This window comes from Azospirillum sp. B510 (assembly GCF_000010725.1).
In the GTDB taxonomy this organism is placed as follows: domain Bacteria; phylum Pseudomonadota; class Alphaproteobacteria; order Azospirillales; family Azospirillaceae; genus Azospirillum; species Azospirillum lipoferum_B.
Map to the genome: position 1 here is coordinate 3,072,660 of NC_013854.1, position 115,343 is coordinate 3,188,002.

The window sequence follows — 115,343 nt, forward strand, 5'->3', positions numbered from 1 at the left end:
TAGTTGAAGTAGTAGTCGGGGCGGGCATAGATGTCGATGTCCAGCGGTTCGGTGTGGGCGATCAGGGTCAGGTCGTAATCCTTGCCCTTGAAGGTTTTGTCCAGCCAGGCCGCCCATTCCACCGGCTCGATCCTCGCGCGGATGCCGACCTCGGCCAGCATGGCGGCGACCAGCTCGCCGCCGCGCCGCGCATAGGGCGGCGGCGGCAGGCGCAGCGTGGTGTCGAAGCCGTTCGGATAGCCGGCCTCGGCCAGCAGCGCCTTCGCCTTGGCCGGGTCGTAGGGATACATCCCGGTCAGATCGACGTAGCCCTCGCGATGCGGCGGGAAATGGCTGCCGATGGCGACACCGTTGCCGTACAGAACGCCCTCGATCAGCGTCTTGCGGTCGATGGCATGGGCCATGGCGCGGCGCACGCGGACATCGTCGAAGGGCTTGCGGGCGTTGTTGGTCGACAGGATGGTCTCGCCCTCCGTCGAGCCGACCATCACCGTGAAGCGCGGATCGTTGCGGAACTCGGGCAGCGCCTCATAGGTGCTGAACAGGGTGAAGGCGTCGATGTCGCCGGCCTTCAGCGCCGCCACCTGGGCGGCGGGGTCGCTGATGAAGCGGAAGGTCACGCGGTCGAGCTTCGGCTTCACCCCGTCATAATCGGGGTTGCGGACCAGAACCACCCGGTCGCCGGCGACCCAGCGGTCGAACCGGAAGGGGCCGGTGCCGACCGGCGTCCGCTTGTTGGTCGCCGCCGACCCCGGCCCGACGATGGCGGCGTCGCCGCTGGCCATATGGATCAGGAACAGACCGTCCGGGCGCGACAGGGTGACGACCGCGGTGTGCGGGTCCGGCGTGTCGACCTGGGCGATGGGGGCGAAATAGCTTTTCTGGGCGTTGACCGAATCGGCGGCGCGGGCGCGGTCCAGCGTGAACTTCACCGCGGCGGAATCGGCGGCGCTGCCGTCATGGAACTTGGCGTTGGGCCGCAGGCTGAAGCGATAGGTCAGCCCGTCCTCCGACACGCTCCAGCGCTCGGCCAGCCCAGGGATCAGCGCGCCGTCGGCATCGACGCGCAGCAGCGGTTCGAACAGGTTGGCGTAGGTGACCTCCTTGATGGCGCCGGCCGCCCCGGCGGTGGGGTCCAGATGCGGCGGCTCCAGCGCCATGCCGACGACGAGGTCGGTGCGCGGCTGGGCCATGACGGCCTGTGATCCGGCGGCCAGCGCCAAATGGGCGAAGGCGGCCGCGACGGCGGCAAGGGTGAAACGCCGCTTTGCGGTCGACATGATGGCAAACTCCCCCGTCTCGTCTTTGTCGACGTTCTCGTTGCCGGGATGATGCGGTGCGGCGAAGGAGAGCGCAAGCGATGCCGCCGGCTACTCGACCCACCAGCTTTCCAGCATCGGGCCATAGAGCGGGGTGACGGCGGGGCGGCGCAGCCGCGACCAGCGGGCGATGCGATCGACCGGGCTGTGATAGAGCGGCACCATGTAGTTCCCCCACAGCAGCACCCGGTCCAACGCCCGCACCCGGCCGACCAGCGCCCCCCGCGTGGTGGCGGCGGCGATGGAGCGGGCGAGCGCGTCGACCACCGGGTCGCGGATGCCGGCGAGGTTGCGGCTGCCCTCCTGCCCGGCCGCATCGGATCCGTAATAATAGAGCTGCTCATTGCCGGGCGACAGGGTGGACGCCCACCAGCGCATGACCATATCGAAATCGAAACCATCCAGCCGGGCCTGGAACTGGGCACTGTCCACCGTGCGGACGCGGGCCTCGATCCCCAACGGTTCCAGCGAGCGGGCGAATTCAAGCGCCACCCGTTCCTCCGATGGATCGGACAGGAGGATCTCGAAGGCGAAACGATTTCCGGCACCATCGGTCAGCCGGCCGTCGCGCACCCGCCAGCCGGCCTGCTCCAACAGCCGCAGCGCCTCGCGCCGGTTGGCGCGCAGGCCGCCGGCGCCGCCGCCTCCGCCGCTGTCCGGCGGGGCGAGGGGCTTGGTGAAGAGTTCGGGCGGCAAGCGGTCACGGAGGGGTTCCAGCGCCCGCAACTCCTCCCCCTCCGGCAGGCCGCCGGCGGCAAGCTCGGAATTGGGGTAATAGCTGGCTGTGCGGGTCAGCAGGCCATGGAACAGGCTGCGGCCGATCCAGTCGAAATCCGGCGCCAGCCCCAGCGCCCGGCGCACCCGGACATCGGCGAAGACCGGCCGGCGGGTGTTGAAGATCAGGCCGCGCGCCGGCTCCGGCCGATGGTTGGGCAACTCCTCCCGAACGATGCGACCGTCGCTGAGCGCGGGACCGTCGTAGCCGGTGGCCCATTTGGCCGGATCGCTTTCGTAACGAACATCCCCCTGCCCGGCCTTGAAGGCTTCCAGCGCGATGGAATCGTCGCGGTAATAGTCGAACTCCAGCCGGTCGGCGTTGAACTGGCCGACGCGGACCGGCAGGTCGCGGCCCCAATAGTCGGGCACCCGCTCATAGACGATGCGGCGGCCGGGATCGACGGCGGCGACACGATAGGGGCCGCTGCCCAGGATCGGCTCCAGCGTCGTGCGGCTGAAGTCGCGGCCGGACCAGAAGGCCTTGGAATGGATCGGCATCAGCCCCATCAGCAGCGGCATCTCGCGGTCGATGGTTCCGTCGGGGCCATCGCCGCCGGGATTGGGCGCGAAGGCGAAGCGGACGGTCAGCGGGTCGGGCGCCTCGGCCGCCGTGACCTTGGCGTAGAACAGGCGGCGGTTTGGGGTGCCGTATCGCCGCTGCGCCTCCAGCGAGAACAGCACGTCGGCGGCGGTCAGCGGCGTCCCGTCCTGCCAGCGCGCCTTCGGGTTGATGTGGAAGAGGACGGATGAGCGGTCGTCGGCCACCTCCACCCGGTCGGCCAGCAGGCCGTAGAGCGAGAAGGGCTCGTCCCACGACCGCGTCAGCAGGGTCTCGAAGACATAGCCCAGCCCCAGCGCCGGCACGCCCTTGACGATGTGCGGGTGCAGGCTGTCGAAGCTGCCGGTCACCGCCTGCCGGATGGTGCCGCCCTTGGGCGCCGCCGGATTGACGTAGGGCAGAGCCTTGAAGTCCGGCGGCAAGGCCAGATCGCCATGCATGGCGATGCCGTGCCGTGGCGTCTCGGCCATGGCCGGAAGGGGGGCCAGCAGGACCGGAAGGGCGAGGAGAAGACGGATCGGACGGCGCATGTCCGCCAGGGTTGCCGCTTTGCCGCACCTGCGCAAGAGCCCGCGCAAGTTCCTTGGCCTTGACCGGCGTTCCGCCTAAACTCCGGCCCCGCGTGGCGCCGGACCGGGCATCGGCGCCAAAACAAGAAGTGCCCTGAATACGCCAGTCGCAATACGCCAGTCGAAGGAACGCGATACCATGGATCTGAGCAAGCTCGCCGCGGGCAAGAATGTGCCCTGGGACGTGAACGTCGTCATCGAGATCCCGATCGGCGGCCAGCCGGTGAAGTACGAGGTCGACAAGGACTCCGGCGCGGTGTTCGTCGACCGTTTCCTGCACACCGCGATGTTCTATCCCTGCAACTACGGCTTCATCCCGCACACCCTGTCGGGTGACGGCGATCCGGTGGACGTCTGCGTCGTCGGCCAGCATGGCGTCGTCCCGGGCGCCGTCCTGCGCTCGCGTCCGATCGGCGTCCTTTACATGGAGGACGAGGCCGGCGAGGACGAGAAGCTGCTGGCCGTTCCGGTCGACAAGCTGCACCCGTTCTACACCGACGTGAAGAACTACACCGACCTGCCGGCCATCGTGACCGAGCAGATCGCCCACTTCTTCGAGCACTACAAGGATCTCGAAAAGAACAAGTGGGTGAAGGTCCGCGGCTGGGGCAACGCCGAGGAGGCCGCCAAGAAGATCGAGGAAGGCCTGGCCCGCGCCCTGGAAGCCAACAAGGGCAATCCGGGTCCGGTGGTCTGAGGCTAGGTGGTCCGGGGCTAAGGCTTCACCATGGGCTCCCGCCTCCCCGTCACCGGCGTCTCCGCCGGTCCGGCGGGGAGGCACCCCAGCCCGGCGAGCGTCCGGCGCACCGCCAGATCGAGCGGCGTGTGCGGCTCCTCGCCCAGGAAGGCCCGCAGGCGGCGGTTGTCGAGCCGCACCGGCTGTTCCCACAGATAGCGCATCTCGTTCAGTTCGCGGAACAGCGGCACCACCGGCGCCGCCAGCCGCAGCGCCCACCAGGGCATCCGCCACACCGGCAAGGCCGTGCCGAGCACGCGGGCGATGGCGGCGATCATCCCGCCACCGTCGGCGTCCCAATGGCCGCCCATGTGAAACAGGGCGTCGTCCCCCAGTTCCGCCTCGCGGTCGAGCAGCCGCATCGCCGTTTCCGCCACGTCGGGCAGATAGGCCCATTGATGGCCGATTCCCCGCCGCCCCGGCTGGACAAGCCGGGCCGGCGGCTTGCCGGGCGTCAGCAGCCCCTGGCTGAACCAGCTGCCGCCGGGGCGCGGGCCGAAAAAGTCGCCGCAACGCAGGATCAGCAGCTTCGCCCCCTGCCCCACCGCGCGATGCAGCCGGCGCTCCATCTCCACCCGGATGGTCCCCTTGCGGGTGAGCGGGTGCTGCGCCGCCGTCTCGTCGACCAGCGGAAAGGCGTCGGGACCGTAATTATAGACGGTGCCGGGCAGCAGGATGCGGGCATGGTTGGCGCGAGCGGCGGCGATGCTGTTGTCCAGCATGGGCAGAACCAGCCGGTCCCAGTGGCGGTAGCCTGGCGGATTCACCGCATGGACGATCAGCGCCACCCCCTCGGCCGCCGCCATGACGTCTTCGGCGTTCATCGCGTCGCCGACGATCCAGCCGATTCCGTCCGCCTGCGACTCCGCCTGTGTCTCCGCCGCCGGCTTGCGGCGCAGGCCGCGCACCGTCCAGCCGCGCGCCGCCAGCGCCCGCGCCATCTCGCCGCCGATCCCTCCGGTCGCCCCCAGAACCAGGGCGGTCCCGCCCCTGCCGGTCGCCTGCCCATCCATGATCCTCTCCATCGCTGTTTCAACCAGGATGGAGCGGAGACAGGCTGAACGGAATTGTCGAACCGCGGCGAGTCGCTATACTGATATCGATGAATTCGCCACCGCCCAGCTGGGATCTCTACCGCAGTTTCCTGGCGGTGGTCCGTGAAGGATCGCTGTCGGCGGCGGCGCGCGCCCTGGGGTTGACGCAACCGACACTGGCCCGCCATGTCGCGGCGCTGGAGGAGGCGGTCGGCGGCTCCCTGTTCCTGCGCTCGCCGCGCGGGCTGGCCCCAACCGACGCGGCGCTGGCCCTGCTGCCGCAGGCGGAGGCGCTGGAGGCGGCGGCCGCCGGCCTGTGGCGCACGGCCTCGGGCTGGGGAGCCGAGGTGCGCGGAACGGTGCGGGTGACCGCCAGCGAGGTGGTGGGCGCCCGCATCCTGCCGGCGATCCTGGCCGACCTGCGCCACCGCCATCCGGCGCTGGAGATCGAGCTGGTGCTGTCCAATGCCGTCGACGACCTGCTGCAACGCGACGCCGATGTCGCCGTCCGCATGGTGGAGCCTGATCAGCAGGCTCTGGTCGTCCGGCGGGTCGGCATTATCGCGCTCGGCATGCACGCCCACCGCGATTACCTTGTCCGCCACGGTTCACCGCGGCATCCGGCCGATCTCGGCCGGCACAGCCTGATCGGCTTCGACCGCGAGACGCCCGACATCCGCGCCATGATACGGCGGGCACCGGCCGTCGCCCTGCCCCGCTTCGCCCTGCGCTCCGACAGCCATCTGGCGCAACTGGCCGCCATCGAGGCCGGATTCGGCATCGGCATCTGCCAGGTTCCGCTGGCGCGGCGAAACCCCGATCTGGTCCGCGTGCTGGCCGACGCCTTCGACATGCCGATGGGCATGTGGGTCGCGATGCATGAGGATCTGCGCTCCACCCCCCGGTGCCGCGCCGTCTTCGACGGGCTGGCGGCGGGCTTGGCCGGCTATGTGGGGTGAAGCCTCAGCTGCTCCAGCCCATCCGGCGCTCCACCCCGTCCGCCGCCTCCTTCAGGATTTCGGCGCTGTGGCGCAGGGCGGCTTCCTCCGCCGCCGACAGGTTGGGCAGGATGGTGTCGAGCACGCCGCCGGCCCCGATGACGCGGGGCAGCGACAGCACCACCCGCGGCACGCCGCAGACCTCGTCGGTCAGCATGGCGCAGGTCGCCACCAGCCCTTCGTCGGCGCCGATGGCCGACACCAGCCGGGCCAGCCCGCCGCCGATGCCGAAGGCGGTATGGCCCTTGCCGTTGATGATGCGGTAGGCGGCGCGGCGCACCCCCTCGTCGATGGCGGCGCGGTCCTCCGCCGTCAGGTCGCGGCGCAGCTGGCTCGCCGCCTGTTCCACCGGCAGGCCGGCGACGCTGGCGCCCGACCACAGCAGGACCTCCGAATCGCCATGCTCGCCGACCACATGGGCGTGGACGGAACGCGGCGTCACCGCCAGCTTTTCGGCCAGCAGGGCGCGGAAGCGGGCGGTGTCGAGCACGGTGCCGGAGCCGATGACCCGGCTGCGCGGCAGGCCGCTGATGCGGGTGGCGATCTGGGTCATCACGTCCACCGGGTTGCTGGCGACCAGCAGCACGGCGTCGGGGGCGGCCTTCAGCACCTGCGGGATGATGGCGCCGAACACCTTGGCGTTGCGTTCCAGCAGGTCCAGCCGGGTCTCGCCCGGCTTTTGGGCGACGCCGGCCGACAGCACGACCACCCCTGCCCCCTCCAGCGCGGCATAGGAGCCGGCGCGGACGGTGACGGCATGGGTGAAGGGCACGGCATGGGCGATGTCCTGCGCTTGGGCCTGGGCCAACGCCTCGTTCATGTCGACCAGCACGACCTCGCTGGCCGCCCCGGTGGTCACCATGGCGAAGGCGGCGGTGCTGCCGACGAAGCCCGCCCCGACGATTCCGACCTTCATGCGATCCTCCCCACTCCGTTCAGGCCCGATCCAAGCCGGCGGAATTGTGCTGAATCAATGAGGGAAACAAAAGAACTCAAATAGAGTCAGGCCGTGTCGCGACATCGCGCCATCAGCCCCTCAACCGGCCATTGCCGGCCGGCGGCTTCCGCCGCCCCCAAGCGAAGCCGGACTATCCAATCTCAAGGACTGACCGATCATGTCCACAGGCATTGCGAACACCCCCGTCGGCCATGGCGCTTCGCCGCTCGCGGCATTGATCGGCCCGGCGGTACTGCCGGACCGCTTCTCGCCGGCGCTGGCGATGAACATCGTGCGCATCCTGCTGGGCCTGTTCTACGCCCCGCACGTCTACCAGAAGCTGACCGGCATCGAGGCCTCGCTGGCCTTCTTCGCCAAGGCCGGGCTGGAGCCGGCGCCGCTGTTCCTCGGCCTCGCCATCCTCTGCGAATCCGCGGCTTTCGTCGCTCTGGTCGGCGGTTTCTTCACCCGCTGGGCCGGGTTGCTGTCCGCCGGCTGCATGGTGGTGGCCGCCTATGCCATCTTCGCCACCAAGGGCGTCAACTGGTACTGGGCCAAGGGCGGGGTGGAATATCTTGTGCTGTGGGGGCTGCTGTCGCTGGCGGTCGCCGCCGACGCCTGGCGCCGGACCTCCCGGTAGGGAAACCAGCGCCGGTCCGCCGTGATCGGCGCGACGAAACGCCTCTTGCCCAATGGTCATACCAGACCTTAGTGTTGCGGCGCAGCAAATGGCGGGGATGAAAGTCCGGCCCTGTGCTGTTCGTCACAAAAACCGTCGGTGGCCCGTGGCACACTGGAGCCGGCGCCTTTCCCCGCACCGGATCCGGTCATGACCGTTCGCAACCTCGACAAGCTGTTCAAGCCCGCCTCCATCGCCCTGATCGGCGCCAGCCGCAAGCCGGGCACGGTGGGGGCGGTGGTGGCCCGCAACCTGTTCCAGGCCGGCTTCGACGGGCCGGTGATGCCGGTCAACCCGACCGAGCGCGCGGTGGAAGGGGTGCTGACCTACAAGACGGTGGACAGCCTGCCGATCACCCCGGACCTCGGCGTCATCTGCACCCCGCCCGACACGGTGGCGGCGACCATCGACGCGCTGGGCAAGCGCGGGACCAAGGCCGTCATCGTCATGACCAACGGCATGACGGCCGACCAGACCCAGGCGATGCTGGACGCGGCCAAGCCCCACCTGATGCGGGTGCTGGGACCGAACAGCCTGGGCGCCATGGTGCCCGGCCGCGGCATGAACGCCAGCTTCGCTCCCGTCGCGCCGCGCAAGGGCGACGTGGCGCTGGTGGCGCAGAGCTCGATGGTGGTGACCTCGATCGCCGACTGGGCGACCTCGCGCGGCATCGGTTTCTCGCATCTGGTGTCGCTGGGCGACCGCGGCGACGTCGATTTCGGCGATTTGCTGGACTATCTCGCCTCCGACGTCACGGTGCGCGCCATCCTGCTCTATATCGAGAGCATCACCCATGCCCGCAAATTCATGTCGGCCGCCCGCTCCGCCTCGCGCCAGAAGCCGGTGATCGTCATCAAGGCCGGCCGTTCCGACGAGGCGCAGGAGGCCGCCGCCTCCCACACCGGGGCGCTGGCGGTGTCGGACGCCGTCTATGACGCGGTGTTCCGCCGCGCCGGCGTGCTGCGGGTGAACGATCTGGCCGAGCTGTTCGACGCCGCCGGAACGCTGGGCACCGGGGTGCCGATCACCGGCGACCGGCTGGCGATCCTGACCAACGGCGGCGGCATGGGGGTGATGGCCACCGACAAGCTGATCCGGGCCGGCGGCCGGCTCGCCGCCCTGGCGCATGAGACCCAGGAGGCGCTCGGCAAGGCGCTGGGGCCGCAGCCGGGCGGCGCCCCCTTCCGCAACCCTCTGCGCATCGGCGCCGACGCCACCCCCAAGCGCTATGCCGAGGCGCTGAACGCGCTGATGCAGGACAACGCCAACGACGCGGTGCTGGTGCTGCACTGCCCGTCGGCCCTGACCGACAGCGAGGCCATCGCCCAGGCGGTGGCGGAGACGGTGCAGGCCAACAAGGCGCGCCGCCACCCGGTGCTGACCAGCTGGATCGGCGACCAGTCGGCGGTGGAGGCGCGCAAGCTGTTCGCCGACAGCCGCATCCCGACCTACAACGGTCCGTCCGATGCGGTGCGCGCCTTCATGCATCTGGTGCGCTACCGCCGCAGCCAGGAGCTGCTGATGGAAACCCCGCCCTCGGTGGCGGAGGATTTCCAGCCCGACGAGATCACCGTCAAGAAGGTGATCTCCCGCGCCATCGCCGAGAAGCGCGACTGGCTGAGCGAGTATGAGGCCAAGCGGGTTCTGGCCGCCTACGGCATCCCGGTGGTCGAGACCCGCGTCGCCGAGACGCCGGAGGAGGCCGCCGCCGCCGCCCGTGTCATCGGCGGCCCGATCGCGCTGAAGATCCTGTCGCACGACATCACCCACAAATCCGATGTCGGCGGCGTGGCGCTCGGCCTGACCGGCCCCGAGGATGTGAAGGCGGAGGCCGAGGCGATGCTGGCCCGCGTCGCCGCCCTGGCGCCGGAGGCGAAGATCGAGGGCTTCACGGTGCAGGAGATGGCCGTCCGCCCCGACGCCTATGAGCTGATCGTCGGCATGACCGAGAACGAGATGTTCGGCCCGGTCCTGCTGTTCGGCGAGGGCGGCATCGGCGTCGAGGTGGTGGAGGATTACGCGCTGGCCCTGCCGCCGCTGAACATGAAGCTGGCGGCCGAGCAGATGAGCCGCACCCGCATCCACCGCCAGCTCCAGGGCTACCGCTCGCGCGCGGCGGTCGATCTCGACGCGGTGGCGCTGACGCTGAACAAGGTCAGCCAGCTGGTGGTCGATTTCCCCGAGATCGCGGAGATGGACATCAACCCGTTGCTGGCCGACGCCGACGGCGTGACGGCGCTGGACGCCCGCATCAAGGTCGGCGTGCCGGCCCTGCCCGGCGCCACGCGGCTGGCGATCCGCCCCTACCCCAAGGCGCTGGAGGACCGCATCACCATCAAGGACGGCCGCCAGTTCCTGGTCCGCCCGATCCTGCCGGAGGACGAGCCGCTGGTGCATCATCTGGTGGAGAACCAGACGGCGGAGGATCTGCGCCTGCGCTTCTTCGCGCCGTTGAAGCGGCTGTCGCACCAGGCGGCGGCGCGGCTGACCCAGATCGATTACGATCGCGAGATGGGGCTGATCGCCGTCGGCCCCGACACGCAGACCGGCGACACCATCATGTACGGCGTGGTGCGCATCACCGCCGACCCCGACAACCGCCGCGCCGAATATGCGGTGATGGTGCGGTCCGACATGAAGGGCCAGGGGCTGGGCTATATCCTGATGAACAAGATCCTGGATTACGCCCGCTCGCGCGGCATCAAGGAGGTCTATGGCGAGGTTCTGCGCGAGAACACCAACATGCTGAACATGTGCCGCGCGCTGGGCTTCGTCCGCAGGGAGAACCTGGACGAGCCCGGCGTGGTCGAGGTCCGCATCGAGCTGGGCGGCGGGCTGGCGGCTTAGGCATCGTTCCATACCGGTGGTTGACTGCTGGCATGGATGGGGCAATATCAGGCTTGGCTGGCAGGGGCTGCTATCCCCTGCCAGCCGGCCCGATCCTTACCGGCAGAGGTCAAGCAGGTGCTTGACGATCTCCAGAACGAGGATCAGGAGCTTGAGGATTTGCATCATCCTCTTCACTCCTCGTAAGCGGCGGGGATGGCGGCCACTCCGCCATCCCGTCCGCGCCGCCACTTTGGCGCACGCATAGGTATTACGGAAGCGCCTTAGCTCGCGGAACCGGGAATTGGGATGGCCGCGCCGTCGTGGACTGCGGCCTTACGCCGGCCCCAGCACCACCTTCACGTCGGCTGGCTGTCCGAAGAAGGGGGCGGAGGTGATCAGCAACCGGCAGCCGGCCGCGGCATAGGCGGCGGCGTTCGCCTCGGTCACGCCGCCGGCCGGGGCGACCACCGGCGGCGGAGACAGGTCGCGGGTCGCCTTGATCACCGCGCGGGCGGCGTCGGGCGGCAGCTTTTCCAGCTGGATCACGTCGGCGCCGGCTTTCGCGAAGGCCACCGCCTCCTCCACCGATCCGACCTCGACCACGATCTTCTTTTCCGGCGCCTTGCGGCGCAGCGCGGCGATCCAGCTCTCCGGCGGCTCGGTCAGGAAGGTGCGGTGTTCGGGAAAGACCAGCAGCGTTTCCGACAGGCCCAGCCGGTGCATCACCGCCCCGCCCGCCCGCACCGCCTTGACGCTGAGATCCTTGGCACCGGGAAAGTTCTTGCGGGTGCAGGCCACGGTCACGCCGGGAGCGGCCTCGACGATGCGCCGGGCGCGGGTGGCGATGCCGGAGGCGTATTCGACCAGGGTCTGCGCCACCTTCCAGGCCCGGTGCAGCGAACCGGCCGAACCATCCGCCTCCAGGAAGACCGTTCCGGCCTCGACGGCCGTGCCGCTGGCCTCGACGCGCAGGATATGGCCACCCGCCTTTTCCACCAGCCGCGCCGCCTCCTCCGTCCCCGCCAGCACCATGGCGCCGCGGGCGGCGAAGCTCATGCGGGCCGGACGGGCGGCCATGCCGAGCGCGTCGGTGGTCAGATCGCCGTAGGGAACATCCTGCGCCAGAAGCGCGTCGAGGGCGGCGTCGGGCAGGATGGTCGTCATCGGCGGAATTCCTTCGTTCAGAGCCAGCCGCGCCGGCGGAAGTACCAAAGCGGGACCACCGCCGACAGCACCATCAGCACGATGGCCATCGGGTAGCCGAATTCCCAGTCCAGCTCCGGCATGTGCTTGAAGTTCATGCCGTAAGCCGACGCGATCAGCGTCGGCGGCATCAGCGCCACCGACACGACCGAGAAGATCTTGATGATGGCGTTCTGCTCGATGTTGATCAGGCCCAGCGTGGCGTCGAGCAGGAAATTCGCCTCATGGGCCAGGAAGCCGGCATGTTCGGTCAGCGAGCGCAAGTCGCGCGTCATCGTCTTCAGCGCGGTCTTCTGCTCCTTGCTCAGCCGGCCGCCGCTGACCGAGGTCATGAACACCACCAGCCGGTCAAGCCCGGCGAGGCTGTCGCGCACCTTGTGGGTCAGGTCGCCGGCGCGGCCGATGCCGCGCAGCACGTCCTGCAACTCGTCCGGCTTCTTGGCCGCCTTGCCGAAGCCGCCGCCATCCAGCGAATCGTCGAAGACGCGGGCCGACAGCTCGTCGATGCGGCCGCCGACCAGCTCCAGCACGTCGGCCACGCGGTCGATCACCGCGTCCAGCAGCCCGAACAGCGCGCTCTCGCCGGTCGCCAGCAATTCGGGCTGACGGACGCAGCGGGCGGCGAAGGTGATGACCGGCAAGGGTTCTGTGTAGCGCAGCGTGATCAGATGGCGCGGGGTCAGCACGAAGGTCAGCTCGCCCTGTTCCGGATGGGGCGAGGTGGCGCGCGAAATGATGGAGGAGGTCATGTAGATCCCCTCCCCCTCGACATAGAGCTGGCTGGAGGCCTCGATCTCCTTCATCTCCTCGCGCGTCGGCAGGTCGCAGCCGGTCAGCGCGCCGACATGGGCGCGCTCCGCTTCGGTCGGGCGCAGAAGATCGATCCAGACCGCGCCGCCCGGCAATTCCTCGCCGAGCTCCAGCGGCTGGCGCACCACCCGACCATCTTCGGCGCGGGCGTGGACGGTGATCAAAGGGCGGCCTCTTCCGGCACCGGCGCGCCGGCGGCACGGCAGGCGGCGGCCAGCGTGTTCAGCATCAGGCAGGCGATGGTCATCGGGCCGACGCCGCCGGGAACCGGGGTGATGGCACCGGCGACCTTCACCGCCTCGTCGAAGGCGACGTCGCCGACCAGACGGGTCTTGCCGGGTTCCGCCGCCGCGACGCGGTTGATGCCGACATCGATCACCGTGGCTCCCGGCTTGATCCAGTCGCCGCGCACCATCTCCGGACGGCCGACGGCGGCAACCAGGATGTCGGCGCGGCGGCACTCCTCCGGAAGGTCGGCGGTGCGGGAATGGGCCATCGTCACCGTGCAGTCGGCCTGGAGCAGCAGTTGCGCCATCGGCTTGCCGACGATGTTGGAGCGGCCGAGCACCAGGGCGCGCTTGCCCTTGAGGTCGCGCCCCAGCGTGTCGCGGATCAGCAGCAGGCTGCCCAGCGGGGTGCAGGGCACGATGGCGCCCGGCTGGCCGGTGGCGAGCAGCCCGGCATTGACGACATGGAAACCGTCGGCGTCCTTTTCCGGGACGATGCGGGCCAGAACCTTCTGGGTGTCGATGTGCCTGGGCAGCGGCAGTTGGACCAGGATGCCATGCACCGCCGGGTCGGCGTTCAGCCGGTCGATCAGGGCGAGCAGATCGGCTTCGGCCATGTCGGCCGGCTCGTGATGGTCGAAGCTGTTCATGCCGAGTTCGACCAGCGCCCGCTCCTTGGAGCGGACATAGACCTGGCTGGCCGGATCCTCGCCCACCAGCACGACGGCCAGACCGGGGGTGACGCCATGGCTGGCCTTCAGCGCCGCCACCCCCTCCGCCACCCGCGCACGCAGGCCGGCCGCGAAGGCCTTGCCGTCGATGATCCTCGCGTCCGCCATGCTACTCTCCACCCTCGCTGCCCACATCGTCGATCAGAGGCGACAACCGCGCCAGCAATGCCGCCGGGTCGCCCGCCACATGCAAAATCTTGTTCCGGTCGGTGGCGCCGGCCACCACGGTCAGGCTGGTCTTGGGCACTTTCCATGCCTTCGACAACAATTTTATGACGGCTTCGTTGGCCTTGCCGTTTTCCGGCACCGCCGTGACCGCCAGCTTCAGGACCCGTCCGCCGGCCGCGGTGTCAGCCATGCCGGTCACCGCGTTGCGCGACGCCTTGGGCGTCACCCGCAATGCGACGCGCAGGCCGTCGGCCACCGCCTCGAAGGGGGAGGAAGCCGCCACGGTCAGAAGCGCGGCCAGTATTGCGCCATCAGGTTCTGGATGAAGGAGATCGCCAGCAGCACGACGATCGGCGACAGGTCCAACCCGCCCATGTTGGGCAGGACGCGGCGGATCGGGCGCAGCACCGGCTCGGTCACCCGGTACAGGAAGTCGCCGATCAGATAGACCGCGCGGTTGCGCGTGTTCACCACGTTGAAGGCGACCAGCCAGCTGAGGATCGCCGACAGGATCAGGACCCAGAAGAACAGGTCGAGGATGGTGTTGATGAGCAAATACAGCGCGATCATGCCGGGCCAGCTCCAGTGCGGTTTTTTGCGACGGCCGAGCGCAGCGCACTGCGCGGCGGGCGCCAGCCTTTTCCGGGCACCCTAAGCACAAGCGGCAAGGGCTGTCCAGTATGGCGGCAGGCCGATCAGGGCTCCGAAGTCGGGTTAACAGCGGTTTACGAATTGGGAAGTTTCTGATTCGGTGGAGGCTCTCGTCTTGGAAGGTCCTCCCATGAGTTCGATCGAAGCCGGCTTTGGTGAGAAATCGCGGCTGAAGGCGCTGCTGGAACATTTTTCGCGGATCGACGACCCGCGTGCTCCCTGGCGGGTCGCCTATCCGTTACCGGAGATCCTGCTTCTGGCGGTGTGCGGGACGATCGCGGATTGCGAGGATTACGAGGCGATCGCCGCCTGGGGTGAAGCGCGGCTCGACTTTCTGCGGCGCTTCCAGCCCTATCACCATGGGGTGCCGAGCGGACGCTGGCTGACCGTGTTCATGAACCGGATCCCGTCCGGCCTGTTCCAGGACTGCTTCCTGTCCTGGGTGCGCGAGGCGTGGCCCGACCGGCCGGAACTGGTCGCCATCGACGGCAAGACCTCGCGACGCAGCCATGACCGCGTCCTCGGACAGGCCCCTTTGCACTTGGTCTCGGCCTTCGCCACCACCAGCCGCCTGGTCCTCGGCCAGGAGGCCGTCGAGGACAAAGCCAGCGAACTGGCGGCCATTCCGGTTCTGCTGGAGCGCTTGGCGACCGAGGGCGGGCTCAAGGGCGCGATCGTCACCATCGACGCCATCGCCTGCAACGCCACCATCGCCCAGGCCGTTCGCGACGCCGGGGCCGACTATCTGCTGGCGGTCAAAGCCAACCAGCCCACCCTGCGCGACGAGATCGAGAGTTTCTTCACCAGCGCACCGCCGGAGACGCTCGATCACGCCGCCGATATCGACAAGGGCCATGGCCGGATCGAGCAGCGCGCGGTCACGGTCGCGCGCCAGGTCGATTGGTTGAGCGGCGCGCGGCGTTTTCCCGGCGAAGTCCGCCTGCCCGCCGTCGCCGCCATCGTTCGGGTGGTCAGCAAGACCGAGCTGAAGGATCGTTGCCGCACCGACACGCGCTATTACATCACCTCCGCCCCGCTCGCCGCCCAGGCGGCGGCCGAGGCCGTGCGCGGCCATTGGCGCATCGAGAACCAACTGCACTGGCTGCTCGACGTCGTCTTCAACGAGGACCAGTCCCGCTTGCGCAAAGGCCACGGCGCCCTGAACATGGCCGTCGTCCGCCACTTCGCCATCAACCTCGTCCGCAAGGCCGCCGAACCCGCCCGGCCGCGCTCCGGATTACGGCGCGCCACCAAAAAGCCGGCCGCCACTCCCAGACCCACCAGCATCAAGCTCCGCAGGAAGCTGGCAGGCTGGGACACCGATTACCTCAACGCTATCCTCGACGTTAATATCCGTTAACACGGATTCGGAGCCCTGGCAGGCCGATCGGGCAGGTCGCCCGCTGCGGATCCGGACCGATCCCGGCCGGCATCCCGCCGCTTCATTTTTTCTGAATCAAGCGCTTGACAGCACCCCCCGCGATGGACAATATCCGCGCCACGCCGGGGCGACGAAGACGCCACGGTGTGAGTGTGGGGCCGTAGCTCAGCTGGGAGAGCGACGCGTTCGCAATGCGTAGGTCGGGAGTTCGATCCTCCTCGGCTCCACCAATCACCCCCAAGACATTGATGCGACACAGGAATTCGCCCGGAAGCGGCGGAATTCCCCGCGGTGTGACACCGCCCTGTCGCACGCGGCGTCGGCCGAATCGCCTCCATCCGCTTCAAAATCCGCCGTTTCAGCCCGTCCGGGGTGTCGCACATCCCTGTCGCCCAGGCGGCGTCCCACAGGGCTGTGGATCCGGGGAGCCATGTGGCAGTTCCGGACGCGGGTTCCGGCCGACCTCCAGGGGGTTCTGGGCCGGACCCACATCAACCGATCCCTGAAGACCAGCAGCTACCCCGACGCCATCCGGGCGGCCCGTAGGGTGGCCTTCGAGATTGAGCAGGATTTCGAGGCGGCCCGTGGGGGCACCGGGGGCGACCCGGCCCACGCCGCGTGCGACAGGCCCTGTCCGTCGCCGCCGGTCCCCTCGGTGACGGCCAACACCGTCCTGCCCGAGCCCACCGGCCCCGCCATCCACATCGACCTGGACCTGCTGGCCAGCCGCATCGCCGAAAAACTCCAGGCCGCCCAACCAGTCGCCGCGGAGGCGGTTGTGCCTACCGCCGAGCCCGCCAAGGCGAAGACCATCCAGCAGGTCTACGACGCCTACATGGCCGATCCTGGCGTCATCCAGTCCGGCAAGACCGTCCTGGCCTACGAGACGGTGTTCGGCCTGCTGATCGAGATCATCGGCCAGGACACCCCGGTGTCCGACATCGGCCGGGAGACCTGCCGCGAGGTCATGGATACCCTTCGATGGCTGCCGCCGAATTCAACCAAGCGGTATCCGAACCTGACCGCCCGTGAGATCGCCCAGAAGACCCGCGACGCCGGCAAGGCGTCCGGCCTCAGCCCGGCGACTGTGAACGGCTACATGACGAAGCTGTCCGCCCTCCTGACCTGGGCGGTCAACGAGGGGTTCATCGACCGGAATCCCGCGAAGGGGCTTGGCGTCGTGGACACCACCAACCGCAAGGACAAGCGGCAGCCGTTCACCCCGAAGCAGCTTCAAGCCATCTTCACCGCCCCACTCTACACCGGCTGCCAGGACGACGACTACGGCTACGCCAAGCCGAGAGACGCCCGTCCCCGGCGGGGACGCTTCTGGGTACCGCTGATCGGCTTGTTTTCGGGCATGCGACTCAATGATACCAGAGCCGGAAACTTCTGACTCGCCGGGTCTGTGGCTTGCGGTTCAGCGCCGGTAGTGATTCCCTGTGCCAGGTCTCACCATTGAGCGAAGCACAGCCATGTCCGCCCTGCCGATCCGCCCCGACCTGAGCTCGGAAGACCTGCGCCGCCTCGCCCGCGGCGAGAGCGATGGGCGGGTGTGCCGGCGCCTGCTGGCGATCGCCATGGCGCTGGACGGCGTCAGCCGGGCGGAAGCGGCGCGGCAAGCCGGCATGGACCGGCAAGCGCTGCGCGACTGGGTCGTGCGCTACAACGCCGAAGGGGTGGACGGCTTGCGGGATCGGGCGCGCTGCGGCCGGCCGCCGCTGCTCGCCGACGCCCTGGAGCCGGAATTGGCTGACCTGATCGCCGCCGGCCCCGAGGTCGAACGGGACGGCGTCGTCGAGTACCGGGTTCGCCACATCCGCGACTTGGCCCTGCGGCATTTCGGGGCGGACTACAGCCGCACCGGCATGCAGGACCGCTTGCACCGCATGAAGCTGTCCTTCCTGACGCCGCGCCCGATCCATCCCAAGGCCGACGCACCGGCCCAGGAGGCGTTTAAAAAAACTTCGCCGAACGCCTCGCCGCCATCGGAGAGGACCACCCCGAGGCGAGCGCCGTGGAGGTCTGGTTCCAGGACGAGGCCCGCATCGGCCAGAAAGGCACCCTGACCCGGCGCTGGGCGCCGCGCGGCAGCCGGCCGCGCGCCGTGCGCGATCATCGTTTCAAGTCGGCCTATCTCTTCGGCGCGGTCTGTCCTGAGCGCGACACCGGAGCCGCCATCGTCATGACGCGCGCCAACACCGAGGCGATGAACCTCATGCTGGAGGAGATCAGCCGCACCGTCACCCCCGGCGCCCATGCCGCCGTGGTGATCGACGGGGCGGGATGGCACACCAGCGGCGATCTCGCCGTGCCGGCCAACATCACCCTCGTGCCGCTCCCGCCCTACAGCCCGGAACTCAACGCCATCGAAAGGCTCTGGCAGGTCATGCGCGACACCCTGCTGTCCCACCGGCTCTTCACCGACCTCAACGCCATCCTCGACGTCTGCTGTCGCGTCTGGAACCGCATCCTCGCCGAACCCGGCCGCATCCGCTCCACATGCGGTTACCCGTGGGCCTTACAGGTCAAAATTTAACGGCTTTGGTATGAGATCTGCCAGATGAACACCGAGGATGTGCGGGTGATCAACGGCACCCTGTGCTTCGTGGTCACGGCCGAGGCGATCAAGGGGACCGACGACAAGCGGATCAAGACCGGCAGCAGCGAGCGGGTCATCCCGGTCCATCCGACGCTGCTCGCGGCGGGATTTGAGGAATACGTCAGCGAACAGCGGCGGAAGAGGAATGCCAAACTGTTTCCGGAACTACTTCCGGCAAAAACCGGTTATTACTCCGACGTTTTTTCGAAGTGGTTCCGCCGCTTCCTACAGAAGGCAGGGGCATCGGCGGGCCGGACTTGCTTCCACAGCTTCCGTCACAATTTCCGCGATGCTCTCCGGGAGGCTCGGGTTGACCGCGAGCTTGCCCTGGCTCTTGGCGGATGGGCCGGCGACAACGGCGACATGGGCTCGGAAAGTGCGGAGTTCTATGGCCGGGGGTTCCGGGCATCGACCCTTTTGGAGGCCATCTCCAAAGTCCGTTATCCGGAACTGGACCTTGTCCACCTGATGCTCGCCCCGTTCCCGGCGTAGGCCCGGCTGTTATTCGAAGAAGTCCTCGTCCACTCTCTTGATGTGCAGGGTCTCCTCGATCCTGCATCCGACCTCGTGCCGGATCATGAGCTTGGCCAGTTGGATTCCATCGATCAACACAATGCGGGTGCCGAGCCGGTCGGCCGTCTCCCTGGCCGACGTGGTGAAGGCGGAGGTGGTGACGAACAGTCCCTTGGTCGCCTTGAACAGGTTCAGGCTGCCGAAAAAGTCGCGGATCGCCCCCGCCCCGACGGTGTTGCCGTCGGCGTACCGCTTGGCCTGGACATAGACCCGGTCCAACCCGAGCGGGTCCTGGTCGATGACGCCGTCCACGCCGTCGTCGCCGGACTTCCCGACCAGAGCCTTGTCGAGTTCCGTCACCGACCCGCCATAGCCCATGGTGATCAGCAAGTGGACCACGGTCTTCTCAAAGAATGCAGGAGTTCCTGAGCGGACCCTCTGAAGGATTTCCTCTGCCAAGGACGCTTCGATCCGCAGATGGGCCTGCCGCATGACTTCATCGGGAGTCAGAGGACTCTCGGCAACCGGAAGCACGACCTCAACGCTGTCGGCAGCCTCAGCCGTCTCGGCCTCGCCATCGCGGAAGCCCTTGAAGCTCGGGAATTGCTCCAAGAACCGGATGGTGATCCGCTCCGGCGGCGAGTTCAGCACGTCCCGGCCTGTCGGGGTGATGCGGAAATGTGCCCGCCGGGTGAGGTCCACCAGCCCCGCTTTGGTCAGGTAGCTCTTCGCCCAATGGACCCGGTTGGCGAAGGTCGTCTGCCGCCCCGACGGCAGAAGCTGGGCCCGCTCCTCGTCGGTCAGGGCGAACACGTCGGCAAGCTGGTCCACCACATCGCCGATGCGGACCTCGCCACCCCCGGCGGCGGTCTTCAGCACGGGGAGCATCAGGGTCTGGAAATCGGGAATGGCCATCGCGAGCCCAACATCTCTTCAAAAGAGTACAAAGCGGCGGAACTCTATCAGACCGGGTGCGACAGGCAACGGCGATGACCGGGAACGGGCCTGGCGCCGGTTGGCTGGCTCAGTCCTCCTCGTCGAACTCGGGGTCTGGGTACTGGGGCGGGGCCTTGCCGACCGACGCAACCACCCTCGGGTAGCGTTTGCGTGGCTCCCGCTCGCCGAGGGCCAGGACCTCGACCCGGAACCGCCACTCGTCCCCGTAGTCGAACAGGAAAATCATCGCCTTCCCGACCTTCGGGAACGCCTGGACCACCGTCGTCGTCTTGACGCTGAGGGAGTCGCCGCCCTCGCCGATGTCGGCCCCCATGTCGGCGAAGAGTTCATACCGGGGCTTGGCGTCGTAGATGTGGCCGGTAAGCTTGGGGAAGAACCCGAAGGCGTGGTCGAGGTCGAAGGCGTAGGCCCGGACGATGGCCTCGGCGAGGTCGTAGAGGGAGCGGTCGCTCGGGATCTCGATGTCCCGGTAGAGCTTGGGCCGAAGGGCGGCCCGGACGATGTGGGTGGCGGCTTCGGCCATGGCGTTGTCCTCCTGTCGGTGCGGCGGACCGCCGCGTCACGCCTGCGGCAGGCTTTCGCGGATGTCGGGGACGCCGGCCAGGAAGATGGCGTCGGGCTGGTGATTGACGTAGGCGAGGAAAATGTACTCGTTCCAGTGGTTGGTGGTCGGGCCGAACTTCAGCAGGGCTTCGGCGTCCACGGCTTTCCGGCCGCCGGCCGCGGCCATCCGGGCGGCCTCGCGGGCGATATAGTCCAGGAACCGCTGCTCCGTCCCGTCCAGCACCACATAGGGCGTGGTGACCACCACATGGTGGCCGATGTCCGGAACGGGCGGGGGCAGCAGGCGGGTGTACCAGAATTGGCCGGGCTCCCCGAGATATCCCGTCGCCGAGTGGCACCGCAGGACTCGGCCGGTCACGATGTCCTTCAACAGCACCAGCGGGCCGTCCAGGCCCATGTGGACGTAGAACCCCATGCGGGACTCCTGCATCGGCCGGACGATGTCGGCGATCCAGGCCGGCATGCCGGTGGACTCCGCCACCCGCAGGATGCAGGTCCCCATGGTCTCCCGGCTGGACCCGAACTGGAGGTCGAAGAAGGCCCACATGTTGAAGTAACTCGCCGTCAGCGGGCTGATCGGCGGGCCTTCCGGCACATACTCGTCCTCCGCCTTCGCCATCGCCTTGGCGTAGCCCTTCGCCTCGGGCATGGCGGAGATCGCCTCAGCGAACAGGGACACCAGCGTCAGCCCCTGGACGTAGAAGGCGAAGGCCGGGTCGTAACCCTGCTCTACGAGATCATTGAGCCGGCTGCCGTCGAGGCCGACCTCAATGGCACGCTCCCGGCTCGCCCGAAACGCGGACAGGTCGATCACGTTCGACCGAATCTGGGTCGCCACCTTCCGGGCGATCTTGTCGGCGACACTTCCCATCTGGGCTCCTGCTGTCGGTTTGGCCCACGCCTCAGTGCGGGTGGACGTGGTGGGCATCGGGGAAGTGAGCGTGCCGGTGCCGTAGTCGGCCGTGACGATGCCTGTGGGTATGCGGTTCGGTCACCGGGCCGTCGTGACCGTGCTGGTGATGCTCGTCGTGGACGTGCGGGTGATCGTGCTCGATCTCGTTGTGGTCATGCTCATGGTCGTGGTCCTCGGTCAGGTGCAGCCAGACACCGATTCCCATCAGGACCGCTGCGGTGACGAGCCCAGCCGTCAACGGCTCCCCAAAGATCACCAAGGAGACGATGCCTCCGACGAACGGGGCCGTGGAGAAATAGGCCCCGGTCCTGGCGGTGCCGATATGCCGCAGGGCGATCACGAACAGCACGAGGCTGACGCCGTAACCCAGCAGCCCGACCAGCATGGCCGCCGCCGCAGTCGGCACGGCGGGCAGGCCGTCGCCAAGGACCGAGGCGATGCCGACATTGACGCTGCCGGCAACCAGCCCCTTGATCGTGGCGATGTCCACGGGATCCGCCAGCGAGACCTTGCGGGTCAAGTTGTTGTCCACCGCCCACATCAGGCAGGCGGCGGCGACTGCGGCCGGTCCCCAACCAGCGGCGATGTCCACCGCTCCACCCCAGGAGAGCACGACCGCCCCCACGACGATGGCGGCCATGCCGGCGACGAGCCGCCGGTCGAAGCCTTCCTGGAAGACGAACCACGCCAAGAGGGCGGTTAGCACCCCTTCCAGATTGAGCAGCAGCGAGGCGGTTGATGACGGCGTTGCCGTCAGGCCGAACATCAGCAGCACCGGCCCGGCGACACCACCGGCGAAGACGGCGGCCAGCAACCAGAACCACTCGATGCCGTGGATGCTCCGCTCGTTCCGCTCCGGCGAGGCCGACAGCCCACGGGCCAGCCGAACCAACCCCAGGCCGATCCCGGAGCCGAGATACAGCAGGCCCGCCAGCATCCAGGGCGACAGGTCGTGGACCAGAAGCTTCGCCAGCGGCGTGCTGACGCCGAAGAGCACCGCGGCCAGAATGGCCATCGTCGAACCCGCTTGTGCCATAGGAGCTTCGCCCGTCCGGTAGCTGGAAACGTCCGCTCAACCAAACCTGATGGAGATGCCCAACACTGTCCAGCCCATCGGTCGCCTACAAAATCCGGATTTAAAGGCAACCGGAGTGGAGCGGGTGTGAAGGAACTCGGGCTGGCCATACAGACCATGTCGGCCTACAGGGAACGGCGATTCGAATAAGAAGCGGAACACGCAAATCCTCACCCATTCTCCGCCAGCACCGAACCTGCAAGATAGAGCGAGCCGCAGATCAGCACGCGCGCCGGTTCCGGCCGGCTGGCCAGCAGGTCGGCCAGGGCGGCGTCCACCCCGTCGGCGGCGCCATGGTCACGGATGCCGCACAGCTTGGCCGTCTCGCAGGATTCCTCGGCGGTGAAGCTGGCCTCCTCGCCGGGAATCGCCACCGCGCGCAGGGCATGGGTGAAGGGGGCCAGCGGGCCCAGGAACTCGAACGGGTCCTTGCTGGACAGCATGCCGTAGATCAGCAGCAGCGGCAGGGCCGGCCGGCCGGCCGACCAATCGACCGCCTGCCGGGCCAGAACCTCGCCCGCCGAATCATTGTGGCCACCGTCAAGCCACAGTTCCCAGCCCGGCGGCAGGCTGTCGGCCAGCGGACCATGGGTCAGGCGTTGCAGGCGGGCCGGCCATTCGACGGCGGCCAGACCGCGGCGCACCGCCTCGTCGTCAACCGCCAGCGGCAGATGGTCGAGACAGGCGATGGCGACGCCGGCATTGGTGATCTGGTGGGCGCCGGCCAATCCCGGCATCGGCAGGTCGATTTGCCGCCCGGCGCTCTCGAAGCGGAAGCCATGCGGACGCTGCTCCGCCGACCAGCTCTGGATCGGCGCGGCGATGGCCGTGGCGCGCAGGGTCAACGCCTTCAGCGCGTCGGCCTCCGGCTGCGGGGCCAGGACCACCGGGACGCCGGGCTTGAAGATGCCGGCCTTCTCGCTGGCGATCTCCAGCAGCGACTCTCCCAGGAACTGGCGGTGGTCGTAGGAGATGCGGGTGATCGCCGTCACCGCCGGCCGGTCCAGCACGTTGGTGGCGTCAAGCCGCCCGCCCAGCCCGGTTTCCAGCAGGACCACGTCGGCCGGCACCCGGGAAAAGGCGAGGAAGGCGGCGACCGTCGTCACCTCGAAGAAGGTGATCGGGTTGCCGGCGTTGGCGACCTCGCATTCCTCCAGCAGGGCGGCCAGATGATCGTCGTCGATCAGCCTTCCGGCCAGGCGGATGCGCTCGTGGAAGTGCACCAGATGCGGCGAGGTGTAGACATGGACGCGGTGGCCGGCCGCCTCCAGCATCGCGCGCAGGAAGGCGACCGTCGATCCCTTGCCGTTGGTGCCGGCGACATGGACCACCGGCGGCAACTTCCGCTCCGGATGGTCGAGCGCCGCCAGCAGACGGTGCATCCGGTCCAGGGACAGGTCGATGACCTTGGGATGAAGCCCCTTCAGCCGATCCAGCACCGGGTCGGAACGGGTCGCGGCCTGACGGGCCGGAGAAAGGGAGGCATCGGTCATGATCGTCTCTGGTCAGATGGTCGGGAAGGAGCCGGTCAGTCGCCGCCGGCCTGGACCGATTCCGCCGGCTGGGCCGCAGTGGGCTGGACCGCCGGAGGCAGGATTTCGCCGTCGACCGCCTGGGCGGCGGTCAGGTCGAGATCCTCGGCCACCGCGTCGATGCGCGGCGTCATCAGCAGACCGATGGTGCGGACCAGGGTCGGGCGCAGGTCGCGGCGGTGGACGACCATGTCGACCATGCCATGTTCCAGCAGATATTCGGAACGCTGGAAGCCTTCCGGCAGCGTCTCGCGGATCGTGCTCTCGATCACGCGGGCGCCGGCGAAGCCGATCTGCGCGCCCTTCTCGGCGATGTGGATGTCGCCCAGCATGGCGAAGCTGGCGGTCACGCCGCCGGTGGTCGGGTCGGTCAGAACCACGATGTAGGGCAGGCCGGCTTCCTTGACCATCTCCACCGCGATGGTGGTGCGCGGCATCTGCATCAGCGACAGGATGCCTTCCTGCATGCGCGCCCCGCCCGAGGCCGGCACGACGATCAGCGGCGCGGTCTTCGCCACCGCCAGGCGGGCGGCGGTCAGCAGCCCTTCGCCGACGGCGATGCCCATCGACCCGCCCATGAAGCCGAAGTCGAAGGCGGCGACCACGGCGGCATGGCCGCCGATCCGGCCCTCGCCCACGACGATGGCGTCGGTGCGGCCGGTCTTGGTCTGGGCTTCCTTCAGCCGGTCGGTGTAGCGCTTCTGATCGCGGAACTTCAGCGGATCGGCGACCGACTTCGGCAGCTCGACGCTCTCATAGGCGCCGTCGTCGAACATCGACTCCAGCCGCTTGACCGGGTCGAGCCGCATGTGGAAGCCGCAATGCTGGCAGACATGCAGATTGTCCTCCAGCTCGCGGTGGAACAGCATCGACTCGCAGCTCGGGCATTTGTGCCAGAGATTGTCGGGCACTTCCTTGCGGGCATAGAGCGCGCGGATCTTGGGACGGACGTAGTTGGTAAGCCAGTTCATGGAACGCCTTTCAACGACATGGCGGTATGCCGAAGCCCGGCGCCGGCTGGACATCGGGTCCGTGCCGCACCGGGCTCTTCAGCCGTTCGTCGCCATGAGCGATCGTGTTGCAGGTGTCGTAAAGCGGTTTGCCGTCGTTGTAAACCGTCCGTCCCTCAGCCCCGCGCCGCGCGCACACCCTCGGCCAGTTCGCCGACGAAGCCGAGCACATCCTCGACCGTGCCCGGCTTGACCGCGCCGGACGCGTCGATCCCATCGGCCAGACGAGTGACGATGGCGGAGCCGACGACGGCGGCGTCGGCGACGCGGGCGACCTCGGCGGCCTGGTCCGGCGTCTTGATGCCGAAGCCGACGGCGACCGGCAGGTTGGTATGACGCTTCAGCCGGGCGACCGCCGCGTCGATGGCGGTGTTGGACGCGCTGGCGGTGCCGGTGATGCCGGCGATCGACACGTAATAGACGAAGCCCGAGGTGTTGCGCATCACGGCCGGCATGCGCGCCTCGTCGGTGGTCGGCGTGGTCAGGCGCACGAAGCTGACGCCGGCCGCGACCGCCGGAAGGCACAGCTCCTCGTCCTCTTCCGGCGGCAGGTCGACGACGATCAGCCCGTCGACCCCGGCCTCGCGCGCGGCGGCCAGGAAGGGCTCCACCCCATAGGCGTGGATCGGGTTGAAATAGCCCATCAGGATGATCGGCGTGTCGGCATCCCGCTCACGGAAGCCGCGGACCATGTCCAGCGTCTTGCGCACCGTCATGCCGGCCTTCAGCGCCCGCAGCGAGGAGGCCTGGATCGCCGGGCCGTCGGCCATCGGATCGGTGAAGGGCATGCCGAGCTCGATCAGGTCGGCGCCGGCGGCCGGCAGGCCGTTCAGCACCGCCTGCGAGGTGGCGGGATCGGGATCGCCGGCGGTGATGAAGCTGACCAGACCGGCGCGTCCCTCCGCCTTCAGCGCATTGAACCGGCGGGCGATGCGGCCATCGGCCAAGATGTCGGCACTCTTCACGGCGGCACTCACAGTTCCACTCCCAGATGCTTGGCGACGGAGAAGATGTCCTTGTCGCCGCGGCCCGACAGGCACAGCACCATCAGGTGGTCCTTGGGCAGTTTCGGCGCGCGCTTGATCACCTCGGCAAGGCCGTGGGCGGATTCCAGCGCCGGGATGATGCCCTCGGTGCGGGCGCAGAGCTGGAAGGCGTCCAACGCCTCCTGGTCGGTGGCATAGGCGTATTCGACGCGGCCGACATCGTGCAGCCAGCTATGCTCCGGCCCGATGCCGGGATAGTCGAGGCCGGCGGAGATCGAGTGGCCCTCCAGGATCTGGCCGTCCTCGTCCTGCAGCAGATAGGTGCGGTTGCCGTGCAGCACGCCGGGACGGCCGCCGTTGATCGAGGCGGCATGGTCGAGCGGCCCCTTCTCGATGCCGCGGCCGGCGGCCTCGACGCCGATCATCTGCACCGACGGGTCGTCGAGGAAGGGATGGAACAGGCCGATGGCGTTGGAGCCGCCGCCGACACAGGCGACCAGGCTGTCGGGCAGGCGGCCCTCCAGCTCCTGCATCTGGGTCCGCACCTCGTCGCCGATCACCGACTGGAAGTCGCGGACCATGGCGGGATAAGGGTGCGGGCCGGCGGCGGTGCCGATGATGTAGAAGGTGTCGGCGACGTTGGTGACCCAGTCGCGCAGCGCCTCGTTCATCGCGTCCTTCAGCGTGCCGCTGCCCGACGTCACCGGGCGGACCTCGGCGCCCAGCAGCTTCATGCGGAAGACGTTGGGCTGCTGGCGGGCGATGTCGGTCTCGCCCATGTAGATGACGCAGGGCATGTCATAGAGCGCGCAGACCGTCGCGGTCGCCACGCCATGCTGGCCGGCGCCCGTCTCGGCGATGATGCGGGTCTTGCCCATGCGCCGCGCCAGCAGGATCTGGCCGATGCAGTTGTTGATCTTGTGCGCGCCGGTGTGGTTCAGCTCCTCGCGCTTGAAGTAGATCTTGGCGCCGCCCAGCTGCTCGGTCAGGCGTTCCGCGTAATAGAGCGGGTTGGGGCGGCCGACATATTGCTTCAGCTGCTGGCGCATCTCCCCTTCGAAGGCGGGATCGGCGCGCGCCTCGCGATAGGCCTTCTCGACCTCCAGGATCAGGGGCATCAGCGTCTCGGCGACGAAGCGGCCGCCAAAGATTCCGAAATGCCCGCGCTCGTCGGGACCGGAGCGGTAGGTGTTCAGTTTGCTCATCGTCTGCGGCACTGCCTGAAGTCGAAGGGAAGCTGGAGTCAGGTGGGCGGCATCGGGTCCGGACACCGGCCAGGCGCGACACCATACCGGCGGGACGCGCCGATTTGAAGCGCCGGGCCGCGGACATCCGCGAATAGCACCCGTCCGCAAACATGGAGCGGGGCTTTGCAGCGGCAAGGCCGCGCCCTTACACTGGCGCCTTCCCCATCGCGGAGCATGCTTTCCGATGACGCAGCGGACGCCACCGTCGCTTCTCCCCACGGACCTCAGGCCGGCGCCCAGCCGGATTCTGGTGGTGGAGGACAGTCCGCTGAACCAGATGCTGGTCACCGCCATCCTGGCCCAGGCCGGCCATCGCGCCGAAACCGCCAACAACGGGCTGGAGGCGGTGATGGCGGCGCAGGCCGGCGGCTACGACCTGATCCTGATGGATTTGTCGATGCCGGAGATGGACGGCCTGACCGCCACCCGCCTGCTGCGCGACCTGCCGGGGCCGGCCGGGCGGGTGCCGGTGGTCGCCATGACCGCCGACACCGACGAGGCCGACCGCGTCCGCTGCCAGGATGCCGGCATGAACGACCATGTCGCCAAGCCGGTGGACCGCGCGCAGTTGCTGGAGACGGTGGAGAAATGGCTGAGGGCGTCCCCCCCGGACTCGCCGGCCCGCTTCGGCCCCTGCGCCCCGGCCCTCCCCGCAGCGGCGGGCGAGGTTCTCGACCGCGAGGTGCTGGCCCAGTTGGCCCAGGATCTGGATGCGGAGCTGCTGACCGACGTGCTGCGGCAATTCGTCGCCGAGACGCGGGACCGGGTGGCGCGCATCGCGCAGGAGACCGACCGCAACATCCTGACGCGGGAGGCGCACACGCTGAAAAGCACCGCCGGCACCTTCGGCGCCCGCGCCCTGTGCGGCGCCGCCCGCGCGCTGGAGATGGCCTGCCGCGCCGCTCTGGCGGATCGGGACGGGATTGAGGGGGAGAGGAACGGGACGGCGGACACGGTGGAGGACCTGCGCGACGGCATTCCCCGGCTGGCAGGGGACGCCATCGCGGCCTACCGCGCCGCCGGATATCCTGTCTGACCCGGATATGGGCCCCAACCCAGGCCTGGGCGTGATCCGAAACGTCGGCCGGTCACTCGACGACGCTGATGTTCACCGCGGAATCCTTGCCATTATTGCCGCGCGCGACCTCGAACTGGACGCGCTGGCCTTCCGACAGCGCATGCAGACCGGAGCGCTGGACCGCGGTGATGTGCACGAAGACGTCCTTGGCTCCGGCCTCCGGTGCGATGAAACCATAACCTTTGGTGGTATTGAACCATTTGACGGTACCGTTTGTCATGGGCCTCCCCCCTGGTCATTGCCGAAAAGTCACTGCGAACCATGTCTTTGCGAAGCAGATGGGTCCGGAACCACCGCCATCGGCCGCGCCGAGTCGCCTGGCAGGCAAGCTGAACCAAGACATTGTGGGGGGAGGCTAGCCGCAGGCTGCGGTTGCGGGCAATTCCGTCTCACGGCATAGGACAAAGGATGGTCGACTCCAGGGGCGGACTTACGACCAAGGCGACGGCATCTTGCCGAAGCGGATTAGCCCGTTTCCTGGGAAACCGGGCATGGGCCGGAGGAGAACCGGCGAAAGAAAGGGTTAGAGCTTGCCTTCCGCCTGCCAGGCGAGGCGCTTGCGGTAGATGGTCGAGGCGCTGATCTGCAACAGGGCGGCGGCGCGCGGAATGTTGCCGTCGCAGGCGGTGATGGCGTCCTCGATAGCGTCCTTCTCCACCTCCCACAGCGGTTTGATCGCCTCCGGGGTGAGCGGGACGGGGGCGCGCGGCGGTGGCGGGGTACCGGCCGGCGCGACGGAGGCCGGGGCGCCGACCGCCAGCGGCGGCGGGGCGCCAAGCGGCGGCGGCAACATCTCCGGCGTCACCGTGTCGCCGTCATGCAGGACCGCGACGATGCGCACGACATTCTGCAATTGCCGGACATTGCCCGGCCAGTGGTAATGGCGCAGCGCCTGTTCCGTTTCGGGAGAGAAGCGGATGAAGCCCTTCTTCTCCTCCTTGGCGAATTCCGCCAGGTAATGGCGGGCGATCTCCAGCACGTCGTCCTCACGCTCGCGCAACGGCGGCAGATGGATGGGGATGACATGCAGACGGTAATAGAGATCCTCGCGGAACCGCCCCTCCTCCACCTCGCGCAGGGGGTCGCGGTTGGTGGCGCAGACGATGCGCAGATCGACCTTCTCCAGCTTCGACCCGCCCACCGGCGTGAAGGTGCCGGTCTGGATGAAGCGCAGCAGCTTGGTTTGCAGGTCGGGCGCCAGCTCGCAGATCTCGTCGAGGAACAGGGTGCCGCCGTCGGCGCGCGCCGCCGCACCCTCGCGGTCGGACACCGCCCCGGTGAAGCTGCCCTTCATATGGCCGAAGATCTCGCTTTCCATGAGATCCTTCGGGATGGCGCCGCAATTGATGGCGATGAAGGGCTTCGCGGCCCGCTGGCTCTGGCGGTGGATCGCCTCGGCGCAGACCTCCTTGCCGGTGCCGGACTCGCCGGTGATGAAAACGGTGGCGCGCGAGGAGGCGGCGCTGTCGACGATGCGGTAGACCGCCTGCATCGCCAGCGACGAGCCGATGAAGCCGTGATAGCGGGCGCGGTTCAGATCCTTCTCGAAGGTGTCGACCAGTTGGGCCAGCCGCAACCGCTCCATGGCGTTGCGGACCGTCACCACCAGCCGGTCGGCCGAGAAGGGCTTCACCAGGAAATCATAGGCGCCATAGCGCATCGCCTCGACCGCCGCCTTCACCGACCCATGGGCGGTGATGACGATGACGGCGCAGGGCAGCGCCTGGGTATCGATGCGTTTCAGCACCTCCATCCCGTTCATGTCCGGCAGTTGGAGGTCGAGCAGCACCACCATCGGCGCGCCGTCCTTCAACTGCGCCAGCGCGTCGGCTCCGGTCTCCACCGAAATGACGGCGTGCGATTCCTTTTTCAGATATTCCGCATAGACACGGGCCAGCGACGGCGTGTCTTCGATCAGCAGGACGGGAATGGAACCTGGCGGCATGCTGGTGACGACACGCGAGAGACAGGGACGGGACAGCTCCTATTGTCTAACAGATAATTCTGAAAATCCCACCCCTGCCCGCATGCGCGGTACGGCGAACGGACCGAATTCGCCGACGGACCGGATCTGTCGCGGCCCCGCCGCTTGCCGGGACCGGCGCGATGAATTATCAGCAGCGGGCATCGGGGCGTCGGACAGGGCGCCGGAAAGAAGGGGGTTCGCCATGGCCGATCACGCCATTCTGGCCGGCAGGCGCGTGCTGCTGGTCATCGCCGGCGGCATCGCCGCCTACAAGAGCCTGGACCTGATCCGCCGGCTGCGCGAACGCGGGGTGACGGTGCGCGCGGTGCTGACCGAGGCCGGCGCCCGCTTCGTCACGCCGTTGTCGGTACAGGCGCTGACCGAGGATACCGTCTACCAGGATCTGTGGTCGCTGACCGACGAGTCGGAGATGGGGCACATCCGCCTGTCGCGCGAGGCGGACCTGCTGGTGGTGGCGCCGGCCACCGCCAACCTGCTGGCGCGCATGGCCGCCGGCATGGCCGACGATCTGGCCGCCACCGTGCTGCTGGCCACCGACAAGCCGGTGCTGGTCGCCCCGGCCATGAATGTCCGCATGTGGCAAAATGCCGCGACCCAGGCCAACATGGCCCTGCTGGAGCGCCGCGGCATCCGCCGCGTCGGCCCCAACGAGGGCGTGATGGCCTGCAACGAATACGGCCCCGGCCGCATGGCCGAGCCGATGGAGATCATCGACGCCATCGCGGAGATCTTCGCCGCGGAGGCCCACCGCCCGCTGGCCGGACGCCGCGCCATCGTCACCAGCGGCCCGACGCACGAGCCGATCGATCCGGTGCGCTACATCGCCAACCGCTCGTCCGGCAAGCAGGGGCACGCCATCGCCGCGGCCCTGGCGAAGCTGGGGGCGGCGGTGACGCTGGTCAGCGGCCCGACCCGCCTGCCCGACCCGCCGGGCTGCGCCGTCGTCCCTATCGAGACGGCGCGCGAGATGCTGGCGGCCTGCGAGGCGGCGCTGCCCGCCGACATCGCCGTCTGCGCCGCCGCGGTGGCCGACTGGCGCGTCGACGGCGCCGCCGAGCGCAAGCTGAAGAAAGAGGGCGGCGGCCCTCCCGCCCTGGCCCTGACCGAGAATCCCGACATCCTCGCCACCCTGTCCAAGGCCGGCGGGCGCCGCCCGGCGCTGGTGGTCGGCTTCGCGGCGGAGACCGGCGACGTGCTGGCCTATGCCACCGCCAAGCGCGCCCGCAAGGGGTGCGACTGGATCGTCGCCAACGACGTTTCCCCCGGCACCGGCACCTTCGGCGGCCGCGACAACACCGTCCACCTGATCCGCGCCGATGGGGTGGAGTCCTGGCCGACCATGCCCAAGGACGCCGTCGCCGCCCGGCTGGCCGAGGCGGTGGCCGGATATTTCACCGGGACGTAACTCCACCACCTCCCGACCCGGCCCCCGAACACAGGAAAATCCATGTCCCCCACCGTCGCCTTCCTCCGCCTGCCCGGCAACGACGACCTGCCGCTGCCCGCCTACGCCACCGAGGGGGCGGCGGGCTTCGACCTGCGCGCCGCCGTGCCGGCCGACGCCCCCGTCACGCTGGCGCCGGGCCGGCGGGTTCTGGTGCCGACCGGCTTCGCCGTCGGGCTGCCGCCGGGATGGGAGATGCAGATCCGGCCGCGCTCCGGCCTGGCGGTGAAGAACGGGGTCACGGTGCTGAACACGCCGGGCACCGTCGATTGCGATTATCGCGGGCCGGTCGGCGTCTGCCTGATCAACCTGGGCGAGGAGCCCTTCACCATCGCCCGCGGCGACCGCATCGCCCAGGCGGTGATCGCCCAGGCCCCCCAGGCGCTGCTGGTCGAGGTCGCGACGCTGGACGACACCGCGCGCGGGACCGGCGGCTTCGGCTCCACCGGCATCGCCTGACTTCCCACCACTTCCGCCCTGGTTTCTATGGCATTATCGGCCCCAGCGGGGTTACCCGGATCGGGGTAGGCTCGGTGGCGGGTTAGGGGGGTGGGCATGCGAAGTCCCCGGCGGAGCGTGGCGTTCCGCATCCTGGCGGGCTTGACGGTCATCGGCGGGCTGGCGGCGGCGACCAGCGTCGTCGCCGTCTCGCTGTTCTCGCGCTTCCACCAGGCTTATGAGCAGATCGCCACCGCCAAGGTGCCGGGGCTGGTCGCCGCCGCCCAGCTGGTGCAGCAGAGCGGCGCCGTCGCCGCCATCGCCCCCGCCCTGGTCGCCGCCCAGGACCAGACCGCGCGCGAGGCGGTGATGGCGCGGATGGGCGACCAGATCGTCCGGCTGGAAGAGCTGATGGCCCGGCTGATCGCCCATGGCGGCCTGCGTTATGCCGATCGGGCCGTCTCTGGAAAACAGGACGGCGGAAAACAGGATGGCGGCAGGCGGGAGGGCAGCCGGGCCGACCTGGGCGAGCTGGACCGCCGCAAGAACGAACTGGTCGGGACCCTGCTGACCCTGAACGCCCAGGTCCGGCAACAGCTGTTCCTGACCGCCGAGACCAACAGCCGGGCCCAGGCGCTGGCCACCCTGACCGGACAATTGGGGGCCGCCGAATCGCGGGCGGCCGAAGGTCCTTGGGCGATGGAGCTGCGATCCGGCCTGCCCGACGCCGAAGCGGCCGACCGCAACCGCGAGGCGCTGGAACGCTGGCGCCGCGACCTGACGGCGGCGGCGACGACGCTGCTGGCGGCGCTGCGGGCCGAGGATGACGGGCAGCTCGACCGTTTCCAGGCCGATACCCGCGGCGCGCTGGACAATGCCGCCGAGGCGCTGTCCCTGCTGCCCGCCGATCGGGCCGCCCGGCTGGAGCCGTTGCAGCGCGAACTGGCGGAGCAGGCCTTCGGCCGCTCCCCCCTGTTCGCGCTGCGTACGACCGAGCTGTCGCTTCAGCGGGCGATCAAGCGGTCGGCCGCCCGCAACCAGGCGGTCTCGGACCAGCTGGTCGGCATCGTCTCCGACTATTTCCTGGCGGTCGAACAGGATGTCGCCCACCGGTCGGCCGAGTTCGAGCTGGTGATCCGCGACGGCGAGCGGGCGGTGATCGCCATGGCGCTGCTGTCGATCCTGGGGGCCGCCGCCATCTTCGCCTACATCCACCGCAATGTGGTGGCGCGGCTGCGCCGGCTGCGCAGCGCCATGCGGGCGGTGGAGACGGCCGAGCCGGCGGCGATCCCCGACCTGGACCTGCCCGCCGCCGCCCCGGCCGGCAACCGGGACGAGATCGGCGAGATGGCCCGGGCGCTGGCCTATTTCGTCACCGCCATCCGCGCCCGTGAGGGCGCCCTGGCCGACAGCGAACGCCGGCTGCGCACCATTCTGGAACAGAGCCCGGTCGGCGTCTCCATCGGCCGCGCCGACGGCACGATCGCCTTCGCCAACGCCCGCGCCGCCGAGCTTGCCGGCCAGCCGCAGGAGGACTTCGTAGGCAGCCGCCACGCGCTGGCCCTGCCCGGCACATCCGGCGACCCCGCCGGTGACGAGGGACGGGACGCGGACAGCGGCGGCGTCCTGGTGCGGGAGGCCGAACTGGCGGTGGACCGGCCCGACGGCAGCCGGGTCTGGGCGTTGCAGACGCTCCAGCGCACCAGCTTCGAGGGCGAGCCGGCGGTGCTGGCCTGGAGCTACGACATCACCGCGCGCAAGCTGGCGGAAGAGGCGCTGCGCGCCGCCAAGGAACAGGCGGAGATCGCCGCCCGGTCGAAGGCGGAATTCCTGGCGACGATGAGCCACGAGATCCGCACCCCGATGAACGGCGTGCTGGGCATGCTGGAACTGATGGCGCTGACCCCGCTGGACGAGGAGCAGCGCACGCTGGTCTCCACCATGCGGGACAGCGGTGCCGCGCTGCTGCGGATCATCGACGACATCCTGGATCTGTCGAAGATCGAGGCCGGGAAGCTGGAACTGGAAGAGCTTGACCTGAGCCCGGCCGATCTGGTGGAGGGCGTGGCCGACCTGCTGGCGCCCCAGGCCCACCAGAAGGGGCTGGCGCTGATCTGCGACATCGACGGCTCGGTGCCGGAGCGGCTGCGCGGCGATTCCGGGCGGTTGCGCCAGATCCTGTTCAACCTGACCGGCAACGCCATCAAATTCACCGACCGCGGCCGGGTGGTTCTGCGCGTCCAGGCCGCCGCAACCGCCGACCCGACCCTCATCCGGTTGACCGTGGCGGTGGAGGACAGCGGCATCGGAATCGGACCGGAGGGACAGGCCCGGCTGTTCCAGCCCTTCAGCCAGGCCGACAGCTCCACCACCCGCCGATTCGGCGGCACCGGGCTGGGGTTGGCGATCTGCACCCGGCTGGTCGAACGGATGGGCGGCCGGATCGGCGTCGAGTCGGTGCCGGGCCGGGGCTCGATCTTCCGCTTCACGGTGGAGCTGGCGCGCCCGCCCGAACCGGCCGCCGGATCGCGCATCGCCGCGACCATCCCCTGTGCCGCCCCGGCGCCGCTGGCCGGCCTGTCGGTGCTGGTCGCCGACGAGGACGAGGTGCAACGCACGGTGCTGGCCCGCTATCTGGAACAGGGCGGGGCCGACGTGACCACCGCCGCCGGCGTGGCCGACGCCGCGTCGCGGCTGGGCCGCGGCGGCTGGGGGCTGCTGGTGACCTCCACGGCGCTGATCGGGCGTCTGGATCCGCTGGCCGCCGCCAGCGCCCCCGGCCTGCCGCGGCTGCTGCTGGGCGACGGGCGGATGGGGGGAACGGCGGGAGGACTTGCGGTCGCCTCCCCCCACGCCGCGTCTCAAGCGTCTTACGGGCCGGCGGGCCTGGTACAGCCGGTCCACCGCACCGCCCTGATCCGCGCCGCCGCCATCCTGACCGGCCGCGGCGCGCCGGACAGCGCGGCAGGCAGCCCCGAGGCACCCCGCCTGCCGACGCCGGGCCGGGCCGGGGCGGCGGCGGGGCTCGGGGCGGGGCTGGGGGCGGGTGCGGACGGGCGCGACGCGGCGCCCGACGCGGCGCCCGACGCGGCGCCCCCTGCGGACCTCGGCCCGATCCTGGTGGCGGAGGATCATCCGACCAACCAGCAGGTGGTCCTGCGCCAGTTGCGCCGGCTCGGCTACGCGGCGGAGCTGGCCGCCGACGGCGCGCAGGCCCTGGCGGCATGGCGCGGCGGCCGGCACCGGCTGGTCATCACCGACTGTCACATGCCGGTGATGGACGGCTATGAGCTGGCCCGCCGCCTCCGGCTGGAGGAGGAGAAGGACGGCGGGCGGCGGACCCCCATCGTCGCCATGACCGCCAACGCCCTGTCCGGCGAGCGGGAGCGCTGTCTGGCCGCCGGCATGGATGATTACCTCGCCAAGCCGGTGACCCTTGCCCAGTTGTCGCGCGTGCTTGCCCGCTGGCTGGAGGCCCGCCCCGCTCCGGAGGTGCCCCCCGCCCCCATGGTGCCGGCGATGGCGGAGGCGCCGCCGCCGCCCGACCCGGAGCCAGCCCCGGAGCCAGCGCCCTCCCTCCCGGTGCTCGACCTCGATCACGTCCGTCAGACCTTTGGTGGCATGGAGGGCGGCGAGCTGGATGCCGGCACGCTCGACATGATGGATTTCTTCATCGAGACGACGCGGCCGACCCTGGAGCTGGTGCGCCGGGCGCTCGACGCCGGCGACATGGAGGAGGCGCGGGCGTCCGCCCATTCGGCCGCCGGCGCGGCGCGGACGGCGGGCGCGCGGGCGCTGGCCGCCGCCTGCACCGCGCTGGAGCGCGCCATCATCGAGGCGCGCCTCTCCGACGTCGAACCGCTCGCCGGCGCGATGGCCTCGGCCTTTCCCGAAGTCGAAAAAGCGATTCACGCCCTGCGTCACACGAAAGAGATGGTGCCCAGCCCGGAAGAGAGCATGGCGTAACCTGACGTGTCGGAGCGAAATCCACCTGGGCGGGAAGAGGATCTCGAAAAGGCGCAGGCGGATGGCTGTCCGCTTGTGGGGGGGAAAGGGCTGAACTACTCTGCGGCTCTTGATTCATTTCGACAGATTTGGCCGGGCCGCGCAGAGCCCCGGCTGTCGCGGGGGTGGAAAGCGTGGTCGGTCTCGCTGGCTTCTTTTGGAACAAGGAAACCCGGCGCCAAGCCGATCACGGCGCGGACCGTGACCGATGCCGGGCCATGCTGGCCGCCGCACCGCAGCCCTGGTGCGCCTGGACCGGCGACGGCGACGGCGCCCTGTCGGACGAGGCGGCGACCTTGCTGGGCATTTCCCAAGCGGAGTCGCTGGTCGACGCGGTGACGGCGCCGGACCTCGCCCCGGCGCTCTCCCGTCTGCGCCGTGACGGCACCCCCTTCCGCTGCGAAGCGACGACATCCGTGACGGGGACCGCCGCCACGGGGCGGAGGCTGGTGCTGACCGGCCGGCGCGGCCAGTCCGGCGACACGCGGTGCGACGTGGTGTGGATCGAGGATGTGACGGCCGCCAGCGACGCCGCCCGGGACGCCTCGCTGCGCCAGGAACAGGCGACGGGCGCCGCCCGTTCCCGCCTCGCCGAGTTGCAGGCGATGGCCGACGCGTTGCCGGTGCCGGTGTGGATGCGCGACCGCTCGTTGCGGCTGTCCTGGTGCAACCGCGCCTATGCCAGCGCCGTGGATGGCGATGCCGGGACGGTGGTGGCGGAAGGGCGCGAGCTGACCGCCGCCGGCCCGGCGCTGGCCGAGCGGGCGCGCAGCGGCGGCTTCGCCCAGTCGGACCGCGCCCCGGTCGTGATCGGCACCGAACGCCGCCTGCTGGAGGTGACGGAGGCGCCGCTGCCGCTGACCGATGGCGGCGGCACGCTGGTGGTCGGCTATGCCCTGGACCTGACCCCGCTGGAGGAGCTGCGCGGCGAGCTGGACCGCCACCTGACCGCCCATGCCGAGGTGCTGGAACGGCTGGGCACCGCCATCGCCATCTTCGGTCCCGACACCCGCCTGACCTTCTTCAACCAGGCCTATGCCCGGCTGTGGGATCTGGACGAGGCGTGGCTGCGCGGCGAGCCGACCAACGCCGAACTGCTGGAGGAGCTGCGCGCCCGCCGCCGGCTGCCGGAATATGCCGATTACCAGACCTTCAAGCGCGAGCGCCTGACCCGCTACACCCATCTGGTGGAGCCGGTGGAGGAGATGATGCACCTGCCCGACGGCACCACGTTGCGCCATCTGGCGGCGCCGCATCCCCAGGGCGGGCTGATCACCATCCTGGAGGATGTGACCAACACGCTGGCGCTGGAATCCTCCTACAACACGCTGATGGCGGTGCAGCAGGAGACGCTGGACAATCTGGCGGAGGGCATCGCCGTGTTCGGCGGCGACGGCCGGCTGAAGCTGTCCAACCCGGCCTTCTCCCGCCTCTGGGAACTCGCCGACGGCGAACTGCATGGCGAACCGCACATCGCCGACGTCATCGAGCGCATGCGCCCGCTTCTGGAGATGCCGCCGGCCGACAAATCATCCGAAAAGGGGCCGGACAGGCCGGGAGAGACCGCCACCTGGGAGGCGCTGAAGGAGGAGCTGATCGGCGCCACGCTGGAACGCAGCGTCCGCTCCGGACGGGTGGAGCGCAGCGACGGGTCGGTCGTCGAGTTCTCCACCCTGCCGCTGCCGGACGGGGCGGTGCTGAACAGCTACCTCGACGTCACCGACGGCGCCCGGCTGGAGACGGCGCTGCGCGCCTCCAACGCCGCGCTGGAGGCCGCCGACCAGTTGAAGAGCGAGTTCATCGCCAACGTCTCCCACCATCTGCGCACGCCGCTGAACGGCATCATCGGCTTCGCCGAGGTGCTGGCGAACCAGTATTTCGGCGAGATGAACCAGCGGCAGATGGAGTATGTCCGCAGCATATTGGCGGCGGGCGAACGCCTGCTGGAGCTGATCGACGATGTGGTCGACCTGACCAGCCTGGGGGCGGGTGTCACCAAATTGGAGCGCGGCGCCGTCAACCTGCCCGACCTCCTGGAGTCGGTGGCCGGCCTCACCCGCGATTGGGCCCGGCGCGAGGGGCTGCGGCTGGAGGTTGTCGCGCCGGAGGCGCTGGGCCAGATGGAGGGCGACGGCAAGCGTCTGAAGCAGGCGCTGTTCACCCTGGTGGTGGGGGCCATCCGCAACCCGCCGCCCGACCGCCGCATCCGGCTGGCCGGCGAAAGGCTGAACGGCAGCATCACCCTGTCGGTCAGCGGCGCCGCATCCCCCGATGCCGACCCGCAGGGGGCCGCGGCGCTCGGCGTCTCGCTGGCCCGCAACGTGGTGGAGTTGCATGGCGGCCGGCTGGAGCTGGACGAGACCGGCGGCACCGGCATGTACCGCAGCGCCCATGTCCGCTGCATCATGCCGGTGCGGGCACCGGTGAACGGGGTCAAGGCCGGTTAGAGTGGGATCGGTTCAGACGGAATCGTCTGAAGCGTGAATCGCACGAAAAATCAAGAGATTAGAGTCTGTCTGATGCTTCAATAAGCATCAGACAGACTCTAGGCACGCCGCCATCCGCCGGATGGCGGCCGATCACGCCCCACCGGTCACGCGGCGCCGGGCACGCCCTTCGACGTGGAATATTCGAAATGCAGCGCCTCACCCGGATAGACCAGCGGGCGGATGGCGTGGGCGGCCTGGGCGGCTTCGGCGAAGCCGCAAAGGATCAGCTTCAGCTTGCCGGGATATGTCGCGATGTCGCCGATGGCGAAGATTCCCGGCACGTTGGTGGCGCAGCCGGGCTGGGACACCGCGACGTGGCCGCGCTCCAGATCCAGGCCCCAGTCGGCGATGGGTCCGAGATTCATCGACAGGCCGAAGAAGGCGAGCATCGCGTCGGCCGGCAGCGCCTTCTCCTCGCCGTCCAGCGTGGCGACGCGCACGGCGGTCAGTTGGCCGTTCCCGCCCTCCAGGCCGGAGAGCTGGTAGGGCACCACCATCTCGATCCGCCCCTCGGCCACCAGCGCGTCCATGCGGGCGACGCTTTCGGGTGCGGCGCGGAACTTCGGCCGGCGGTGGACGACATAGACGCGCTCGGCGACGTCGGAGAGCGAGAGCGCCCAGTCGACCGCGCTGTCGCCGCCGCCGGCGATCACCACCTTCTTGCCGGCGAAGTCCTGGCGGCGGCGCACCATGTAGAAGACCGACTTGCCCTCATAGGCCTCCAGCCCGTCGAGTGGCGGGCGGTTGGGGCCGAAGGCGCCGCTGCCGGCGGCGATGATCACCGCCCGGGCGTCGATCCTCGTGCCGATGCTGGTCTCCACCAGCCAGCGCCCGCCATCCTGGCGGGTCAGCTTCTCCACCTGCTGGCCCAGGTGATAGGTCGGCGCGAAGGGGGCGGCCTGCTCCGCCAGCCGGTCGATCAGGTCGGCCGCCTCGATCGAGGGATGCGCCGGGATGTCGTAGATCGGCTTTTCCGGATAGAGCGCCGTGCACTGGCCGCCGACCATGTCGAGCGCGTCCACCACATGGCAGCGCATCTTCAGCATGCCGCATTCGAAGACGGCGAACAGGCCGACGGGGCCGGCGCCGACGATGACGACATCGGTGGTGAGGACATCGTTGCTGGATGCGGTCTGCGACATGAAAGCCAGTTCCTTGAGACGGGGTGCCGGTGAAGGGTGAGGGATGGACGGTGCGTCCTTCCATTGTCCGCATTTCCCCGCCGGGTCAACCCCCAGCGCCGGAAACAATTTCGCATAAATTCGCTTAAATTTGTTGATTGCTCCGGACGGTTGCAAAGCGGACACTGCGGGCTTGCGGCGGAAGGCCGGAGCACGCCGGCCGATATGTCCGCCCGGATGCCAGTCGGGTGGAGGCCCGGAATGAAGGAACTTCGGTGTCTGGTCTTCACCGACCAGGAGCTTGTGCGGGCCGTGCTGGATCGCCGGCACCGGGTGAAGGACAAGCTGCCGGTCGGCACCGTGTCCAAGGTCACCTATCACCGCAACGACGGGGCGGAACAGGACGGCATCGAGACCCGCCTGACCATCACCGACGACAATGGCGCGGTGACCGAGCTGGCGTTGACCGACACCGAGGTCACGGCGGCGCTGGTCGGCTTCTGCATGGGCCGCCGCATCCCCCTGCCGGTGGCGTCCGACAAGATGCTGCATCTGATCAACGGCGCGCCGACGCTGATGATCACCATGAATTTCAACAAGGCGCCGCGACTGGTGGTGAATGCCGGGACGGATGCGGCAGGGATGAGGGCGGGGGCGGGAACCGCGACCAGCGACCGCCTGTCGCCCAGGCGGCGGGTCGGCCGCTGACCCACCCCTCTTTCCGGCTTGCGGGCGGACGGCGGCTTCGCACAGTATCCGCGCCATGTCGGACCTTTCCCCCCACACCGTCACCATCCCTCTGCCGGACGAGACCGCCACCGCGGCGCTAGGGTGTCGTTTGGGCCTTCTCCTGCGGCCCGGCGACCTCGTGGCCTTGCGCGGCGATCTCGGCGCCGGCAAGTCGGCGCTGTCGCGCGCCCTGATCCGCAGCGTCACCCACGACGAGGCGGAGGTGCCGTCCCCCACCTTCACCCTGGTGCAGACCTACGACACCGCCATCGGGCCGGTCTGGCATTTCGACCTCTACCGCCTGTCGGGAGCGGACGAGGTGTATGAGCTGGGCTGGGATGACGCGCGGGCGGAGGCGGTGGCGCTGGTGGAATGGCCGGACCGGCTGGGTCCGCTGCTGCCGCCCGACCGGGTCGAGGTGACGATGGAGCATGACGGGCCTGACGCCCGCCGCGCCACCGTGACCGGCCATGGCGCGCTGGCGGCACGGGTGGCCGCCGCCGATTGGGGGCTGTGATGGGCGCCGTTTCTTCGGCGCGGGAAACGGAAATCACCGCCTTCCTGTCCGCCAACGGCCTATCCGGCGCGGCGCGGGAGCCGCTGGCCGGCGACGCCTCCGCCCGCCGCTACGAGCGCCTTCACAAACCGGATGGCGGCACGCTGATCCTGGTGGACACGCCCGCCCCGGCCGACGACCTCGCGCCCTTCATCGCCATCGGCGCCGAACTGGCCGGGATCGGGCTGTCGGTCCCCGCCATTCTTGTGGCGGATGTGGAACGGGGATTGGCGATTCAGGAGGATTTCGGAAGCGAAACCTTCTCCCGCCTGCTGGCCGGGGGTGCCGATCCGCGACCGCTCTACGAACTGGCGACCGACGCGCTGATCACCATCCACCGCCGTTGGCCCGAGGAAGCGGCGCCGCGTCTCGCCCTGCCCGTCTATGACCCGGCGCTGTTCATCGCCCAGACCCGGTTGTTCCTCGACGCCTATCTGCCGGCGGCGCTGGAAAAGCCGTTGACCGAGAACGATCGGTCCGATTTCGACATGGCTTGGCGCACGGTGCTGGAGCCGGTCTGCGCGGCCGCGCCGTCGCTTCTGCTGCGCGATTACCATGTCGACAACCTGATGCGGCTGCCGCGCCCAGGGGTGCGGGCGGCGGGTCTGATCGACTTCCAGAGCGCCGGCTGGGGACCGCGGGCCTATGACCTCGTCTCCCTGCTGGAGGATGCGCGGCGCGACGTGGCCGCCGATCTGGCCGAGGCGATGACCGCACGCTATCTCGCCGCCTTCCCCGCCATCGACGCCGCCGGCTTCCGCCGCGCCATGGCGGTGCTGGGGGCGGTGCGGCACACGCGGATCGTCGCCATCTTCGTCCGGCTGGCGCTGGGCCAGGGCCGGCGGTCCTACCTTGTCCATCTGCCGCGGGTCTGGCACCTGCTGGAGACCCAGCTGGTGAAGCCGGAACTTGGGCCGGTCGCCGCCTGGTTCGACCGCCACTTGCCACGTGGCGCCCGTGCCGCCTTCGCCGTTCCGGAGACGATCTGAAATGAGCGTGACCATTCCACAGACCGCGATGGTTCTGGCCGCCGGCCAGGGCCTGCGCATGCGCCCGCTGACCAACCACAGGCCCAAGCCGCTGATCCCGGTGCTGGGCAAGCCGATGCTGGACCATGCGCTGGACCGGCTGGCCGAGGCCGGCGTCGGCCGGGCGGTGGTGAACAGCCACTATCTCGGCGCGATGATCGGCGATCATCTGAAGGACCGCACCGCCCCCGCCATCACCCTGTCACCGGAGGACACGCCGCTGGAGACCGGCGGCGGGGTGAAGAAGGCGCTGCCCCATCTCGGCACGGCGCCGGTCTACACCGTGAACGCCGACATCTTCTGGCTCGACGGGCCGATCCCGGCCCTGCGCCGGCTGGCCGTGCATTGGAATCCGGCGGAGATGGACGCGCTGCTGCTGCTGATGGCGACGACCAGGTCGGTCGGCTATGACGGGCCCGGCGACTATCACATGGATCCGCTGGGCGGCCTGACCCGGCGGGGCGAGCGCGAGCTGGCGCCCTTCGTCTATGCCGGGTTGCAGATCGTCAAGCCGGAGCTGTTCGCCGCCGACACACCCGACGGCGCCTTCTCCACCAACCTGATCTGGGACCGCGCCCAGGCGGCCGGGCGGCTGTTCGGCCTCGCCCATGACGGGCTGTGGTTCCACATCGGCACGCCGGCCGGGCTGAAGGAGGCGGAGGATCTGCTGGCCATCGGCGGCGTGCGGGCGGTGGCGCATTGAGGGCCGGGCTGGCCTATACTCCACCGGAAACGGCCCATCCCCGGAACTGATCGCAGGCCCATGACCCACCCCAAACTCTACAGCATCCCCGCTGGCGCCCCCTTCGTCGACAGGCTGGCGGCGGGGATCATGGAGCGGGTGGGCGGCGACCCGATGGCGCTGGCCGGGGTCACCGTGCTGCTGCCGACCCGGCGCGCCTGCCGGTCGTTGCAGGCGGCCTTCCTGCGGCGGTCCGGCGGACAGCCGACGCTGCTGCCGCGCATGGCGCCGCTCGGCGAACTCGACGCCGGCGATCTCAGCCTGACCGAGGAGGAACTGCCCGACGTCCCGCTCGACCTGCCGGAGGCGATCTCGCCCTTGAACCGGCAGATGACGCTGGCCCGGCTGATCCTGGGCGCCGACGGGCTGTCGGCGACGACGGCGCAGGCGGTGCGGCTGGGCGCCGATCTCGGCCGGTTGATCGACGCGGTGTGGACCGAGCGCGCCGGCTTCGACAAGCTCGAGTCGCTGGTGCCGGAGGATTATGCCGAGCACTGGCAGGTCACTCTGAAATTCCTGCGTATCATCACCGAGGTGTGGCCCGCCATCCTCGAGTCGACCGGCGAGACCGACCCGGCCAAACGCCGCAATCTGGCGCTGGAGACCCAGGCGGCGCTGTGGCAAGCGGCACCGCCGCCGGGCATGGTGATCGCCGCCGGCTCCACCGGCTCGATCGCCGCGACGACGGAGCTGCTGGCGGTCATCGCCCGGCTGCCGCAAGGGGCGGTGGTGCTGCCCGGCCTCGACACCGGCGCCGACGACGCCATCTGGGACGCCATCGCCGCCGACGAATCCCATCCGCAGCATGGGCTGTCGCAGCTGATCCGCCTGCTGGGGGTGACGCGGGACGAGGTATGGCCCTGGACCGACGCGCCGGAACCGCGCGGCGCCCGCGCCCGCCTGATCGCCGAGGCGATGCGGCCGGCGGCGACCACCGAGGGCTGGCGCGAACTGTCGGGGCTGGATGCGTCGGCGCTGGACGGGCTGACCCGCATCGACGCCGCCACCTCGGAGGAGGAGGCGCAGGTCATCGCATTGCTGATGCGCCATGCGCTGGAAACGCCGGCCAGGACCGCCGCCCTCATCACCCCCGACCGCAATCTCGGCCGCCGGGTCGCCATGGCGCTGGCGCGCTGGGGCATCCTGGTCAACGACTCCGGCGGCCAGCCGCTCGCCCATACCGCGGTCGGCACCTATCTGCGGCTGACGGCGGAGCTGGCGGCGAGCCGCGTGCATCCGCTGGCGCTGCTGGCGCTGGCCAAGCACCCGATGGCGGCGGGCGGCCGCGACTCAGGCGATTTCCGCGCCGCCGCCCGCGCGCTGGAGCGCATCGTGCTGCGCGGCCCGCGCCCGGCGGAGGGGTTCGACGGCATACTGGCGGCGCTGGAGCGGGCCGACCGCTTCGACCATGAGGAGCAGCAGGAGGTCCTGCGCGGCTGGCTGGTCGATCTCGGCCAGCGCGCCGCGCCGTTCCTGGAAGCGCTGGCCGGCGAGACGCCGCTGGCCGACCTTGTGCGCGCCCATGTCGCCTTCTGCGAATCGCTGGCCGCCGACGACGGGTTGGAAGGCAAGGACCGGCTGTGGCGCCAGGACGACGGCGAGGAGGCGGCGCGCTTCATCCATGACCTGCTCGACGCCGCCGCGGGATTCCCGGCGATCCCGGCCAAGGATTACCCGGCCCTGCTCGACGCGCTGATGAGCGCGCGGGCGGTGCGCCCCCGCTATGGCCTGCACCCGCGCCTGTTCATCCTCGGTCCGATGGAGGCGCGGCTCCAGCATCTCGACCTGACCATCCTCGGCGGGCTGAACGAGGGGACCTGGCCGCCGGCGGCCGCCGCCGATCCGTGGATGTCGCGGCCGATGCGGCGCGAGTTCGGCCTGCCCAGCCCGGAACGGCTGGTCGGCATGTCGGCCCACGACTTCGCCCATGCCTGCGGCGCGCCCGAGGTGGTGCTGACCCGCGCCGCGCGGGTGGAGGGCACGCCGACCGTGCCGTCGCGCTGGCTCTTGCGGCTGGAGACCGTGCTGAAGGCGTTGGATCTCGACGGCGTGATCGAGGAGCGCGGGGCCTGCTGGCTCGGCTGGGCGCGCGGGCTGGACGAGCCGGACCGCGTGCGGCCGGTGAGCGCCCCCGAACCGCGCCCGCCGCTGAGCGCCCGGCCGCGCAAGCTGTCGGTGACGGAGATCGAGACCTGGATGCGCGACCCCTACGCCATCTATGCCCGGCACGCCCTACGGCTGCGGGCGCTCGACCCCATCGCCGCCGATCCGGGGGCGTCGGACCGCGGCCAGATCATCCATGACACGCTCGACGCCTTCGTCCGCGACCATCCCGGCCCGCTGCCCCATGACGCGCTCGACCGGCTGATCGCGCTGGGGCGGGAGCGTTTCGGCCCGCTGCTGCGCAGCCATCCCGACGTCTGGGCCTTCTGGTGGCCGCGCTTCGAACGGGTGGCCGGCTGGTTCGTCGATCTGGAGCGCGAACGCCGCCCCCGCCTGCGCCCGCTGGCGACCGAGGTGCCGGGCCGGCTGGAGCTGTCCGGCCCCGGCGGCCCCTTCGCCCTGACCGCCAAGGCCGACCGCATCGACCGCGGCCCCGACGGGCTGGTGGTGATCGACTACAAGACCGGCACCCCGCCGAGCGCGCGGGAGATCGAGCTGGGCTTCGCCCCGCAGTTGCCGCTGGAGGCCGCCATCGCCGCGGCCGGCGGCTTCAGCGGGGTGGACAAGGGGGCGGTGGCCGAACTGGCCTTCTGGCGCCTGTCCGGCGGCGATCCGGCCGGCGAGGAGAAGCCGGTCAAGGGCGACCCGGCGGCACTGGCGGAAGAGGCGCGGGCCGGGCTGGAGGCGCTGATCGCGCGGTTCGACGACCCGCAAACGCCTTACCGCTCGCGGCCAAGGCCGGCGATGGCGCCGCGCTACACCGACTACGCCCATCTCGCCCGTGTCCAGGAATGGTCGTCGGGCGGCGGAGAGGGGGAGGGCTGAGCATGAGCGATTCCATCACCGACCAGCTCCCCCGCAGCCTGCCGCTCGATCCCAACGTGGCGCAGCGGCGGGCCTCCGATCCGACGGCATCGGTCTGGGTCGGCGCCTCGGCCGGCTCGGGAAAGACCAAGGTGCTGACCGACCGGGTGCTGCGGCTGATGCTGTCCGGCACACCGCCGGCGCGCATCCTCTGCCTGACCTTCACCAAGGCCGCCGCGGCGGAGATGGCGATCCGCATCAACCGGACGCTCGGCCTGTGGGCGACCCTGCCCGACGAGGCGCTGGAGGACCGGCTGGCCGAGCTGTGCGGCGAGCGGCCGTCGACGGAGGCGCGGCTGAACGCGCGGCGGCTGTTCGCCCAGGTGGTGGATTGCCCCGGCGGCATGAAGATCCAGACCATCCACGCCTTCTGCCAGTCGCTGCTGCGCCGCTTCCCGCTGGAAGCCGAGCTGGCGCCGCATTTCGACGTGATGGACGACCGCACCGCCGACGGGCTGCTGACCGAGGCGCGCGACGCCGTGCTGCATGCCGGCCGCACCGAGCCGGACAGCCCGCTCGGCCGCGCCATGGGCCGGCTGACCGGCGAGCTGAACCCTGAGGATTTCGCCGCTCTGCTGGCGGAACTGGCCGGCCAGCGCGGGCAGGTCGAACGGCTGCTCAAGGACTTCCACGGGCTGGACGGGCTGGTCGACGCCATCCACGACACGCTGACGGTGCCGCCGGGCGTGACCGAGGAGTCGATCCTGACCCACGCCTGCCACGACGACCAGTGCGACCCGCCGGCCCTGCGCGAGGCCTGCCGGGCGCTGTCGGGCGGCAGCGCCGGCGACCAGGAGCGCGGCATCGCCATCCAGCATTGGCTGGACGCCGCAGACCGAAGGGTGCGGGCGTTCGAGGCCTACAAGCGGCTGTTCCTGACCGCCGAGGGCAGCCCGCGCAAGACGCTGATGACCAAGAAGCCGGCCACCGCCTATCCGCAGGCGCTCACGTCCCTGCGGAAGGAGGCGGAGCGGCTGGTGGAGATAGCCGAGCGGGTGAAGGCCGCCGGGGTCGCCGCCTCCACCACCGCCCTGCTGACGCTGGCGCAGGCGATGCTGGACGCCTACCGCGAGCGCAAGGCGGCCCGCGCCCTGCTGGATTACGACGATTTGATCCTGGCGGCCAACCGGCTGCTGGGCGGCGGCGACGGCAAGGCGCCGCGCGTGCCCTGGGTGCTGTACAAGCTGGATGGCGGCCTCGACCATATCCTGATCGACGAGGCGCAGGACACCAACCCCGACCAGTGGGCCATCGTCGCGGCGCTGGCCGGCGAGTTCTTCGCCGAGCTGGAGGCCGCCGCCACCGACGGCAAGATCCGCACCGTCTTCGCGGTGGGCGATGAGAAACAATCGATCTTCAGCTTCCAGCGCGCCGATCCGGCCGAATTCGCCCGCATGCGCCGCCATTTCCAGGAGAAGGCGGAATCGGCCGAACGGCTGTGGGCCGGCGTCGACCTCGACATCTCCTTCCGCTCGACCGCCGCCGTGCTGGAGACGGTGGATGCCGTCTTCGCGCTCGACCGCGCCCGCGACGGTGTCGCGTCCGACGCCAGCCCGACGATCCGCCACCGCGCCTTCCGCCGGGGACAGGCCGGTCTGGTCGAGCTGTGGCCGCCGGTGAAACCGGCCGAAGCGGTCGAGGCGCCGGCCTGGGCGCCGCCGGTGGCGCGCGAGTCCGCCGACTCCCCCTCGGCCCGCCTCGCCTCCGTCATCGCCGCGACGGTGCATCGCTGGATCGACGGCGGCGAGATGCTGGAGGCCAAGGGCCGTCCGGTGCGGCCCGGCGACGTGATGGTCCTGGTCCGCCGCCGCACCGCCTTCGTCACCGAACTGGTCCGCGCGCTGAAGGACCGCGGCGTGCCGGTGGCCGGCGTCGACCGCATGGTGCTGACCGAACAGCTCGCCGTCATGGATCTGGTGGCGCTGGCCGACTTCCTGCTGCTGCCCGACGATGACCTGACGCTCGCCACCGTGCTGAAGGGGCCGCTGGTCGGGCTGGACGAGGAGGCGCTGTTCCGCGTCGCCCATGGCCGACGCGGCACGCTGTGGCGCTCGCTGGTGGCGCTGGCGGAGAGCGAGCCGGCGTTCCGCCCGGCGCGGCGCTATCTCGGCGACCTGCTGGCGCGCACCGACTTCTCCGCCCCCTACGAGCTGTTCGCCGGGCTGTTGAACCGGCCCTGCCCGGCCGACGTCCGGTCGGGACGGCGCGCCATCCTGAAGCGGCTCGGCCCCGACGCCCAGGACCCGCTGGAGGAGTTCCTCGCCGTCTGCCTCGCCTTCGAGAAGACCGAGCCGCCGTCCCTGCAGAATTTCCTGGCCTGGCTGGCGGCCAGCGACGCCGAGATCAAGCGCGAGCTGGAACAGGGCGGCGGCACCGTGCGGATCATGACCGTCCACGGCTCCAAGGGGTTGCAGGCGCCGATCGTCTTCCTGCCCGACACGCTGGGCAGCCCGACCCAGAGCCCGCCGATCCTGTGGCCGGACGACGACTGCCCGGTTCCCCTGTTCGCCGCCCGCCGCGGCCAGGAGGACGGGCTGTGCGCCGAGGCGCGGGCGCGGGCCAACCGGCGGCGCGATCAGGAATACCGCCGGCTGCTCTATGTCGCGCTGACGCGGGCGGAGGACCGGCTCTACATCTGCGGCCACCAGGGCAAGCGCGAGCCGTCCGACGATTGCTGGTACCGGCTGGTCGAGGAGGCGATGCGCGAGACCGGCGTGCCGCACAGCTTCGACTTCACCGGCCTCAGCCCGGATGGCTGGGCGGGAGAGGGCTGGCGGCTGGTCGGCGCCCAGGATGTCGTGGTGCCGCGCCATGTCGAGACGGAGGAGAGCGCCGCCACCGAACCGCCGCCGCCCTGGATCGCCGAGCCGGCGCCGGGCGAGCCGGAACCGTCGCGCCCGCTGACCCCGTCGCGGCCGGACGGCGAGGAGCCGGCGGTGCGCTCGCCGCTGGGCGCCGACGACGGCCAGCGCTTCCGCCGCGGCCTGCTGGTCCACCGCCTGTTGCAGACGCTGCCCAATCTGGTGGAGGAGGCGCGCGAAGCCGCCTGCCGCCGCTTCCTGGCGCGTCCGGCGCACAAGCTGACGCCGGAGCAGCAGGATGCCATCGCGCGGGAGACGCTCGCGGTGCTGAGCCATGCGGAGTTCGCGCATCTGTTCGGCCCCGGCTCGCGGGCGGAGGTGCCGCTGGTCGGCGTCGTGACGCTGGGCGACGGCAGCCGGACGCTGGCCGGGCGTATCGACCGGCTGGCGCTGGCGGGCGATACGGTGTGGATCGTCGATTACAAGACCAACCGGCCACCGCCACGGGATCTGGAAGACGTGCCAATGGTTTACCGGCGGCAGATGGCGGCCTACCGCGAGGCGTTGCGCGCCGTTTATCCGGGCCGCCGGGTGCGGTGCGTCCTGCTGTGGACCGACGGTCCCTATACCATGGAGCTGCCACCGTCGGTTCTGGACGCGGCGGCGGCGGGGCTGGCGCCACGGGCGGGGTGAGGGGCGGCCGGCGACTGATCCGAAAGATGGGGTGACTTGACCGGCCGGGCGCCTCCGCCCTACATTTTGCTCAATTCCACTGACGGGGCGATGGCCGCCGGCCTTTCTCAACCGGTCCGCGGCGCTTCCGAATCCAGGCAAGAGGTCACATGAGCACCACCATCAAGGTTACCGACGACAGCTTCGAGCAGGACGTCCTGAAGGCCGACGGCCCGGTCCTGGTCGATTTCTGGGCGGAATGGTGCGGCCCCTGCAAGATGATCGCCCCGGCGCTCGACGAGCTGGCCGGCGAGTATGACGGCAAGGTCACCATCGCCAAGCTGAACATCGACGAGAACCCCGACACCCCGACCAAGTACGGCGTGCGCGGCATCCCGACGCTGATGCTGTTCAAGGGCGGCAGCGTCGCCGCCACCAAGATCGGCGCGCTGCCCAAGGGTGCGCTGTTCCAGTGGGTCGACTCGGCGCTGTAAGCGACCGCGACGCTCCAGGTAAGGAAAAGCCCCGCCAGCGGTCACCGCGGGCGGGGCTTTTTCGTTGGGGAGTGATTGGGCATGGTTGGCTTCGGGCGGAGGCCGTCGAAGCCGACGGTCCCTCACCGGGTCTTCTTCTCCTTCGCCGTATCCTTGCCCGCGGCACCCGCGACCTCCGCCGTCCGGACGAGATTGTCGGCGGCGGCACGGCCCCACTCGCTGTCGGGAGCGACCCGGCGGGCCAGCGCCCAATCGTCGCGCGCCGCCGGCAAATTGCCGCCCAGCGCCTTCACGTTGCCGCGCAGCAGAATCGCCTCCGGATCGCCGGGTTTCAGTTCGAGCGCCGAATCGATGTCGGCCAGCGCCTGCCGGTAGTTGGAGAGCGCCTTGTGGGCGGAGGCGCGATAGAGATAGGCGTCGGCCCGGCGGGGGTCACGGGCCAGCGCCGCGTCCAGGTCGGCGATGGCGTCCCAGAAACGTTCGCCCTCGGCCCTCGCGAAGGCGCGGTCGATCAGCAGGTCGATGTCGTCCGGCGTCTTCTCCAACGCGGCACTGTAGAGCCGTTCCGCCCGCTCCTGGTCGCCGGCCCGCAGCCAGGCCCAGCCGGCGCGGCCGAGCAGCGAGGCGGCGGCCTTGGGATCGTCCTTGCCGAGCGTCGGCACCAGCGCCTCGATCTCGCCGCCGGCCGCCTTGAATTCGCCGGCATGGAACAGCGCCAGCGCCTCGCACAGCGCCGCATAGTCGCCGCCACCCTGCTGCCGCCAGCGCTGCGCGTCGGCGCGGGCGCCGTCGGGATTGGCCTCCGCCTTGGCGGCGCAGGCCTGAAGTTCGCGGTTGCGGTCGAGAGCGGAGGAGGAGCCACCGGATGGGCTGGCGGACGGATTGGCGGATGGGCTGGCGGTCGCGTTCGGGGACGCCGCCTGAGCGGTCGAAAGGAAAGCCGGCGGAACGGCGGCAAAGCCCAGGGCGAGGATGCCGGACAGGCAGGCGCGGAGAAGGTAAGCATTGCGTCGGGTCATGGTGCCTTTACACTCCGCCATCGCCGGGCGGGGCGCAAGTCCGCAAGGCTCCCGCCCGCGTTACACACTCCACCCCTTTCCTTGCCGCTCCAACCGGAACCGCCCGTGATGACCGATCCCCGCCTGTTCGTGTTCGGCCTCGGCTACAGCGCCCGCGTCTTCGCCGAGAGGCTGCGCGCCGAAGGCTGGCGCATCGCCGCCACCTGCCGCGGCGAGGAGAAGAAGGCCGCCTTGGAGGCCGAGGGCATCGAGGCCTTCCTGTTCGACCGAGGCCGGCCGCTGGCCGACGCGCGGGCGGCGCTGGCCGGCACCACCCATCTGCTGGTCAGCGTCCCGCCGGACGGCAAGGGCGATCCGGTGCTGGATCAACACGCCCGCGATCTGGCCGACCTGCGCACGCTGGACTGGGCCGGCTACCTCTCAACCACCGGTGTCTATGGCGACACCGGGGGAGAATGGGTCGGCGAGGCGGCGTGGCTGAAGCCGACCGGCGAACGCCAGAAGCGCCGGGTGGAGGCCGAGCGCGGCTGGCTGAACTTGTACCGCCAGTATGGCGTGCCGATGCATCTGTTCCGGCTGGCCGGCATCTACGGTCCCGGCCGCAGCGCCATCGATTCGGTGCGCGACGGCACGGCCAGACGGGTGGACAAGCCGGGTCAGGTCTTCTGCCGCATCCATGTCGACGACATCGCCAACACCCTGCGCGCGTCGATGGACCGGCCGACGCTGGGCGCGGTCTACAATGTCGCCGATGATCTGCCGAGCCCGTCGCACGAGGTGGTGGAATATGCCTGCCGCCTGCTGGGGGTGGAGCCGCCGCCGCTGGTCCCCTTCGACCAGGCGGAGATGTCGCCGATGGCCGCCAGCTTCTACGCCGATTGCCGCCGGGTGAGGAACGACCGCATCAAGCGCCAGCTTGGCGTCACCCTGACCCATCCCGACTACCGCGCCGGGCTGGAGGCGCAGCTCGCCGCCGGACTGTAGCCGAAGAGTTGGGGAAAAGGTGACGCTGATATTACAAAGCAATGAACCGACATATTCCGGTAATCGCAAAATCCAGCCAAGGACACGACGGCGAACGGCAAGGGTTATTTAATAATCTCCCGTGATCATGGGCGTCCAGGCGACGACGATTCCGCGAGGTGTTGGACGCATGAGCAGCACGCCGACGGTCACGCCCTCCCTCCCCTCCGCCACACCGGCGGTGGCGAAGGACGCGGACAGGGAGAGGGCGGACACAAGCGCCTTCCGCCGCCAGATGGACGAGGTCGTGGCCCGCATCCCCATGCATGCCATCCGCTCGGTGCTGGACGCGGTCGAGGGGGCGGCCAGCCCGAATTCCGAACGGGCGCGCCATCTGCGCGAGGCGCTGGTCGACCATTTCAACCGCCTGCGGCCGATGAAGGCGCGGCGCCTGTTCACCAGCCTGTTCGAACCCTTCCTGGTCGACGACCCCATCCTCTACCGCTCGGGCGACTCGGTGCCGGCGCTGGTCCAGCGGGTGGATATGGGCGGCATCTGGACGGCGCTGACGCGCTACGCCTTCCCCGGCCTGGCGGCGGAGGTGCAGAGCCGGCTCGACGCCCTGTCGCGCGAGGCGATGCTGGACGCCGTTCTCACCTGCCCCGACGCGATGGTGATGCGCGAACTGATGCGCAAGGAGGCGCTCGACTTCCTCTACGCCATGGCCGGCGACCGCAAGCTGACCGACCGCTTCCTGGCGCTGGCCAACGAGGAGGCGCACCACGACGCGCGACTGCGCACCCAGTATCTTGGGCGCAAGGCGCCGATCGACAGCGACCTGCTGGGCTTCGTCCGCGCCCTGCTGGAGCACAACGCGGTGCTGGTGCCGCTGACCGAGCGCATGCGGCACGACATCGATGAAATGCGAAGGGGGGAGACGCAGGACGCCTCCGATCCCCGCTCCGCCGCCTATTCCGCCGAGGTCGATTGCCAGTCGGCGCTGATGGTCGGCTTCGTCCGCCGGGTGCGCGATCTCGGCCTGCCCTTCCGCGACCAGTCCCAGCTGCTGGCCTGGTTCGCCCCGCTCTACGGGCTGAACGTCAAGCGCCGCTACGACGTGTTCCTGCGCCATGTGCGCGAGCATGGCGGCCCGGCGGTCCGGGAATCGCATCCGCTGCCGCGCGCCCTGCTCTGCCATTTCACCGCCGCCTGCACCACGATCCGCGAGGTGGTGGACGGCATGTTCGGCGACATGGAGATCCAGGACGGCGGGGTGCTGTCGGCCCCCGTCCCGACCCGCGCCCTGCTGGGCGAGGCGGTGGACCGCTTCGACCGCGCGCTGACCGCCCTGTCCGGCATCGGCTTCCTCGCCAGCCGCACCACCGGCCCGGCCCTGAGGACGGAGTTGAACGCCGTCAGCCGCGAGTTGACCGGCACGGTGATGCCGGCGCTGGCCGCCCGGCTGCAGGCGGCGATGAACGCCCGCCACGCCCCGGTGCCCGACCATGAGGACATCGTCTGGCTGCTGGAGCTGGTGTGGCGCTGGGGCCGCTATCTCGGCAGCGCCGGCTACGCCAATCCGGAGTTGAGGTCGCTGCGCCTCTATGCGGTGGAGACCGGCCGCCTCGCCTTCATCCAGGCGATGAAGGCCGAGCCGCAAGAGACGCCCGGCCACCGCATGGCGCATCTGTTGCGCATCCGCCGGCTGATGGCGGCGATGGGCGAGACGGTGGACGGCTGGATCAGCCCGGTCAGCCAGGGGCTGCAACGGGTCGTCCACAGCTATCTGGAGGAGGTCGAGACGATCGCCGAGGATGAATGGGCGGTGATCGACGCCTTCGTCGCCAGCGTGCGCAGCGAACTCAGCCGGTCGCGCAACTGGCAGAGCGCCGACTTCGTCGACCTGCTGCGTCTGCATGAGGGCAGGCGGCGGGAGGCGTGACGGTCGCAGGCGCCCGTCCTCGGCCAAAGGGCTCGGCCAAAGGGCCTGGCCGCAACAATTTGGTTCGACCCACCCGTCGATGTGGTATGATGCGCGCCCGCTCGGGGCGGGACGGCCGGACAACGGCCCGCAACCCCGGTGGGCCCGCCAAAAAGTCATTCCTCCCGCCGAGACGACGCCAGCATGAACATCACCATCGAACGCGCCGCCCTTCTCCGTTCCCTGGGTCACGTGCAGAGTGTGGTCGAGCGGCGGAACACCATTCCGATCCTGTCCAACGTCCTGTTGCGCGCGGGCGACGGCGAACTGTCGCTGGCCGCCACCGACATGGACCTGGAGATCGTGGAGACGGTGCCGGCGACGGTCGGCCGCCCCGGCGGCACCACCGCCCCCGCCCACACCCTGTTCGACATCGTCCGCAAGCTGCCCGACGGCAGCCAGGTGGAGCTGGACATCGGCGGCGACGGCACCATCCTGACGCTGCGCGCCGGCCGCTCGCAGTTCAAGCTGTCCTGCCTGCCGGTGGAGGATTTCCCGCAGCTGTCCAGCGGCGACCTGAAGCATAATTTCTCGGTCCCCGCCGCCGACCTGCGCGGGCTGATCGACCGCACCCGCTTCGCGATCTCCACCGAGGAGACGCGCTATTACCTGAACGGCATCTATCTGCATGCGGCCAAGAGCAAGATGGGCGGGCTGGAGACGCCGGTGCTGCGCGCCGTCGCCACCGATGGTCACCGGCTGGCCCGGGTCGAGATGCCGCTGCCGGATGGAGCCGAGGGCATCCCCGGCGTCATCATCCCGCGCAAGACCGTCACCGAAATCCGCAAGCTGGTGGACGAGGCCGCCGACCGCATCGAGCTGTCGATGTCCGACAACAAGATCCGCTTCGGCTTCGACAGCGTCGTCGTCACCTCCAAGCTGATCGACGGCACCTTCCCCGACTATGAGCGGGTGATCCCGGTCGGCAACGACAAGGTGATGGAGGTCGACGCCAAGCTGTTCGCCGCCGCCGTCGACCGCGTCGCCACCATCTCCACCGAGAAGAGTCGGGCGGTGAAGCTGTCGCTGGTGCGCGGCGCCCTGACCCTGTCGGCGACCAGCCCGGAATCGGGCAGCGCCACCGAGGAGCTGGAGGTGAATTACGCCGAGGCTCCGCTGGAAATCGGCTTCAACTCCCGCTATCTGCTGGACATCACGCAGCAGATCGAGGGCGAGGGCGCCCAGTTCACGCTGGCCGACGCCGCGTCGCCGACCATCATCCGCGACGTCGCCGACTCCACCGCGCTCTATGTCCTGATGCCGATGCGCGTGTGATGGGGTTGCGGGGATCCTCCCCGCCCCTGGCGGAACGGACCAGTTGCAGCACACGGCAGTCTCGATGAGCGGCGGTACCCCGGCGTCCGCCGCGCCCCCTCCTTTGGCACCGGCGCTGGCCGTCCGGCGGATGACGCTGACGCGTTTCCGCGGCTACGACTCCGTGCGGCTGGAGCCCGACCATCGCCCCGTCGCCCTGATCGGGCCCAACGGCGCCGGCAAGACCAATCTGCTGGAGGCCGTCAGCTTCCTCGCTCCCGGCCGCGGCCTGCGCGGCGCGCGGCTGGCCGAGGTCGAACGGCTGGGCTCGCCCCCCGGCGCCGGCTGGGCGGTGGCGGCGACGCTCGACACCCCGCTGGGACCGGTGGAGATCGGCACCGGCCGCGAACCACATGACGGAAACCGCGCTTCCGACCGCGACCGCCGGCTGGTCCGCATCGACGGCCATCCGGCCAAGGGCCAGACGGCGCTGGCCGAGCATGTCGCCATGGTCTGGCTGACCCCGCAGATGGACCGCCTGTTCCTCGAAGGGGCGAGCGGACGGCGGCGTTTCCTCGACCGGCTGGTCTTCGGCTTCGATCCCGCCCATGCCGGCCGGCTGTCGCGCTACGAGCATGCCCTGCGCGAACGCGCCCGCCTGCTGCGCGACGGCCGCTTCGACGAGGGCTGGCTCGGCGCGCTGGAGGACCAGATGGCGACCACCGGCATCGCCGTCGCCGCGGCGAGACGCGAGGTGGTGCAGCGGCTGCGCGCCGCCTGCGCCCGCTCGATCGGCCCCTTCCCCGCCGCCGACCTCGCCGTCGCCGGCACGGTGGAGCGCTGGCTGGACGAGGGGCCGGCGCTGGCGGCGGAGGATTCGCTGCGCGACTCCTTGCGCTTGGGCCGCCGGGCCGACGCCGATGGCGGCGGCGCCACGCTGGGGCCGCACAAAAGCGACCTCGCCGTCCGCCATGCGCCCAAGGACATGCCGGCGGCGCTCTGCTCCACCGGCGAGCAGAAGGCGCTGCTGATCGCCATCGTGCTGGCCAACGCCCGGCTGCTGGCGGCCGAACGCGGCGCCGCGCCGATCCTGCTGCTGGACGAGGTCGCGGCCCATCTCGACCCCGAGCGGCGCGCCGCGCTGTTCGGCGAAATCCTGGCATTGGGCGCCCAGGCCTGGATGACCGGCACCGACGAGGGGATTTTCAACCCCTTGGGCGAGGATGCCCGCCGCTTCCGCATCGAAGACGCCCACATCCGCCCCGGATAGGGACGAAAAGCTGGGCGAAGGCCCGGAAAAAAAGCATGCTGACGCACGCTAAACCGCCGAATCCGCAACCGAATCTGTTATAGTCGACGCATGGCACAGGAAGCACTGAAGAACGACCTCCCGCAGTCGGAGCCCCAGCAGGCGGACTATGGGGCGGAGTCGATCACCGTTCTGCGCGGGCTCGATGCCGTGCGCAAACGCCCCGGCATGTACATCGGCGACACCGACGACGGGTCCGGCCTGCACCACATGGTGTATGAGGTGGTCGACAACGCCATCGACGAGGCGCTGGCCGGCTATTGCGACAAGGTCGAGGTCGTGCTGAACGCCGACGGATCGGTCACGGTGCGCGACAACGGCCGCGGCATCCCGACCGACATCCATCCGGAGGAAGGCGTCTCGGCGGCCGAGGTCGTTATGACCCAGCTGCATGCCGGCGGCAAGTTCAACCAGAACAGCTACAAGGTCTCCGGCGGCCTGCACGGCGTCGGCGTCTCGGTGGTGAACGCGCTGTCGGAGACGCTGGATCTGCGCATCTGGCGCGGCGGCCGGACCTGGAGCATGCGCTTCCGCCATGGCAACGCCGAGGCGCCCCTGGCCGATGTCGGCGAGGCGCCGATGGTGCCGGAGAAGGGCAAGCCGCTGTCGGGCACCGAAGTCACCTTCATGCCCTCGGCCGAGACCTTCACCAACATCGAGTTCGATTTCGCCACGCTGGAACACCGGCTGCGCGAGCTGGCCTTCCTCAATTCCGGCGTCCGCCTGCTGCTGACCGACGCGCGCGGGGTGGAGCCGAAGGTGCAGGACCTGCATTACGAAGGCGGCCTCGAGGCCTTCGTCAGCTGGCTCGACCGCTCCAAGACGGCGCTGCACAAGCCGGCGATCACCCTGAAGAGCGAGCGCCCGACCGAGCATGGCGGCGTGGTGACGGTGGAATGCGCGTTGCAGTGGAACGACAGCTACCACGAGACGACGCTCTGCTTCACCAACAACATCCCGCAGAAGGACGGCGGCACCCATCTCGCCGGCTTCCGCGCGGCGCTGACCCGCGCCATCAACAATTACGCGGCCGAATCCGGCATCGCCAAGAAGGAGAAGGTCAACCTGTCGGGCGACGACGCCCGTGAGGGGCTGACCTGCGTCCTGTCGGTGAAGGTGCCGGATCCGAAATTCTCCAGCCAGACCAAGGACAAGCTGGTCTCGTCGGAGGTCCGCCCCGTCGTCGAGGCGGTGGTGGGCGAGGCGCTGGCCCAGTATTTCGAGGAGCATCCGGCCGACGCACGCCGCGTCGTCCAGAAGGTGGTGGAGGCCGCCGCCGCCCGCGAGGCCGCCCGCAAGGCGCGCGAGATGACACGCAAGAGCTCGCTCAGCATGTCGTCGCTGCCGGGCAAGCTGGCCGACTGCCAGGAGCGTGATCCGGCCCTGTCGGAGCTGTTCATCGTCGAGGGCGATTCGGCCGGCGGCTCGGCCAAGCAGGGCCGCTCGCGCCAGTCCCAGGCCATCCTGCCGCTGCGCGGCAAGATCCTGAACGTGGAGCGGGCGCGGCTGGACAAGATGCTGTCGTCGGCGGAGATCGGCACGCTGATCGCCGCGCTGGGCACCGGCATCAGCGACGAGTTCAACGCCGAGAAGGCGCGCTACCACAAGATCATCATCATGACCGACGCGGATGTGGACGGCAGCCACATCCGCACCCTGCTGCTGACCTTCTTCTTCCGGCAGATGCCCGACCTGATCGAGCGCGGCTATCTCTACATCGCCCAGCCGCCGCTCTACCGCATCAAGCGCGGCAACGCCAAGGAACGCTATCTGAAGGACGACCGGGCGCTCGAGGAATATCTGGTCGAGGCGGCGCTGGGCGACCTGTCGGTCCGGCTGTCGGACGGCACTCTGCTGATCGGCGAGCAGCTGTCCAGCCTCGTCGAGCAGGCCCGCACCGCGCGGCCGGCGATCGACACGCTGTCGCGCAAGGTCGGCAACGCCATGGTGGTGGAGCAGGCGGCGGTCGCCGGCACCCTGTCCGCCGCCCTGGCCGACGACAAGGCGGCGGCGGAGGCCGCGGCGCAGGCGGTGGCGGAGCGGATGAACGCGCTGGACGCCGACGGCGGCTGGCGCGGCGAGGCGCTGCCCCAGGGCGGTTATGCCGTGATCCGCGCCCGGCGCGGCGTCACCCACCGCCACCTGTTCGACACCGACCTGCTGAAGAGCGGCGAGGCCCGCCGCCTCGACGGGTTGGCCGCCGACCTGAAGCGGGTGTTCGGCACCGCCGGCCAGGCCTTCGAGAAGCAGAAGGAAACCCGCGCCCTGACCGGTCCGGTCGCGCTGTTCGACGTGGTGATGGAGTTGGGCCGCCGCGGCGTCACCATCCAGCGCTACAAGGGCCTGGGCGAGATGAACCCGGACCAGCTTTGGGAAACCACGCTGGATCCGAGCAAGCGCTCGCTTTTGCAGGTCCGCGTCAACCACGCCGATCAGGCGGAGGAGGTCTTCTCCACCCTGATGGGCGACGTGGTCGAGCCGCGCCGCGAGTTCATCCAGGACAACGCGCTGAAGGTGTCGAACCTGGACGTGTGATCCACCCTGTTTGGTCAATTAAGCAAAGAATGAGAAACCGGATCCTAAGTTTGAGAAATTTTTAACCGTCCTATCATCGGAGACGACGGTATCCCTCTCCGGAAGCGGAGAGCGAGCAAAGAGGGCGGGGCCAAGATGGCTCCGCCCTCTCTGTTTGCGCTGCCGGTTCATCACCAACTCTATGTGGCCATGATCAGTACTCGAACCGAATCCGATCAGATCACCCGCTCACAAGCCTCTTTGGTGAGAGTCTGATCCGAAATTAAGTTGAGTGGTATCAGCCGGTTAGCTCGACAGCGTGGCCTTTCGGTGATTCAGGGGTTTCGCCAAAAACAACCGTGCATCCCCGATGTGGACTGAGAGGCTGTCCGGTAAAATATTGACGAGATTGGGCTCGAATTTTTTGCGGGCAACGGGGCGTTGCCGGGAGTGTTGATCCGATATCCCTTTACGGTGGTGGAGGCCTGTCATGCCATGCCCACACGATCCCTATCCGTCTGACCTCAGCGACGATGAATGGGAAGTCGTCGCACCTCTCTTTTCCAAGAGCGAAAGGCGGGGACGGAAGCCGATCTATGATCTGCGCCGGATCTTGGACGGCTGCTTCTATGTTTTGCGCGGCGGAATTGCTTGGCGGATGATGGCGCATGACTTGCCGCCGTGGCGCGTAGTCTACGATCACTTCAGCCAATGGCGCAAGACTGGCAAGTGGGAGCGGATCAATGAGGCCTTACGTGAGCGTTACCGCGTGAGTCGGGGGCGTGATCCCCAGCCGTCGGCCGCCGTCATCGACAGCCAATCGGTCAAGACGACCCAAATCGGCGGACCGCGCAGCTACGATGGCGGCAAGAAGGTCACAGGCCGCAAGCGCCAGATCCTGGTCGACACCGAGGGCATTCTACTCAAGGTTGTGGTTCATTCCGCTGATCTCCACGATAAGGCGGGCGGGATGCTCCTGCTCGCTTGGCTCCACCTCCTGTTCCCGCGGCTCGTTCTGGTGTGGTCCGACACCCATTATCAAGGCTTGAAGGCGTGGGCAAAAGGTCACCTCGGCTGGACGATCGAAGTCGTCAAGCATTGGTGGACCGGCGTTCGCGGCTTCTGGTGTGCACCCGGCCAGGAACCACCCGAAGTTCTCACTGGCTTTCACGTGTTGCCGCGACGTTGGGTTGTTGAGCGATGCTTTTCTTGGTTGTTGACAAACCGCCGCTTCGTCGTCGATTACGAACGTCTACCGAAAACAGACGAAGCTTTTATTTATATGGCGATGGGGCGAATTTTACTCCGCCGCCTCGCAAAAGCCCTCCCAAATTAGCCAAAAACTCGATCCACCTTTTACCGGACAGCTTCTTACTCCTCCGGGAAACGGACCGAAGCAATGAGAAAATCCTCAGATCGGGACCACAAGCTGAGCGGCCGCCGAGCAAAGGACCCGGCGGACGAGATCGGCCTGCCGGTTAGTCCCCGTCTTGGCCAGAACTTGCTTCATCTGGAAACGGACTGTTCCCAACCCGACTCCACGGCGTTGCGCATATTCCTCCAACGTCAGCCCGGAGACGAAGGCGCTGGCCAGACTTGCCTCCGCCGCGGTCAGTCCGAACAGGGCGACCAACGCCTCGGCCGGAACCATTCTCACGGAGCGGTCGCCGCTGAGGCCGATCAGAACGAGAGGAGCGCCAGCCGTGCTCGACTGATCCAACCTGTCGAAAGACAGTTCCCAACGACAGCCATCGATATCGAGCGCCAGGAAGGTTGGCGCGACGCACTCACCCTGACGGCACAGGGCATCGCTCAATTTTTGCCGCACAACAGGATGAGACATATGCAACCGTCCTTCGCGGAGCTGCAATCCTCGTCCCTCCGCCATCTCGGAACGCGCTCTCTGATTGAGCCACTGGACGTGACCTGAATTGTCGCAAATGATCAGACCGCAGGGCATGCGTTCCAGATAGCTCTGCACCAGACGCTCCCCCGCAAGGCGGTTCATCGTGACCCGGCTAATCTGCATGGCTTGGGCGAAATGGGGGACCTTTGCCGCGAGACCTTCTATCTGGCGGCCGGAATAGTCATTGGCGTCGTCCGGCCGGCGATACAGTGAAAGGCCCATGTAATGATCTTTTCCAAGGCACAAGGCCCCTCCGAGAAACCGGCCGTACCCCATCAGCCGCATGCGCTCCTGAAGCTGACTCCTGACGGACTCCTCGTCTTGTGAGAATAAATCATAATCCGAGACTATCCGTCCTACGCCGGCCGATATTTTCCTGGCGTCGATGCGCGGATTTCCTTCATCTCTGATCAGGTTTCTGTAGCGCTCCATGTCGGTCCGTGAATCATAGACCTGCCAGATTGTTTCAACCTTCTTTCCATTCACGCGGAATTCCTGAAGAAGGGCATGCTCGACCTCGAATTCGGCACATACCCGATCCATTAGACTGTGCCACTCCGACGGAGCGCTGGAGCAAGCATAGAGTTGCAAAAGGAATGTGTCTCCGGGTTTGATGGCGTGACTGTTGGCTGGAATAGCGTCCACCACTTAACCTCCAGACAATTTCAGACTTCACTCCGCCGTTTCTCGTATTTCAAGCGGCACAAGACGGATTGGCAAAGGCGGAAGATCGGAGAGCCACATCGAAGCCGTGTAACACTTCCCTCAGGCCCGACGATCCGATGGCTGCAAATCAAGGTGCAATAATATTTTGGCATCATTTTGCAAAGCCTCGACATATTCCGGCGGAAAATAGATAATTCCGACGAAAAAGGCTGGGAAAACTATGGTTTCTTTATCTTGAAGAAGCCTTGACGTTCACCACTGTAATATCGCGGATCCCCATCCATCGATCAACAAAAATATAACAGAGCTCGACTGTTCGGTTATCGTACTGATGCCGGTGTGAGAGGGGGGTGGGACAGGCCGGATGGCTGGATAGTTTCGACAATGCAGCGTTGGGCCGAATCGTCCAGGTCTTTCGGAAGCTCTGCACTCTGAAAGGTTGCGCCGACAAAACAGTCATCATGTCAATGCTCCACACCCTCGGTGTGAGTTCTCAAAACAAGCTCCTGGGATGCCGATCATCGGGCATCATTTCTGTCAGGGACCGGCATTGTCCAGTCAAAGGCTATGGTTTTGTGAAACTAAATTTGCACCCTTATACCATATGGTAGATGAAGGGACGGCCACCGCCAGATGATCATTGATAAAAGTTCATAATCATTTGCAGGAGGCTTTTGTGCAGACAAAAACATCGAACAGCGCAAAAGAAACGCCGATACACTTCAAGTCTGCGACCGAGATCCTGAAGTTGCTTCGCACCCGGCAGATTGGCGCGGTCGAAGCACTGCAACATCACTTGGAGCGGGTGGAACGCCTCGACGGCGATTTGAACGCCGTGGTGGTCAAGGATGTCGAAAGCGCGCTGTGCGCCGCCCGTGAAGCCGACAATCGGTCCAAGACGGAGTTGCCGCCTCTGCACGGGCTGCCGATGACGATCAAGGAGGCCTTTGATGTCGCTGGTATGCCGACCACCTGCGGCTTCCCTCACCTTGCCGGGAACCGGCCGCGCCAGGACGCGCATGCCGTCGGCCTGCTCAAGGCGGCTGGCGCCGTCGTGTTCGGCAAGACCAACGTGCCCGTCGGAGCTTTCGATTGGCAGGCCTACAACCCGGTCTACGGCTCAACCAACAATCCCTGGAACACCGGACACACGCCGGGCGGATCCTCGGGCGGTTCGGCGGCCTCGCTGGCGGCGGGTTTCTCCCCGCTGGAACTCGGCAGCGACATCGGCGGATCGATCCGCGTTCCCGCTCATTTCTGCGGTGTTTACGGTCACCGACCCAGCTATGGTCTGGTGCCCGCGCACGGACATGTCCCGCCCATGCCGGGAACTCTCATCCGCTACGAGTTTGGGGTCAATGGTCCGCTTGCACGCTCGGCGCAGGACCTCGAACTTGCGCTCGACCTGATCGTCGCTCCGGCGGAGTTGGAACGTCCCGCCTCGCGCCTCGCCATTCCGGCGAGCCGTCACGAGCGTCTACAGGATTTCCGGGTCGCCGTGTGGGCCGACGACAGCGCCTATGCCGTCGACACCCGTTGCCTTGACGCGATGCGCTCCTATGTCGACGATCTCCGCAAGCTTGGAGTCACGGTGGACGAGAAGGCGCGGCCGGATTACGACTGGAAGGCATCGGCCGATCTGTACTTCGACATCATCATGTCGATCTGCGCCAGCAGCATGCCTCCGGAAATCCTGAAAATGCTTGCTGATACGGCCGCAGGACTTCCCCCGGAGGATTCGGGGTACCTGGCGCGGATGGGGCGTGTCCTTCAGATGCGCCATCATGAATATTATAGAATCATGCATGAGCGCGAAGTTCTTTATCGCGCGTGGCGCGATTTCTATTCACGCTACGATGTCCTGATCTGTCCGTCCTTCCCGACCGTCGCCTACGAGCATGATCGCCGCGGTGACGGCGGCAGCGATCCGTTCACCGTCGGAGAATCCCGCTCGCACATGGTCAATGGCCGGCCGATTCCATATTGGGACGGGTTGCATTGGCCGTCGATGGCCGTCGTCGCCAATCTGCCGGCGACTGCCGTGCCGACGGGACGTTTTATCGACGGACTGCCGATGGGGGTTCAGATCATGGGACCCTATTGCGAGGACCGTACGCCTCTGCGGTTCGCTCAATTGGTCGAGCGGGAGCTTGGCGGCTTCATCGCTCCTCCGTCCTACCTGTAGGCGGCTGCTTTACACCACTCCACACGGTTTGATTGACGCCCGATGCGTGGATCGGGGCCGGCTTGCAAGCGCGTTCGATCGAGCTGCATCTCGTCCCGATCCGTGCTTTGCGCGGGCTTCGTCATCTGCCCGCGGATGAATAAGTAAGCAGAAAAACGCTTCGCAAAACAACACCCTGACATAACCGGAAATATGGCGGAAATAATACCAACAATAACCCGCCCCATCGCGTTTCCGGAACCCTTGATCGATAAAAACAGAAGCATGGAGGTCAATCAATGAGAGACGCAGCACGCACCATGATCGCCAACGCGTTCATCATCGCGGCAACCCTGATCATGTCGTCAGTGGCTTCGAAGGCCATCGCGCAGCAATTGCCCGATCTGGTGAAGCCGCCGGCCGGAATCAATCTCGGAAGCACCAGCTTCTTCGACGGCTTCGGTCCACGCGAGACGGGATTCGTGTATGTCGCCTTTCCGCGCTTTACGTTCGGCAACGACATCACGGACGCCAAAGGCAAATCGTCCCGCGCCTTCAACGACCCCAAGGTCAACACACAGGTTCTCGTATCTCAGTTCTCGTACTTGACCCCGTTGGAGGTCGGACCGACGAGACTCGGATTCAACCTGTTCGTTCCATTGGTCAATTTTGCGACGAGCTTCGATTCGCCGGGACTGAAGCTGCGGGACAATGGTTTCAATGTCGGCGATCTCACGTTTGGCACGTATCTGCAAGGAAACCCAATCATCGACGAAGGCCGCCCCGTCTTCTCCTGGAGGGCTGAAATCGATGCCATCGCGCCAACAGGGGCTTTTGACAAACACAAGGACCTTAATCAAGGCTCCGGATTCTGGTCGCTCATACCGTACCTGAGCGCCACCTACCTGCCAACGGAAAATACTGAAGTTTCTATGCGATTCAATTATATGCATAACTTCAGCACGGACAAGTTCCCCAACCCGCCCCCCATCCCCGGCTTCAAGTTCGACAACGGGCAGGCGGGACAGGTCGGCTGGGTCAACTTCGCCGCTTCGTACAGGGTCTTGCCGTCACTGGCGCTCGGCTTGAACGGCTTCTATTACAAGCAACTCACCGAGAATAAATTGAACGGCGTATCAATTGCGGACAGCAAAGCTGAAATGTTGGCCATGGGTCCAGGCGCTCATATCAGCATCTCGGAAAAGTCGTTCTTGAACGTCAATCTCAACCTGCCCGTTATCAACAAGAATGCGATCAAGGGGCCATCACTCGGACTGCAGTATGTGAAGGTGTTCTGACCTCGCCCAAGGCAGCAATCCGATCGTGCCCTTGAGCGTGGTGTAGGAGTTGGGTCGCTCACCGGGTGAACTGATGGTGTGGATGCCCCCTCTCGTCGGCATCGGAGTATGCCAGGATGCAGTTGTCAGGCGCGCCCTAGAACTGCCGCCCTGGCGACACGAAGGCTGCCCCCCGGTTGCCCCGGTGGGCCCACAGGCTTGATCCTCCTCGGGCTGGAAAACCGCCCGTCGGATCAAGCCTATGGACTACCGGGACAACCTGAAGCCCATGCTGCGGTAACGATGGCAGAGGGGGCGGCACTCGTGTCGCCAGGGAAAGGAAGCCTGTGCGACCAGCCACCATTGGGGTCGCATTGGCCTTGCGGCTGGTCATGAGGTTCGGCTCATTCCGCCGATTTACGTGAAGCCGTTCGTCAAGCGGCAGAAGAACGATGCCGCCGATGCGGAGGCGATCGCGGAAGCGGCACGCCGCCCGAACCTTCGGTTCGTTGCGGTCAAAAGCGCCGAACATCAGGCGCGCGCCGTCACCTTCCGCACCCACCAGTGTTTCGTGAAACAGCGCACCCAGCTCATCAATGCTCTGCGCGGCCATCTGGCGGAATTCGGGGTGATCGCTCCCGGCGGAGCGACCAATGTCAAGCGGTTGGAGCAGGCGACCCGCGAGGAGGGCACCGACCTGCCGGCAGTCGTGCGAGATGGCCCGCTTTTACCTCGAACAGATTGCGGCTCTGACGATCAGGATCGACGAGTTGGTTCAGCAGCTGCAACTGGCGTCCCGCACGGATAGCTTTCTGCGGCGCCTGTGCACGGTTCCAGGCGTTGGTCCCGTGACGGCCGGCGCCATTGCCGCCTTCGCGCCTGACTTGCGGACCTTCTCCAACGGCAGGAACTTCGCGGCCTGGCTTGGGCTGGTACCGAAGCAGCATTCGTCCGGCGGCAAGACCCGGCTGGGCGGCATGAGCAGGATGGGACAGGAAGACATCCGCAAGCTGCTGATCGTCGGCGCCATGAGTTGCATCCGATGGATCTGCCGACGCGGCACGAACCCGGACAACTGGCTCGGCCGTCTCTTGGCCCGCAAGCCACGCATGGTTGCCGCCGTCGCCCTGGCCAACAAGATGGCGCGCGCCATCTGGGCGATGGTGGTCAAGCAACAGGATTATCGGACAGCGTGATCCGGAGGACGCGAAAGGCGACCGACGGATTGCGTTGCGGGCCATCCGGCCCGGGCAGGAAGATCGGCTGACGGTGTAGGCGGCAAGGACTTCAATGTTCAGATGGAGAGATCCAGTCCCGGGGGCGCGAGCGTCACAGCTCTCTGAACCGATGTGGGCTCCATCTTTCGAACAGCATACCGGCCCGTGGCCTTGTCAGGCCACATCATGAGGCCTGACACACGACCGATAGAATGCCCGGCACGCCCTACAATGTCAGAAGATTCCTCTTGCTTAACCGGGGGCATCCACACACGAGCAGGACCGGTCGGGAAGCGCCTTCGCCATCGCGTCCACCATTGTGCCTCATCGTCACCGCCATGATGACGGCGGCCATGGACAGAATCGGTCACCCTTGACCATCGGCGTAATTGCATCCGATATCGGATTTGTTTATCCGTCCCTCGCACGCCACCCATCCGTGCATCCTGCAAGAAGACCTGACCGAATCAGACACCTCAACGCGGTAAGTGTGCCATCGGACCGCTTCCAGCCTGTAGAGCCTGCCCATGACTTTCGATCGCATCCCCGCCACCGTCCGCCAGCGCATCGGCGCCAAGCTCGACCGGATTGAACTGGACAGCGGCGTCCGCATCCTGCTGGCGGTCGAATCCGGCAGCCGCGCCTGGGGCTTCGCATCACCCGACAGCGACTATGACGTGCGTTTCCTCTATGTCCGGCCGCTCGACCGCTATCTGAGCCTGACCAGGGAGCGGGATGTCATTGAATTGCCCATCGAGGACGATCTCGACATCAACGGCTGGGACATCAGCAAGGCGCTCTCCCTGCTGGGCAAGGCGAATCCGGTCCTGTTCGAATGGCTGGCCTCGCCCATCCGCTACCGCGCGGACGAGGAATCGGTGGATCTGGTGCAGGCGTTCGCCGGCCGGGTCGCGCACCGGACGGCGGCGATCCACCATTACCGGAGCCTGGCCTCCAGCAGCCTGAGGCGTCACATCGATGGTCAGGACCGGGTCCGGCTGAAGAAATATTTCTACGGCGTGCGTCCGGCCTGCGCGCTGGCCTGGTTGCGCACGCGGCCGGCGGACCGGCTGCCGATGGCGCTCGGCGCGCTGATGGATGGCCTCTCCCTCTCTCCCGCGATTCGCGACGCGATCGGCGGCTTGCTGGCGCGCAAGCAGCAACTGTCCGAAATCGGCGAAGGCCCACGGATCCCCGTTCTCGACGCCTTCATCGCCTCCGAGGTCATGGCGGCGACCGCTTCCGACCCCGGCCCCACCGAAAAGGCGGCCCTTGCCGCCGAAGCCGACCGGCTGTTCCGCCGTCTGGTGCGCGGCCCCATGCCGCAGAACCCGGTGGGCATAGCCGACCATCCCGCTTCCTGAACCGGAACCTCCATGTCCACGTCCTCGCCGGAATCATCCCCCGGCTCGCCCATCGCTCTGACCCCTGCCACCCTGCCCGAGTTCCTGCTGGCTGTCGCCCCGGTGCGCCCGGTCTATATCAAGGGTCCGCCGGGCATCGGAAAATCCAGCCTGGTCACCGACTTCGCCGCCGCTGTCGGGCTGGATTGCGTCACCCTGCTCGGCAGCCAGATGCTGCCCGAGGATCTGCTCGGCGTTCCCCGCATCGAGGATGGTCGCACCCGCTTCTGTCCGCCGGCCCGCATCGCGCGCGACACCCCCTATTGCCTGTTCCTGGACGAGTTGCCCAACGCCTCCAAGGAGGTGCAGAAGGCGCTCTATCCGCTGGTGTTCGAAAAGCGGATCGACGATTACGTGCTGCCGGCCGGGTCGGTGGTGATCGCCGCCGGCAACCGGGCCGAGGACGCCGCCTTCGTCAATCCGCTGTCCAGCGCCCTGCTGAACCGGTTGGTCGTCGTCGAGCTGCGGGCGTCGGCGCGCGAATGGCTGGACTGGGCGCGGCGCAACGCGGTGCACGAGCAGGTCATCCGCTATGTCGAGGCCCGCCCCGACCATCTGTGGAGCCGCCCGCCGCGCAGCGAGGAGCCCTTCTCCACCCCGCGCTCCTGGCACGCGCTGTCCGACGCCATGGCGGCCTTCGGCGACGCCCTGACCGACGAGTGGGTCGGCATTCTCGCCGCCGGCTGCCTGTCGCCCGCCCATGCCGTCCAGTTCCGCGCCTTCCTGCGCCAGTCGCGTCTGCGCTACGACGTCGCCAAGCTGCTGAAGGGAGAAATCCGCTGGCCGGACGCGCCCGGCGACCGCGACGTCCTCTATTTCCTGTCCCAGTCCTTCCGCGCCCATCTGGTCAAGGAACTGCCGGCCGAGCCGGCGGGCATCAAGCCGCCGCACCGCGAACTCGCCCATGCCGCCAAGGCCCTGCTGCGCAGCCTCGCCGCCATCAGCCTGGAGATCGCCCAGGGCGTCGTCGCCGCCGACGAGGATGACCGCGGCATTCCCGGCTGGTTCCTGGCCGAGGTGGTGCGCGACCTGCCGCGGCTCGCCGCGCAGGCCCGGTGAGGCGGCGATGGGCAAGCGCCGCAGCGCCGACAGGACCGTCTCCGATCCGGCGACCCTTGCCTTCCGGGACGGTGTCGCCCTCCTGGCCGGGCATCCGCTGACCGCGCCGCTTCTGCATGCCGCCCACCTCATCCGCAGCAAGGATCGACCCTGGCCCTATGGCGCCGCCGCTTGGTGCGTCGTCACCCCGGCGGGCGACATCGTCTGCAACCCGGCCCGGCGCGGCACCCCGCAGGAGTGGGCGCGGGCGGTGGCGCATGCCCTGCTGCATCTTGGCATGGAGCATTTCCAGGACAAGGCGAATCCCCGGCTGTGGAACGCCGCCTGCGATGTGGTGGTCTGCCGCCTGCTCGACGGCTTCGGAATTTTCGCCGACGTCGCTGGCGATGCCGCCGGTGAAACCGTCGATCCGACCCTCATCCCCGATGCCGGCGAGGCGGAGCTTTACGGCTGGATGGTCGCCCACGGCTGCCCGGACAGTGTATGGGCGCTCGGCACCGCCGGACCGCATCCCGACATGGTCGATGCGCCGGTGGAGCGCTGGCGCGGCAAGATCCGCTGGGCCGACCTCTTCGTCGACGGCATGCGGGAGGCGGTCCGGCGCGCGGTGGCGGTGGCCGGCGGGCGCATCCTGCGGTTGGACGCCAAGACCGAACAGGTCAGCGCCGCCGAGGAGGCGCGGCGCTGGTTCATCGACCGCTTCCCGCTGCTGGGCGCCATCGCCGCCGCCTTCCGCATCATCGAGGATCCGGTGGCCTGCCGCTCGCTCGACGTGTCGGTGGCCGCCGTCAGCGACATGGCCGGCGAGATCTATGTGAATCCCGCCCACGGGCTGTCCCCCGACGAGCTGCGCTTCGTCATGGCGCATGAGTTGCTGCATGCGGCCCTGCGCCATCTCGCACGGCGGCGCGGGCGCGACGCCTTCCTGTGGAACGTCGCCTGCGACTACGTCGTCAATGGCTGGCTGCTGGAAATGGCGGTCGGCGCGATGCCCGCCGGCCTGCTGCACGATCCGCAACTGAAGGGGATGTCTGCCGAGACCGTCTATGACCGGCTGTGCGGCGACCTGCGGCGGGCGCGCAAGCTCGCCACCCTGCGCGGCGCCGGGCTGTGCGACATGCTGGAGGAGCGCCGGGGCGGGCCGCCGCCCGGCTCCGGCGACTGGACCGACCTCGACGCCTTCTACCGCCGCGCGCTGATGGACGGGCTGGAACTGCATCGCGAGCGCGGGCGCGGCACCATCCCCGCCGGCCTGATCGAGGAGATCCGGGCGCTGGCCCATCCCCCGCTGGAGTGGGACGTCGAGCTTGGCCGCTGGTTCGACGAGCGCTTCTCCCCGATCGAGACGGTGCGCAGCTTCGCCCGGCCCAGCCGCCGTCAGGCCGGCACGCCGGACATCCCGCGCCCCAGCCGGCGCCCGGCCTTCGGCACGGTGGAGGATCGCACCTTCGGCGTCCTGCTCGACAGTTCGGGGTCGATGGACCGCATCCTGCTGGGCACGGCGCTGGGCGCCATCGCCAGCTACGCCACCGCCAAGGACGTGCGTCATGTCCGGGTGGTGTTCTGCGACGCCGCCGCCTACGACCAGGGCTATCTCGACGTGGTGGAGATCGCCAGCCGCCTGACGGTGCGCGGACGCGGCGGCACCGTGCTGCAACCCGGCATCGACCTGCTGGAGGATGCCGAGGATTTCCCCAAGGACGCCCCGCTGCTGGTCATCACCGATGGGGAATGCGACAGGCTGACCATCCGCCGCGACCACGCCCTGCTGATCCCGGCCGGCAGACCCCTGCCCTTCGCGCCGCGGGGGCCGGTGTTCAGGGTGAGGTAAAGAGTGAATACCCACTTCCAGGAAAAATGCGTTAATCTCCTCTTCGAGGAAGATTGCGTTAAGCCAAACTTTCTTATTGTCAGAGAGGTTGAGATTCGCTAGCGTAAGAGCGTGATCGGGGGAAATGGTTGCTACGCCACCCCGATCACGCATCACAGGAGAAAGATATGCAAGTCAGAAGAGTCTGATGTCAGCGGGCCTCGCCATTAGGCAGCTAGCCGGCTGCTGCAATGACGCAGGCCCGCTGACGCATATCTTACACGATTCTCTCAAATAGCACAACATGTCGCAGGTTCGCGAGAACGTTGGCGCTGACCTTTTTAAGGATTGCGGCTGGGGATGATCTGAAACTGGGCACCCTGTTTCAGGAAGATTGCGTGCTTACATGAGGCCCCAGCCGCGCGCTCAAGTTACCTCAAAAGGCCTCAATGGATCAATAGACTCAAGAAGCCAACAATCAGGTCAATAACATTTTTTAGACGAACCTGTACAGTCTCGTTCAACTCACAGGCATTTTCTTTGCCTGCATGCCCATACCTACGGATTTCTCATCCGCATAATCTTGTTTTTTGGAGAAAAAGACATGGCTATCACCACGCTCACGCGCATGGTCGCGGAGAATGCCGCCCTGCGCCGTCGCCAGACCCTTCAGCCGGTTGGCGGCAGGAACGATAAGATCTTCCCCCCAACCTACCCCGGCGAGGGCCGCAACGCTCAGCCGACCCATGTCTATGAGTGGCGCCGCATCGACGGCGACGATATCGCCTGCGTGCTGGTCGACAGCCCACAATCCCAGGTGAACCGGCTGGAAGAGTCCCTGCTCGCAGCCCACCGCGACGGGATGGTGCGCATCCCCCATGTGGTGGTCGATTTCAAGGACTTCGATCTCGCCGGCCTGTCGGAACTGACCTCGCTCGACGCGCCGCACCGCGTCTATGACGCCATCCTGCGCGACAGCCTGCTGGGCAACGAGCCCTTCATGGACAGCGCGCTCGGCAAGCGGCTGGCCAAGGCGAAGCCAGAGGATGCCAGCGCGCTGCTGGAAACCTCCCCCAACGCTCTGCTGTTCGGCTCCTGGCATTCCACCGGCGAGGGCGGCGGGCTGGGGGCCAAGTTCGCCCGCTGCCTGGTGTCGGAGATCGTCGCCATCGGCGTGCCGGTCGAAGGGGTGAAGAACCAACGCACCGGCGAGATTGAGCCGCGCACCGCCGGACGCCGCACCGGCAGCCGCATCGACCCGCTGGGCGTGCTGCGCAAGGTCGAGGTGTTCAAGGGTCCGGCCGGCTGGGATATCACGGCCGATGGCGCCGGCAAGAAGTCGAAGAAGGTCCGCCCGTCCGAGATCAACCACGGCAACATCGCGCCGTCGATCTCCGCCCTCGGCATCACTTGCGACCATCTGGAACAGACGGTGGTGATCAGCTTCGCCGCGCTGCGGCGGCTGCGCTTCGGCTCGCCGGAGCGGGATGCCGCCGGGCGGGCGCTGCTGGCGGCCCTCGGCCTGCTCGCCATCGTCGAACAGGATGCCCAGGGCTATGCGCTGCGTTCGCGCTGCGATCTGGTCTGCGACGGCCGGGCGCCGCTGGAGCTGGTCCATCCCGACGGCACCACCACCGCCATCGATCTCGACCGCGAGGGCGCGCGCGCGCTCTACCGCGATGCCGTGGCGGCGGCGATCAAGGCCGGTTTCGCCCTGCCCGAGGAGCCGATCCGGCTGGTTCCGCAGGACAAGCTGGTCGCCATCGTCCGCCGCAGCCAGGAACTCGCCCTGGAAGGCAAGGGCGGCGAGGAGGACGGCGAGGGCGATGGGGCCTCGTCATGACGGCGACGCCCACCGCTCCAACGGCCACCGCCCCAAAGTCCCCTGCCCTGGTGCTGGAGATCGACTATCTGCTGGGCGTCGCCTTCGCGGCGTCCGGCCCGGAAGCCGACCAGCCGGACTGGCCGCCCCAGCCGCCGCGCGTGTTTTCCGCCCTGGTCGCCTCCTGGGCGGCGCGCGGCCAGCGACCGGAGGAAACCGCGGCCCTGAAGTGGCTGGAGGAACAGCGGACGCCGCGCATCGTCGCGTCCGGCCACACCACCCGCTCCGCACCCGTCCGTTTCGTTCCGCCCAACGATGCGGAAAGCGGGCGGTCCGGCGACAAGGCGGTCCTGCCGTCGCTGCGCTCCCGCCAGGCGCGCCGCTTTCCCGCCGCGCGGCCCTTCAACTCCAAGGTCAGCCTGCACTGGCCCGACACCGTCCCCGACGACGGGATGATGGCGGCGCTGGAGGCGCTGGCGGCCGACACCGCCTATGTCGGCCATTCCACCAGCCTGACCCGCTGCCGCTTCCTGCGTGAGGCGGATGGGCCGCTGCCGGAAAACGCCCACTGGCCGACCTTGACGATCTATCCGGGACGGCTCGACGAGTTGCGGCGGCTCTATGACGCCAAACAGCGCCCCGGCCCCGGCAATCCGTTCAAGCCGCCAGCAACCCCGCGCACGGAGACGGCGGGCGTCTTCGCCGACCGCTGGCTGCTGCTGGAGCATGTGGTTTCCAGGACGGGCGATAGCGAGATGCCCGACCTGCGGGCCGCCGCCCTGGTCGCCAAGAAAATCCACAAGACCCTGCTCAGCGGCTACGGCAAGATCGGCCTAAACAACGAAGCCATCCCGGAGGTGGTCAGCGGCCACCAGCCCGACCGCGGGCCATCCCGCGCGCCGCACATCGCCATCGTGCCGATGAGCTTCACCGGCTTTCCCCATGCCGATGGCCACGCGCTCGGCTTCGCCGTCATTCCGCCGCGCGGCAGCGGTCTGTTCGAGGATCCCGATTTCCTGAAAGCGCTGCGGATGGTGGCGCCGGTGGACGAGGACAGCGAACGCCGGCTGATGCGGCTGGACGGCCTGACCTTCGCCCCCACCTTCGATCCGCCGGAAAGGCGGCGCTCGCTCGACCCCGCACTTTACACCACAGCGGCGACGACCTTCGCCACCGTGACCCCGATCGTCCTCGACCGCCACCTGAAGGAGCGGGGGGAGGCGCGGCAAATCGAAATCGCCGGCCAGATCGCCGCCGCCTGCCGCAATGTCGGGTTGCCGGAACCGGCTGAATTGGTGCCCGACAAGCATTCCGCCCTGGAAGGGGCGCCGTCGGCCTATCCCTCCGGCAACGCCCCGGCCTGGATGCGCTGGAAACTGCCCGACGCGCTCGCCAGCCGCCAGCTGACCCATGCGGTGATCCGTTTTCCCCATGAGGTCCGGGGGCCGGTTCTGCTTGGCGCCGGTCGCTTCCTCGGCCTGGGCCTTTGCCGCCCGCTGGACAGCAAGGAGGAGCGGTCATGACGTCTCTCACCGCCGACCACTTCACCGCCTTCTTCACCGAAATCCACGGCCACCCGCCCTTTCCCTGGCAGCGGCGCCTCGCCGCGCAGGTGGCGGCAACCGGCGAATGGCCCGACCAGCTCGCCCTGCCTACCGGCTTCGGCAAGACGGCGGCCATCGACGTCGCCGTCTTCCATCTGGCGCTGGAGGCCGACCGGGGACCGCAGCGGCGGGCGCCGATGCGCATCGCCTTCGTCGTCGACCGCCGTCTGGTGGTGGACGATGCCTTCGAGCGGGCGAAGGACATCAAAAAGGCCCTGGTCGAGCCGAAGGGCCCCGTCACCACCCTGGTCGCCGAGCGGCTGCGCAAGCTGACCGGCGAGACGGACGCGCCGCCGCTGGTGGTCCAGCGCCTGCGCGGCGGCATCCCGCGCGAGGATGGCTGGGCGCGCAGCCCGGCCCAGCCGACCATCCTGTGTTCCACCGTGGATCAGGTCGGCTCGCGATTGCTGTTCCGCGGCTATGGCGTGTCCGACGCGGCAAAGCCGATCCATGCCGGGCTGATCGGCGCCGATTGCCTGATCTTGCTCGACGAGGCCCATCTGGCCGAACCGTTCCGGCAGACGCTCCGCCGGATCGCAAGGCACAAGAACGGCGGCCCTGAGGCCGTCTCGGCACCCTGGCGGGTGGCCCTGCTGTCGGCGACGCCGCGTCCCGAGGAGGGAGCGACGCTGTTCGAACCGGACACGGAGGATGCCGACAACCCGATCCTCGCCGCCCGCCGAAACGCTCCCAAGCCGGTGCGGCTGATCGCTCCGCCCAAGGGCAAGGCCGAAGCCGTCGAAGAGGAGGACGGCGACGCCAAGGGGGACGCCGCCGCCGAGTGGCAGCGTGTCGGCTCCCTCGCCGACGCGGTGACGGCCGCCATCGCCGACCTGCGCGCGCAGGGCATCGACCGCCCGGCGGTGGCCGTCGTGGTCAACCGCATCGCCCGCGCCCGTCAGTTGTTCGAGCGGCTGGAGGCGGAGAACGGCGCCGATGCCGAACCGATCCTGATGATCGGCCCGACCCGCGCCCCGGATCGCGAGAAGGCGGTCGAGACTCTCCTCCCGCTGCGCACCCAGCTATGGACGGAGAACGAAGCGCGGGCGCTGGAGAGCACCACCATCGTCGTCGCCACCCAATGCCTGGAAGCCGGTGCCGACCTTGATTTCGACGGGCTGATCAGCGAGGCGGCACCGCTCGACGCGCTGCGCCAGCGCTTCGGCCGGCTGAACCGGGCCGGGCGGCCCTTCGTCGCCCACGGCGCGGTGGTCGCTGGAAAGCCGGATCTCTCGACCCGCTACGACGATCCCGTCTATGGCCGCTCGATCAAGGCGGCGTGGGACTGGCTCTCCGGACGGGCGGCGGGCGGCACCGTCGATTTCGGACCGGCGGCCTTCGATGCGTTGTTGAAGGAGACTCCACCCCCCGAGACTCCGTCGCCCTATTCGCCGCACGCCGACGCGCCGGTGCTGATGCCGGCCCATCTCGACCTGCTGAGCCAGACCGCGCCGGTGCCGGCCTGCGATCCCGAGGTCTCGCTCTATCTGCACGGCCCCCGCCGACAGCCCGACGCGGTGTCGGTGATCTGGCGGGCCGACGTCGAGCCGGGCCGCCCGGACGACGCCGACCTGCGCCGTCTTCTGCTGCTCGTGCCGCCGCGCTCCGGCGAGGCGGTGGAACTGCCGGTGTGGACGGTGCGCCGCTGGCTGACGACCGGGGCACGGGAGACCGGCCAGCTGGCCGATCTTCCCGCCACGGAACCGGACGAGTCCGCGCCCCATCGGTCGAACGCCCCGGTGAAGCGGGTCTTCCGCTGGTCGGGCGACGACGACCGGTCCCGCTGGATAGAGCCATCGGCTCTGCGCGCCGGTGACACCATCCTCGTTCCCGCGCGCTATGGCGGCCTGGACGGCTTCGGCTGGAACCCCGAGGCAGCCGGCCCCGTTCGCGACGTCGCCGCCGAGGTGGCGAAGCCCTTCGCCGGACGCCGCTTCGCCGTGCGCGTCGCCCCCGGCCTGCTGCTGCCCGCCCCGGACGGACTCCTCGACAAGGAGGAGCGCCAGGAGCGGGAGGCGGAGGCCGATGCCGCCGCCGCCGGCCTGCGTCAGGCATTGGGCGACACGGGCAGCGTCACCGACTGGACACGGGTGCGGGATGCCGTTCTTGCGCTTGGCCTGCCTGAGGAATTGAAAGCGGCGCTGACCCGGCTGGACCACGCCAAGGGCCGGCATCGGCGGGTGGAGATGCACCGCGACCTCTATGGCGAGGACGGCGACCAGCCGCGCGGCATCGTCTTCGTCGCGCCGCTGGGCCTGAAGGACATGACGGCGGAGGACGACAAGGCGGACGGCGGATCGACCGACGACGACATCGCCGGATCGCTGCCCGGCTACGCCCAGCCCCTGGCCGAACACAGCGGAGAGGTGGAGGCGATGGCCACCCATTTCGCCGGCAGCGCCGGGCTGTCGCCGGAGCGCGTTACCGATCTCGCCATCGCCGGCTATCTGCATGATCTCGGCAAGATCGATGAGCGCTTTCAGCGCTGGCTGGCCGGCGATCCGCTGGCCGATCCGGACCGCGTGCTGGCGAAATCCGGCCGCAAACTGCCGCGCGACGCCCGCGAGCGGGCCGGGCTGCCACCCCACTGGCGGCACGAGGCGCTGTCGGTGCGGCTGGCACGGGAAACGCCCCGGCTGGAGGAGGCCATGGATCCGCAACTCGTCCTGTGGCTGATCGGCACCCATCACGGCCATGGCCGCCCCCTGTTCCCGCACCGTGACGAGAAGGACGCGGAGCAGCGGCCGAATCTGCCGGCGGCGCTCGGCAATCGGACCAGCTTGGCGCCGGGCCATGGTCCGCAATCGCTGGGCTTCGATCTGGACGGGCTGGACTGGCCCGGCCTGTTCGAAGCGCTGAAGGCGAAATACGGCCTGTGGGAGCTGGCCCGGATGGAGGCCATCCTGCGGCTCGCCGACCAGCGCGCCTCGGCGGAGGCCGCCAAACGGAAAGGCGATGAGGCCGGCAAGACGGCCGGCAAGACGGAAGGAGACGCGGCATGACCACGGCCCGACAGGATCCCGCCACCGAACACCGGCTGGACGGGCTGGAACCCGACAATCTCCTGGCCTTCCTGGCACTGCTCGGCCTGCTGCGCGCGCTGGAGGCCACCGACCGGGCGCGCGAGGCGGCGGACCGCCTGCACCCCCGCGCCTGCTGGAGCCTGGACAAGCCGCCGCTGCGCCCGGTGCTGCGTCTGGCCTGCCCGCTCACGCGGGACGAGGTGGCGGGTGAAGCGGCGCAGGGGATTAACCTGCTGACTAAAGTCCACGACTTCGGCAAACAGAAGGATCTGAACTACACCCGGCAGGAGGCCCGCGAGCTGCTGGAACAGGCGGCCGATACCGGAGCGGATCGCGCGATTCTGCTAGCTGCGCTGATGACCGACGCCGCGATCAAGGACGAGGACAAGCCGGACACGGCTCCCATCGATCCGACGCCGCTGTGCCTGCTGTTCGGCCAGGGACATCAGCATTTCCTCGAACGGCTGGCCCGTGTCCCGGCCGAACCGGCGCCGCCGCCGCGGGGGCGCGGCAAGAAGGCCGTCACCCTGACGGCGGCGGACTGTCTGGCCGAGGCGCTGTTCGCCCCCTGGCACCGCGACGACCCCACCTCCTCCTTCCGCTGGGATCCGGAGGAGGATGTCCGCTACGCCCTGATGGCCGGCAATCCGACCGATCCGGCCTACAAGCTCGGTACCCAGCACGGGGCGAACCGGCTGGCGGCGGTCGGGCTGGCGGCGCTGACGCTGGCACCGGAAACGCGGGCCGGACGGGTACGGCCCACCCAGCCCGGCGGTGCCTGGAGTAAGGACGGCTTCTCCTTCGCATGGCCGGTCTGGCGCGATCCGGCGAGCCTGTCGGCGATCCGCGCCCTGCTCGGCCATCCCGATCTGCGGGAGCCGGGCGGCCTGTCCCATCTCGGCGTCGAGCATGTCTTCGCCGCCCAGCGCATTTCGGTCGGCAAATTCATGAACTTCACCCGCGCCCGGCTGATCGAAACGCCGGGCGATCCATCCTGACGGCGGCTCACCCCAGCTCCAGCAGCCGCCCGACCACCGGCATGTGGATGAAGCATCCCAGCACCGGGCGGCCGCTGGCCTCCGCCACCAGCCGGGCGTAAAGCGCCAGCTGGGGCGCATGCTCCAAGGCGCGCTCGCCCCACCGCTCATGCGGGCCCGGAAAAGCCTTGTGGTCGAGGATCACCCAGCCCGCCCCCGCATCGACCAGCAGGTCGATGCGGCCCGACACCCGTTGCAGGCCAAGCCGCCCCTGCACCGGCACCTCGCACCGCCAGCCAGCCCCCGGCCAGCGGGCCGCCAGCAGGCGCCACAGCCGGTCGCCCGCCTCGACCAGGGCGTCGGCCATCCCCGGCAGTTCCCAGCGCGCCAGCAGCCCGGCGGCCAGCGCCAGCCGGCGGGCTGTTGGAATTTCCGGCCGGTCCACCGCCAGAAAGCCATGCATCGCCTCGCCCAGCCGGGTGATGTCGGCGCCGCCGGGGGTCGGCAGGCGCTCCCCCAGCCGCGTTTCTCCCAGCAGGACGGGAGACGGCGCACCGGCTGCCGGACGCCAGCGGCTGGGAACGATCCGCAAGGGTGGATGTTCCACCGGGGCCGCGGGCGGCAGGGTGAAGACGGATGCCTCCGGATCGGCGGACGACCGCAGCTCCGTTTCCTCCGGCGGCTCGAAGGCGGCAAGCCTGACCGGATGGGTGGCGGCGGCGACCCGCAATTCCGGCTCGTCGCCCGCCGCCGGCAACCGGACCACCGGCTCACCGTCCGCGTCCCGGGGCGCGGCCAACCAGGCGGCGCCGTGCCGGGCCTGGGCCAGGACCAGATAATCCCGTGCCCGCGTCAGCCCGACATAGAGCAGGCGCACGGCTTCCGCCTGCTCGCGGGCGCGGGCGGCGGCCATTTCCGGGCTGGCGTCGGCGGGACCGTCCAGCCCGGTGCCCTTGCGCTGCTTCTCATAGGGCCAGGGCCACCAGCGCAGCCAGCGCCCGGTCAGCGGGTTCCAGGGATCGACACCGTCCGCCGGCCCCTCCACCGACAGGCCAAAAGGCGACGGGTCCGGTCCCTCCTGAAGGTCGAGCGCGATCACCAGCGGCCATTCCAGCCCCTTGGCCTGATGGTAGGTCATCACCCGCACCGCCGCGGCATCGGTGGCGGGCGGCTGGTCGCCCCCCTTGTCCACATCGCTCAAAAAGCCGATCAGGCCGCCCGCAGTGGCCGCTCCACGGCTGGCGCGGCACTCCTCCTCGTAATCGCGGGCCAGTCCGCGCAACGCGTCGAGATTGGCCAGCCGCCCGGCGGCGTCGCCCCAGCGCTTGACCCGCTCCACCACTCCGCCGGCCATCATGGCGATTTCCAGCGCCTCCACCGGGGTGAGGCGCAGAAGCCGCCCGCGCGCGGCGTCGAGCGCCCGCAGCGCCTCCGACTCCTCCCGCGCCCGCCGGGCGGCGTCGGGGCGCAGCCATTCCTCCAACCAGCTCGACTGTCCACCGCCATCCCCGTCCGCATGGGCCAGTTCCACCATCGCCAGCGTGTCGGCCGGATCGACCAGATAGCGCAGGGCGGCGAGCGCCAGACCGGCCTCCGGCGTCGAGACCAGACCCTGCCGTCCGACCGCCACCTTCAGCCCGGCGGCGGCCAGCGCCCGCGCCATGGTGGCGCACCGCTCGTTCTTGCGGCAGAGGATGGCGATGTCCTCGCCCCGGATCGGACGGGTGAGACCGTCCCGGTCGCCGCGCACACCGACCGGCCAAGCCTCGGGCACCGCCAGCACGGTCGCGACGCCGCGGGCGAGCGCAGCAAGCGCCTGATCCCAGTTCTTGCCGCCCAGCGTCCACAACGCCAGCGGCGGCGGCTGGTCGGCACCGTCCTTGCGGGCGCAGCCGCCGACCGTCGCATCGTCCCGCGCGATCCCCAGCGGCGGGAAGGCGGTGCCGAACAGGTCGTTGTGGAAGGCGACCAGACCGGGGCGCGAGCGCCAGCTCGTCGGCAGCCGCTCGGTCACGCCGGCGGTGGCGCGCGGCACCGTGGCGACCACCGCGTCGATCAGCGCCGGATCGGTGCCGCGAAAGCCATAGATCGCCTGCTTGGCGTCGCCGACCCAGACGGAGCGGCGAACCACCCGAGCCAGCCGGAGGAACAGGGCGAGCTGGATCGGGCTGGTGTCCTGGAACTCGTCGACCAGCGCCAGCTCGATCCGCTCGGCCAGCCGGGCACGCAGCTCGGGCCGTTCCATCAGGGCCAGCGCCTCGCACTCCTGATCGACGAAATCGACGAGTCCCCGGTCGCGCTTGAACCGGCCATAGGCCTCCATCGCCTCGGCGGCGCAGCGGAACACCCCGTCGACCAGGGCGCGCAGGTCGGCGCGGAGACGGGGATGGCGCAGATGGGCGCCGGCCGCCTCCCGCACCGGATCGACCTGGGCGGTCCAGCGCTTGCCGGCATCGATTTTGCCGAGCCGCACCCATTCGGCCCAGGGCAGCGGACGCCCGTCATCCAGCAGGGCGGCGGCGTCCTTCAGGACCGCCAATGCATCCGCCGTCTTCTTCACACCGGTGTCGCCGGCAGCACCGATGGCGGCGACGGCGGCGGACACCGCGTCGGCCAGGGCGCGGTCGAGCGGTTCGCCGGACTCCGCCGCTGGCGGCAGCAGGGCGAACAGCCCGGCGAGCGAGCGCTCGGCCGATAAGGCGAGGTCATCCGGCGCGATGCCGTTCAGCCGCGCCCTGGCGCCGACCTCCTGCACCAGACCGCGCCAGTCCGGCAGCCGCAGGCGCCAGGCGGCGGCTTCGACGCCGTCGCCATGGCGGAGAATAACCGTGTCGGCCGCCGCGGCGAACAGGGCGGCGGCGCGCTCCTCGGCGATCACCTCGGCGACGGGGGAGCGCCCGGCCTCCAGCGCGAAATCGGCGGCGATGCGGCCGAACAGGGCGTTGACGGTGCCGATCCGCCCGGCCAGCGCATCGCGCGCCGCCTCGTTCAGGCCGGCCTCGAACCGCCCGCCGCGAATGCGTTCCAGCAGTTCAGCCGCCGCCTTGCGGGTGAAGGTGGTGGCGAGGATCGCCTCCGGCGCTGTGCCCGCCGCGACGGCGTCGAGATAAGCGCGGGTCAGCCGGTGGGTCTTGCCGGTGCCGGCGCTGGCCGTCACCAGATCGATCGGGGTCAGATCGTCAGGTGTGTTCATGCGCCGACGCTCCCGACGCCGCACAGGCGTCCATATCCGCAGAAGTTGCAGGGTGGTTCCAAGGTCAATCCGGCCGGTTCGTGCGATCCGGGGCCGCCGTCGCCGGGAATCCCGGCCGCCCGGATGTCGCCATCGGCCAGACGCTCCAGCGCCGCCGAGCGGCCGCTCCAGGCGGCGCGCCAGACCGCCGGCAGGTCGCTGCCCGGCACATGCAGATGCGGCGGGAAAGGGGCCGGCGCGCAAGCCAGAAGCCGCTGCTGGGCCAGCATCATGTAGCCGGCGGGAACCGCCGGGCCCGCCTCGCCGCCGACCAGCCGGCCATAAACCGCGAGCTGCACCGCCCGCCCCTCGGCGATCTCCTGGCGGCGGCGCTTGTCGCCGCCGCTCCATTTCAGGTCGAGCACCACCGGCGCGCCCGCCGCCGTTTCCAGCAGCAGGTCGATCCGCCCCTCCAGCGTCACGCCGCCAAGGTCGGCCTCCACCGCAACCTCGCAGCCGCGCACCCGCAGCCCGGCCTCGGCGATCAGCACCACCAGCCGGCGGGCCGCCTCCGCCACGCCAGCACGGGCGCGCTCCATCTCCAGCCCCAGGCCGGGGCGCAGCAGCGGCGCCGCCAAAGCCGGCAGCAGACGGTCGAACAGAGCGGCGGCGCGGGTGGCGGCGTCATCCGGCGTCCAGTCGGGCCGCTCGGTCAGCAACGCGGCGAGCACCGCATGGGCGAGCGAACCGAGCAGACGCACCCCGTCCGGGATGGCGCGCAGCACGCCGGACCGGATGCCGGCGACATGGTGCAGCACCCAGGCGAGGGGGCAGCCGAGCAGACGTTCGAGGCTGGTGGCCGACAGCCGGTCCGGCACCGCGACCGCCCCGGCGGGAACCCGCCAGCGCGCCCGTGGCTGGGGTGGCACTCCCGGCTCCAGCTCCTTGCGGGTGAGCGTCCGCCCGGCGAAGGTCAGGCGATCCGCCGTCAGGGCGGCGCCCGCCGACAGCGGCGGGCAACGGGCCAATGCCGGTCCGATCTCGTGCCACAACGGATGGTCGGCCGTCACCTCCCCGGCGATCCGGCGCGGCTTGACCAGGATCAGCCGGTCGACCGCGTTCAGCAACGGCAGCCGCCATGCCCAGGCCTCGCGGGCCAGACGCGCGCCCGCAGGCTCCGGCAGGCAGCCGGCGCCGGCCAGCGCCAGACGCTCCGCATTGCTCCACGGGATGGCGGGATGGGTGGCGGCCGGCTCGACGAAGCCCCACCACAGCACGGTGCCGGCCGCCCCCCAGATCTGTCCGGGATCATCGACCGTCGCCCAGGCCGCCGCCTCCGCCCCGCCGGCCGGCACGGCGACGCCGTCGGCGACCACCATGTCGAGCATGCGGTCCAGCTGCGGCCGCGACAGCCGAGGCAAACCGCAGGCGGCGACCACCGCCGCCATCGTCTCCGCCTGGTCGGCGACGGCGTCCAGCATCTCGTCGCGCTCACCACCCTGATTTCCCGGCCGGGGTGCCGCGCGCCCGCGCGCCCAGGCCGCCACCCGCCCGCACAAGGCCACCGCTGTAGGCACCGGCACCCCCGCCGTCTCCGGAAAGCGGGCGCTTTCCAGCCAGCCGCGCCACTCCCGCTCCTCCGCCGCCAGCCGCCGTTCCAGCTCCTTGCCGGACAGGCCGCGCGCCTCCAGCCTCGCGCGGCGACGGTCGCGCGCGGTGCGCCACGCCTCCTGCCAGACCGGACCGCCGATGCCCGGCGCCTTGACCAGCGCATCGGCGAAGGCTTCCGCCACCCCGGACGGGATCGGCGACTGCGGCAGGGTCAGCAGTTCCATCAGGCGGTGGGCGTCCAACGGTTCCCACAGCGCGGCGAAGGCCAGAGGCAACACCTGCGCCGCCCCCCGCCAGGGCGAGCGCCCAGCCCCGCCGGGACGGGGAAGCCCCAGACGGCGGCAGGCCTCGTCCAGCAGCGTGGTGCGCTGGCCCCGGACGATCACCAGCTGATGATTGAGGTCCGGCCGGGCGGCGAGCCAGCCGGCCACCACCTCCGCCGCCATCCATTCATCGTCGGCCTCCAGCACCGTCACAGTGCCGTCGCCGTCGGCCTCCGCGCTGCGGTCGCCGGCAAGACGACGCCCGAGAGCCGCCAGATCGCCAGCCCCCAACGCGTCCCCCTCCTTGCCCCCTTCCTTGCCCCCTTCCTTGCATGGCAGGATGCGGACACCCGCCGCCGCCAGCCGGTCCAGCAGAAGCCGCCAGCCCGGCGGCAGCAACCCCGCCGGCGTGGCGAGGCGCAATTCCGAAACCGGCAAGGCCGGCGGCAAGCCGGCCAGCGCGTCGAGCAAAGCACGCAGACGGTCGGCGCGGCCGGGTGCCAGCGGTCCGTCCGCCCGTTCCACCGCCGCGAGCGTCGACAACCGCTCGCCCCCGGCGGGATCCGCACCGACCCAGCCGGCTTCGACCAGCGCATCGCGCCAGCCGAGGATCAGGGCGGCGACCGCCCAGCCATCGGCGGCCAGCGCCGCGCTGAAGAAACGCGCGCCATCGTCCACCGCCCGCAAGCGGGCCAGGAACTGGGCGACGCGCAGCACCTGCGGCGCATCCGGCCCGCCGAGGCCAATGACGCTTTCCAGCAGTCCCAGCAGCCCCTCCGGTCCGACCACCGCATCGCCCAGGCCACGGATGCCGCCGTCGGGCGTTTCCGGCCAACGGGTGCCGTCCAGATGCCAGCCGAACTGGATGCGCATGCCGCCCTCCCCTCACAACCCCATGGGCGACGATTGCCTCGGCAATCTAAACAAAAGGTTGACAATAAGGTGTTTATATATCTTAAAATTGCAAATAGCGAATAATTTGTTCTTTTTTGAGTTTTAATCAGGAAATATTCCCCTTTTGGTTAGGGGGGTAGCTCGGGCAAGTCATCCGTCAGGGAGTGGTGCCGATGACCGAACAGTTGAGCCTCGCCCTTCCCGCCCCGCCGGAAAGCGATCCCGACCTGCTGGTGCCGGCGCGCATGGTCAATGAATGGGTCTATTGCCCGCGTCTGGCCTATCTGGAATGGGTCGAAGGCAGTTGGGCGGCCAGCGCCGATACGGAGGAAGGCAAGCGGATCCATGCCCGCGTCGATGCCGGGCGCGGCACCCTGCCCCCGCCGGAGGAGGCCGACGAGGCCCCGCCCTTCGAGGTCCGCTCCATCGAGCTGTCGTCCGAACGGCTTGGGCTGGTCGCCAAGATGGACGTGATCGAGGGGGATGACGGCATTCTCACCCCCATCGATTTCAAGAAGGGCAAGCGCCCCCATGTGGAAGGTGGCGCCTATGAACCGGAAAAGGTCCAGCTCTGCGCCCAGGGGCTGGTGCTGGAGGACAACGGATACCGGGTGGGCGACGGATTCCTGTGGTTTTCCGGCAGCCGGGAACGGGTGCCGGTTGCCTTCGACGAGGAGCTGCGCGCCCGCACCCGCGAAGCGGCTTCGGGCCTGCGTCTGGCTGCCGCCGCCCGCCGCATCCCGCCGCCGCTCGACAACAGCCGCAAATGCGCGAAATGCTCGCTGCTGCCGATCTGCCTGCCGGACGAGGTCAATCTGTTCCGCAGCGGCGGCCCGCCGCGCACGCCGCCGCCGGCCGCCGATTCGGCCATGCCGCTCTATGTCCAGCAGCCGGGGGCGCGGGTCGGCAAGAAAGGCGACCTGCTGGTGATCACAGCGGAGAACGAGCAGGATCGCGAGGTGCCGATCGGCGAGGTCTCCGAACTGGTGCTCTCGGGCCCGGTGTCGCTGTCCACGCCGGCCCTGCATGCGCTGGTGCGCGAGGAAATCCCCATCGCCTGGATGTCCAGCGGATTCTGGTTCATGGCCACCACCGGCGGGCGGGGGCCGCGCAGCGCGCATGCGCGAGAGGCGCAATATGCGGTGCGCGGCGACGCCTTCCGCCGGCTTCTGTTCGCCCGTGACCTCGTCCGGGCGAAACTGCGCAACCAGCGCACCATCCTGCGCCGGAACTGGCGGGCGACCGAAGCCGAGCGCGAGCATGCCGCCGATACGCTGAAACGGCTGGCCGAGCGCACCGCGAAGGTCGCCTCGCTGCCGGAACTTCTGGGAGTCGAGGGCGAAGGGGCCGCGGTCTATTTCCGCGCCTTTCCCTCCCTGTTCACCGACAAGGTGGCGGGGCTGCCGGAGTTCGGCTTCGACCGGCGCTCTCGGCGTCCGCCGGCCGACCCGGTCAATGCCTGCCTGTCGCTGTGCTATTCGCTGCTGGCGCGCACCTGCGCCACGGCGCTGGAGATCGCCGGACTGGATCCCTGGGCCGGCCTGTACCACGCCGACAGGCCGGGCCGCCCGGCGCTGGCTTTGGATCTGATGGAGCCGTTGCGGCCGATCCTGGCCGATTCCACGGTGCTGATGGTCCTGAACAACGGAGAGCTTTCGCCCGGCGATTTCATCACCGTGGGACCGGGCTGCAACCTGACGGTCGCGGGACGGCGAACACTGATCCGCGCCTTCGAGCGGCGGCTGGAACAGGAGGCGTCCCATCCGGACTTCGGCTATCAGATCTCGATGCGGCGGATGCTTCATGTGCAGGCGCGTTTGCTGGCCCGCCATCTGCTGGGCGAATTCGACCGCTACACGCATTACTGCCCACGATAAGCGAGAGGGGCCGCCGATGGCTGGCAACGAGCGTCTTTACATCGTGACTTACGACATCGGCGACCCGAAACGGGGGCGGCGGGTATTCAAGGCGATGGAGGGCTATGGCCGCTGGCTTCAGCTTTCGGTTTTCCAATGCCGCCTGACCCCGCGCCGACGGGCGGCCTTGGGCGCCCGACTGGACGGTCTGATCAAGCCGTCGGAGGATCATGTCCTGATCATGGACATCGGTCCGGCCGAAACAGTGGATTTGCGAATAGAGAGCCTTGGCCGTCCATTCGACACGATCCGGCGCGAGGCGATCGTGGTGTGAGCATTGTGGGTGATGCTATGCTGGATGCCCGCCGCCCCTTTTGCGAGGGGTCCGGCACGCATGAAAATGCCGGCACCGCTCGAATTTGCCAAGTGGTTGCCCGCACGCGGTTCTTTGACATCGTGAAGAACGAATGTGGATCGGAGTCCGGCTTGGCGATCCGGGAAATGAGATACCCCTCGAAATCGGCGTCATTTTTAGCTATAAAATAAGAGAGTATAGTGGTGGCTCCCTTCCTGGGCGGAAACGCCCAGGCCTCATTGAAGCTACATCTGCGACATCGTTCGCCTTCGCGGTGGCCCGTCCCTTCCTGGGCGGAAACGCCCAGGCCTCATTGAAGCACGTACTTCCCGCCCATGGAGAAGCCCGTGTAGACGCCCCTTCCTGGGCGGAAACGCCCAGGCCTCATTGAAGCGGCGCAACGATCAAGTTTCGTACGTCCCGGACGGCAGGCCCCTTCCTGGGCGGAAACGCCCAGGCCTCATTGAAGCTTGCATATGCGGCATACCAGTACCCGGATTACAACCCTTCCTGGGCGGAAACGCCCAGGCCTCATTGAAGCTCAGCGTCCTTAGGATCGTCCGTGAGAAGGTCGGCCATCCCTTCCTGGGCGGAAACGCCCAGGCCTCATTGAAGCTGCAGGATGGACCCAACTTCGAACTGGAAGAGGCCGCCCTTCCTGGGCGGAAACGCCCAGGCCTCATTGAAGCGCGTCTGCCAAGTCCATGCGGGCGAAAGAGACGCGATCCCTTCCTGGGCGGAAACGCCCAGGCCTCATTGAAGCGTTCGGAATATTGATCCGACCCCATTCCGGATCATTCCCTTCCTGGGCGGAAACGCCCAGGCCTCATTGAAGCAGGCCCGCCGCGTGCTGGGCGCCTCCAATGTCGGACCCCCTTCCTGGGCGGAAACGCCCAGGCCTCATTGAAGCGGCGTCTGCCGTCTCCAGCCACTTCGCCAGCACTCCCCCTTCCTGGGCGGAAACGCCCAGGCCTCATTGAAGCGGGTGAAGCCGGCGTTGTCGTAGGCGATGGCGTCGTAGCCCTTCCTGGGCGGAAACGCCCAGGCCTCATTGAAGCCCCGCGGCACCGGATCGAGGGGCCGCGGCGCAACGGCCCCTTCCTGGGCGGAAACGCCCAGGCCTCATTGAAGCATCACAATGAACGGCGAACCACCTCGCCCACCCTTGCCCTTCCTGGGCGGAAACGCCCAGGCCTCATTGAAGCAGGGCGCGGGGAGGGGGAGCGCCCCCATTTCCTTCAGCCCCCTTCCTGGGCGGAAACGCCCAGGCCTCATTGAAGCGCCATGTCGCCGTCGTGCTGTGGTGTCATCGTGTTGCCACTTCCCTTCCTGGGCGGAAACGCCCAGGCCTCATTGAAGCGGCGGAAGCGGTGTGTCTGGTGGTAGGCTGACGGAGTCCCTTCCTGGGCGGAAACGCCCAGGCCTCATTGAAGCTCAGTCGGTGCGGATACCGCCTTGGCGATCACAGAGACGGCCCTTCCTGGGCGGAAACGCCCAGGCCTCATTGAAGCCCGTGCGGTTGCAACCGGAAGCCAACCCCCATACCCACCCTTCCTGGGCGGAAACGCCCAGGCCTCATTGAAGCATGCCCGGAGGCACCCATGCCCGAAATCCCATCCCCCCCCTTCCTGGGCGGAAACGCCCAGGCCTCATTGAAGCCCTTGCTAGCGGGGATCTTGATCGCATGGGGCGCCCCCTTCCTGGGCGGAAACGCCCAGGCCTCATTGAAGCGCGCGAACGCGGGCCTGGGCGAGGTCGTGGACGATGGCCCTTCCTGGGCGGAAACGCCCAGGCCTCATTGAAGCCGTCGAATGTCTTTGGAATGCGTAGCCATGTTGAAAGCCCTTCCTGGGCGGAAACGCCCAGGCCTCATTGAAGCTTTGATGGCCACAGCTGCACGTCTTCGCGCCGCAGGATCCCTTCCTGGGCGGAAACGCCCAGGCCTCATTGAAGCGCGATATTGGTTCTCGCCCTGCGCGCGGTCGATCACCTCGGCCCTTCCTGGGCGGAAACGCCCAGGCCTCATTGAAGCTGCGCGGGGTTGAACGATGGACAAGAGGTTGACGGACCCTTCCTGGGCGGAAACGCCCAGGCCTCATTGAAGCGCCGGGCCGCACGGTCACCGTCTCCGTCAGCTCCACCCCCTTCCTGGGCGGAAACGCCCAGGCCTCATTGAAGCATGCATATCCCAGGATGCAACTACACACTTAGAACCGCCCTTCCTGGGCGGAAACGCCCAGGCCTCATTGAAGCAAGCGCCGCCTGCTGGCAATCGCCCCTGGTGCCGTCCCCTTCCTGGGCGGAAACGCCCAGGCCTCATTGAAGCGTGGAAGGCTGACCCGACGGCGCCGCGCCACGGTGCGGCCCTTCCTGGGCGGAAACGCCCAGGCCTCATTGAAGCGCGCTCGAAATACACGGTCCAGCCGGAATCTCCGCAGCCCTTCCTGGGCGGAAACGCCCAGGCCTCATTGAAGCCTGGGGTTCGGCGGCGGGCGGTGGACTTCGGACATGCCCTTCCTGGGCGGAAACGCCCAGGCCTCATTGAAGCGTCGGCACCTTCGAAGACGCGATGCAGTTTCTCGAAGACCCTTCCTGGGCGGAAACGCCCAGGCCTCATTGAAGCCGCGGCCTCGGGAGGCATGGCCTCGTGCCACTGGCCGTCCCTTCCTGGGCGGAAACGCCCAGGCCTCATTGAAGCCGCCGGCCGTGAGGCCGTCGCCGGGCTGAGCGCCCCCCCTTCCTGGGCGGAAACGCCCAGGCCTCATTGAAGCCGGCGTGATCTTGCCCGGGTTGCGGCGGGAGAGGCGGCCCTTCCTGGGCGGAAACGCCCAGGCCTCATTGAAGCGTCGAAAGAGTGTGATCAAGCTGCTGCTGTGCATCGCCCTTCCTGGGCGGAAACGCCCAGGCCTCATTGAAGCCCGACGCGACATAGACGGTGTTGGTCTTGTGCCAGCGGCCCCCTTCCTGGGCGGAAACGCCCAGGCCTCATTGAAGCTGGGGCTGATCGTCGCCTTCCTGCCGCCGAAGGCCCCCTTCCTGGGCGGAAACGCCCAGGCCTCATTGAAGCCGGAGGGAAACCACCAGCCGAGCAACGTCGCTCGGCTTGCCCTTCCTGGGCGGAAACGCCCAGGCCTCATTGAAGCGACGCATGAAGTTCGTACCGGTGGCGTCCCGCGCATATCCCCTTCCTGGGCGGAAACGCCCAGGCCTCATTGAAGCCCTGCCGACCCTGATCTGCAGCTTGTCGATGTCGAGCCGCCCTTCCTGGGCGGAAACGCCCAGGCCTCATTGAAGCCGCCGCTCTATGAGTTCGTCGCCACGCGGTCCATCACGCCCCTTCCTGGGCGGAAACGCCCAGGCCTCATTGAAGCTGGCCCATCGTCTATGACAGGAACGCCCTGCCCTTCGAGCCCTTCCTGGGCGGAAACGCCCAGGCCTCATTGAAGCAGATAGACGCTCTGGCGGGGCGTGCCGCCGATGTAGACTCGCCCTTCCTGGGCGGAAACGCCCAGGCCTCATTGAAGCGCCATTCCCCTTGTCGCTCTGGTCAAATTGGGCAACCCTTCCTGGGCGGAAACGCCCAGGCCTCATTGAAGCTGCCATACAGGCCAGGACTTCACGACCTTTCTGGGAAATCCCCTTCCTGGGCGGAAACGCCCAGGCCTCATTGAAGCGACTCCCAACGGACGCTGACGAAATGGGGCGCACGCCGCCCCTTCCTGGGCGGAAACGCCCAGGCCTCATTGAAGCTTGAACACTGCGGCGGAACACCCCATCGTGGTAACGCCCTTCCTGGGCGGAAACGCCCAGGCCTCATTGAAGCAATGATATGGCTCTCTCGGGCTTCGTCATTGTAGACCCCCCTTCCTGGGCGGAAACGCCCAGGCCTCATTGAAGCAGCAAGAACTATGTGGATCGAAACATCCTCAATCTTGAACCCTTCCTGGGCGGAAACGCCCAGGCCTCATTGAAGCAACTTCACGATCTCAATGGCTGTTTTGTCATCAATAACCCTTCCTGGGCGGAAACGCCCAGGCCTCATTGAAGCAGCAGTCCAGCGGATGCGGCGGTGGTTGGACAACCGCCCCTTCCTGGGCGGAAACGCCCAGGCCTCATTGAAGCAGCCCCAGGTAGCCCAGCTTGTAGGTCTGGCTGGCTTCCCCTTCCTGGGCGGAAACGCCCAGGCCTCATTGAAGCGCGTCCGACAGGTTGGCGCCCGACAGGTGGGCGCGCCCCTTCCTGGGCGGAAACGCCCAGGCCTCATTGAAGCCCGGGTCAGGGTAGGCCATGAGACGGCCATCCGGCACCCTTCCTGGGCGGAAACGCCCAGGCCTCATTGAAGCGACACAGACAGCAACAAGGCCACCTCATCGGGTGGCCCTTCCTGGGCGGAAACGCCCAGGCCTCATTGAAGCGGTTTTGGCTGAGTTTCGCACCGCTGCGGGATAATCCCCTTCCTGGGCGGAAACGCCCAGGCCTCATTGAAGCTCTACCGGCAGCAATGCCGGCAGATCCTGATCGGGGCCCTTCCTGGGCGGAAACGCCCAGGCCTCATTGAAGCTGAATGCTGGGGCATCATGTCCGGCCGTCATCCCGACCCTTCCTGGGCGGAAACGCCCAGGCCTCATTGAAGCCCGTGGAAAGTGACCGATCTGCGTTTGCTATGAACTGAGCCCTTCCTGGGCGGAAACGCCCAGGCCTCATTGAAGCCGTCAACCCAATCAGCCAGACCCCTGGGTGCGGGCTCCCTTCCTGGGCGGAAACGCCCAGGCCTCATTGAAGCTGAATGCGCATTTGTTTCTCCATTTCTTCAGGCGGCCCCCCTTCCTGGGCGGAAACGCCCAGGCCTCATTGAAGCTTGCTTTCCGCCGCCTGCGCCGTCATCCTTTGGGGCGCCCTTCCTGGGCGGAAACGCCCAGGCCTCATTGAAGCAAATGGAGCGTCAGGCGCTCCCAGGGGGAGCGGTCGGACTCTTCCTGGGCGGAAACGCCCAGGCCTCATTGAAGCCACAAGGCGATAGCGGCGCCCCAGCTCGGCCCGCGCTCTTCCTGGGCGGAAACGCCCAGGCCTCATTGAAGCTTGCTTTCCGCCGCCTGCGCCGTCATCCTTTGGGGCGCCCTTCCTGGGCGGAAACGCCCAGGCCTCATTGAAGCAAATGGAGCGTCAGGCGCTCCCAGGGGGAGCGGTCGGACTCTTCCTGGGCGGAAACGCCCAGGCCTCATTGAAGCCACAAGGCGATAGCGGCGCCCCAGCTCGGCCCGCGCTCTTCCTGGGCGGAAACGCCCAGGCCTCATTGAAGCAAGGCAGTAGAGGCGCCGGCGGTCGGCTCCGCCGGAACAGCCCTTCCTGGGCGGAAACGCCCAGGCCTCATTGAAGCACCTCCACCCAGGTGTACTGCGGCAAAGTCCTCGCCACCCCCTTCCTGGGCGGAAACGCCCAGGCCTCATTGAAGCTCGAAGGTGGCCAGCGACAGCCCGGTGCGCTCCACCCCCTTCCTGGGCGGAAACGCCGTAAGCGTCGTCTGAGTGCTGCCTTGCGGGAGGAGTGTGCCGCGTGCTGAAAGCTGGACGTCGGCGGCACCGGTGGGTGTGGCTGGCTTGGCATCGTGGCAAGCAGCGTGGTTTGCACTGTGGCAGTCCAACGTATCGAGGTCATCACCGGCGCCGGCGGGCGGCGCACCTACTCGGCCGAGGAGAAGATCCGCTTGGTCGGCGAGGCCCACGGCGGGCGCGGCGCCGTCGTCGCGGTGGCCCGCCGCCACGGCGTGTGCACCAGCCTGATCTACCGCTGGCGCCGACAGTTCAAGAGCGGAGAACTGTCTGCCGCGGCGCCCTCCTTCGTGCCGGTTCATGTGTTGGAGGGGCCGCCGTCCGCCGGCCTGCTCTCTCCCACCAAGACGCCGTCGGCGCCGGAGCCGGCACCCTCAGCCGAGCGCCGTGCCGCCCTGGTCGAGGTGGTTCTCGCCAACGGCCGCGTGCTGCGCGTCGCCGAGGATATCGCCCCGGCCACGCTGCGCCGACTGGTCGGCGCGTTGGATTCGCCATGATCTCGGTTCCCGCCGGGGTGCGGGTCTATCTGGCGATGGGCGCCACCGACATGCGCAAGGGCATGGACGGGTTGGCCATGCTCGCCCAGCAGGTCCTTCAGCAGGACCCGTTCGCCGGCCATTTGTTTGTTTTCCGGGGCCGCCGAGGGGATTGAGCGTCATTCAGCATACAGTTTCGAGTCGGCTCGCGTGGAGTATCCGTGGCACCCGCTGTACGGGAAGACATTGAGGGTGGTGAGCCGGACAGTACGTGGTGGTCACTCCGTCCTGTGGCTCGAGGAACGCCCTGATACCGCCCGGGAATTGCCGGCCTGGATGTGCGACGCGGCCTACTGCCTTGATATGGCGGCATTGTGTCCGCCGCAGACCACAGTCGCAGCCCTTAGCGCATTGGCGGCAGTTCTCTCGGATCTGCGGGACTCGATCGGCGACGGCGCAGCATCGGACAACTCACCCACGGAGGAGGTTGCCGATGACCAGACGACCGCGGCCGACGTCCCAACTCTCGCTCGCTCTCTCTGTTCCGCTTCAGGACATCGCCGTTCCGGACGAAGTCGTGCAAGTACTGGCGGATCTCCTCTTGGAAGCTGTGGGCGCCCATCTCGACATGGAGAACAGGGAGGAGGCCCATGAGCACCAAGATCACCGTTGATCATCTGGGCCGCGGTGCCGCGATCTATGTTCGCCAATCCACACCTGGTCAATTGATCAACCACACGGAAAGCCGTCGCCGACAGTATGACTGCGTATTTCGGCGAATTCGCCCAGGCGTTTCGGTTGAAAGCGCCCACCGTTTCGGCGAAAGCGCCCACCCGAATTGCAAGCTGGTGGGAGCCGGGGCCGAACCCTGGATTTACGTTATGAAGGTTGTGGGTTTGGTTGCCAAGCACCGGCCTTAGGTGTCGGGGGTTTCGCTGGCGGCATCGGCCTTGGTGCGGCGCATGGAGTCGCCATGCAGGTCGATGCGGTAGGCCCGATGCACGAGGCGGTCGAGGATGGCGTCGGCGTAGGTGGCATCGCCGATGAGCCGATGCCAGTTGGCCACGGGAACTTGGGTGGCCAGCATGGTTGCGGCCCGGTCGTGGCGGTCATCGATCACCTCCATCAGGTCCAGGCGCTGAGGCGCGGTCAGCTCGGTCATCGCCCAGTCATCCAGGATCAGCAGGTCGAGCCGGGCGATCCGTCGCAGCAGCCGGGCGAGCGAACCGTCCAGGCGGGCGGTGGCCAGATCGTCCAGCAGGCGGGTCAGCCGGGTGTAGAGTACGCTGTGGCCTTCCCGCGCCGCCTGGTTGCCGAGTGCACAGGCCAGCCAGGTCTTGCCGATCCCGGTCGGGCCGGTGATCAGAACCGGCCGGTTCTCCTTCACCCAGCGCCCGGTGGCCAGCTCGCGCACAACACCGCGATCGAGCCCACGCGGGGTGCGCAGGTCGAGGTCCTCCAGGCAGGCCGTCTGGCGCAGCCGGGCACGTTTCAGTCGGCTGGCGAGTGCGGTGTTGGCGCGCTCTGCCGCTTCCCGCTCGATCAGCGTGCCCAACTGCTCGTCGAAGGCCAGTTGGCCGCGATCGGGCAGGCGTTCCAGCGCCTCCAACCCCTTGGCCATGCCGTACAGCCGCAACTGGCGCAGCCGCTCGTGGTTGACGTGCTTCATCATCGTATCTCCGTCAGTGATAGTAGGAAGGGCCGCGCAGATTGGTGTGCTCGCCGGCACCGGCCGCGTCCGCCGTTGTGGCCGGGGGAGCGGTCAACCAGCGCTGGACGTAGCGGTAGGATCCGACGTTGGCCTCCAGCGCCGCCTGGCAGGCTTGCTCCAGCCGGCTGGTGCCGTGGGTGGCCGCCAAGCGGATCAGGCCGATCCCGGCCCGCACCGCCTGTTCGGGGTGATCGGCGCCGGCCAGGATGCGTTCGAACAGCAGCGCGGCGGCCGGGCCGATGGCGGCCAGTTCGGTCTGGATGGCATCGGGGGTGAAGCGGGCGACGGCCCGGTGGTTGGCGGGGCGATGGGCGTCCAGCGTCACGGTGGCGCCGTCCTGCCGGCGGACATGGCAGGCCATCCGCTTGCCGCGCAGGAAGACGCTGATCACGCCGGCGGTGCTGTGCACGTCGACCGTCTTGCCGATCAGCGTGTGGGGCACCGAGTAGACGCCGCCGTCGAGAGCGAGATGATAGTCGGGCGGGACCTTGTGGCGCGCCCAGGTGCCCGGCACGAAGCGGTCCGGCGGCAAGGGGCGCAGGGTCGGCTGCTCCTCGGCGGCGAACAGGCCGGCGCGCGTGTCCTGCGGCCGGCGGCTCAAGGGAGCGGCATTGAGGGTGGCCAGCTTGTCGCGCAAGGCCGCGTTGGCGGCGTCCAGCGTGGCGAAGGGCGTATCGCGCAGCGGGGCCAGCACCCGCCGCTCGACCTGCTGCACGCCGTTCTCGGCGCTGGGCTTGTCGCGCGGGCGCCGCACCCGGGCCGGCAGGACGGCGGTGCGGTAGTGCCGGGCGAGATCGTGATAAGCCGGGTTGATCGCCGGATCGTAGAAGGAGGCGTGGCTGACGCCGACCTTGAGGTTATCCGGCACCAGCTTGCCCGGCACGCCGCCCAGATGTTCGAACAGCCGGGTGTGGGAGGCCAGCCACTCCTCCGCCTGCTGGGTCCAGGTCGCCTCGGCATAGACGTAGCCCGAATACGGCAGGCAGGCGACAAACACCTGGGCCTGCCGCGCCTCAGCGCCGAGCCCGACGGTCAGCGTCATCCCAGCGTAATCAACCTCGATCGCCGCCCCCGGCCGATGTTCCCGGCGCAGACGCGGCTCGGCATGAGCACCCTGCCATGCCCGGAAATGCTGGACGAATTGGGTGTAGCGATAGCCGCCGGGATGGACCTCCAGGTATTCCTCCCACAGCAGCCGCAGCGTTACGCCACGGCGGCCGAGTTCCCGGCTGATGTGCCGCCAGTCGGGCACCGGGCGCGCCGACGTGACCGGAGGCGGGAACAGCCGCTCCTCCAGCTCGACGTCCGTCCAGCCCAGCACATCCGCGTACTGCAGCCCGGAGGCCCGTAGCCGCTCCAGGTAATCGCGCACGGTGCTGCGCGGCAGCCGGCAGGCATCGGCAATCTGCCGTTGGCTGGCGCCAAACTCATCCCGCAGACGAAGGACTTCTCTGATCCGCCGCATGTCCGACCTCGCTCGGGGCATCCCGATCCTCCTTGGCCTGTGCCGTGGAAAGATCATGGGGATGCCAAAGGCTGGTTCGGACCCCGATACCACCACTCCTACGGGTGGGCGAATTCACCGAAACGGCTGGGCGCTTTCACCGTTCTGCCCGGGCGCTTTCCGCCGTTCCCGCTGGGTGCTTTCCGCCGAAATATGCAAGTATGACTTGGCTGACGCCGCACGGGCGGCTGGGTTCGTCGATGTCATGATCATCGATGAGGACCTTGGCCGCTCCGGTTCCGGCCTCGAATGCCGTCCTGGCTTTCAGAAGCTGGTGGCGGCGGTCTGCGCCGGCACCGTCGGTGCCGTCTCTTGCATCGAGGCATCGCGGCTGGCCCGCAACGGCCGGGATTGGCACCACCTCATTGACCTTTGTGCTCTGGCTGGGGCGTTGGTCGTCGACCCAGATGAGGTCTATGATCCAAGGCTGCTGAACGACCGCCTTCTGCTCGGCCTGAAGGGAACAATGTCGGAGTACGAACTCAGCCTGCTGCGTCAACGCGGCATCGAAGCCCGAGACGGAAAAGCCCGTAGGGGCGAACTGCGGTTCACGCTACCGCCCGGCTACTGCTGGAACGAGGCCGGACGGATCGAAATCGATCCTGACGCGCGCGTTGCCGGCGCGATCCGGATGCTGTTCAGCAAGTTCCGCGAACTGGGCAGCGCCCGCCAAGTTTTTCTCTGGGCGCGCGCCGCCGAGCTGTCACTCCCCGTCGTGCGGCGCAACCTCATCGCCTGCAAAATCCTTTGGCAGCCGCCGGCCTACCACACGGTGATCCAGGTCCTGCAGAACCCGATCTATGCCGGCGCCTACGTGTTCGGCCGACGGGGTAATCGGACTCGCGTTGTCGAGGGTCGGGCTCGGAAGACGAGCGGGCATAAACGAGAGCGCACCGACTGGAATACCCTGCTGCGCGACAACCACGAGGGCTACATCACCTGGGCCGAGTTCGAGGAGCATCAGCGCATGCTCGAGGAAAATGCCCACATGCAGAAGCGTGCCGCCCGCAAAGCTGGCCGTGGTGGCCGTGCTCTGTTGACCGGGCTGGTCCGGTGCGGGCACTGCGGTCGCAAGATGCGGGTCTTCTACGGCATGCAGTCGGGGCATGCCCACCGGTACCAATGCCGAGGTGACGATGCCCATGTCGGTGTCGGTCTGTGCATCGGCATCGGCGGTATTCGTGTCGACCGGGCGGTCGTGGCGCAGATGCTGGAAGCCGTCTCTACCAGAGCGGTGGAGGCTGCCCTGCTTGCCGCCGACCAGGCGGCTGCGGCGGGGGCGGAAGAGCGGGCAGCGCTGGAGCGCGAGTTGGAGGCGGCCCGCTATGATGCCTCGTTGGCGGCTCGCCGGTACGACCTCGTGGAGCCGGAAAAGCGCCATGTTGTGAGAGAACTGGAAGCGCGCTGGAATACGGCTCTGGAACGGGTGGCGCAGATCGAACGTCGGATTGCCGAGGCCGAGGCGCGCTCATCGGCGCGCCCAAGGGTGAACAGGGCGGCTCTTCTGGGGTTGGCTCACGATCTGTCGGCGGCCTGGAATGCACCGACAGCGGACACGCGAACTCGGCAACGTCTGACCCGGCTACTCGTGGAGGAGGTGGTGATCGACCTCGACGACACAGCGCACGAGGCGGTGCTGCGGATCCACTGGGTAGGTGGCCGACACACCGAACTGCGTGTCCCACGGGCCAGGACCGGGCGTCGAGCGAACAAAGCACATCCAGGAGCGGTGGAGGTCGTGCGCAAGCTGTCCGGGCATTGGCCGGATCATGAGATCTCCGTCACGTTGAACCGCATGAAGTGCCGAAGCGATAACGGAGAGACCTGGACGACCGTGAAGGTTCGGTTGTTGCGGGAGCGACTTGGCCTTTCCGATTTCGACCCGACTGTACCCCGTCCCGAGACGCTGACGGCCGACAAGGCAGCGAAGCGGCTCGGCATCTCGATTCCCTCCGTACACCGCCTTATTCAGCGTGGGATCCTGCCGGCAACGCAGCTTGTCTCATCGGCCCCGTGGCACATTCCCGTGGCAGCCTTGGACACGGACGCCGTGCGAACGGGCGTGAACGAGATTAAGGCGCGGCGCCCCAAGAACCTCATTGATTATCAAAGAGATGAGACGATGCCGCTGCCAGGATTGTGAAAGGAGGGATGCACTATGTCACGCGATTTGGCGATCTGGTGAAGATCATCTGGTATGACGGCCAGGGCAGTTGCCTGTTCATGAAGAGGCTGGAACGGGGGCGTTTCATCTGGCCGACGCCGGCGGATGGCGCGGTGTCGATCTCGGTCGGGCAGATGGGCTATCTGCTCGAGGGCATCGACTGGCGCAACCCGCAGAAGACCTGGCGTCCCGAGGCCGCGGGGTGACTGCGACACGGTGAATCGACGCACCGGTTCAGGGGCGATTGCGGCGGCTCAACGGCACGTTCCCAGGTAAACTGGCGCCATGACCGCCGCCCCGCTCCCCTCCACCTCGGCCGACGACGTCGCCAACTTGCGCGCTGCCTTGGCGCAGGCCGAGGCGCGGGCGGACGCGGCGGAAGCCGAAGCGGCGCGGGCCAAGGCGATGGCGTCGAATACCGAGGCGCTGATCGCCAGCCTGAAGCTGGAAATCGAGAAACTCCGGCGCGAACTCTACGGCACACGCTCCGAGCGCAAGGCGCGTCTGCTGGACCAGTTGGAGTTCCAGCTCGAAGAGCTGGAAGCGACGGCCAGCGAGGACGAGTTGGCGGCCGAGCAGGCCGCTGCCAAAACCACCGCGGTGGCGGCCTTTACCCGCAAACGGCCATCACGCCAACCCTTTCCCGACCACCTGCCGCGCGAGCGCGTCGTTGTGCCGGCACCGGCGAGCTGCCCGTGCTGCGGCTCGGACAAGCTGTGCAAGCTGGGCGAGACGATCACCGAGACGCTGGAGGTGATCCCGCGCCACTGGAAGGTGATCCAGACGGTGCGCGAGCGGTTCTCCTGCCGGGCCTGCGAGACGATCACCCAGCCGCCGGCGCCGTTCCACACCACCCCGCGGGGCTGGGCCGGCCCCAACCTGCTGGCCACCCTCCTGTTCGAGAAGTTCGGCCAGCATCAGCCGCTGAACCGGCAGGCCGAGCGTTTCGCGCGGGAGGGCGTGCCGCTCAGCCTGTCCACCCTGGCCGACCAGGTGGGCGCCGCCGCCGCGGTGCTGAAGCCGCTGCACGACCTGATCGCCGCGCATGTGATGGCGGCCGGGCGGCTGCATGGAGACGACACGCCGGTGCCGGTGCTGGCCAAGGGCAAGACCGACACAGGACGGCTGTGGGTGTATGTGCGCGATGACCGGCCATTCGCCGGCCAAACCCCACCGGCAGCGCTGTTCCACTATTCTCGCGACCGCAGGGGCGAGCATCCCGAACGGCATCTGGCCGGCTTCACGGGCTGGCTGCAGGCCGACGCGTTCGCCGGCTACAACCGGCTGTACGAACCCGATCGCCGCCCGGGGCCGATCCACGACGTGCTGTGCTGGGCGCATGCCCGGCGGGGCTTCTTCAAGCTGGCCGACATCGCCGCGAACACCAGGCGCGGCAAGGACGCCCCACCGATCTCACCGCTGGCGCTGGAAGCCGTGAGGCGCATCGACGCCATCTTCGATCTCGAGCGCACCTTGAACGGCAAGCCGGCGGCCGAGCGGCTGGCAGCCCGCCAGGAGCACGGCGTCGCCCTGGTAGCCGCGCTGGAGGGCTGGATGCGGACGGAGCGCGCCCGGCTATCCCGCCATGCCCCCGTGGCCAAGGCAATGGACTACATGCTGACCCGCTGGGACAGCTTCACCCGCTTCCTCGGCGACGGCCGGCTGTGCCTGACCAACAATGCCGCCAAACGCGGCCTGCGCGGGATTGCCCTCGGGAGGAAAGCGTGGCTGTTCTGCGGATCCGATCGCGGCGGACAGCGGGCGGCGATCATGTACGGCCTGATCACCACCGCCAAGCTCAACGATGTCGATCCCCAGGCGTGGCTCGCCGACGTGCTGGCTCGCATCAACGACATGCCCCAAACCCGCCTGCGCGAACTCCTGCCCTGGGAATGGAAGGCAATCCGCGAGCAGACAAAAGCTGCCTGACCGCGGCACTCAGCGGATGCTTACGGTAGGCCTGGGGATCGAGGCCGTTGAGTTTGGCGGATTCCACGATGGTATAAATCGCCGCGGCACGCTCCCCGCCGGCGTCGGAACCGGCGAACATCCAGTTGCGTCTTCCGCTGACGATGGTGCGTTCATTATGCCCCTCTTCTTCAAGTGTCTGGAAACATTGAAAGTTGATCCTTGGAACCGAGGCGGCACGGCTCGCCTTTGCGTCCAACCGCGGCAAGGACACGCTGATCCTGAAGGTCCGAAGCACGGATCTGGTAGGGAGCGCCGGGCACGACCTGCTCGGCGACGATCAGGCCGGCATTGATGAGCCGGACAAGGCGGTGGCGCGAAATGCCGAGCGCCGCCGCAGCCTCATACTGGGTCAACCATTCGCCATCCTTCTCCGCGGACCGGTAAGCATGAATGCCATGGACCCGGCGCAACGAGCTGACACGGTGCCCGGTCCAGGATTTCCCTTGCCCGGTGCGCATGCCCATCCGGTTCAGCTGCGCGGCGATGTCCGCATCCGACCAGCGCGTCGCCATGCTGCGGATCACCGCCATCGCTTCCTCCGGCGTCCGGCAACCGTGCTCCCCGGCTTGCGGCTTGGTGAGACGCAGCTGCGAGTGCTGGCCCCCGCGCCAATGGATGGTGAGGATGACCTCGCGCGCCGCCTCGTCGACGTCGGCGATGATGTTGACGATCAACGTCCGCAGCAGCCGTTGACGCGCCCTGGTGGTCACCCCCGGCGCGTTCCAGGCGGCCTGCAGGTCGTCCGCCAGCCCGGCGAAGTCCGGCGCCACGGGAGCCGGAACGGGAGCCGACACGGACGCGACCCGCGCTTCGCACGCCTCGACACGCTGAAGCGCCGCCTCCCAGTTCCTTTCCAACTGGGAGAGCAGAACAATCCTGGGGGGAGCGGCATCAGGCGGCCGCTTGATCCCCTCGGGCATTATCGTTCGCCGCCAGACCGGGGAACCAGCCCTCGAAGGTGGGCCGGAGCGTGCCGTCGAGCGTCCGGGTGCGGATCTGGAGCAGACGGTGAGCGCCTTGCTTGGTCCATTGCATCTGCTGGCGTTTGGACATCCGCTTGTCGATCACCACGTTGACGGTCGACTCCACGAAGGCCGTCGAGATGCGCTCGCCATAGCGCCACCGTTCCCCATAGTTCGGGATGGAATCCAGGTTGTTGGCGATGTACGTGGCGAACTCCGCCGTCAGCCGGGTGAATTTCTTGAGCCCATCGTAAGGAACGGTGAGGTCTCGAAGATCGTCGGCCAAGCCTTCGATCCGCTGCTGAGCCTCCCGGCCATCGCCATGCCACAGCCACCACTTGATGCCCTCCAACCGCTCCGCGATGGCAGCGGCCTTGGCCTCGTCGTGGTGGGCCAATCCTTTGGCGAACTGCCCGAGCACGGTCAGCCGCATGGTGACGTGGAACCAGTCGAGGATATGCTCGGCGCAGGGCGGCAGTTCGGTGACCAAAGTGCGCACGGTGTCACCTCCGTCGGTGAGGAAGGTGAGGTCCTGATTCATCTGGAATCCCTGACCGCGCAGCACCTCGGGGTCACTACACGAAAGTGATCAGATTGTCCGGGAAGTGGGAACGGAAATGGAACTTATGCGGCGAGCAGGGACTGCATTCTCCGCAATGGCCTGAGGCCGGCTTCTGGAAGGGGTTCGGCTCCCCAGACATAGTCACCGGTGAGGCCGACATGCTCCCATCCCAGAGGCGCCACATGCCGCATTAATTCGGGGGTTACGCCATGCCCTTGGCTTGCCAGTTCGGCGAAAGCGGCTTCGAGATAGCGTGTGTTCCACAGGATGATGGCGGACACCAGCAGGTTCAGCCCTGATGCCCGGAAGACCTGGTTCTCGAAGCTGCGATCACGCATCTCACCCAGGCGATTGAAGAAGATCGCCCTGGCCAGGGCGTTCCGAGCCTCTCCCTTGTTGAGGCCGGCGTTGGCGCGCCGGCGGAGGGCGGGATCACGCAGCCACTGTAAGGTGAACGCGGTCCGCTCGATACGGCCGAGTTCTCGCAGAGCCAGGGCCAAGCCATTCTGGCGCGGGTAAGCCGAGAGCCGCCGCAGCATGGCCGAGGCCGTCGCGGTGCCCGAGCGGATCGAGGTCGCCAGTCGCAACAATTCCGTCCAATTGGCCGTGAGGTGCTCGATGTCGATGGTTCCGCCAACCAAGGGCCGCAGAATGGCGGGGGCCTCCCGACCGGGCAGCAGGTAAAGCCTCCGGTCCTTCAAATCGCGGATGCGCGGGGCGAAACGGAATCCGAGCAGGGCACACAGGCCGAAAACGTGATCGCTTGCGCCTCCGGTGTCCGTGTAGTGCTCCTCGATGTCCAAACCGCTCTGGTGATGGAGAAGGCCATCAATGACGTGGGGTGCCTCGCTGGCGGTCGCTGCGATCACCTTGGTGTGGAAGGGGCCGTACTGATCGGAGACGTGGGTGTAGAAGGCGATGCCCGGCTCGTTGCCATGATGGGCGTTCACATCGCCGACGGCTTCGCCGCGACCGCCAGCCCGGTAGAATTGGCCGTCGGAGGATGACGTGCGCCCGTCACCCCAGACGGCAGCCAACGGCAAGGCTCGGTGCGTGTCGATGATGCGGGCAAGCGCCACCATGTAGGTATCGTCGCGGATGTGCCAGTCGTGCATCCAGGCCAGTTGCCGCATGGATGCCCCCCGGCAGGCTTCGGCCATCCGGGACAGCCCGAGGTTGATGCCGTCGGCCAGCACAGCGGTCAATGTTGCCGCCCTGTCGTCAGCGGGACGGCCGCTGCGTTGGTGCGTGAAGCAGCCGGAGAAGTCGGTCCAGCCATCCACCTCCTGCAGAAGGTCGGTGATCTTGACCCGTGGCATGAGATCGTAAGCTCGGCGGCCAAGGTCTTCGGCCTCCGGTGGGGTCGTGTCCCGGATCGGCGTGACGCGGAGTTCGCCATCGGACAGGTCGACGTCTTCAAGCAACCCCTCTTCGGCAAGGTCCGCTACTTCGGCAACAATCCGGTCGAGTTCCGCGCCTCTTTCAGCAAGGTGGCCGTCGGCGCTGCGTGGAACGGCCACGGGCAACGCCCCCTCCTCGCAAAGGATATCGAAGGTCGGACGCGGCATGAGGCAGCTCTCGAAGTCGCGGTACTGGCGGCTCCCCTCCACCCAGACGTCGCCCGCCCGCAACCGGTCACGCAGTTCGGACAATGCGCAGATTTCGTAAGCTTTCCGGTCGATGCCCTCCTTCTTGATGACGAAGGGGCGCCAGGAGCGTCGGATGAAGCCGGTCGGTGGCTTCTCGGGCAGAGTGCGGCGCCCGGCGGCGTACATGACCCGAATGATGTCGAGCGCCCGCAGCAACGGCGTCACCGATGGACTGCCGAGAAAGCTGAAGCGATTGAGGAGCGTGGGGGCGAAGGCTCGAACGGTGGCGTAACGGCCAAGCATCTCGGTGCGCGGGTCGGCGATCTCCGGCTTCGCCAGGGCTTCGCTGTCGGTGACGCATTTCATGAAACGGAACCAGCCGACCCCTTGGTCGACGGCCTCGTAGGGATCGGCGCCAGCCTCCCGCGCGCCGATCACTGCCTTGCACGCGGTCAGCAGAACCCGCAGTTGGGTCTGGGTATCGCGGACGGAACGCAGGGTGTTTTCCGCCGTCCGGCGCTCGGCCTTCCGTGCCAGACTGCCGATCAGCTTGTCGAACATCGACAGGGTAACATCGGTCAGATCCATCTCCAGGCGGATCGCGGTGGCCGTGAGCACAGCACGCCGGCGCGACGTCGCCAGATCCTGAAGATGCTGCGGCGTCATCCGCAGGCCTTCGGCCGCGAGCCGCTCGAACGCGACCTCCGGCACGCGAGCGCGCAACGACCGGTCGATGCCGAGTTCCTTCAAGGTGGAAAGGCGCTCAATGACCGCCAGCATGTTGCGGGCGGTTGGAGCCGCCGGCACCCGGCGCAACCAAGCGAGCATGGTCGTTTCGGTGTCGGCCTGCAGGGTCAGCAATCGGTCCAGCGCGTCGGTTGTCCGCTGGTCGACACCATCGACAAGGGCACGGTGCAGAACCCGTTCGGCCCGGCCCCGAGCCTGATGGAGCATCAGTTCCAGGATCGCCGCAGAAGGGATCAGGATGCGACGGCGACGGAACTCATCGATCAAGGTGGTCGCCAGAATGATCGGGTCCCGTGCGATCTGTGCCTTGGAGGTCAGCCAGGCGGCAAGGTCGCGAAAGAGGGTTCGATCAAAGGCACGGTGGCCGGTCCGTGCCATGATCGCGGCAACCTGCTCGCGCCGGTTCTGGTCACGTCGACTGTAGGCGATGAAATCGTCAGGCTCGGCGCCCACCTGCCGGGCGACGAACACCAGCAGCGCCATGGGCGGGCGCTCGTCCGGTCCAGGAATCCGCCCAGGATGATGGAGATAACAGAGCAGAATGGCACAGCCCAGGCGGGTGTGCGCCGTACGCCGGAGGGTGACGATGTCGAGATCGTCCCTGCTGAGCGTATAGTGGCGCACCATCGCGCGTTCGTCGTCCGGCACTGCCAGGAGGCTTGCCCACTGGTCTTCGGTCAACAGCCGCCGACGCGCCATTCTTCCAATCCCCCATCGCTTCGTTTTCGGGGGAGAATAGTGATGCGGGTCCAAGGCTGTCACGGGGTGAGCTGTCGGAGGCGCTGCTTCCGGTTTTCCCGCGTCCCCTCACCGCATGGCGCGCAAAACTGCTGATTGCCTCAAATCGATAATTCGACTATCGTCGAATAATGGAAAACAAGATTGCCGTCGACGCCTTTGCCGCTCTCGCCCAGGAAACCCGTCTGGCCGTGTTCCGCCTGCTGATCACGGTGGGGCCGAACGGGTTGACGGCAGGCGAGGTTGCCCAGCAGGTGGGGGTTCCGGCCTCCACCCTGTCCCATCATCTGGCGACGCTGGAACGCGCCGGCCTGCTCCGCTCCTGGCGGGTGCAGCGGCAGATCTTCTACGCGTCCGACTATGAGGGCACCCGCCGGCTGATCGCCTTCCTGATGGAGGACTGCTGCCAGGGCCGCCCCGAACTCTGCTCCGCCGACCTCCCCCAGGCCGTTCCATGTGGTCCCGACGGATGTGACCACGACGCCTGAGGCCCCGATCCCAACCGCCGCATCCCGCGGCCCGGAAAGGCAATCCAGCGATGACCGACCGCGTCTACAACGTCCTGTTCCTGTGCACCCACAACAGCGCCCGCAGCGTCATGGCGGAGTGCCTGCTGAACCGCGATGGCAAGGGCCGCTTCCGCGGCTTCAGCGCCGGCAGCCAGCCGTCCGGCCGCATCAATCCCTATGTCCATGACCTGCTGGAGCGGCTGGGCTTCCCGACCGCCGAGCTGCGCTCCAAGACCTGGGACGAGTTCGCCGCAGCGGACGCGCCGCACATGGACTTCGTCTTCACCGTCTGCGACAACGCCGCCGGCGAGGTCTGCCCGGTGTGGCCCGGCCAGCCGATGACGGCGCACTGGGGCTTCCCAGACCCGTCGACTGCCCAGGGCAGCGACGCGGAGAAGGCCGCCTTCACCGCCACGGTGTTCGGACAGATCCAGCGCCGCATCCAGGCTTTCACCGCCCTGCCCATCGCCTCGCTCGACCGTCTGGCGCTGAAGCGCAAGCTGGACGACATGGGGAAGGCGTCCGCCACCACGGAGGCGGCGCGATGACATCGGTGACCATCTACCACAACCCGGATTGCGGCACCTCGCGCAACACGCTGGCGCTGATCCGCAACAGCGGCGTCGAGCCGACGGTGATCGAGTATCTGAAGACACCGCCGTCGCGTGACGAGCTGGCCGACCTGATCGGCCGCATGGGCGTGCCGGTGCGCGCCGTGCTGCGCGAGAAGGGCACGCCCTATGCCGAACCCGGGCTCGCCGACCCGTCGTTGAGCGACGACCAACTGCTCGACGCCATGATGGCCCATCCGATCCTGATCAACCGGCCGATCGTGGTGACGCCGCTCGGCGTGCGGCTGTGCCGCCCGTCCGAGGCGGTGCTCGACATCCTCCCCGATGCCCAGCGCGGCGCCTTCGCCAAGGAAGACGGGGAGCAGGTCGTCGACGCCGCCGGACACCGCATCGGCAAAGCCTCCTGACGGACACGCATCATGACCGCTGACATTCATGCCGCCCCGGCGGCCCGCCCCGCCATGGGCCCGTTCGAGCGCTATCTCAGCGTCTGGGTAGCGCTGTGCATCGTCGCCGGCATCGCGCTCGGCCATCTGGTGCCCGGCCTGTTCCAGACGATCGCCGCGGCCGAGGTCGCCAAGGTCAACCTGCCGGTGGCGGTGCTGATCTGGCTGATGATCGTGCCGATGCTGCTGAAGATCGACCTCGGCGCGCTGGGGCAGGTCAAGGAGCACTGGCGCGGCGTTGGGGTGACGCTGTTCATCAACTGGGCGGTCAAGCCCTTCTCGATGGCGCTGCTGGGCACGCTGTTCATCGGCAACCTGTTCGCGCCGCTGCTGCCGCAGGACCAGATTTCCTCCTACGTTGCCGGCCTGATCCTGCTGGCGGCGGCGCCCTGCACCGCCATGGTGTTCGTCTGGTCGAACCTGTGTGAGGGGGAGCCGCACTACACGCTGAGCCAGGTGGCGCTGAACGACATCATCATGGTCTTCGCTTTCGCGCCGCTGGTCGGCCTGCTGCTGGGCGTGGCGTCGATCACCGTGCCGTGGGACACGCTGCTGCTGTCGGTGCTGCTCTACATCGTCATCCCCGTGGTCGGTGCCCAGCTCTGGCGGCGCAGCCTGCTGGTCGCCGGCGGAGAGCCGGCGCTGAAGCGCGTGCTCGACCTCATCCAGCCGGTTTCGCTGCTGGCGCTGCTGACCACGCTGGTGCTGCTGTTCGGCTTCCAGGGCGAGCAGATCCTCGCCCAGCCGCTGGTCATCCTGCTGCTGGCGGTGCCGATCCTGATCCAGGTCTATTTCAACGCCGGGCTGGCCTATTGGCTGTCGCGCCGCTTCGGCGTGGCGTGGTGCGTGGCAGCGCCGGCGGCGCTGATCGGCGCCTCCAACTTCTTCGAGCTGGCGGTCGCCGCCGCCATAAGCCTGTTCGGTTTGGGCTCCGGGGCGGCGCTCGCCACCGTGGTCGGCGTGCTGGTCGAGGTGCCGGTGATGCTGTCTGTGGTGAAGATCGTCAAGGCGACCAAGCCCTGGTACGAGGGACGCACCCATGCATGATATCGAGACGACCGGACGCGACTCCTTGCCGAGCCTGGACGAGCCTTATTTCGATGTGCCCGGCCTCGACAGGCTGACACCGGAGCGGCCGTCGACCCACCCGCCGCGCATCCTGCTGCTCTATGGCTCGCTGCGGGAGCGGTCCTACAGCCGCTTCCTGGCCGAGGAAGCCGCCCGGCTGCTCCAGCGCATGGGGGCCGAGACGCGCATCTTCGACCCGCGCGACCTGCCGCTGCCGGACAGCGTGCCGGCCGACCATCCCAAGGTGGCGGAGCTGCGCGCCCTGTCGCAATGGTCGGAAGGCCAGGTTTGGGTCAGCCCGGAGCGGCACGGCACCATCACCGGCATCCTGAAATGCCAGATCGACTGGCTGCCGCTGGAAAGCGGCGGCGTCCGGCCGACGCAGGGGCGGACGCTGGCGGTGATGCAGGTCTCCGGCGGCTCGCAATCCTTCAATGCGGTCAACGCGATGCGGGTGCTAGGCCGCTGGATGCGGATGGTGACCATCCCGAACCAGTCGTCGGTGGCCAAGGCCTTCCAGGAGTTCGACGAGGCCGGGCGGATGAAGCCGTCGCCCTATTACGACCGCGTGGTGGACGTGATGGAGGAACTGATGAAGTTCACTCTGCTGGTGCGCGACCGCAGCGACTACCTGACCGACCGCTACAGCGAGCGCCGCGAGGCGGGGCTGAAGGCGGCAACCGAGGCGCAGGCCCTGGCCGCCGCTGCGATGAGCGGTGAGAAGACAGCATGACGGCATTTCGGCAGGGGCTGGTCGAAGATCGAGTAGCAAAGGAACGAAATCTGACATAGCCCGGTTAGGGACCTGAGCCAGCAACCTCGGGGGGCTGGAGTGCAAAGGCCCGGTACAGCGTCGATGCGTGGACGTTGAGAATCCGGGCTGCCTCCCGGGGGGATCGGCCTTCATCGACCAGGCGCCGAGCGAGAGCGATCTGGTCGGCGGTCAACTTCGGCGGCCGGCCGAACCGCACGCCGCGTGCTCTGGCCGCCACGCGGCCCATGCCGGTCCGCTCGGCGATCAGGGAGCGCTCGAACTCGGCGATGCCGGCGAACACGGTTATACCAAAGCCGTTAAATTTTGACCTGTAAGGCCCACGGGTAACCGCATGTGGAGCGGATGCGGCCGGGTTCGGCGAGGATGCGGTTCCAGACGCGACAGCAGACGTCGAGGATGGCGTTGAGGTCGGTGAAGAGCCGGTGGGACAGCAGGGTGTCGCGCATGACCTGCCAGAGCCTTTCGATGGCGTTGAGTTCCGGGCTGTAGGGCGGGAGCGGCACGAGGGTGATGTTGGCCGGCACGGCGAGATCGCCGCTGGTGTGCCATCCCGCCCCGTCGATCACCACGGCGGCATGGGCGCCGGGGGTGACGGTGCGGCTGATCTCCTCCAGCATGAGGTTCATCGCCTCGGTGTTGGCGCGCGTCATGACGATGGCGGCTCCGGTGTCGCGCTCAGGACAGACCGCGCCGAAGAGATAGGCCGACTTGAAACGATGATCGCGCACGGCGCGCGGCCGGCTGCCGCGCGGCGCCCAGCGCCGGGTCAGGGTGCCTTTCTGGCCGATGCGGGCCTCGTCCTGGAACCAGACCTCCACGGCGCTCGCCTCGGGGTGGTCCTCTCCGATGGCGGCGAGGCGTTCGGCGAAGTTTTTTTAAACGCCTCCTGGGCCGGTGCGTCGGCCTTGGGATGGATCGGGCGCGGCGTCAGGAAGGACAGCTTCATGCGGTGCAAGCGGTCCTGCATGCCGGTGCGGCTGTAGTCCGCCCCGAAATGCCGCAGGGCCAAGTCGCGGATGTGGCGAACCCGGTACTCGACGACGCCGTCCCGTTCGACCTCGGGGCCGGCGGCGATCAGGTCAGCCAATTCCGGCTCCAGGGCGTCGGCGAGCAGCGGCGGCCGGCCGCAGCGCGCCCGATCCCGCAAGCCGTCCACCCCTTCGGCGTTGTAGCGCACGACCCAGTCGCGCAGCGCTTGCCGGTCCATGCCGGCTTGCCGCGCCGCTTCCGCCCGGCTGACGCCGTCCAGCGCCATGGCGATCGCCAGCAGGCGCCGGCACACCCGCCCATCGCTCTCGCCGCGGGCGAGGCGGCGCAGGTCTTCCGAGCTCAGGTCGGGGCGGATCGGCAGGGCGGACATGGCTGTGCTTCGCTCAATGGTGAGACCTGGCACAGGGAATCACTACCGGCGCTGAACCGCAAGCCACAGACCCGGCGAGTCAGAAGTTTCCGGCTCTGGTATTAGGACCATCCGCCCGGCCGGCGAGGTGGTATCGGCCCATGGCTCCGCGAGTGATCGGAGACCCGCACCGGCTCCCTGGAGCTGCTCCGCAATATCGAGAAGATCACGGGTTGACCGGGCCAGCCTGTCGAGGCGCGTGACCGTCACAACGTCATCGGCCCGGAGTTGGTCGATCAGCCGGGCAAGCTGTGGCCGGTCGCGCTTTGCCCCGGAGACCTTCTCCTCATAAATCCGCCGACAGCCGACCGCCTGTAGCGACGCCCGCTGCTGCGAAAGATCCTGGTCGTCGGTGGAGACGCGCGCATAGCCGATGAGCATGGGGCATCCGTCGCAAAAGTCATCGCGAAACTCTTTCCTTTTGCGATAGACTTTTGCAACATCAAAAACTCCAAGGTTCCAGTCCGGTACCTACCTGTCGCGAAACTCAAGAGTTTTGCGAGGCAAGCAGCCGGCACAGGATCGCTGCACGGCTCATGTTCTCAGGCTGTTCTCAGATCCCGGACAATCTGATCACTTTCGTGTAGTGACCCCACCTCGTGCAGGCGGCGCCGCGGCTTTTTGTCGTGCGTCTGCACGAAGCCGAAGAACCGGTCGACCCGCTCCTCCGGCACCGCCTTGCCGGCGATCACCTCGAAGCTGGTCGTTTTGTCGTCCCAGCTGCGAACGTACCCGCCATCCACACCGACGACGATCGGCCCCTCCGGGGCCGGCAACTCCCGCCAGTCCGCCGGACATCCGTCGATCAGAGAGAAGCGCTCCTCCCCGAGAGCGGCCTCCAGGCGGTCGGCGACCCGGGACAGGTCGCGGCGAACGGTGGTCGGATTGGTCGTATCGGCGATCGGCAGCACATCCTTCAACAAATCGGTGGTGATTCCATACGACACCAGCGAGGCCCACTTGGCCTCCAGGAACAGCAGCTCCGGCGCCGCGCGCTCGGTGAACAGAGCGCGCAACGGGCTGACGCTTCCGCCGCCTTTCCCGTCGCAGCCACACCGATGCAGACGCCGGCCAGGCACGTCCACCGTGCCGAACAAGGTGCGGAACCGGATCGTCCGCAGCCCCTTGCTGGTGCGGACGCACCCGCAATCCGGGCAGCACCGGTGGCGGGCGGTGTAGTCGGCCGCTTGGGCAGCGAGCAGGCGCTCCTGGGTCGCCCGCAACATCCGCTTGGCCTCCTCCAGCGACAAGCCGAGTTCTTCCACCCGGTCGGCCGGCTTGGCCAACCCGAGAACCTCGTCGTCGGCGACCACGGTCCCGTTCTCGTCCTCGATCTGCAGCCGTACCCTGATCCGCATCCTCATCTCCGCCTCCGGCTCACCAGACCTGCTGGTGCATCAGCGGCTTGTGCTCCTCGGCGCGGAAGCGCTCATTGATCTGGATTCGGCTGAACTCCTTGGGCCGGAAACGCTCGCGCGCCCGGGTGCGCGCGAGGGTCCGCTCGAAACGATCGCGGACGTCGGGATCGTCCAGCACCGCGGTGGTCCGGTCACGGGCGACGGCGGCGAGCACCTCCGTCATCTCCGCCAAGTCCTCCCACGCGTCCCAGCCCACCAGATCGTCCTGACGCTCCCGGTAACCCGCTGGCCCGCCACAGCCCTCCGGAGGACAAGGGTGTTCCCCGCCGATGCAGACCGGGTAGACGGCGTCGGGCTGCGCGGCGAGCCGGTCCTCCACCCGAAGTTCGTGACGCCAGAAGGCGCCCATGTCGTAGGTGTAGCGCAACTTGCCGCCGATCCGCAGGCGGAAGGTGTCGAGGACAACCCGGGGTGAGACGAGGGCCAACTCTGTCGACCCATACCCAACCGCGCGAAGATCGAACCGGTAGAGGTGGATGCCTTCCCAGCCCAGGGCGACCTGGAGGATACCATGCAGTTCCTGCAAGGTGGTGGAGGCCTGCACCAGCAGCCGGCGCCACGCCGAGGGGCTGATGTCCAGCAGACGGACCTTGAGCTGCAGGATTGGCAGATCCGGTGCGGGCTTCGGCTTTTTGACGGGGCGGCGCGCCATGGTCTCTCGGCAAGCGGTGATTGCCACACTCTACCGCAGCACGCCGGCCGCGCCTATCGCCTGTCCCCCAGGATTGTTCTGCTCTCCCTGCTGGGCGAGCATGGCCAACCCGTCCATGCCCTTGCGCATGTCGGTGGCGCCCATCGCCAGATAGACCCGCACCCCGGCGGGAACCGAGATCATGGCGAATCCAACGCGCCGACCAGTCGGCGCAGCGTGGCCGGGGCGATATCTTCGGCGACGCGCAGCACGCGGCCGTTGGCGAGAACCACCTCGACCAGGGCGGCACGGCGCTCGGCTGAGGGTGCCGGCTCCGGCGCCGACGGCGTCTTGGTGGGAGAGAGCAGGCCGGCGGACGGCGGCCCCTCCAACACATGAACCGGCACGAAGGAGGGCGCCGCGGCAGACAGTTCTCCGCTCTTGAACTGTCGGCGCCAGCGGTAGATCAGGCTGGTGCACACGCCGTGGCGGCGGGCCACCGCGACGACGGCGCCGCGCCCGCCGTGGGCCTCGCCGACCAAGCGGATCTTCTCCTCGGCCGAGTAGGTGCGCCGCCCGCCGGCGCCGGTGATGACCTCGATACGTTGGACTGCCACAGTGCAAACCACGCTGCTTGCCACGATGCCAAGCCAGCCACACCCACCGGTGCCGCCGACGTCCAGCTTTCAGCACGCGGCACACTCCTCCCGCAAGGCAGCACTCAGACGACGCTTACCTTTCCTCACCCCGTAGACCTGGAAGTTTTCATTCCAGACCCGTCGGATAGCCAAACTCAGCTCGGCGTCGCTTCGCGAGCGGGCCGGCGCCTTGGCCGGATCGGCCCGCCGGGCGGCATGGGCGCGGTAGGTCGACGGGGCGATCGGCAGCGCTTTGCAGATCGGCTTATATGAGGAGAATCAACGGAAATGTTCGTCAGCTTTTCATTTTACGCTCCTGTAGCGCTATCTGGTATCCACGGCGTGAGCCTGCTTCAATGACGCGGCCCGGAAACCGGGCCTGATCCAACTTATATACGGTCAGTCGACTGGGGCGACTGCACCAACATCCCGCATGCGGCGGGCAAGGCTCAATTGGGCGAGACCATTCTCAAACCGCGGCTGTTTGACAGCCATGCCGATCTTCGGTTCGCCCGTACGGGCTCCAGCGGGAAGGTTTTCCCCGGAGAAATTGATGAGCGCTCGGAACGTCAGGCGGCCTTCAGCACGGCACCTTCAATGACGACGCCCGCACGGGTATATTTCCAAAGCGCGACGAACAGTTTTCGGGCAACGGCGACGATCATCGTCTTCTTGAGCCGTCCCCCATTCCTAGCCGGGAAAATTCATGAGGGTTGGCGGGTGTAGCGGCATCCGTTGAGCGGCCGTAGGATTTGGGTGCTGACGCCAACTCCTGCCGTTTCCGGAGCGCCCACCCGCCATGGTTGATCATACCCTGCCGCTGCCCGGCCTGTCACCCGTTGCTGGAAAGCCGGTGATCGGGCGCTTTGATGGCGGCCGCCTGTCCTCCGATGGCGGGCTGCTGGTGCTGCGGGAGGTGGCGAAGCGGCTGCGGATTGCCGATCGGCTGGCCGCCTGTATTGAGGACCCGCGCGATCCAACGCGCACCGTGCATTCGCTGGCCGACATCATCGGCTTTCGCCTGCTGGCCATCGCGGCGGGCTACGAGGACGGCAACGACGCCGGCAGCCTACGCTCCGACCCGCTGTTCAAGATGGCCCTGGAACGCCTGCCGTCCGAGCGTGACCTTTGCTCGCAAGCCACCATCTCGCGCCTGGAGAACCTGCCGGATACCCGCGCACTGCTGCGCATGGGCCGAGCCATGGTCGATCTCTACTGCGCGTCCTTTCGCCAGGTGCCCAAGCGCATCGTGCTGGATGTAGACGACACCTTCGACACGGTGCATGGCGGTCAGCAGTTGCGCCTGTTCAACGCCCATTATGACGAGTACGGCTTCCAGCCCATCGTTGTCTTCGACGGCAACGGCCGCTTTGTCACCGCTGTGCTGCGCCCAGCCAAGCGGCCCAAGGGGACGGAGATCCGGACCTTCCTGCGTCGCCTGCTCCGCGCCATTCGGGCAAACTGGCCCAAGACCGAGATCCTGCTGCGCGCCGACGGCCATTACGCCTGCCCGGAGGTGCTGGACTGGTGCGAGGCGGAGGGGCTCGACTACGTGCTCGGTCTGCCGACCAGCAGCACACTGCGCCGTCACGTCACCACGCTGGAGGCCAGCACCGCGGCGCGCTTCCAGGCCATGCCCGGAGCCGACAAGGTGCGCCGCTTCAAGGAATTCTATGACGGGGCCAGCACCTGGAGCCGGGTCCGCCGCATCGTCGCGCGCGTCGAGGCAGGAGACCAGGGCACCGACAGCCGCTTCATCGTCACCAACCTACGCCACGGCACGGGTCGCTGGCTGTATGCCGGCCTGTATTGCGCGAGGGGACAGGCGGAAAATCATATAAAAGCCTGGAAATCCCACCTTGCCGCAGACCGGACCTCCTGCACCAAGGCGACGGCCAACCAGTTCCGCCTGTTCCTGCACGCCGGGGCGTACTGGCTGCTGTGGAGCCTGCGCTCGCTGATGCCGAAACGCTCCCGCTGGCGCACGGTGCAATTCGACACCTTGCGGCTGCGCTTGGTGAAGACCGCCGCGCGTATCGTGGAGATGAAGACGCAGATCAAGGTGCACCTGCCGACCAGCGCGCCTGATCAGGCGATCATCCACCTCGCCCTCGGCCGCATGCCCCGGCTCATCTGCTGAGCACCGGGGCAGCGTGCCCCAGCCGTCACCCAATCCCCTCCACCACCAACTCCGACACCGTCACGCCGCCGTCAGCGCGGCGGCCGACGACGCGCGCCCATACAGCCCAACGTTGATCATCTCAACGCGGCGACCAGACCGCTCGCCACCCTGGTGAATAAAGGCGGCTAGCCACCTGATCCTTAAACCAAAGCGTCAGTGCGGAATCCGGCTGGTGGCGGTTCCACAGCCAGGCGATCTGGATCAACGTCGTGCGCAGACGTGGATTACCTGATTTTGAAACTCCCTGCTCGTGATCCACCTGGCCACTCTGCCAGGGTGTCGGCGCGAGGCCCGCGTAGGCGGCGACCTGTCTGCGGTTGTCGAAATGCCGGCAAAGCCCTTCGCCCCACAACACGGCCGCGGCCGCCGCTCCAATCCCTTTCAGGCCCAGCAACAGAGCGGCGCCGGGAAATGCGAGCGCCTCTGCGGTAAGCATGTCGGTACTCGCCCGCTCGATGTCCTTTATCTGTGCAAGCACCAGTTCAAGGCGGTCAAGCTCCCGCGAAATCTGCGCCTGCAGGTGGGGTGGCAATGGGCGGCCATCTCCGGTACGGAGCTCATCAAGCCGCTCCCGGCGATCGCGCCGCAGCGGTTCATAAGCTCCGACGCCATGACTGTAGAGCAGCCCCTTGATCCGATTGACGTGCGCTACCCGTTCATTGACCAGTACCTTGCGTTCCCGCGCGATCCGCCGCCGGTCTTCCTCTTCAGGCGTTGGCGGCCTTACCATTGCACAAACGCGAGGCTCGCCCCGCTTGTAGGCCAGCAACGTTCGGACGAGCGCCTCGCCGTCAATCCTGTCGGTCTTTGCCCGACGACGGCGGCGCGAAATCGCTACCGATGCCGGGTCGACAACGTGACTTTCGATCCCTTCCTGGAGTAGGACCCGATGAATCCAGAAGCCGTCCAACCCTGCTTCCTGGATCACAACAATTGGAAAGATTTGCCCAGTCCGAACCAGAGCCTTGCGTCGTAATTCCGCAAATCGCAAAAGCAGGTCACCAATATCCCCTGCCTTGACCAGATGTTTCGACATCTTCTCGCCACCACCCGGCGTCAGTGATGTGACCAGCCATTTCGACTGGCTCAGCTCAAGCGAAACGAAGATCGCGCCGAGATCGACACGAATGGCGGTGGAATTGGATGTGCTGGACATGACGGCCTCCGGGTTCAGTGCTGGACCAGAACTCTGACCCGGTTCCAGTCGCTCTTCACCTCATAGGATCTCGACCCCGTGGACAGCGCGGTGCGCGTCGATGAAGGCGATCATCGCTTGAACGGGCGGTCGAGCTCCGCCTGAGCAAAATACGCCGACGCCTTGCGCAGAATCTCGTTCGCCTGGCGTAGCTCCCGCACCTCACGCTCCAGCGCCTTGATCTTTTCCTGCTCGTCCGTCGTCGGACCGGGCCGCTTGCCCTGGTCACGCTCGGCCTGCCGGACCCAGTTCCGCAGCGTCTCGGGATTGCAGCCGATCTTCGCAGCGATCGAACTGATCGCCGCCCACTGCGACGCGTGTTCGCCTTCGTGGTCAAACACCATGCGAACCGCGCGTTCGCGCACTTCAGGGGCGTATTTGGGTGATGCTTGCTTCGTCATGTTGAACCCAGTCTCTCAAGAAACGGGGCCTCCAGCAAACCCGGTGCGGTTCACAGCCGGACGTGCGCCACCTGCACCTTGGTGGTGACGCCGTCCAGGACGATCCAGTCCTCGGCCCAGTCGAACTGATAGGCCTCACCCGGCGCGAAGGTCAGCGGCACAAAGGCCTGCGCCGGCGTGGTTACCGGCTGGCGCTGCCGGAAGCGCTTGATGTAGCGGCGCACCGCATCATAGCCGCCCGGAAAGCCCGCCGCCTGCAGGCGCTTGAAGAGGCCCAGGTAATCGAGCCGGTCCCGCGCCGGCTGACGATCGTTCTCCTCGACCAGCCGTTCCAACTCCTTCTGGAAGGCTCCCAACTGCGGATAGGGTTGCACCTGCCGCTCATACCGCGGCGCCGTC

Annotated in this window: 86 protein-coding genes, 1 tRNA gene, 6 pseudogenes, 1 CRISPR repeat array and 1 other annotated feature (2 of these 95 cut by a window edge); of the genes and pseudogenes, 52 read left to right on the forward strand and 41 right to left on the reverse strand. The window is 68.2% G+C overall.

Annotated elements, in window-relative coordinates:
* Both AZL_RS14325 and AZL_RS14330 read right to left on the reverse strand, forming a co-directional pair.
* A protein-coding gene (locus AZL_RS14325) for an ABC transporter substrate-binding protein (RefSeq protein ID WP_012975240.1) crosses the window boundary here: on the reverse strand, positions 1-1,280 show its 5' portion. 226 nt of this gene lie to the left of the window's left edge; the window shows 1,280 of its 1,506 coding nt (coding positions 1-1,280); its start codon is at positions 1,278-1,280; the stop codon falls past the left edge of the window.
* A 90-nt stretch (positions 1,281-1,370) separates the two neighbouring features.
* Positions 1,371-3,185: an extracellular solute-binding protein gene (locus AZL_RS14330; protein ID WP_012975241.1), complete on the reverse strand. Its 1,815-nt coding sequence runs from the start codon at positions 3,183-3,185 to the stop codon at positions 1,371-1,373.
* A 178-nt stretch (positions 3,186-3,363) separates the two neighbouring features.
* Here AZL_RS14330 and ppa point away from each other — a divergent pair, with 178 nt between their 5' ends.
* Positions 3,364-3,921, forward strand: coding sequence for an inorganic diphosphatase (ppa, locus tag AZL_RS14335; RefSeq protein WP_012975242.1), 558 nt, complete (start codon positions 3,364-3,366; stop codon positions 3,919-3,921).
* A 17-nt stretch (positions 3,922-3,938) separates the two neighbouring features.
* Here the strand turns inward: ppa and AZL_RS14340 are convergent, their stop codons facing one another.
* A complete protein-coding gene (locus tag AZL_RS14340; protein WP_042443227.1) occupies positions 3,939-4,973 on the reverse strand; it encodes an NAD(P)H-binding protein in 1,035 nt (344 codons plus the stop codon).
* Positions 4,974-5,062: 89 nt separating this feature from the next.
* On the opposite strand from AZL_RS14340, the gene AZL_RS14345 reads away from it, so the two are divergent.
* Positions 5,063-5,953, forward strand: coding sequence for a LysR family transcriptional regulator (locus AZL_RS14345; RefSeq protein WP_012975244.1), 891 nt, complete (start codon positions 5,063-5,065; stop codon positions 5,951-5,953).
* A 4-nt stretch (positions 5,954-5,957) separates the two neighbouring features.
* Here the strand turns inward: AZL_RS14345 and AZL_RS14350 are convergent, their stop codons facing one another.
* Complete coding sequence (locus tag AZL_RS14350; RefSeq protein WP_012975245.1) at positions 5,958-6,908, reverse strand: L-lactate dehydrogenase; 951 nt, start codon at positions 6,906-6,908, stop codon at positions 5,958-5,960.
* A gap of 199 nt (positions 6,909-7,107) precedes the next feature.
* Here AZL_RS14350 and AZL_RS14355 point away from each other — a divergent pair, with 199 nt between their 5' ends.
* Together AZL_RS14355 and AZL_RS14360 are read left to right on the forward strand one after the other, a co-directional pair.
* Positions 7,108-7,569, forward strand: coding sequence for a DoxX family protein (locus AZL_RS14355; RefSeq protein ID WP_012975246.1), 462 nt, complete (start codon positions 7,108-7,110; stop codon positions 7,567-7,569).
* A 189-nt stretch (positions 7,570-7,758) separates the two neighbouring features.
* Positions 7,759-10,455: a bifunctional acetate--CoA ligase family protein/GNAT family N-acetyltransferase gene (locus AZL_RS14360; RefSeq protein ID WP_012975247.1), complete on the forward strand. Its 2,697-nt coding sequence runs from the start codon at positions 7,759-7,761 to the stop codon at positions 10,453-10,455.
* A 315-nt stretch (positions 10,456-10,770) separates the two neighbouring features.
* Here AZL_RS14360 and modD read toward each other — a convergent pair whose 3' ends face one another.
* Genes modD through AZL_RS14385 form a run of 5 tightly spaced genes read right to left on the reverse strand, consistent with a single transcriptional unit; the run spans position 10,771 to position 14,146 of the window.
* Positions 10,771-11,601 (reverse strand): ModD protein, encoded by an 831-nt coding sequence (gene modD, locus AZL_RS14365; RefSeq protein WP_012975248.1) that lies wholly within the window; start codon positions 11,599-11,601, stop codon positions 10,771-10,773.
* Between the two features lie 17 nt (positions 11,602-11,618).
* Positions 11,619-12,614, reverse strand: a complete 996-nt coding sequence (locus AZL_RS14370; protein WP_042443229.1) for a magnesium transporter CorA family protein — start codon at positions 12,612-12,614, stop codon at positions 11,619-11,621.
* Positions 12,611-13,516: a bifunctional methylenetetrahydrofolate dehydrogenase/methenyltetrahydrofolate cyclohydrolase FolD gene (gene folD, locus AZL_RS14375; RefSeq protein ID WP_042443231.1), complete on the reverse strand. Its 906-nt coding sequence runs from the start codon at positions 13,514-13,516 to the stop codon at positions 12,611-12,613. Before folD ends, AZL_RS14370 begins: the two co-directional genes overlap by 4 nt.
* 1 nt (position 13,517) lies before the next feature.
* A complete protein-coding gene (locus AZL_RS14380) occupies positions 13,518-13,859 on the reverse strand; it encodes a DUF167 domain-containing protein (RefSeq protein ID WP_012975251.1) in 342 nt (113 codons plus the stop codon).
* 2 nt (positions 13,860-13,861) lie between these two features.
* On the reverse strand, positions 13,862-14,146 hold the full coding sequence (locus AZL_RS14385; RefSeq protein WP_012975252.1) for a YggT family protein: 285 nt from the start codon (positions 14,144-14,146) through the stop codon (positions 13,862-13,864).
* Between the two features lie 211 nt (positions 14,147-14,357).
* Here AZL_RS14385 and AZL_RS14390 point away from each other — a divergent pair, with 211 nt between their 5' ends.
* The 5 genes from AZL_RS14390 to AZL_RS14415 all read left to right on the forward strand — a co-directional run bounded on the left by AZL_RS14390 (position 14,358) and on the right by AZL_RS14415 (position 18,702).
* A complete protein-coding gene (locus AZL_RS14390) occupies positions 14,358-15,587 on the forward strand; it encodes an ISAs1-like element ISAzs5 family transposase (RefSeq protein WP_012974691.1) in 1,230 nt (409 codons plus the stop codon).
* Between the two features lie 175 nt (positions 15,588-15,762).
* Positions 15,763-15,838 (forward strand) — tRNA-Ala (locus AZL_RS14395).
* 200 nt (positions 15,839-16,038) lie between these two features.
* Positions 16,039-17,004, forward strand: a complete 966-nt coding sequence (locus AZL_RS14400) for a DUF6538 domain-containing protein (protein WP_012975253.1) — start codon at positions 16,039-16,041, stop codon at positions 17,002-17,004.
* 46 nt (positions 17,005-17,050) lie between these two features.
* Positions 17,051-18,147 (forward strand): IS630-like element ISAzs14 family transposase gene (locus tag AZL_RS34250; protein ID WP_148219284.1). Its coding sequence is split into 2 segments (ribosomal slippage): positions 17,051-17,567 and positions 17,567-18,147, totalling 1,098 coding nucleotides; the frame shifts between segments, so codons are not numbered across the junction.
* A 24-nt stretch (positions 18,148-18,171) separates the two neighbouring features.
* On the forward strand, positions 18,172-18,702 hold the full coding sequence (locus tag AZL_RS14415) for a tyrosine-type recombinase/integrase (protein ID WP_012975254.1): 531 nt from the start codon (positions 18,172-18,174) through the stop codon (positions 18,700-18,702).
* A gap of 9 nt (positions 18,703-18,711) precedes the next feature.
* On the opposite strand, the gene AZL_RS14420 is transcribed toward AZL_RS14415, so the two are convergent.
* The 8 genes from AZL_RS14420 to trpB form a co-directional block, all read right to left on the reverse strand.
* Complete coding sequence (locus AZL_RS14420; protein WP_012975255.1) at positions 18,712-19,638, reverse strand: restriction endonuclease; 927 nt, start codon at positions 19,636-19,638, stop codon at positions 18,712-18,714.
* Positions 19,639-19,747: 109 nt separating this feature from the next.
* Positions 19,748-20,203 carry an IS1096 element passenger TnpR family protein gene (locus AZL_RS14425; RefSeq protein ID WP_012975256.1) on the reverse strand — a complete coding sequence of 152 codons (456 nt, stop codon included), beginning with the start codon at positions 20,201-20,203 and terminating at the stop codon, positions 19,748-19,750.
* Between the two features lie 36 nt (positions 20,204-20,239).
* On the reverse strand, positions 20,240-21,115 hold the full coding sequence (locus AZL_RS14430) for a hypothetical protein (RefSeq protein WP_042443233.1): 876 nt from the start codon (positions 21,113-21,115) through the stop codon (positions 20,240-20,242).
* Positions 21,116-21,146: 31 nt separating this feature from the next.
* Positions 21,147-22,193 (reverse strand): DMT family transporter, encoded by a 1,047-nt coding sequence (locus AZL_RS14435; RefSeq protein ID WP_012975258.1) that lies wholly within the window; start codon positions 22,191-22,193, stop codon positions 21,147-21,149.
* A 209-nt stretch (positions 22,194-22,402) separates the two neighbouring features.
* On the reverse strand, positions 22,403-23,725 hold the full coding sequence (locus AZL_RS14440; RefSeq protein ID WP_012975259.1) for a bifunctional folylpolyglutamate synthase/dihydrofolate synthase: 1,323 nt from the start codon (positions 23,723-23,725) through the stop codon (positions 22,403-22,405).
* A gap of 35 nt (positions 23,726-23,760) precedes the next feature.
* Positions 23,761-24,735, reverse strand: coding sequence for an acetyl-CoA carboxylase, carboxyltransferase subunit beta (gene accD / locus AZL_RS14445; protein WP_012975260.1), 975 nt, complete (start codon positions 24,733-24,735; stop codon positions 23,761-23,763).
* Positions 24,736-24,890: 155 nt separating this feature from the next.
* Complete coding sequence (gene trpA / locus AZL_RS14450; protein ID WP_012975261.1) at positions 24,891-25,751, reverse strand: tryptophan synthase subunit alpha; 861 nt, start codon at positions 25,749-25,751, stop codon at positions 24,891-24,893.
* Positions 25,748-26,965 (reverse strand): tryptophan synthase subunit beta, encoded by a 1,218-nt coding sequence (gene trpB / locus AZL_RS14455; protein ID WP_012975262.1) that lies wholly within the window; start codon positions 26,963-26,965, stop codon positions 25,748-25,750. Before trpB ends, trpA begins: the two co-directional genes overlap by 4 nt.
* Before the next feature lie 226 nt (positions 26,966-27,191).
* Between trpB and AZL_RS14460 the strand changes: the two genes are divergently transcribed.
* On the forward strand, positions 27,192-28,043 hold the full coding sequence (locus tag AZL_RS14460) for a response regulator (RefSeq protein ID WP_012975263.1): 852 nt from the start codon (positions 27,192-27,194) through the stop codon (positions 28,041-28,043).
* 52 nt (positions 28,044-28,095) lie between these two features.
* On the opposite strand, the gene AZL_RS14465 is transcribed toward AZL_RS14460, so the two are convergent.
* Positions 28,096-28,305 (reverse strand): cold-shock protein, encoded by a 210-nt coding sequence (locus AZL_RS14465; protein ID WP_012975264.1) that lies wholly within the window; start codon positions 28,303-28,305, stop codon positions 28,096-28,098.
* Between the two features lie 303 nt (positions 28,306-28,608).
* Complete coding sequence (locus AZL_RS14470) at positions 28,609-30,030, reverse strand: sigma-54-dependent transcriptional regulator (protein WP_012975265.1); 1,422 nt, start codon at positions 30,028-30,030, stop codon at positions 28,609-28,611.
* 223 nt (positions 30,031-30,253) lie between these two features.
* Between AZL_RS14470 and coaBC the strand changes: the two genes are divergently transcribed.
* The 4 genes from coaBC (at position 30,254) to AZL_RS14490 (ending at position 38,406) form a co-directional block, all read left to right on the forward strand.
* Positions 30,254-31,477 (forward strand): bifunctional phosphopantothenoylcysteine decarboxylase/phosphopantothenate--cysteine ligase CoaBC, encoded by a 1,224-nt coding sequence (gene coaBC, locus AZL_RS14475; protein ID WP_012975266.1) that lies wholly within the window; start codon positions 30,254-30,256, stop codon positions 31,475-31,477.
* A gap of 42 nt (positions 31,478-31,519) precedes the next feature.
* A complete protein-coding gene (gene dut, locus AZL_RS14480; RefSeq protein ID WP_012975267.1) occupies positions 31,520-31,975 on the forward strand; it encodes a dUTP diphosphatase in 456 nt (151 codons plus the stop codon).
* A 96-nt stretch (positions 31,976-32,071) separates the two neighbouring features.
* Positions 32,072-35,920, forward strand: a complete 3,849-nt coding sequence (locus AZL_RS37520) for an ATP-binding protein (protein ID WP_042443891.1) — start codon at positions 32,072-32,074, stop codon at positions 35,918-35,920.
* 257 nt (positions 35,921-36,177) lie between these two features.
* On the forward strand, positions 36,178-38,406 hold the full coding sequence (locus AZL_RS14490; protein ID WP_247894228.1) for a PAS domain-containing sensor histidine kinase: 2,229 nt from the start codon (positions 36,178-36,180) through the stop codon (positions 38,404-38,406).
* 146 nt (positions 38,407-38,552) lie between these two features.
* Here AZL_RS14490 and AZL_RS14495 read toward each other — a convergent pair whose 3' ends face one another.
* Positions 38,553-39,590 (reverse strand): NAD(P)/FAD-dependent oxidoreductase, encoded by a 1,038-nt coding sequence (locus AZL_RS14495; RefSeq protein ID WP_012975270.1) that lies wholly within the window; start codon positions 39,588-39,590, stop codon positions 38,553-38,555.
* Positions 39,591-39,830: 240 nt separating this feature from the next.
* On the opposite strand from AZL_RS14495, the gene AZL_RS14500 reads away from it, so the two are divergent.
* From AZL_RS14500 to trxA, 7 genes are all read left to right on the forward strand, one after another.
* Entirely contained in the window at positions 39,831-40,277 is a 447-nt protein-coding gene (locus AZL_RS14500; RefSeq protein ID WP_042443241.1) for a hypothetical protein, read from the forward strand.
* 55 nt (positions 40,278-40,332) lie between these two features.
* Positions 40,333-40,815 (forward strand): tRNA (adenosine(37)-N6)-threonylcarbamoyltransferase complex ATPase subunit type 1 TsaE, encoded by a 483-nt coding sequence (gene tsaE / locus AZL_RS14505; RefSeq protein ID WP_012975271.1) that lies wholly within the window; start codon positions 40,333-40,335, stop codon positions 40,813-40,815.
* Positions 40,815-41,843, forward strand: coding sequence for an aminoglycoside phosphotransferase family protein (locus tag AZL_RS14510; protein ID WP_042443243.1), 1,029 nt, complete (start codon positions 40,815-40,817; stop codon positions 41,841-41,843). Before tsaE ends, AZL_RS14510 begins: the two co-directional genes overlap by 1 nt.
* Before the next feature lies 1 nt (position 41,844).
* The gene (locus tag AZL_RS14515; RefSeq protein ID WP_042443245.1) at positions 41,845-42,585 is read left to right on the forward strand and encodes a nucleotidyltransferase family protein; all 741 of its coding nucleotides are present in this window, start codon (positions 41,845-41,847) and stop codon (positions 42,583-42,585) included.
* Positions 42,586-42,645: 60 nt separating this feature from the next.
* Positions 42,646-45,612: a double-strand break repair protein AddB gene (addB, locus tag AZL_RS14520; protein WP_012975274.1), complete on the forward strand. Its 2,967-nt coding sequence runs from the start codon at positions 42,646-42,648 to the stop codon at positions 45,610-45,612.
* Between the two features lie 2 nt (positions 45,613-45,614).
* On the forward strand, positions 45,615-49,145 hold the full coding sequence (addA, locus tag AZL_RS14525) for a double-strand break repair helicase AddA (protein WP_042443247.1): 3,531 nt from the start codon (positions 45,615-45,617) through the stop codon (positions 49,143-49,145).
* A gap of 149 nt (positions 49,146-49,294) precedes the next feature.
* Positions 49,295-49,618: a thioredoxin TrxA gene (trxA, locus tag AZL_RS14530; RefSeq protein ID WP_012975276.1), complete on the forward strand. Its 324-nt coding sequence runs from the start codon at positions 49,295-49,297 to the stop codon at positions 49,616-49,618.
* A gap of 122 nt (positions 49,619-49,740) precedes the next feature.
* Here the strand turns inward: trxA and AZL_RS14535 are convergent, their stop codons facing one another.
* On the reverse strand, positions 49,741-50,637 hold the full coding sequence (locus AZL_RS14535; protein ID WP_148219329.1) for a tetratricopeptide repeat protein: 897 nt from the start codon (positions 50,635-50,637) through the stop codon (positions 49,741-49,743).
* A 108-nt stretch (positions 50,638-50,745) separates the two neighbouring features.
* On the opposite strand from AZL_RS14535, the gene AZL_RS14540 reads away from it, so the two are divergent.
* The 6 genes from AZL_RS14540 (at position 50,746) to AZL_RS14565 (ending at position 59,994) form a co-directional block, all read left to right on the forward strand.
* Positions 50,746-51,621: an SDR family oxidoreductase gene (locus AZL_RS14540; protein WP_012975278.1), complete on the forward strand. Its 876-nt coding sequence runs from the start codon at positions 50,746-50,748 to the stop codon at positions 51,619-51,621.
* Between the two features lie 169 nt (positions 51,622-51,790).
* Positions 51,791-53,542 (forward strand): hypothetical protein, encoded by a 1,752-nt coding sequence (locus tag AZL_RS14545; protein ID WP_042443250.1) that lies wholly within the window; start codon positions 51,791-51,793, stop codon positions 53,540-53,542.
* 183 nt (positions 53,543-53,725) lie between these two features.
* Positions 53,726-54,856: a DNA polymerase III subunit beta gene (gene dnaN / locus AZL_RS14550; RefSeq protein ID WP_012975280.1), complete on the forward strand. Its 1,131-nt coding sequence runs from the start codon at positions 53,726-53,728 to the stop codon at positions 54,854-54,856.
* 64 nt (positions 54,857-54,920) lie between these two features.
* Positions 54,921-56,105, forward strand: coding sequence for a DNA replication/repair protein RecF (gene recF, locus AZL_RS14555; RefSeq protein WP_012975281.1), 1,185 nt, complete (start codon positions 54,921-54,923; stop codon positions 56,103-56,105).
* 90 nt (positions 56,106-56,195) lie between these two features.
* A complete protein-coding gene (gyrB, locus tag AZL_RS14560; RefSeq protein ID WP_012975282.1) occupies positions 56,196-58,679 on the forward strand; it encodes a DNA topoisomerase (ATP-hydrolyzing) subunit B in 2,484 nt (827 codons plus the stop codon).
* A gap of 469 nt (positions 58,680-59,148) precedes the next feature.
* On the forward strand, positions 59,149-59,994 hold the full coding sequence (locus AZL_RS14565) for an IS5-like element ISAzs16 family transposase (RefSeq protein ID WP_012975283.1): 846 nt from the start codon (positions 59,149-59,151) through the stop codon (positions 59,992-59,994).
* A 75-nt stretch (positions 59,995-60,069) separates the two neighbouring features.
* On the opposite strand, the gene AZL_RS14570 is transcribed toward AZL_RS14565, so the two are convergent.
* Positions 60,070-61,209 carry a helix-turn-helix transcriptional regulator gene (locus AZL_RS14570; protein ID WP_012975284.1) on the reverse strand — a complete coding sequence of 380 codons (1,140 nt, stop codon included), beginning with the start codon at positions 61,207-61,209 and terminating at the stop codon, positions 60,070-60,072.
* A 697-nt stretch (positions 61,210-61,906) separates the two neighbouring features.
* Here AZL_RS14570 and AZL_RS14575 point away from each other — a divergent pair.
* The 11 genes from AZL_RS14575 (at position 61,907) to AZL_RS14620 (ending at position 77,607) form a co-directional block, all read left to right on the forward strand.
* Positions 61,907-63,415 (forward strand): amidase, encoded by a 1,509-nt coding sequence (locus AZL_RS14575; protein ID WP_012975285.1) that lies wholly within the window; start codon positions 61,907-61,909, stop codon positions 63,413-63,415.
* A gap of 299 nt (positions 63,416-63,714) precedes the next feature.
* Positions 63,715-64,692, forward strand: a complete 978-nt coding sequence (locus AZL_RS14580; protein WP_197540138.1) for a SphA family protein — start codon at positions 63,715-63,717, stop codon at positions 64,690-64,692.
* A gap of 400 nt (positions 64,693-65,092) precedes the next feature.
* Complete coding sequence (locus AZL_RS37615; protein ID WP_012975287.1) at positions 65,093-65,479, forward strand: IS110 family transposase; 387 nt, start codon at positions 65,093-65,095, stop codon at positions 65,477-65,479.
* Positions 65,388-65,867: an IS110 family transposase gene (locus AZL_RS37620; RefSeq protein ID WP_197540139.1), complete on the forward strand. Its 480-nt coding sequence runs from the start codon at positions 65,388-65,390 to the stop codon at positions 65,865-65,867. Before AZL_RS37615 ends, AZL_RS37620 begins: the two co-directional genes overlap by 92 nt.
* 548 nt (positions 65,868-66,415) lie before the next feature.
* Positions 66,416-67,252, forward strand: a complete 837-nt coding sequence (locus AZL_RS14590; RefSeq protein ID WP_012975289.1) for a nucleotidyltransferase domain-containing protein — start codon at positions 66,416-66,418, stop codon at positions 67,250-67,252.
* Between the two features lie 12 nt (positions 67,253-67,264).
* Positions 67,265-68,350, forward strand: coding sequence for an AAA family ATPase (locus AZL_RS14595; protein WP_012975290.1), 1,086 nt, complete (start codon positions 67,265-67,267; stop codon positions 68,348-68,350).
* A 7-nt stretch (positions 68,351-68,357) separates the two neighbouring features.
* Positions 68,358-70,181: a vWA domain-containing protein gene (locus tag AZL_RS14600; RefSeq protein WP_012975291.1), complete on the forward strand. Its 1,824-nt coding sequence runs from the start codon at positions 68,358-68,360 to the stop codon at positions 70,179-70,181.
* 583 nt (positions 70,182-70,764) lie between these two features.
* Complete coding sequence (cas7u, locus tag AZL_RS14605; RefSeq protein ID WP_012975292.1) at positions 70,765-72,003, forward strand: type I-G CRISPR-associated RAMP protein Csb1/Cas7g; 1,239 nt, start codon at positions 70,765-70,767, stop codon at positions 72,001-72,003.
* A complete protein-coding gene (gene csb2, locus AZL_RS14610) occupies positions 72,000-73,505 on the forward strand; it encodes a type I-G CRISPR-associated protein Csb2 (RefSeq protein ID WP_012975293.1) in 1,506 nt (501 codons plus the stop codon). The genes cas7u and csb2 overlap by 4 nt, the downstream gene beginning before the upstream one ends.
* A complete protein-coding gene (cas3u, locus tag AZL_RS14615) occupies positions 73,502-76,588 on the forward strand; it encodes a type I-G CRISPR-associated helicase/endonuclease Cas3g (protein WP_012975294.1) in 3,087 nt (1,028 codons plus the stop codon). The genes csb2 and cas3u overlap by 4 nt, the downstream gene beginning before the upstream one ends.
* Positions 76,585-77,607: a type I-G CRISPR-associated protein, Cas3-extension family gene (locus tag AZL_RS14620; RefSeq protein WP_012975295.1), complete on the forward strand. Its 1,023-nt coding sequence runs from the start codon at positions 76,585-76,587 to the stop codon at positions 77,605-77,607. The genes cas3u and AZL_RS14620 overlap by 4 nt, the downstream gene beginning before the upstream one ends.
* A gap of 7 nt (positions 77,608-77,614) precedes the next feature.
* Here AZL_RS14620 and AZL_RS14625 read toward each other — a convergent pair whose 3' ends face one another.
* Both AZL_RS14625 and AZL_RS14630 read right to left on the reverse strand, forming a co-directional pair.
* Positions 77,615-80,779: a UvrD-helicase domain-containing protein gene (locus tag AZL_RS14625; protein ID WP_012975296.1), complete on the reverse strand. Its 3,165-nt coding sequence runs from the start codon at positions 80,777-80,779 to the stop codon at positions 77,615-77,617.
* On the reverse strand, positions 80,776-83,505 hold the full coding sequence (locus tag AZL_RS14630) for a PD-(D/E)XK nuclease family protein (RefSeq protein ID WP_012975297.1): 2,730 nt from the start codon (positions 83,503-83,505) through the stop codon (positions 80,776-80,778). The genes AZL_RS14625 and AZL_RS14630 overlap by 4 nt, the downstream gene beginning before the upstream one ends.
* A gap of 194 nt (positions 83,506-83,699) precedes the next feature.
* On the opposite strand from AZL_RS14630, the gene AZL_RS14635 reads away from it, so the two are divergent.
* From AZL_RS14635 to AZL_RS34265, 5 genes and pseudogenes are all read left to right on the forward strand, one after another.
* Entirely contained in the window at positions 83,700-85,403 is a 1,704-nt protein-coding gene (locus AZL_RS14635) for a CRISPR-associated endonuclease Cas4/Cas1 (protein ID WP_042443255.1), read from the forward strand.
* A gap of 16 nt (positions 85,404-85,419) precedes the next feature.
* The gene (cas2, locus tag AZL_RS14640; RefSeq protein ID WP_012975299.1) at positions 85,420-85,716 is read left to right on the forward strand and encodes a CRISPR-associated endonuclease Cas2; all 297 of its coding nucleotides are present in this window, start codon (positions 85,420-85,422) and stop codon (positions 85,714-85,716) included.
* Between the two features lie 230 nt (positions 85,717-85,946).
* Positions 85,947-91,263: direct repeats of the CRISPR family, unit length 37 nt; unit sequence CCCTTCCTGGGCGGAAACGCCCAGGCCTCATTGAAGC.
* Between the two features lie 103 nt (positions 91,264-91,366).
* A complete protein-coding gene (locus tag AZL_RS14645) occupies positions 91,367-91,783 on the forward strand; it encodes an IS66-like element accessory protein TnpA (RefSeq protein WP_042443257.1) in 417 nt (138 codons plus the stop codon).
* Positions 91,780-91,935 (forward strand): annotated as a pseudogene (gene tnpB, locus AZL_RS14650) (IS66 family insertion sequence element accessory protein TnpB); the annotation flags it as partial. The gene AZL_RS14645 and the pseudogene tnpB (AZL_RS14650), both read left to right, overlap by 4 nt.
* 477 nt (positions 91,936-92,412) lie before the next feature.
* Positions 92,413-92,682 (forward strand): hypothetical protein, encoded by a 270-nt coding sequence (locus tag AZL_RS34265; RefSeq protein ID WP_086935370.1) that lies wholly within the window; start codon positions 92,413-92,415, stop codon positions 92,680-92,682.
* Here the strand turns inward: AZL_RS34265 and istB are convergent.
* Both istB and istA read right to left on the reverse strand, forming a co-directional pair.
* A complete protein-coding gene (istB, locus tag AZL_RS14660; RefSeq protein ID WP_012972684.1) occupies positions 92,679-93,434 on the reverse strand; it encodes an IS21-like element ISAzs2 family helper ATPase IstB in 756 nt (251 codons plus the stop codon). The genes AZL_RS34265 and istB overlap by 4 nt on opposite strands.
* Before the next feature lie 10 nt (positions 93,435-93,444).
* On the reverse strand, positions 93,445-94,959 hold the full coding sequence (istA, locus tag AZL_RS14665; RefSeq protein ID WP_012972683.1) for an IS21-like element ISAzs2 family transposase: 1,515 nt from the start codon (positions 94,957-94,959) through the stop codon (positions 93,445-93,447).
* On the opposite strand from istA, the gene AZL_RS14670 reads away from it, so the two are divergent.
* The 3 genes from AZL_RS14670 to AZL_RS14680 all read left to right on the forward strand — a co-directional run bounded on the left by AZL_RS14670 (position 94,937) and on the right by AZL_RS14680 (position 99,070).
* The gene (locus tag AZL_RS14670; RefSeq protein WP_247894229.1) at positions 94,937-97,120 is read left to right on the forward strand and encodes a recombinase family protein; all 2,184 of its coding nucleotides are present in this window, start codon (positions 94,937-94,939) and stop codon (positions 97,118-97,120) included. The genes istA and AZL_RS14670 overlap by 23 nt on opposite strands.
* Before the next feature lie 8 nt (positions 97,121-97,128).
* Positions 97,129-97,347, forward strand: coding sequence for an IS66 family insertion sequence element accessory protein TnpB (gene tnpB, locus AZL_RS14675; RefSeq protein ID WP_042443260.1), 219 nt, complete (start codon positions 97,129-97,131; stop codon positions 97,345-97,347).
* Positions 97,348-97,426: 79 nt separating this feature from the next.
* The gene (locus tag AZL_RS14680) at positions 97,427-99,070 is read left to right on the forward strand and encodes an IS66 family transposase (RefSeq protein ID WP_012975304.1); all 1,644 of its coding nucleotides are present in this window, start codon (positions 97,427-97,429) and stop codon (positions 99,068-99,070) included.
* Positions 99,071-99,240: 170 nt separating this feature from the next.
* Here AZL_RS14680 and AZL_RS14685 read toward each other — a convergent pair whose 3' ends face one another.
* The 3 genes and pseudogenes from AZL_RS14685 to AZL_RS14695 form a co-directional block, all read right to left on the reverse strand.
* Complete coding sequence (locus tag AZL_RS14685) at positions 99,241-100,032, reverse strand: recombinase (protein ID WP_012975305.1); 792 nt, start codon at positions 100,030-100,032, stop codon at positions 99,241-99,243.
* Positions 100,004-100,642 (reverse strand): annotated as a pseudogene (locus AZL_RS14690) (ISKra4-like element ISAzs26 family transposase); the annotation flags it as partial. The gene AZL_RS14685 and the pseudogene AZL_RS14690, both read right to left, overlap by 29 nt.
* 56 nt (positions 100,643-100,698) lie before the next feature.
* Positions 100,699-103,671 (reverse strand): Tn3-like element ISAzs17 family transposase, encoded by a 2,973-nt coding sequence (locus tag AZL_RS14695; protein ID WP_012975307.1) that lies wholly within the window; start codon positions 103,669-103,671, stop codon positions 100,699-100,701.
* A gap of 170 nt (positions 103,672-103,841) precedes the next feature.
* Here AZL_RS14695 and AZL_RS14700 point away from each other — a divergent pair, with 170 nt between their 5' ends.
* The 5 genes from AZL_RS14700 to arsH are packed head-to-tail and all read left to right on the forward strand — an operon-like array spanning position 103,842 to position 107,038.
* On the forward strand, positions 103,842-104,198 hold the full coding sequence (locus AZL_RS14700; protein WP_012975308.1) for an ArsR/SmtB family transcription factor: 357 nt from the start codon (positions 103,842-103,844) through the stop codon (positions 104,196-104,198).
* A gap of 50 nt (positions 104,199-104,248) precedes the next feature.
* Positions 104,249-104,767, forward strand: coding sequence for an arsenate reductase ArsC (locus tag AZL_RS14705; RefSeq protein WP_012975309.1), 519 nt, complete (start codon positions 104,249-104,251; stop codon positions 104,765-104,767).
* Positions 104,764-105,198: an arsenate reductase (glutaredoxin) gene (arsC, locus tag AZL_RS14710; protein WP_012975310.1), complete on the forward strand. Its 435-nt coding sequence runs from the start codon at positions 104,764-104,766 to the stop codon at positions 105,196-105,198. The genes AZL_RS14705 and arsC overlap by 4 nt, the downstream gene beginning before the upstream one ends.
* 12 nt (positions 105,199-105,210) lie before the next feature.
* Complete coding sequence (gene arsB / locus AZL_RS14715) at positions 105,211-106,284, forward strand: ACR3 family arsenite efflux transporter (RefSeq protein WP_012975311.1); 1,074 nt, start codon at positions 105,211-105,213, stop codon at positions 106,282-106,284.
* Positions 106,277-107,038: an arsenical resistance protein ArsH gene (gene arsH, locus AZL_RS14720; protein WP_012975312.1), complete on the forward strand. Its 762-nt coding sequence runs from the start codon at positions 106,277-106,279 to the stop codon at positions 107,036-107,038. The genes arsB and arsH overlap by 8 nt, the downstream gene beginning before the upstream one ends.
* 64 nt (positions 107,039-107,102) lie before the next feature.
* On the opposite strand, the gene AZL_RS14725 is transcribed toward arsH, so the two are convergent.
* From AZL_RS14725 to AZL_RS35540, 9 genes and pseudogenes are all read right to left on the reverse strand, one after another.
* Positions 107,103-107,360: a helix-turn-helix domain-containing protein gene (locus AZL_RS14725; protein WP_012975313.1), complete on the reverse strand. Its 258-nt coding sequence runs from the start codon at positions 107,358-107,360 to the stop codon at positions 107,103-107,105.
* 16 nt (positions 107,361-107,376) lie between these two features.
* A protein-coding gene (locus tag AZL_RS34280) for an IS630-like element ISAzs14 family transposase (RefSeq protein ID WP_148219284.1) occupies positions 107,377-108,473 on the reverse strand; the annotation gives its coding sequence in 2 pieces (ribosomal slippage) (positions 107,377-107,957 and positions 107,957-108,473; 1,098 coding nt in all).
* Between the two features lie 9 nt (positions 108,474-108,482).
* Positions 108,483-108,860, reverse strand: coding sequence for a recombinase family protein (locus tag AZL_RS14740; protein ID WP_012975314.1), 378 nt, complete (start codon positions 108,858-108,860; stop codon positions 108,483-108,485).
* A gap of 212 nt (positions 108,861-109,072) precedes the next feature.
* Positions 109,073-109,837 (reverse strand): annotated as a pseudogene (locus tag AZL_RS14745) (ISKra4-like element ISAzs26 family transposase); the annotation flags it as partial.
* A gap of 19 nt (positions 109,838-109,856) precedes the next feature.
* Positions 109,857-110,549 (reverse strand): plasmid pRiA4b ORF-3 family protein, encoded by a 693-nt coding sequence (locus tag AZL_RS14750; protein ID WP_042443261.1) that lies wholly within the window; start codon positions 110,547-110,549, stop codon positions 109,857-109,859.
* A gap of 30 nt (positions 110,550-110,579) precedes the next feature.
* The gene (tnpB, locus tag AZL_RS34285; RefSeq protein WP_042443902.1) at positions 110,580-110,732 is read right to left on the reverse strand and encodes an IS66 family insertion sequence element accessory protein TnpB; all 153 of its coding nucleotides are present in this window, start codon (positions 110,730-110,732) and stop codon (positions 110,580-110,582) included.
* Positions 110,729-111,145 carry an IS66-like element accessory protein TnpA gene (locus AZL_RS14760; RefSeq protein WP_042443257.1) on the reverse strand — a complete coding sequence of 139 codons (417 nt, stop codon included), beginning with the start codon at positions 111,143-111,145 and terminating at the stop codon, positions 110,729-110,731. The genes tnpB (AZL_RS34285) and AZL_RS14760 overlap by 4 nt, the downstream gene beginning before the upstream one ends.
* A gap of 102 nt (positions 111,146-111,247) precedes the next feature.
* Positions 111,248-111,433, reverse strand: a pseudogene (locus tag AZL_RS35535) (IS3 family transposase); the annotation flags it as partial.
* Between the two features lie 302 nt (positions 111,434-111,735).
* A pseudogene (locus AZL_RS35540) lies at positions 111,736-111,855 on the reverse strand (IS110 family transposase); the annotation flags it as partial.
* A gap of 110 nt (positions 111,856-111,965) precedes the next feature.
* On the opposite strand from AZL_RS35540, the gene AZL_RS14770 reads away from it, so the two are divergent.
* Entirely contained in the window at positions 111,966-113,306 is a 1,341-nt protein-coding gene (locus AZL_RS14770; protein ID WP_012973088.1) for an IS1380-like element ISAzs3 family transposase, read from the forward strand.
* Between the two features lie 121 nt (positions 113,307-113,427).
* Here the strand turns inward: AZL_RS14770 and AZL_RS34290 are convergent, their stop codons facing one another.
* The 3 genes and pseudogenes from AZL_RS34290 to AZL_RS14785 form a co-directional block, all read right to left on the reverse strand.
* Positions 113,428-114,504, reverse strand: coding sequence for an IS110 family transposase (locus tag AZL_RS34290; RefSeq protein ID WP_012975317.1), 1,077 nt, complete (start codon positions 114,502-114,504; stop codon positions 113,428-113,430).
* Positions 114,505-114,567: 63 nt separating this feature from the next.
* Positions 114,568-114,660: a sequence feature (AL1L pseudoknot), on the reverse strand.
* Positions 114,574-114,944, reverse strand: a pseudogene (locus AZL_RS14780) (transposase); the annotation flags it as partial. (Overlaps the previous feature by 87 nt.)
* Before the next feature lie 50 nt (positions 114,945-114,994).
* Positions 114,995-115,343: the 3' portion of a hypothetical protein gene (locus tag AZL_RS14785; protein ID WP_148219333.1), read on the reverse strand. It continues 26 nt past the right edge of the window; only the last 349 of its 375 coding nucleotides appear in the window; its start codon lies off the right edge, out of view; the stop codon is at positions 114,995-114,997.

Bases quoted from the DNA above. Each gene is read 5' to 3' on its own strand.
- AZL_RS14330 (WP_012975241.1), bottom strand. From the start codon at position 3,185: ATGCGCCGTCCGATCCGTCTTCTCCTCGCCCTTCCGGTCCTGCTGGCC.
- ppa (WP_012975242.1), top strand. From the start codon at position 3,364: ATGGATCTGAGCAAGCTCGCCGCGGGCAAGAATGTGCCCTGGGACGTG.
- AZL_RS14340 (WP_042443227.1), bottom strand. From the start codon at position 4,973: ATGGATGGGCAGGCGACCGGCAGGGGCGGGACCGCCCTGGTTCTGGGG.
- AZL_RS14345 (WP_012975244.1), top strand. From the start codon at position 5,063: ATGAATTCGCCACCGCCCAGCTGGGATCTCTACCGCAGTTTCCTGGCG.
- AZL_RS14350 (WP_012975245.1), bottom strand. From the start codon at position 6,908: ATGAAGGTCGGAATCGTCGGGGCGGGCTTCGTCGGCAGCACCGCCGCC.
- AZL_RS14355 (WP_012975246.1), top strand. From the start codon at position 7,108: ATGTCCACAGGCATTGCGAACACCCCCGTCGGCCATGGCGCTTCGCCG.
- AZL_RS14360 (WP_012975247.1), top strand. From the start codon at position 7,759: ATGACCGTTCGCAACCTCGACAAGCTGTTCAAGCCCGCCTCCATCGCC.
- modD (WP_012975248.1), bottom strand. From the start codon at position 11,601: ATGACGACCATCCTGCCCGACGCCGCCCTCGACGCGCTTCTGGCGCAG.
- folD (WP_042443231.1), bottom strand. From the start codon at position 13,516: ATGGCGGACGCGAGGATCATCGACGGCAAGGCCTTCGCGGCCGGCCTG.
- AZL_RS14385 (WP_012975252.1), bottom strand. From the start codon at position 14,146: ATGATCGCGCTGTATTTGCTCATCAACACCATCCTCGACCTGTTCTTC.
- AZL_RS14390 (WP_012974691.1), top strand. From the start codon at position 14,358: ATGAGTTCGATCGAAGCCGGCTTTGGTGAGAAATCGCGGCTGAAGGCG.
- AZL_RS14400 (WP_012975253.1), top strand. From the start codon at position 16,039: ATGTGGCAGTTCCGGACGCGGGTTCCGGCCGACCTCCAGGGGGTTCTG.
- AZL_RS14415 (WP_012975254.1), top strand. From the start codon at position 18,172: ATGAACACCGAGGATGTGCGGGTGATCAACGGCACCCTGTGCTTCGTG.
- AZL_RS14420 (WP_012975255.1), bottom strand. From the start codon at position 19,638: ATGGCCATTCCCGATTTCCAGACCCTGATGCTCCCCGTGCTGAAGACC.
- AZL_RS14425 (WP_012975256.1), bottom strand. From the start codon at position 20,203: ATGGCCGAAGCCGCCACCCACATCGTCCGGGCCGCCCTTCGGCCCAAG.
- AZL_RS14430 (WP_042443233.1), bottom strand. From the start codon at position 21,115: ATGGGAAGTGTCGCCGACAAGATCGCCCGGAAGGTGGCGACCCAGATT.
- AZL_RS14435 (WP_012975258.1), bottom strand. From the start codon at position 22,193: ATGGCACAAGCGGGTTCGACGATGGCCATTCTGGCCGCGGTGCTCTTC.
- AZL_RS14440 (WP_012975259.1), bottom strand. From the start codon at position 23,725: ATGACCGATGCCTCCCTTTCTCCGGCCCGTCAGGCCGCGACCCGTTCC.
- accD (WP_012975260.1), bottom strand. From the start codon at position 24,735: ATGAACTGGCTTACCAACTACGTCCGTCCCAAGATCCGCGCGCTCTAT.
- trpB (WP_012975262.1), bottom strand. From the start codon at position 26,965: ATGAGCAAACTGAACACCTACCGCTCCGGTCCCGACGAGCGCGGGCAT.
- AZL_RS14460 (WP_012975263.1), top strand. From the start codon at position 27,192: ATGACGCAGCGGACGCCACCGTCGCTTCTCCCCACGGACCTCAGGCCG.
- AZL_RS14465 (WP_012975264.1), bottom strand. From the start codon at position 28,305: ATGACAAACGGTACCGTCAAATGGTTCAATACCACCAAAGGTTATGGT.
- AZL_RS14470 (WP_012975265.1), bottom strand. From the start codon at position 30,030: ATGCCGCCAGGTTCCATTCCCGTCCTGCTGATCGAAGACACGCCGTCG.
- coaBC (WP_012975266.1), top strand. From the start codon at position 30,254: ATGGCCGATCACGCCATTCTGGCCGGCAGGCGCGTGCTGCTGGTCATC.
- dut (WP_012975267.1), top strand. From the start codon at position 31,520: ATGTCCCCCACCGTCGCCTTCCTCCGCCTGCCCGGCAACGACGACCTG.
- AZL_RS37520 (WP_042443891.1), top strand. From the start codon at position 32,072: ATGCGAAGTCCCCGGCGGAGCGTGGCGTTCCGCATCCTGGCGGGCTTG.
- AZL_RS14490 (WP_247894228.1), top strand. From the start codon at position 36,178: ATGCTGGCCGCCGCACCGCAGCCCTGGTGCGCCTGGACCGGCGACGGC.
- AZL_RS14495 (WP_012975270.1), bottom strand. From the start codon at position 39,590: ATGTCGCAGACCGCATCCAGCAACGATGTCCTCACCACCGATGTCGTC.
- AZL_RS14500 (WP_042443241.1), top strand. From the start codon at position 39,831: ATGAAGGAACTTCGGTGTCTGGTCTTCACCGACCAGGAGCTTGTGCGG.
- tsaE (WP_012975271.1), top strand. From the start codon at position 40,333: ATGTCGGACCTTTCCCCCCACACCGTCACCATCCCTCTGCCGGACGAG.
- AZL_RS14510 (WP_042443243.1), top strand. From the start codon at position 40,815: ATGGGCGCCGTTTCTTCGGCGCGGGAAACGGAAATCACCGCCTTCCTG.
- AZL_RS14515 (WP_042443245.1), top strand. From the start codon at position 41,845: ATGAGCGTGACCATTCCACAGACCGCGATGGTTCTGGCCGCCGGCCAG.
- addB (WP_012975274.1), top strand. From the start codon at position 42,646: ATGACCCACCCCAAACTCTACAGCATCCCCGCTGGCGCCCCCTTCGTC.
- addA (WP_042443247.1), top strand. From the start codon at position 45,615: ATGAGCGATTCCATCACCGACCAGCTCCCCCGCAGCCTGCCGCTCGAT.
- trxA (WP_012975276.1), top strand. From the start codon at position 49,295: ATGAGCACCACCATCAAGGTTACCGACGACAGCTTCGAGCAGGACGTC.
- AZL_RS14535 (WP_148219329.1), bottom strand. From the start codon at position 50,637: ATGACCCGACGCAATGCTTACCTTCTCCGCGCCTGCCTGTCCGGCATC.
- AZL_RS14540 (WP_012975278.1), top strand. From the start codon at position 50,746: ATGACCGATCCCCGCCTGTTCGTGTTCGGCCTCGGCTACAGCGCCCGC.
- AZL_RS14545 (WP_042443250.1), top strand. From the start codon at position 51,791: ATGAGCAGCACGCCGACGGTCACGCCCTCCCTCCCCTCCGCCACACCG.
- dnaN (WP_012975280.1), top strand. From the start codon at position 53,726: ATGAACATCACCATCGAACGCGCCGCCCTTCTCCGTTCCCTGGGTCAC.
- recF (WP_012975281.1), top strand. From the start codon at position 54,921: ATGAGCGGCGGTACCCCGGCGTCCGCCGCGCCCCCTCCTTTGGCACCG.
- gyrB (WP_012975282.1), top strand. From the start codon at position 56,196: ATGGCACAGGAAGCACTGAAGAACGACCTCCCGCAGTCGGAGCCCCAG.
- AZL_RS14565 (WP_012975283.1), top strand. From the start codon at position 59,149: ATGCCATGCCCACACGATCCCTATCCGTCTGACCTCAGCGACGATGAA.
- AZL_RS14580 (WP_197540138.1), top strand. From the start codon at position 63,715: ATGATCGCCAACGCGTTCATCATCGCGGCAACCCTGATCATGTCGTCA.
- AZL_RS37620 (WP_197540139.1), top strand. From the start codon at position 65,388: ATGGCCCGCTTTTACCTCGAACAGATTGCGGCTCTGACGATCAGGATC.
- AZL_RS14590 (WP_012975289.1), top strand. From the start codon at position 66,416: ATGACTTTCGATCGCATCCCCGCCACCGTCCGCCAGCGCATCGGCGCC.
- AZL_RS14595 (WP_012975290.1), top strand. From the start codon at position 67,265: ATGTCCACGTCCTCGCCGGAATCATCCCCCGGCTCGCCCATCGCTCTG.
- AZL_RS14600 (WP_012975291.1), top strand. From the start codon at position 68,358: ATGGGCAAGCGCCGCAGCGCCGACAGGACCGTCTCCGATCCGGCGACC.
- cas7u (WP_012975292.1), top strand. From the start codon at position 70,765: ATGGCTATCACCACGCTCACGCGCATGGTCGCGGAGAATGCCGCCCTG.
- csb2 (WP_012975293.1), top strand. From the start codon at position 72,000: ATGACGGCGACGCCCACCGCTCCAACGGCCACCGCCCCAAAGTCCCCT.
- cas3u (WP_012975294.1), top strand. From the start codon at position 73,502: ATGACGTCTCTCACCGCCGACCACTTCACCGCCTTCTTCACCGAAATC.
- AZL_RS14620 (WP_012975295.1), top strand. From the start codon at position 76,585: ATGACCACGGCCCGACAGGATCCCGCCACCGAACACCGGCTGGACGGG.
- AZL_RS14625 (WP_012975296.1), bottom strand. From the start codon at position 80,779: ATGAACACACCTGACGATCTGACCCCGATCGATCTGGTGACGGCCAGC.
- AZL_RS14630 (WP_012975297.1), bottom strand. From the start codon at position 83,505: ATGCGCATCCAGTTCGGCTGGCATCTGGACGGCACCCGTTGGCCGGAA.
- AZL_RS14635 (WP_042443255.1), top strand. From the start codon at position 83,700: ATGACCGAACAGTTGAGCCTCGCCCTTCCCGCCCCGCCGGAAAGCGAT.
- cas2 (WP_012975299.1), top strand. From the start codon at position 85,420: ATGGCTGGCAACGAGCGTCTTTACATCGTGACTTACGACATCGGCGAC.
- AZL_RS34265 (WP_086935370.1), top strand. From the start codon at position 92,413: ATGAGCACCAAGATCACCGTTGATCATCTGGGCCGCGGTGCCGCGATC.
- istB (WP_012972684.1), bottom strand. From the start codon at position 93,434: ATGATGAAGCACGTCAACCACGAGCGGCTGCGCCAGTTGCGGCTGTAC.
- AZL_RS14670 (WP_247894229.1), top strand. From the start codon at position 94,937: ATGTCCGACCTCGCTCGGGGCATCCCGATCCTCCTTGGCCTGTGCCGT.
- istA (WP_012972683.1), bottom strand. From the start codon at position 94,959: ATGCCCCGAGCGAGGTCGGACATGCGGCGGATCAGAGAAGTCCTTCGT.
- tnpB (WP_042443260.1), top strand. From the start codon at position 97,129: ATGCACTATGTCACGCGATTTGGCGATCTGGTGAAGATCATCTGGTAT.
- AZL_RS14680 (WP_012975304.1), top strand. From the start codon at position 97,427: ATGACCGCCGCCCCGCTCCCCTCCACCTCGGCCGACGACGTCGCCAAC.
- AZL_RS14685 (WP_012975305.1), bottom strand. From the start codon at position 100,032: ATGCCCGAGGGGATCAAGCGGCCGCCTGATGCCGCTCCCCCCAGGATT.
- AZL_RS14695 (WP_012975307.1), bottom strand. From the start codon at position 103,671: ATGGCGCGTCGGCGGCTGTTGACCGAAGACCAGTGGGCAAGCCTCCTG.
- AZL_RS14700 (WP_012975308.1), top strand. From the start codon at position 103,842: ATGGAAAACAAGATTGCCGTCGACGCCTTTGCCGCTCTCGCCCAGGAA.
- AZL_RS14705 (WP_012975309.1), top strand. From the start codon at position 104,249: ATGACCGACCGCGTCTACAACGTCCTGTTCCTGTGCACCCACAACAGC.
- arsC (WP_012975310.1), top strand. From the start codon at position 104,764: ATGACATCGGTGACCATCTACCACAACCCGGATTGCGGCACCTCGCGC.
- arsB (WP_012975311.1), top strand. From the start codon at position 105,211: ATGACCGCTGACATTCATGCCGCCCCGGCGGCCCGCCCCGCCATGGGC.
- arsH (WP_012975312.1), top strand. From the start codon at position 106,277: ATGCATGATATCGAGACGACCGGACGCGACTCCTTGCCGAGCCTGGAC.
- AZL_RS14740 (WP_012975314.1), bottom strand. From the start codon at position 108,860: ATGCTCATCGGCTATGCGCGCGTCTCCACCGACGACCAGGATCTTTCG.
- AZL_RS14750 (WP_042443261.1), bottom strand. From the start codon at position 110,549: ATGGCGCGCCGCCCCGTCAAAAAGCCGAAGCCCGCACCGGATCTGCCA.
- tnpB (WP_042443902.1), bottom strand. From the start codon at position 110,732: ATGATCTCGGTTCCCGCCGGGGTGCGGGTCTATCTGGCGATGGGCGCC.
- AZL_RS14770 (WP_012973088.1), top strand. From the start codon at position 111,966: ATGGTTGATCATACCCTGCCGCTGCCCGGCCTGTCACCCGTTGCTGGA.
- AZL_RS34290 (WP_012975317.1), bottom strand. From the start codon at position 114,504: ATGTCCAGCACATCCAATTCCACCGCCATTCGTGTCGATCTCGGCGCG.